Genomic DNA, 114504 nt, shown 5'->3' with positions numbered 1-114504 from the left:
CCACGAACCCTTCCCGCGCGTAGGCCACCAGTTTCCGCGCCTCCCGCGGGACCCGCCAGGCGGCCTCGGGGTGGTCCCACCAGCGATCTGGGTCGAAACCGGGGAGGTCCACCGGGCATGAGACCGCCTCGATCCAGCGCGGCAGGTAGGTCCGCAGCGCCAGCAGCGACCGGCGGACGTGCCAGGGCCGGGTGACGGCGATCAGCCGGCGGATGCGGTGGAGACCCACGCGGCGGTGCAGTACCACCAGCGAGCAGAGCACGTTTTCGACGGTGTGGTTGGATTCGGTCTCGATCAGGATCGCCTCCGGCGGGACGCCGAGACGCAGCGCCTCCTCCTGCATTGCGATGGCCTCCGCCTGGTCCCGCCGGCCGAACTTCGTTCCGCCGGAGAGGAGTAGCAGCGGCGCCTTCCCGGCTTGGTAGAGCCCTGCAGCCTGCTGTACGCGGTCCAGAGTCCGCCCGCCGAACACGAAGATGACGTCGCCAGCCTCACCGCAGTAGGGCTGGTATCCCAGGACGAGGCGGCCGAGTTGGCGGTTGCTCAGCGCCTCCAGGTCGATCTCCGAGATGCGCACTGTCGGTTCCCCCCTCGCTACAGGGAACAACGATGAGCGAGCGCCTGGGTTACGGGCGGCCCCGACGCGTGCGCACCTGCCCGCTGGCCCCGGGCGGTACGACGCAGCATGTGCCTGGCCAGGGGCAGAAACAGCACCTGGCGGATAGGAGGGTTTCTTATTTACCCCCCGACGCTTAGACTGAAGCCACAGACCGTCTACTATCTCTGGACAGGGTTCCTCGCCTTCGGGTTTGCCACGATCTTCACCCTTCTACCGGTCTACTACATCAACGAAGCAGGATTAACCCCATTTCAGTTAGTGTTGGTTGGGACGGTGCTCGAAAGCACCGTGTTCATCTGTGAAGTACCCACCGGTGTGGTAGCAGACGTCTACAGCCGGCGCCTTTCCGTGATTATCGGCACCCTCCTCCTCGGCACCGGCCTGGCGATCGAGGGGGCCCTTCCTGCTCTGGCCGCCATCTTCATCGGTGAGGTGATCCGCGGTATCGGACACACGCTCACCAGCGGTGCGATGGAGGCCTGGCTGGCCGGCGAGATCGGCGAGGAGACGGTGGGCAGCGTGTACCTTCGGGGGAGCCAGGTGGAACAGGGCGCATCTCTCCTCGGCATTGCAGCTAGCGCAGTGCTTGCGCGCTGGGGCCTGCAGGCACCCATCCTTACCGGTGCCCTGATCATCTTTGCCGCCGGAATCTTCCTGATCATCGCCATGCGTGAGACGTCGTTTGTCCCCGCGGCTCGAACAGGGCGGAACTCGTGGCAGGCAACCCTGGACACCGCACGCGACGGGCTGCGCACCATCCGCCGGAGCCCGTTCCTGGTCACCTTCGTGCTCATCGCGCTCTTCGTAGGCATGTCCGGTGAGGGATACGATCGCCTGTGGGAAGCGCACCTGTTGGAGAACATCCCCTTCCCTGTACTGCTGAACCTCCAGTCGACCACGTGGTTCGGCATCATCGCCGGCCTGTCATCCCTGCTCTCGATCGCCGTTACGGAGACGGTGCAGCGGCGGCTGGACCAGTCGCACGAACGTTCCGTTGCGCTCGTCCTGGTCTTCTGCACCTTAGCCCAGGTTGCGGGAGTCCTGGGGTTCGCCTGGAGCGGCCAGTTCTTCCTGGCTGTGGTCTGCCACCTGGTGGGATCTCTCTGCAAGGGGATCGCAGCTCCTCTGCGCAACAGCTGGCTCGTCCGTTCCGTCGATCCGCAGGTTCGGGCAACGGTGCTCTCCACCGTCAGCCAGGCCGATGCGATCGGGCAGACAGCCGTGGGCCCGGTGATCGGTTGGATCGGCTCGGTGCGTGGGCTTCGTGTTGCGCTGAGCGTTGCGGGGATCGCACTGTCCCCGCTGGTACCCCTGTTCATGCGGGCCGGATACGCAGCCAAGCAGGATCTGGTCAGCACGGCAGAGTAGCCTGGGCGATTGGGTCCCGGGGAACGCGTGCATCTGGAGGTGCACCGCCCGCCGTCGGAGGGAAGGGCTGGATGCCATACGCCTCACAACGCGGTTGACAACCGCACCATCAACTGGTAGTCTACCCGTAGCAAAAGGCGTTGAAGGGGAGCGCTCCGCTCGGCCTGTCCCAGAGAGCCGGCCACCCGGTGCGAGGCCGGCACAGCGTCGGCGAGAGCTACCCACCCCGGAGCCGCCGGCGACCGTTCGCCCCCGCGGACCTGAGCCGAGCCGGGTTCCCCGCCGTTACCGGGGCACGAGTGGGCCGGGCCCTGCCCGGTCAATGAGGGTGGTACCACGGGAGCTGAGCCCCCGTCCCTGCAGAGGGACGGGGGCTCTTTACCTGATCGAAGGAGAGGTTGGGCATGAAGGAAGAGAAGAGTTTCGTCAAGGAGATCACGCCGCAGGCGGAGGACTTCTCGCGCTGGTATATCGACGTGATCCGCAAGGCCGAGTTGATGGACTACACGCCCGTGCGGGGCTGCATCGTGTTCAAGCCCGACGGCTACGAGCTCTGGGAGCGCATCCAGGCCGGGCTGGACCGTCGGTTCAAGGAGACCGGGCACCGCAACGCCTACTTCCCGATGCTGATCCCCGAGTCCTTCTTCCAGAAGGAGAAGGAGCACGTGGAGGGGTTCAACCCCGAGCTGCCCTGGGTGACCGAGGCCGGCGGCGAGAAGCTGGAGGAGCGGCTGGCGCTGCGGCCCACCTCCGAGACGATCATCGGCCACATGTACGCCCAGTGGATCCAGTCGTACCGCGACCTGCCGGTGCTGATCAACCAGTGGGCCAACGTGTTCCGCTGGGAGAAGCGCACCCTGCCGTTCCTGCGCACCTCCGAGTTCCTCTGGCAGGAGGGGCATACCGCGCACGCCACCGAGGAGGAGGCCCGGGAGGAGACCATGCGGATCCTGGAGCTCTACCGGGACTTCGTGGAGACCGAGATGGCCATCCCGCTCTACACCGGCCAGAAGACCCCGTCCGAGAAGTTCGCCGGCGCGGTGGACACCTACTCCATCGAGGCGATGATGAAGGACGGCAAGGCGCTGCAGGCCGGCACGTCGCACTACCTGGGCCAGAACTTCGCCAAAGGGTTCGAGATCAAGTTCCTCGACCGGGACAACCAGCTGAAGTACGTCCACACCACGTCCTGGGGCGTCTCCACCCGCCTGATCGGCGCCCTGATCATGGTGCACGGCGACGACCGCGGCCTTGCCCTGCCGCCCCGCCTGGCCCCGATCCAGGTGATCATGATCCCGGTCGGCCCGCCCAAGTTCCGGGACAAGGTGATGGCCCGCTTCGACCCGCTCTTCGACGCCCTCAAGGCCGCCGGCGTGCGGGTGAAGTCCGACCTGCGGGAGGAGACCCCGGGCTGGAAGTTCAACGAGTGGGAGATGCGGGGCGTGCCCATCCGGCTTGAACTGGGCCCGCGCGATGTCGACAGCAACCAGTGCGTCCTCGCCCGGCGTGACACTGGCGAGAAGATCACCGTGTCGCTGGACGAGGCGGTGGAGCGGGTTCAGGCCCTGCTGGAGGAGATCCAGCGCAACATGTACGAGAAGGCGAAGGCCTTCCGCGACGCCAACTCGCACCTGGATGTCGACACGCTGGAGAAGCTGAAGGCCCACATCGCCCGCTGCGAGGAGACCGGCGAGCTGACCGGTTTCATCCTGGCCGGCTGGTGCGGCTCCGCGGCGTGCGAGGCGAAGGTGAAGGAGCAGACCAAGTTCACCTCCCGGAACATCCCCTTCGACCCGCCTGAGCGGAAGCACACCTGCATCCACTGCGGCGGCGAGGCGAAGCACACCGTCTGGTTCGCCCGGGCGTACTAGACGAACGGACCCGGCTGCGGCGGTGCCGCAGCCGGGTTTCGGTGTCTTTCTACCGCACGTCCGCCCGGAAGAAGGCGAGCCCCTGGCCGCGGCTGCCCGACAGCCACCCGCCCCCAACGTGACGGACGCCTTCCCCACAGGCGGCCCTGGCGCACTACCTTCCCGCCGCGGGAGACGGTGCAGGTGAGGCGGTCCCACCTGACGTCGGTCAGGTACTCCACCGTGACCCTTGCGCCCGGACGCGCGCGGATCGGATCGACAAAGACCCTGCCGTCGCCGACCATCCCGCAGGCGCCAACGTATGCGTAGCCCCCGAGCTCAGGTCGGATTCCGTCGACCAGGATGTCGAACCTGCGGAGAGGTCAAACGGAGAGTACGGCGCGCAGCGGGCGCAGGGCGCGGCGCACGGCGAAGTCCTGCAGCCACGCCACTGTGGCCGGGTCGGCGAAGAAGGCCTCGGCAGCGGCTCGCCCGCGCTGGTAGAGGGCCTCCTTGTCCTCGGCGTCCAGGTCGAACTGGGTGGTGCGGTAGGGCGCGGTGTCGATGGGGATGGTGCGGACGTAGCGCTGGTTCTCCAGGTCGCTCAGGTCCCGGGCGCTGAGGATGGTGTTGACCATGGCCTGCACCAGCTCCAGGGGCGTGTCGGTCGGCTGCAGCTCGTCGTCTCCGCCGCGCAGGTCGAAGCCGAAGGTGGGCAGGTAGGCCGGACCGCCCACGGGTTGGAAGAGGTGCACCGGGAAGTTGGAGAGCAGGCCGCCGTCCACCAGCGTGGCCCTGACGCCATTGGGCAGCTCCAGCCGGTAGGGCTGGAAAAAGAACGGGATGGCCGTGGAGGCCCGCACCGCGTCGGCCACGGGGAAGTCGTAGGGGTCCTCCAGCCCGTAGGGAGGACGGGCCAGGTCGTGGGGGAAGACCAGCATGCGCCGGTGGGTCAGGTCCGTGGCGACGATCTGGCAGGCCACCGGGAGGTCGCGGAACGTCACCCGGGGCCGGCCCAGGCGTTCGGAAAGCAGGCGCTCCACCTCCGCGAGGAGCTTCTCCCCCTTGAAGATCCCCTCGTGCAGGAGCAGGCTGGCCACCTTCCAGCCCGCCGGGTCGGCGAAGCTGCGCAGGTCCAGGTCGTGGACGACCCGGCGCAGCGCCTCTGCCCCGTAGCCCGCCGCGACGAGGGCGGCCACCAGCGCGCCGGCCGACGTCCCGGCCACCGCCCGCCAGCGCCAGCCGCGCTCCTCCGCCACCGCCAGGGCCCCCACCAGGGCGATTCCCTTGACCCCGCCGCCCTTGAACACCGCCTGCGCCAGCCGCACCATCCCACACACCTCCGCGGCCCCCCTCACGGGGGCCTCTCGGCATCTTACGCACTGGCCGGTCCCTGTGTACCGGTTCATTCCCGCGACGGTGGGAGATACTGTGGGCGAGAATCTGGCCATGGAGGAGGCGAAGCGGCTGTGAAACAGTGGAGAACGCGGGCCGGAGTGCTGCTGCTCGCAGCGGCGCTGGCGGTCCCGACGGTAATTGCTGTCCCTGCTGGCCGGGCGGTCGCGGCGGCGCCGGCGATCCCGGTTGGGCGGGCGCTGGCGGAGGGGCGGGGCGCCGACGCGGTGCAGCAGGGGATCCGGGCGGCGAGCGAGGCGGCGCCGGACCTGGTGCGGGCCGCGGCCGGCGGGGACCTGGAGGCCATCCGGGCGGCCTACCAGCGGTTTGCGGCGGCGTTCGAGCCGGTGCTGGGTCCGATCAGCGCCGTGGATCCCGCGCTGGCCGCCCGGATGGCCAGTGCGGGCAGCGCCATCCGATACATGCTGTCGGCCGGCCGGGTGGCGGAGGAGGACGTGGCCCGGGAGGTGGCGGTGATCTGCAGCGGCCTCGAGGAAGCGGCAGCCGCCATGGCCCGGGCGGCCGAACCCGTGGAGCGGGTCACCGTGGTGGCCCGGGAGTACCGGTTCACGCCGGCCACCCTGCGGGTGAAGGCCGGGCGCAAGGTGGTGGTCAGGCTCGAAAACCTCGGGCGGGTGCACCACGAGTACCGGATTCCCGAGCTGAACTTCCTGATCGGTCCCATCGCGCCCGGGGCGCGCGCGGAGGCAGAACTGGTGGTGGAGAAGCCGGGGACGTACCGGTACGCGTGCCAGGTGGACGGCCACGACCAGAGGGGGATGCAGGGCATTCTGGTGGTGGAGGAGTGATCCGGCGCAGCCTGCGGGGGGCAAGGCTGCCGGGGAGCAACGAAGCGCGCGAATGAGAATCACTCTTGACACAACCCAGCCGCCCGGCGCATAATTCGACTAGCGGCGAGAGTTTCCCTGGGGAAAAACTCTTGCCCATGCGAAACACGGGGCGTCAACCGCCCCGTCTTTGCGGCCCAGGAGTTAGCCTAGGCTAAAAGTGTTTCGCGAGGGACAAATGCTGGGGCAATGGGGGATACGCATGCGGCAGTGGGCGCGTCTGGTGTTGGCGGTGTGGCTGTGCGTGGCCGCCGGGGCCGCCGCGGGCTGCGGAACGAGCCGGGCGGGGGAACCGGCCGACGGGAGGATCCGGGCGGTGGCGACGACGGGCATGGTGGCGGACCTGGTGCGGAACGTCGGCGGCGGCCGTGTGGCGGTGACGGCCCTGATGGGGCCGGGGGTGGACCCCCACCTGTTCAAGGCCTCGGAAGGGGACATGGCCCGGCTGCAGCAGGCGCAGATCGTCTTCTACAACGGACTGCACCTGGAGGGGCGCATGGGCGACATCCTGGAGAAGATGGCCCGCGACAAGCCCACCGTGGCCGTGGCGGAGCGCATTCCCGAAGAACTCCTGCTGATGGCGGAGGACGGGGTGCCTGACCCGCACGTGTGGTTCGACGTGTCGCTCTGGATGCTGGCCGTGGACATCGTGCGCGACAGCCTGATCGAGCTGGACCCGGCAGGGCGCAGCGTGTATGAGCAGAACGCGGCGGTGTACCGGGAAGAGCTGGCGGAACTGGACAGGTACGCCCGCGCGCAGCTGAACACGGTTCCGGCCGGGCGCCGGGTGCTGGTGACCGCGCACGACGCCTTCGGCTACTTCGGCAGGGCGTACGGTATCGAGGTGAGGGGGCTGCAGGGGATCTCCACAGCCACGGAGTACGGGCTGGCGGACTTGCGGCAGCTGGTGGACCTTCTGGTGGAGCGGCAGATCAAGGCGGTGTTCATCGAGTCCAGCGTGCCGCGCAGCTCGGTGGAGGCGCTGGTGGAGGGGGCGGCCGCCCGGGGGCATGCCGTGGCCATCGGCGGGGAGCTGTTCTCGGACGCCCTCGGGGCGGAGGGCACCCCGGAGGGCACATACGCGGGGATGATCCGGCACAACGTCGACACCATCGTCGCCGCACTGCGGTAGCGACGGCGGAGCGGACAGAGGGTGTGCGTATGGCGTGGGAGCAGGAGAGGGCCCTGGTGGTGCGCGACCTGACGGTGGCCTACCAGCAGCGGGCGGTGCTGAAGGGCGTGAGCCTCTCGCTGCCGGAGGGAAAGCTCATCGGCGTTGTCGGGCCCAACGGGGCCGGCAAGTCGACGATGCTCAAGGCAATCCTGGGGCTGATCCCCAGGGTCTCCGGCGAGGTACGCATATTCGGCCAGCCCGTGGAGCGGGTGCGGCGCGCCGTGGGGTACGTGCCGCAGAGGGCTTCGGTGGACTGGGACTTCCCTACAGACGTGCTGGACGTGGTGATGATGGGGCGCTACGGCCACCTCGGGCTCCTCCGGCGGCCGGGGGCGCGGGAGCGGGCCGCTGCCCTGGACGCCCTGGAGCGGGTGGGCATGGCCGAGTTTGCCCACCGGCAGATCAGCCAGCTCTCGGGCGGGCAGCAGCAGCGGGTTTTCCTTGCCCGGGCGCTGGCACAGGACGCCCGAATCTACTTCATGGATGAACCCTTCGCCGGGGTGGACGCGGCCACGGAGAAGGCCATCGTGTCGCTCCTGGCCGGGTTAAGGGCGTGCGGGCGCACCGTCGTGGTGGTGCACCACGACCTGCAGACGGTGCCGGAGTACTTCGACTGGCTGGTGTTGCTCAACGTGCGCGTGCTGGCCACCGGGCCGGTGGAGGAGGCATTCACCCCCGAGAACCTGGCGCGCACCTACGGCGGGCGCCTGGGCAACCTGGCGCTCATGGCGGAGCCGCTGCCCGCGGCGCGCCGGCCCATGGGAGGGGACTGAGCGATGGACGCGAACGCGCAATGGGTGACGGCCGGGACGGCTCTGCTGGGAACAGCCGCCGGAGTGCTTGGCGCCCTGGCGCTGCTGCGGCGCAGGGCCCTCATGGGCGACGTGCTGGCCCACGCGGCGCTGCCGGGCATCGCGGCCGCCTTCCTGCTGACGGGCAGCAAGGCACCGGGCCCGCTGCTGACCGGCGCCGCCGTGGCCGGCGTGGTGGGCACCGGGGCGATGGCTGCCATCACCCGGTACTCCCGCCTGAAGGAGGACGCGGCCATGAGCCTGGTCCTCACCGTGTTCTTCGGAATGGGCATCATGCTGCTGGGCGTGGTGCAGCGCATGCCGGGCGGAAACCAGAGCGGCCTCGACACGTTCCTCTTCGGCCAGGCGGCCGCCATCGTCCCCCGGGATCTGCAGGCGATCACGCTGATGGCAGGCGCACTCTGCCTGATGGTGCTGGCGCTCTACAAGGAGTTCAAGCTCCTGGCCTTCGACCGGGAGTTCGGCGCAGGGCTGGGGCTGCCCATGGGCAGGCTGGACCTGCTGCTGAACCTGGGGCTGGTGCTGGCCGTGGTCACGGGACTCGAGTCGGTGGGCGTCGTGCTGATGGCCGCGCTGCTGACGACCCCGGCCCTCGCTGCCCGCTGCTGGACGGACCGGCTCTCCACCATGCTGCCGCTGGCGGGCCTGTTCGGTGCGCTCTCCGGGGTGGCGGGGACGTTGCTTTCCCAGGTCGGCCCTCGCATGCCCACCGGCCCCCTGATCGTGCTGGCGGCCACGTTCCTGTTCGCGGTCTCGCTGCTGGCCGCCCCGCGGCGGGGCCTCGTCGCCCGGCTGATCCGGATGGCGCGGACGCAGGCCCGGGTGCGGGGGGAACGGCTGCTGGAGGCCTTGTACGACCTGAGTGAGGAGGCCGCATCGACCGGCGCCCCGACCGTGGTGACGCTGGCCGATCTGGAGCAGCGGCGGGGGCTGTCGGCGCGCTGGGCGCGGCCGACCCTGATGCGACTGGTCCGCGCGGGGATGGTGGAACGCGCGGGGCTGACGGACCCGGGCGGGCCGCCGGCGGGGGAGGAGCCGCCGGCGGTATGGCGGCTGACCCCGCGGGGACTGGCCGAGGCGTACCGGGTGGCGCACCGGGAACGGCTGCACGTGGTCTACCTGATGCACCAGGCGGCGGTTGGCGGGCCGTTCGGGCCGGAGGTCTACCCGCAGCTGGAACCGGTGCTCCGCCTGCACGGGCTGGAGCCGCGCCTCCTGCCGGGTGAGCCCGGAGAGGGGGTGGGGTAGGTGGGGCTTCCCGCACCGCTCGTCATCATCGCCGTGGGGGCGCTGGCCGCCGGCGCATCAGGGCTTGTCGGATCCTTCCTGCTGCTGCGGCGCATGACCATGCTGGGCGATGCGATCAGCCACGCGGTGCTGCCGGGGATCGCGCTCGCGTTCCTCCTGACCGGCAGCCGGGCTGCGCCGGTGATGGTGCTCGGGGCTGCCCTCTGCGGCCTGCTGACCGCCTATGCAGTCCAGGCGCTGCAGCGCGCAGGCGTGCAGGAAGACGCTGGCATGGGGGTGACCTTCACCGCCCTGTTCGCGCTGGGGGTGGTGCTGATCACGGCCTTCGCCGGCCGTGTGCACCTGGACCTCGATCACGTCCTGTACGGCGAGATCGCCTACGCGCCGTGGGACCTCTGGCTTGTGGGCGAGGTGAGCCTCGGTCCCCGCGCACTCTGGACGCTGGGCGCCATCTTCCTGCTGGATCTGCTGGTGGTCGGCCTCTTCTTCAAGGAGCTCAAGATCTGCGCGTTCGACCCGGACACCGCGGCGGCGCTGGGCATCAACGCCACGGCCTTCCACTACCTGCTGATGACGCTCGTCTCCGTCACGGCGGTGGGCGCGTTCGACGCCGTCGGAGCGATCCTGGTGGTCGCCATGCTGGTGCTGCCGGGGGCGACGGCCTACCTGCTCACCGACCGGCTCCCGGCCATGTTGGCCCTCGCGGTGGGGCTGGGGGTGCTGTCCAGCGCGCTGGGATACCTGCTCGCCAGGGCGACCGACACCGCGGTGGCGGGCGCGATGGCCGTCGTCGGCGGCGTTCTCTTTGCGCTGGCGTTCGGATGGGCACGGCTCAGGCGGCGGGGCTGAAGCGGGCATCGGGGCGGCCGTTCCTTTCCGCCGGTGCCCCGAAGGGTTTGGCACGAAGGAGGCAGTCCTACCATTGGGGCTGCCTCCTGGCGCATTGGTAGAGGAGTCAGACGCTGGGCAGTCTAGAAACCGGGTCTGTCCGCAGGAGGAGGAAAACGGTCGCAGTGTACGGAATACCCTACATCAGGAAACCCGGTTCGTCCGGCCAACGAGGCCTGGCTGGCAGGCCGCCTGATTCGGAGGTCTTTCCCGTGGAGAGAGTCTCTGTCGTCATCCCTGCATACAACGAAGAGGAGACCGTCGCCGACGTGGTCTCCGCCTGTGCAAGGGTGCCGGCGATCGATGAGGTTATCGTGGTGGACGATGGCTCGACGGACGAAACGGCAGCCCGGGCCCGCGCAGCGGGAGCCAAGGTGATCGAACACGGAGAGAACCGCGGCAAGGCCGCAGCGATGAAGTCGGGCTACGAGGCGACCACCGCCCCGGTTCTGCTGTTCCTTGACGCGGACCTGATCGGCCTGCACCCGGGCCATGTGCACGACCTCATCCAGCCGGTGCTCAGCGGAGAGGCGGACATGGCGGTGGGCGTCTTCGGCGACGGGCGCGTGGCCACCGATCTGGCCCAGATGGTGGCCCCCTACCTCTCCGGACAGCGGGTGGTGCGGCGCGAGGTGCTCGCGGACATGTTCCGGGAGGAGCCGGACGCCGACCAGGCCCGGTTCGGCATCGAGGTCGCGCTGACGAAGTTCGCGAAGACGCACGGCTGCCGCGTCGTGGAGGTGGTGCTGGAGGAGATGAGCCACCGTATGAAGGAGGAGAAGTTGGGGCTCGTAAAGGGTGCAGCAGCCCGGCTTAAGATGTATTATGAAATACTGAAATACGTACAGAAGGGACATTGACGTTGCTAGAGTTCATCCAGGCGAACTACCAGTCGTTCGCGCTACAGCTATGGGATAACATGGTTCCGATGTTGGTGGCCGCAGTCGCCGGTGGGTTGGTCGGACTGGAGCGCGAGGCCACCAACCGGCCTGCTGGTTTGCGTACGCACGTTCTCGTCTGCGTGGGCTCCGCGCTGATCATGAAGGTCTCCCTGGGCATGTACGACCTGGTGCTGTCCACGGGCTACGGGGTCGCGGACCCGGGGCGCATCGCCGCACAGGTGGTGAGCGGCATCGGCTTCCTCGGGGCCGGCACGATCATGCGCGAGGGCGCCAACATCCGCGGCCTGACGACGGCCGCATCGCTCTGGGTGGTCTCCGGCATGGGCCTGGCCGTGGGCGCCGGCTTCTACCTGCAGACCGCGGTCGCGGTGGTGCTGGTGCTGCTCACGCTGAAGACCCTGTCCGAGGTGGAGCGGCGCTTCATCTCCCGGGGCGGCTTCCATTCGCTGGTGGTGCACGTCACCGACACGCCTGGCAAGCTGGGGGCCGTCGCCTCCGTCTGCGGCCGGTGGGGCTGCACGATCAAGAACGTGGCGATGCGGACCGGCCCCCTGCCCGGCACCATCGAGATCAGCTTCTCGCTGAAGCCGCTGGGCCGCAGCGTTGACATCTCGGGTCTGATCGGGGATCTGATGGCGACGGAAGGGGTCATCGCGGTCACTGAAGAAGATTAAAAGAACAGGCCTGCGGGCGCGCTGGCGGAGCCAGGGCGCTCGCCGGTTTCTCGCCGCCGCTCCCTGCCGGGGCAGCGGCGCAACGATTTCAACCCTTGAGGTGAGCCAACGAGATGTCACCGCAGTCCGACTGGCTCTCGCTCATCGATGCCGCACAGTTCTCGCCGGCGGTGCAGGCGTTCCTGGCCGGGGCCCGGGTCGTGCGCGTGGAGGTCAACCGGCAGGCCCGCAGCGTCGCCCTGCACCTGGCGAGTCCGGTGCGGCTCCCCTATGAGGAGCGCGCCCCGCTGGCTGCGGCCGTCGCCGAGGCCTGCCTCGGCGGCCTGGCGGCAGCCGTCACGGTCGTGCCCGTGCGCGACGCCGACCCCGAGGCCGATCCGGCCGAGCGCCTGACGGAGGCGTGGGCGGACATCCTGCTGCAGCTGAAGGCCGCCCTGCCGCTGGTCAACGGCATCCTGGACCGGGCCGAGCAGCGGGTGGAGGGGAAGTCGCTGGTGCTGGAGCTGCCCACCGCCGCCCAGGCGGAGGTGGCCCTGCAGCGCGGCGTGGTGCCCGTGCTGGAGCGCCTGGTGAGGCGGGAGACCGGCTGCGCCCTCCAGGTGCGGCTCACCCACCGCCCCGCGCCGAAGCCCGAGCCCCTCCGGCAGGCCCCTGCGATCCCCGACGATCCCTTCGCGGACGTCGAAGAGGAGGAGGTGCCGCTCCCGCCCGAGCCGGTTCCCGCCGAGCCGGACCCGGCGGAGGCGTACCTGGAGCAGTGGATGCAGCGCCAGTCCGCCTTCGGCAAGAAGGAGGCCGCCGCTGCCGCCCCGCCGTCGGAGGGGCCGGTCAAGGGCAAGCCCATCCCGGACGACGTGCCCGTGCGGCCCATCGCCACGATCACCGAGGAGGAGAACCGGGTGGTGATCGAGGGCGAGGTGGTCGGCCTCGACAGCCGCGACCTGAAGAGCGGGCGCCAGTTGATCTCATTCGGCATCTGCGACCTGCGCCGCGCCGAGCGCCCCGGGGATCTCGGCGACACGCTGCCGGTGAAGCTCTTCCGCGATCCGCAGAAGGAGCCGGACTACCTCGCCGTGATCAAGAACGGCACCTGGCTCAAGGTGCGGGGCAACGTGCAGGTGGACAAGTTCTCGGGCGAGCTGACCCTGCTGGCCGATGACGTGGTGGTGGGCAAGCGCCCGGACCGGAGCGACACCTACGAGGGGCCGCTGAAGCGGGTGGAGTTGCACGCACACACCACCATGTCGGCCATGGACGGCATGATCGACCCCGCTGACCTCGTGAAGACGGCGGTGAAGTGGGGCCACAAGGCCGTGGCCATCACCGACCACGGCGTGGTGCAGGCCTTCCCCGCCGCCAGCCACGTGAAGGTGCCCGAAGACTTCAAGGTCATCTACGGGTGCGAGCTCTTCCTGGTGGACGACGGCACGCCCGTCGTGGCGAGGCCGCCGGAGAACGTGGCCCTCGCCGATGCCGAGTTCGTGGTGCTCGACATCGAGACGACGGGCTTCTCGCCCATCGGCGACGACATCATCGAGCTCGGCGCCGTGCGGTTCCGGAACGGGGAGGTGGGCGAGTCCTTCCAGTCCTTCGTGCGCCCCTCGAAGCCCATCCCCGAAGAGGTGCAGAAGCTCACCAACATCACGCCCGACATGGTGGAGAACGCCCCCGGGCCCGCCGAGGCCCTCCGCGCCTTCTTCGAATTCGTCGGCGACGCCATCGTGGTGGCGCACAACGCGCAGTTCGACTACTCCTTCCTGCGCTACCACCGGCAGAAGCACCTGGGCGAGCCCTTCGACAACCCGGTGCTCGACACGCTGACGCTGGCCCGGGCGGTCCTGCCCCACATGCGCAGCCACAGCCTGGCCGCCCTGACGAAGGAGCTGCAGGTGCCGCTGGTGGACCACCACCGTGCGGACGCGGACGCGAAGACCGCCGCCATGGTGCTGGGCAAGCTGCTGGAGCGCGCAGAGGGGGTCGAGACCGTCGCCGACCTCAACGGGCTGACGCGCTCGATCAACGCCGAGCAGCTGCGGCCCTACCACGCGACGTGCCTGGTGAAGACCCAGGCCGGGATGAAGAACCTCTACAAGCTGATCAGCCTCTCGCACATCGAGTACTTCAACCGCACGCCGCGCGTGCCGCGGACGGAGCTGGAGAAGCACCGGGAGGGGCTCCTGATCGGCTCGTCCACCTACGGCGGCCACCTCTTCGACGCCCTCCTGCGCGGCGTGCCCGAACCCGAGCTGGAGCAGATGGTCGCCTGGTACGACTACCTGGAGATCCTGCCCCGCGACTGCCTGGCCTTCCTGCTGCAGTCGGGGCAGGTGAACTCCGAGGAGCAGCTGCTCTCGCTCAACCGGCGCATCTACGAGCTGGGCAAGCGGCTGGGGAAGCCCGTCTGCGCCGTGTCGGACGCGCACTTCCTGGAGCCCTACCAGCAGATCTTCCGCCGCATCCTGAAGGGCGGCATCGGCTTCCGGGACGAGTACGACGGCCCGTTCTACCTGCGCACCACCGAGGAGATGCTCGCCGAGTTCGCCTACCTGGGCGAGGAGGCCGCGTATGAGGTGGTGGTGACGAACCCCAACGCCATCGCCGAGCAGATCGAGCGGGTCAAGGTGGTGCCGGACAAGCTCTACCCGCCGGTGCTGGAGGGCTCCGTGGAGGAGACCCGCCGGCTCTCGTGGGAGAAGGTGAAGCGGGTCTACGGCGACCCGGTGCCCGAGAAGATCGCGCAGCGCCTGGAGAAGGAGCTGAACGCGATCATCGGCAACGGCTTCGCCGTGTCCTACTACATCTCGCACCTCCTGGTGAAGAAGTCCAACGAGCTGGGCTACCTCGTCGGCTCCCGGGGGTCGGTGGGCTCCTCCTTCGTCGCCTGGGCGATGGACATCACCGAGGTCAACGCCCTGCCGCCGCACTACATCTGCCCGTCGTGCAAGTACCTGGAGTGGCACGACGACGGCAAGACCGGCTCGGGCTTCGACCTGCCCCGGAAGGCCTGCCCGAAGTGCGGCACGCAGCTGGACCGCGACGGGCAGGACATCCCGTTCGAGACCTTCCTGGGCTTCAAGGGCGACAAGGTGCCGGATATCGACCTTAACTTCTCGGGCGACGTGCAGGGCCGCATCCAGAAGTTCTCCGAGGAGCTGCTGGGAGGCGAGAAGTACGTCTTCAAGGCGGGCACGGTGGGCACCATTGCCGAGAAGACCGCCTATGGCATGGTGCGGGCCTGGCTGGAGGAGAACAACATCGCCGGGGTCCGGGAGGCGCACATCGGCTACCTGGCCGCGGGCGTGGCCGGGGTGAAGCGGACCACCGGCCAGCACCCGGGCGGCATGGTGGTCTGCCCCGTGGGCATGGAGATCGAGGAGGTCACCCCGGTGCAGTACCCGGCCGACGATCGCAGCTCCGGGGTGAAGACGACCCACTTCGACTACCACTCCTTCGAACAGGCGCTGATGAAGCTGGACATCCTCGGCCACGACGACCCGACGATGCTGAGGATGCTCCAGGACCTCTACCGGGAGAAGACCGGCAACCCCGACTTCGACATCCGGAAGGTGCCGGTGGACGACCCGGACGTGCTGGCGCTCTTCAGCCCCGGCGGCAACCGGGTGCTGGGCATCGACGACGGGCGCCTCCAGTTCGATCTGGGCACCATCGTGCTGCCGGAGATGGGCACGCGGTTCGTGCGCCAGATGCTGATGGAGACCAGCCCCCGCAACTTCTCGGACCTGGTGCGCATCTCGGGCCTGTCCCACGGCACCGACGTGTGGACCAACAACGCCCAGGAGCTGGTGAAGAAGGGCATCCCCTTCCAGGACGTCATCGGCTGCCGCGACGACATCATGGTGCAGCTGATCTACTGGGGCGTCGAGCCGGCCACCGCCTTCAAGATCATGGAGTCGGTGCGCAAGGGCAAGGGGCTCACGCCCGAGATGGAAGAGACGATGAAGGCCTGCAACGTGCCCGACTGGTACATCTGGTCGTGCAAGCAGATCAAGTACATGTTCCCGAAGGCGCACGCGGCCGCATACGTCCTCTCCTGCCTGCGCATCGCCTGGTTCAAGGTGCACGAGCCGCTGCTCTTTTATGCCGCCTACCTGTCGGTGCGGGCGGGCTCGGTGGACGCGAACCTGCTGGTGCAGGGGCCCGAGGCCGTGCGCCGGTACGTGCAGGAGATCGAGGCCAAGGGGCGCGACGCCACGCCCAAGGAGAAGGACTCCCTCACCGAGTACGAGCTGGTGGAGGAGGCGTTCCTGCGGGGCATCCGCTTCGCCCGGGTGGACCTCTACCGCTCCGACGCCACCCGGTACCAGATCATCGGCGAGAACCTGCTGCTCTGCCCCTTCAACTCGCTGGCCGGGCTGGGCGACAGCGCGGCGCAGGCCATCGTGGAGGCCCGGGCGCAGGGCGAGTTCCACTCCAAGGAGGACCTGAAGAACCGCGCCCGGCTCAACAAATCGGTGATGGAGCTGCTGGAGAACCACGGCTGCCTCAGCGGCCTGCCCGAGGGGAACCAACTGGTGTTCGGGTTCTGAGCGCGAGCGGGGGAGGATGGCCTGCGTACCATCCTCCCCCGGATGACGGCTCCGGTGCAGCTGCGGGCGGCGGTTCAGGCGGCAGCCAGCCGGCGGAAGTGCGCGGCCAGCAGCCCGCTGGCGAGCGGCAGGACGATGCACCAGACCGCCGTGGAGACCAGCCCTGCGGGGTGCAGGTGGTCAAGCGTGACGAAGTAGACGATGCCGCCGGCCACTGAGGCCGCGGCGTTCACGGTGAACAGCCGCCGGATGAGCGCAGGCAGCGGCCCGCCCCCGAGGGTCTCGGCGGCGAACGCGGCGGCAGGGCCCATGAAGAAGTTGTAGCAGAGGATCGCCAGGCCCCAGAAGAGCGACCGCGGGTTGCCCATCACCAGGAGGCCGAGCGCCCCGGCCTCGGGCCCCAGGAGGTTGCCCCTGACCACGACCAGCTGCACGGTATAGTTCACACAGGCCACGACAGCATAGATGATGGCCAGGGCCAGGCCGACCCGGCTCCACACCCGCACCTCCTCCGGGGCGACGCTGTGCACGCACGCGAGCATGGTGACGAAGGCCGGGGCGAGCACCAGCGACGGGACGAGCACCAGCGCCATACGCCAGGCGCTGAAGGTGGCCGTGAAGGCCTCCATCCCCTGCCACTCGCCGGCGACGGGCGCGGTGGCCGCGTGGTAGCCGAAGGCCAGGGTGAAGCCCACCGCGCACAGCGCGGTCAGGGTGGCGGACCAGAAGCCGAGGCGCAGGGCGGGCGGCGGCTGCCCGCGGCCCGGCGCACGTCGGGGCACAGCGCACAACGTAGACACCTCCTTCGTCGTGCTAGTAATTATAATCGAAACTGAAACTTGCTCCATATGACGATTTGCCCTTATTCCAAATAGGAGGCGACTCATGGAAATCACCCCGCTGCCCTACGATGCGGTCGCACTTGAGCGGTTCGCGCGCGAGGGCCCCTTCCTCTGGTTCTGGGAGCCGGAACGGACCGAGGCCGTGCTGGGCGCCGGAACGCCGGAGACCGATGTGAACCTGGCGCTCTGCGCCGCCGCCGGCGTGCCGGTCTACCGCCGCAAGGGCGGCGGCGGTGCCGTGGTGCTCACCCCGGGCTGCCTGGTGATCACCGCCGCCTACGACGCCCGCCGCAAGGCGTTCGCCACCCAGTGGATCGGCCCCATCGCCGAGGCGGTGGCCCTGGCCCTCACCCGCCTGGGGTTGCGGGACGTCTCCGTGCGGGGCATGGGCGACGTGGCCATCGGCGACCTGAAGGTGCTGGGCTCCAGCCTCTACGCCAACCGGGAGGTGGCCCTCTACCAGGGCTCGCTCCTCGTGGACCCCGACCTGGAGGAGATCTGCGCCCTGCTGCCCCACCCGTCCCGCGAGCCCGACTACCGCCGGGGGCGGAGCCATGCGGCCTTCATGACTTCGCTGGCCCGGGAGGGCTACCGGGGCGGCTGGCAGGAGCTGGAGCGGGCGCTGGCGGAGGAGCTGCGCCGGGTATGAGCGGTGGGATTGCGCCCCGGAAGGGAAGGATGTAGCATGGTGGCGGAGATGCCCGTACCTGGGGGTAAGGCTTTGCGGTACCGGCTGGTCGCCCTGGACGTGGACGGCACGTTGTTCTGCAGGCGGCACGAGGTCTCCCCCCGCACGCGCGCGGCCCTCGCGGCGGCGCGGCGGCGGGGCATGGTCACCGTCATCGCCACGGGCCGGATGCCGCACTCCGCCCTGCGCATCAGCCGGGAGATCGGCGGTGGTCCGGTCGTCTGCTGTAATGGCGCGGCCGTCCTGGACGAGCACGGGTCGTACCTGGAGTTCCGGGAGATCCCCGGGGATGCGCTGGCGCAGTCGCTCGTGCTCGGGAGGCGGTTCGGCGCCCTCATGCACTGCTACACCCCCGAGGGCAAGGTGTTGGACCAGCCCCTGGCCCACTTCCTCGACACGTACCGCTGGATCCGCGCCGGCGAGACGCCGCTGCGCGCCGCTCTGGCCGCCGCCCGCATGTGGGGGGCCAACCAGACCCGCCTCGTGCGGCGGCTGGAGCGGTGGGCCCTGGCCCACGACCGGCCGCCGGTGCTGAAGGTGATGCTCCTGGGCGACCCCGACCGCCTGCAGGCCCTGGCGGATGAGGTCCGGCGGCAGGTGGCCGGCGTGGAGGTGACCTCCTCGGGCAAGGGCAACCTCGAGATCAACGCCGCGGGCGTCTCCAAGGCTTCGGGCCTGGCGGCGCTGGGTGAGCGGCTGGGAATTCCCCCCGAGGCGATGATCGCCTTCGGCGATTCCGACAACGACCTGGCCATGCTGCGTTACGTCGGGCTGGGGGTGGCGATGGGCAACGCCGCCGCCCACGTGAAGGCCGCGGCGGACCGCGTGGCTCCCTGCTGCGAAGACGACGGCGTTGCACACGTCCTGGAGGAGGTATGCGGAAGATGAGGGCACTGGAGGCCGTCACCCAGCTGGCGATGGGGCTGTGGGTGGGCGCTGCGGCGGGCTTCGCCCTGGGCGCCCCGAAGATCTTCGCCGCGTTCGGATCCGACAGGCAGGCGGCCGGCGACCTGGCCGGCGACATCATCTACCTGCTCAACAACGCCGGGCTGCTGCTGGGGGCGGTCGCCCTGCTGGCCCTGCTGCCCAGGCTGCGCAGCGGCGTCAACAAGGCACGGCTGGTGCTCCTCCTGGGGTGCATCGGCATCGCCCTGACCACCTGGCTCTACATCTTCCCGCAGATGGAGCGGGCGCAGCCGCCCGAACCCATCCAGAACTACGCCGAGACCGACCCCCTGCGGGTGGCCTACAACCGCTGGCACACGCTTTCGGAGCGGGTTGCGGCCGCCGGTATGCTGCTGGGCACCGGGGTGATCGTGCTCGGGCCGTTCGCTGAAGACAGGAGGGGGCGGCGCTGATGGACTGGCACCTTCGGGTTCTGGAGGCGCTCAGGGCATCGCGCACCGACTGGGACGAGCCCCCGGACTGGCGGGCCGTGCTCGCCCTCTACGAAGGGCTCGGCCCCGCGGAGGCCGGGGAGCTGGACCGGACCCTGGTCTCGATGATCGACATCGGCTACCGGAACCCGCACGCTGACCGGGAACTACAGCCGTTCGAGCAGGTGTCGGCGGGCCTGCCCTCAGGCATGGCGCCTGAGGATCTGCTGTGCCTTGAGGCCGCGGTGCTGGCGGCTGCCGAGCGGGGGCTGAGCGACGCCTATTTCCCCTTCCTGCGGCTCCTGAGCCTGCCCGCCTGGCACGTCGTGGGCAGCAGGCTGACCTGGCTCCACAGGGAGGGGTTCGCGGCGCAGCGGGCGCTGGGGCTGACCCGCGCCGGGCGGGGCCTGGGGGCGCTGCTGGGCCTGGCCGTCGGCGACGCCCTGGGCTGCACCGTGGAGTTCATGGACCGGGACGCCATCCGGCGCCGCTTCCCGGACGGCCACCGGGAGATCCTGGGCGGCGGCCCGTTCGGCTTCCCCGCCGGCAGCTGGACGGACGACACCGCCATGGCCGTCGCGGTGGGGCGAGGGATCGTCGAGTCCCCCGCCGACCCGGTGGATGCGGTGGGCCGCCATTTCGTCACCTGGCTGGAGTCGGACCCGCCCGACGTGGGCAGCACCTGCCGCATGGCCATCGCCGCGTTCCGGCGGCTGGGGTCGTGGGAGGCGGCCAGCAACCACGTGGCGGCGGAACTGGGGCAGTGGGCCGGCGGCAACGGCGCCCTGATGCGCACGCTGCCCGCGGCCCTGGCGTACGGACCGGACCCGGGGCCGGCCATCCGCATCGGGCGGATGACGCACCCGCACCCCGAGTCCGACGCGGCGATCGCGATCTACCACCGCACGGTAGATGCCCTCCTCGACGGCGCTGCGCCGGCGGAGGCCCTCTCGGCCGGGCTCGCCCCGCTGCCTGGGGCGGAGCCCGCCGTGGATGCGGCGATCGGCGCCCTGGCCCGGCGCCTCGAGGGGCTGCGGGACCGGCCGGCGGAGCGGGTCCGGGCCGGCGGGTACGTCGTGGAGACGCTGGAGGCGGCGCTCTGGGCGTTCCTGCGCACGGATTCCCTGGAGGAGTGCGTCACGGCCGCGGTGAATCTGGGAGATGACGCCGACACCGTCGGCGCCGTGGCCGGCGGGCTGGCCGGCGCCGCTTACGGGCCGGCCGCAGTGCCGCGGCGGTGGAGCCAGGCCCTGCGGGAGCGGGCGGTCATCGACGCGCTGGCCGAAGGGCTGTACGATGTGTACCGGAGCAGGACGGGGCGAGACTAGGCGATATGGAGGTGGGGCGGCGGACCCGGGGTTCGGGGCCGCCGCGGCGAATGACCGCAGAGACGAAGAAGAGTAGCGCTGGAACCCAGTTCGGCCTTACGCTGGTGCAGAAGATCCTCTACGGCGTGCTGCTCGTGGCCGCAGCCGTGCTCGTCGTTCCCCTGAGCCCGCTGTTCACCGGCACGTTCGGCACGGTGATGTTCGTGCTCTACGGCATCCTGATCGGTATCCTCTCGTGGTACGTCTCGTCCGGCTGGGCGTTTGGCGTGGAGGTGTCGGCCGCCGAGATCCGGGTTCGGGACGCCGGCCGGGTCGTCGCGATCCCCATGGACAAGGTCGGCATGCTGGTGCGCGGCGGGAGCAACCCGCTCTTCCCCGCGGTCTGGGTCGTGCTGCGCGGGGCGGGCGTGGGGCGCGAGCTGCCCGAGAAGGGCGTTCCCCCGCATGCGCAGGAGCTGCTGGCGCAGTTCCAGCGGCGCAACCCGGGCAAGAAGCTGACCTACGTGCCCATCCCGATGCTCTACCTGCGCTCGGTGGGCGAGTTCGTCGGCGAGCTGAAGCGGCGCATTCCGCCGCTCACAGTTGATGAGCGACTTGGGCGAAAGTAGGCCCGGATTCCCTTGCCACCAGCGGCAATCTGTGCTATTATGAGCAACGAGGTAGCCGTCCTGTGTGTCAAGGAGTGGGTGTCAACCCACTCTTTTCAACGTCCGAGGTTCCGTCATCCGGAACTGCCGGGAGCCGGTGAGAGCCGGCTCATTTGGTGCCCGGAGTTGGGAAAGAGTAGTCCTTGAATGCACTGCGTTCACAGCGACGGCCTTTCTGCAGCCCGTGATCGGAGGTCTGGTCCTGTTTGGCGAAGAGCGGGAAACGTCTCGAGGAGTTGGTGGAAGAAGTGGCCGCGCCCCATGCTGCGGCCTTGGGGCTCGAACTGGTGGGGGTTGAACTGGTCAAGGAGGGTGCCAACCGCTATCTCCGTGTCTATATCGACAAGGAGGGCGGCGTGGGATTTGACGACTGCGAGGCACTGAGCCGGGTGGTCGACGCCCGGCTGGACGAGATACTGCCTGATCCACCGTACGAGTTCTTCGAGGTCTCTTCGCCCGGGCTGGAGCGGCCCTTAAAGCGCGAGGAAGACTTCGCCCGCTACGCGGGGCACAAGGTGGCCGTGACCACCTACGCCCCCGTGGACGGGCAGAAGTCGTTTGTGGGTGAATTGATCGGGCTCATTGACGGTCGCGTCACGCTGAGGCTCACCGAGGGGAAGTCGCAGGGCCAGACGGTTGCCCTCGACCGTAAGCAGGTTGCGAGCGCTCGGCTTCACGTTGATTTCTAGGTGTGCGGAAGGGGTATAGCGTATGAAAGCCGAGATTCTCGAGGCGCTGGATGACCTGGTGCGTGAGAGGGGCATCGCGCGGGAGGTCCTGATCGAGGCGATTGAGGCGGCGCTGATTTCGGCGTATCGCCGGAACTTCGGTGCCGCGCAGAACGTGCGGGTCTTCTTCGACGACAAGACGGGCGACTACCGGGTGTACGCCCAGAAGGAGATCGTTGAGGAGGTCACCGATCCGCGGCTTCAGGTGAGCCTCGAGGAGGCCCGGGCGAAGAATCCCACGCTCCAGTTGGGCGACATCTTCGAGGTGGAAGTGACCCCGCGGGACTTCGGCCGCATCGCCGCCCAGACCGCCAAGCAGGTGGTGGTCCAGCGGATCCGCGAGGCCGAGCGCGGGATGATCTACGAGGAGTACTCCAGCCGGGAAGGCGAGATCGTCACCGGCGTTGTGCAGCGGCAGGACCCCAAGACCAAGACGGTCTACCTGGAGCTCTCCAAGGGCGTTGAGGCCGTGCTCACCGCCAACGAGCAGATCACCGGCGAGCGGTTCGTGGAGAACCAGCGCATCAAAGCGTATGTGATCGAGGTCAAGCGCACGACCAAGGGCCCCGCCATCGCGGTCTCCCGCACGCATCCCGGCCTGCTGAAGCGGCTGTTCGAGCTGGAGGTGCCTGAGATCCACGACGGCACGGTGGAGATCAAGGGCATCGCCCGCGAGGCCGGCGCCCGGTCGAAGATCGCCGTCGCCGCGCGCGACCCGAACATCGACCCCGTCGGGGCCTGTGTCGGACAGAAGGGGCTGCGGGTGCAGAACATCGTCGACGAGCTCCAGGGCGAGAAGATCGACGTGGTGGAGTGGTCGTCGGATCCGGAGGTCTTCGTGGCGAAGGCGTTGTCGCCCGCCAAGGTGACCCAGGTGATCTGCGACGAGTCCGCGCGCATCGCCCGGGTGGTCGTTCCCGATTACCAGCTCTCCCTCGCCATCGGCAAGGAGGGACAGAACGCCCGGCTGGCCGCCAAGCTGACCGGGTGGAAGATCGACATCAAGTCCGAGTCGCAGGCCGCCGCCGGCGCCTGGGACGAGCTGAGCGAGGAGTAGTGCGAAGCTAGGCCGGGCAGGCCCGGCCCTGGAAGAGGAGGTGGCGGTGATGGCCAGAGGGCAGCAGCCAAAGGTGAAGAAGATTCCCCAACGCATGTGTGTCGGCTGTGGGCAGATGAGGGCGAAGAAGGAGCTCATCCGGATCGTGCGGACGCCCGAAGGCGTCATCGAGCTGGATACCTCTCCTTCCGGAAAGCGGCCCGGACGCGGCGCCTACCTGTGCCGCAATCCGGAGTGCCTGGCGAAGGCCGTGAAGGGCAAGCGGCTGGAGCGAGCCTTGGAGCAGCCGGTCTCCGACGAGGTCTGGGCCCGGCTCGAGGCAGGAATGGGGATGGTGAACGCTGAGTGATCCCGCCATCTCTGCATTCCCTGCTCGGGCTGTGCCAGCGGGCCGGGAAGCTCGTTTCGGGCGACCTGGCCGCAGAGCAGGCCCTCAGGCGAAGGCGAGCCGATCTGGTCCTGCTGGCGACGGACGCCAGCGAGCGGACCCGGGAGAAGTTCATCCACCTGGCCGCCCGGGCGGGCACCCCATGCTACAGCGTGGGCACCCGCGAAGCGCTGGGCGGCGCGGTGGGCAAGGCGGGACGGGCGGTGATCGTCATCCAGTCCCGCGACTTCACGAAGGGTATGATCGGCATCCTTGAGCGTGAGGGGCTGGCTCCTGTGTCAGGACGGGGGTGATCCGTTGGAGCCAAAGCTGCGCGTATTTGAACTGGCTAGAGAGCTGGGTGTGGACTCCAAGCGGGTGCTGGAAGTCCTTCAATCTTTGAACGTGGATGTGAAAAACCATATGAGCACCATCGACCAGAAGACTGCAGAACAGGTGACCGGGGCCGTGAAGCGCGCCGGCGCCCAGAAGGAGGAGGAGCCGACCGGCACGGCGGCCAAGGCGGGCAAGCAGGCCGCGGCGCCGAAGCCGACGAGGGAGGCCAATCCTGCCAAGGCCTCGCTTCTCGAGGACTTCTTCGGGGCCGGTACCCGGCCGCGCCAGCCTGTCGCTGAAAACAGGGAGCGGCGCCCGCTTGCCGAGCGGCGGCCGCTGGCCGAGCGGCGCCCGGTCACGGAACGCCGCCCCCTCGCCGAGCGCCCGCTTGCTGAGCGGCGCCCGGCCGCCGAACGTCCTGCTGCGGAGCGTCCGGCAGCCCAGCGCCCGGCCGCCGAGCGTCCCGCTGCGGAACGCCCGGCTGCCCAGCGCCCGGCCGCGGAGCGTCCGGTTGCCGAACGGCCGGCTGCGGAGCATCCCGCTGCCCAGCGTCCCGCCGCCGACCGCCCGGCGGCTGAACGTCCGGCCGCGGAGCGTCCGGCTGCCGAGCGTCCGGCTGCCGAGCGTCCGGCTGCCGAACGGCCGGCCGCCGAGCGCCCGGCCGCTGCCCAGCGCGCGGCCACACCTGCGCGCGGTGACGCCGCTGCGCCGCCTGCCGAGGCCTCGCCCGCTCAGCGGCCTGCGGCTGCCGGTGCGGCTGAGGCTCCCGCTGCCGGGAAGGCCCAGGCGCCTGCTGCTGATGCCGGGGCGGGCACCGCACCGGCCAAGCCCGCGGCATCTGCCGACGCCAGGAAGGGCGCCGGCCCGGCGGCCGGCGAGACCGCCGGCGAGACCGCGCCCGCGCGTCCGGCTCCTGCCGCCGCCGGTCAGCCGGCCCGTCCTGCCACCTTGGGACTGGGGCTGCCCGTCAAGCCGGCTCCGGCCGCCAAGTCCGGCCTCGGCCTGCCCGCGCGCCCGGCGCAGCAGCCGCGGCCCACCGGCTCGGGCATCGGCCTGCCGGTGAAGCCCGCCGGCCCGCGGCCGGGTCCCCGTCCGGGAATGCCCGGCGCTCCGGGCCGCGCCGACGGCCCGCGCCTCGGCGGGCTCGGCCTGCCACAGAAGGGCGGCCGCCGCGGCGGTCCGCTGAACATCCCGAAGGTCGACCCGAAGGTCGCCGAGCAGGCGAAGCCGAGCGAAGGCAGGCCCCGCATCGGCCAGGGCGGCGACCGCAAGCGCGGCGACGCCTTCTCCCGGCGCGAGAACTCGCCCTCCCGGCCGTCTGAGGAGAAGCTGTTCGGGCGCAGGCCGGTGCGCAAGCCCTCGGTGGTGGAGCGGCGCACGCTCAAGCCCATCACGATCTCCGGCCCGATGTCCGTCAAGGACCTGGCCCACGAGATGGGCGTCACCGCGGCCGAGGTCATCAAGAAGCTGCTCACCGGCTTCGGCATCATGGCGACGATCAACCAGGAGCTGGATACCGATACCTGCGTCCTCGTGGCCTCGGAGTTCGGCGTCGAGGTCACGGTCGAGGAGAAGCAGGACATCGTCGAGATCTACGACCGGGTCGAGGATCTCGACGAGCCGGCCGAGCTGAAGAAGCCGCGGCACCCGGTGGTCACCATCATGGGCCACGTCGACCACGGCAAGACCTCGCTGCTCGACGCGATCCGGCACGCGAAGGTCGCCGCCGGCGAGGCGGGCGGCATCACCCAGCACATCGGCGCCTACGAGGTGGAGCTGAACGGCCGGAAGATCACCTTCCTCGACACGCCCGGCCACGAGGCGTTCACCGCGATGCGCGCCCGCGGCGCCAACGTGACCGATATCGCCGTGCTGGTCGTCGCAGCCGACGACTCGGTCATGCCGCAGACCGTCGAGTCCATCAACCACGCGAAGGCGGCCAACGTGCCGATCCTCGTCGCGATCAACAAGATCGACAAGCCCGAGGCGAACCCGCAGCGGGTCATGCAGGACCTCACGGCCTACGGCCTCGTGCCGGAGGAGTGGGGCGGCGATACCATCATGGTACCGGTCTCTGCGAAGCAGAAGACCAACCTGGACCTGCTGCTGGAGAACATCCTGGTGCTCGCCGAGGTGGCCGAGCTGAAGGCCAACCCCGACAAGCCCGCCGCCGGCACCATCCTGGAGGCGGAGCTGGACAAGGCCCGGGGTCCCGTGGCGACCGTGCTCGTGCAGGCCGGCACGCTCAACAACGGCGACGTCTTCGTGGCCGGCACCGCGTGGGGCCGCGTGCGGGCGATGTTCGACCACCGCGGGCGCAAGCTGAAGGCCGCGGGGCCGTCGACGCCGGTGCGCGTGCTGGGCTTCAACTCGGTGCCCGCCGCGGGCGACGTGTTCCGGGTCACCCCGGACGAGAAGACCGCCCGCGCCGTGGCCGAGAAGCGCATCGCCAAGGCCCAGGCGGAGCGACAGGCCCAGAAGGCCATCTCGCTGGAGGACTTCATGAGCCAGGTCGCCCAGGGCGAGATGAAGGACCTGAACGTCATCGTCAAGGCCGACGTCCAGGGCTCCGTGGAGGCCATCCGCGGGCAGCTGGAGAAGCTGCGCAACGAGGAGGTCCAGGTGAAGGTCATCCACACCGGCGTCGGTGCGATCTCCGAGTCGGACGTGATGCTGGCCAGCGCCTCCAAGGCGATCATCATCGGCTTCAGCGTGCGGCCTGACGACCGGGCGTCCCGGGCGGCCGAGGAGCAGGGCGTCGATATCCGCACGTACAACGTGATCTACGACATCGTCGACGATATCGAGGCCGCCATGAAGGGCATGCTGAAGCCGAAGATCGAGGAGGTCGTCCTGGGCCGGGCGGAGGTCCGCGAGACCTTCAAGGTGCCCAAGGTGGGCATGGCCGCCGGCTGCATGGTCATCAACGGCAAGGTCACCCGCAGCGCCCGCTACCGGCTCATCCGCGACGGCGTCGTCGTCTGGGACGGCCAGCTCAACGCCCTGCGCCGCTACAAGGACGAGGTCAAGGAAGTGGCCGAGGGCTACGAGTGCGGCATCACGCTGGAGAACTTCCAGGACTTCAAGCGCGGCGACATCCTCGAGGCTTACGAGCTCAAGGAGGTCAAGGCCGGCTAGGCCCGGTATCGATCCCGGCGCAAGGCCGGTGGCGCAGCCACCGGCCTTTGCTGACAGGAGGTGCATACGCCATGGCAGGGAACCAGCGCGCCGTGCGCGTCGGCGACCAGATGCGCGATATCCTTGCGGAGCTGCTGCGCGACGAGGTGAAGGACCCCCGCATCGGCTTCGTCTCCATCGTCCGGGTGGAGGTATCAAACGATCTCCGCCACGCGAAGATTTTCGTGTCCGTGCTGGGCAACGAACAGCAGAAGAAGGAGTCGATGAAGGGTCTGGCCTCGGCCACCGGCTTCCTGCGCAGCGAGGTGGCCAAGCGGCTGCAGCTGCGCTACGCCCCCGAGCTGCACTTCGAACTGGACGAGTCGATCGAGCACGGACAGCGCATCGCCCAGCTGTTGGTCCAGGTTCAGGACGAGCAGAAGCGACGCGCCGCGGAAGAGGGTGAGTAGCCTGCTGATCGACCTGGCGGCCGCGAGCCGGATGATCCGCGATGCGCAGCGGATCCTCTTCTTCATGCACGTGCAGCCGGACGGCGACTCGATCGGGTCGACGCTGGGCATGATCCGCGCCCTGCGCCAGATGGGCAAGGAGGCGGTCATGGTGGGGGTGGACCCCATCCCGCCCATGTACCACTTCCTCCCGGGCTGGGACAGCTACCGCGTGGAGTGGCAGGACGTGGACGGGGAGTGGGACCTCTCCTGCTTCCTGGACTGCGGCGACCTGGAGCGGGTGGGCGACGCCCTGCCGGCCGTGCAGCGGGGCCGGCGGACCCTGAACGTGGACCATCACGCCACCAACACCGCCTTCGCCGAGTTCAACTACCTGGACTTCTCGGCCGCCGCGGTGGGCGAACTGGCCTACCGCATCCTGCGGGAGATCGGGGCGCCCATCGACCCCGAGACCGCGCTCTGCCTCTACACCTCGCTGGTGACCGACACGGGCGGCTTCCGCTACGACTCCACCGGCCCCTCCACCCACCGGGTGGCGGCCGACCTGATCGAGCTGGGCGCCCGTCCCTACGACGTGGCCCAGGCGATCTTTGAGACGGAGAGCCTCCCCCGGCTCGCCCTGCTCGCCCGCGCCCTGCAGACGCTGCGGCTGGACGGCGGCGGGCGGGTGGCCTGGATGGTGATCACCCGGGAGATGCTGCGTGAGGCCGGCGCACAGGAGCACGACGCCGAGGGCGTGGTCAACTACGCCCGCTCGGTGTCGGGGGTGGAGGTCGGCATCCTGTTCAAGGAGACCCCCGACGGCCGGGTACGGGTCAGCCTGCGCTCCCGCAAGACGGCCGACGTGGGCGCCGTGGCCAAGGGGTTCGGCGGCGGGGGGCACGCCCGCGCCGCCGGCTGCACCCTGTACACGGGCCTGGACGAGGCGGTCGGCCAGGTGCTGGCGGCCGTGAAGGCGGTGCTGTAGCGATGGACGGCGTCCTCAACCTGCTCAAGCCACCGGGCATGACGTCGCACGACGTGGTGGCTTTCGTCCGGCGGACGCTGGGCGTGAAGAAGGTGGGGCACACCGGCACGCTGGACCCCGGCGTCGCCGGCGTGCTTCCTGTCTGTGTCGGGAAGGCGACGCGTCTCGCCGAGTACATCGCCGGCAGCGACAAGGCCTACCGGGCCGAGATCACCTTCGGCGTCACCACCAGCACCCAGGACAGCTTCGGGGAGGTGCTGGCCGAGGCCGACGCCGCCCACCTGACCCGGGGGGACGTGGCCTACGCCCTCACCCGGTTTCACGGGCCCATCGACCAGGTGCCGCCGATGGTGAGCGCCGTGAAGGTGGAAGGCCGGCGGCTCTACGAGCTGGCCCGGGAGGGGGTCGAGGTGGAGCGGGCGCCCAGGCGGGTGACCATCCACAAGCTCCAGCTGCTGGACTTCCGGCCGGGGCCGCGCCCGGTGGCCTACGTGGACGTGGTCTGCTCCAAGGGTACCTACGTGCGGACGCTGGCCCACGACCTGGGCCAGTACCTGCGGGTGGGGGCGCACCTCTCCTACCTGGTGCGGACCCGCTCCGGCGGGTTCGCACTGGCCGACGCCGCCACCCTGGAGGAGCTGGCCGCCGGGCAGGCCCGGCTGCTCCCGCCGGCCGCGGCCCTGGGTGGCATGCCGCGGCTGGTGATCACCGGTGCCGCAGCGGATCGCCTGAAGCACGGCGTCGTGCCGCAGGTGCGTGTTGCGGAGCAGGATGGAGAGACCGTTGCGCTGTTGGATGCAGACGGCGATCTGCTCGCCCTGGCCGAGGCCCGGGGGGGCAGGCTGAAGCTATTGAAAGTATTTGCATAAGAGGTATACACATGGAACTCGTCACGCGCATCGCGGATGTACCGCTGAGGGGCACGGGGAACATCGTTGCGATCGGCAAGTGGGACGGCATCCACCTGGCCCATCAGGCGATCCTGCGCGCCCTGGTGAACGAGGCCCGCAGGGTCGGCGGCCAGTCGGTGGCCATCGGCTTCCACCCGCTGCCCATGGCGGTGCTGCGCCCCGAGCTGGCCCCGCCCATGCTGCAGACGCTGGAGGAGCGGGCCGAGGTCATGGCTGCGCTCGGCGTGGACGTTCACCTCGCCCTGCCCTTCGACCGCGCATTTGCCGACCTCACCCCCGAGGCCTTCGTCCACGACGTGCTGGTGGGGCAGCTGGGGGCCAGGCAGGTGATGGTGGGGTTCAACAACACCTTCGGGCGCGGCGGCAAGGGCACGGCGGAGACGATGCGGCAGCTCTGCGCGCCCCTGGGGATACCGGTGCACGTCTTCCAGCCGGTGCGGGTGGACGGGGAGAACGTCTCCTCCACCGAGGTGCGCTTTGCCGTGGCCAAGGGGCGCATGGAGTCGGCTGCCCGTCTGCTGGGACGGCCCTTCGCCATCCGGGGCACGGTGGTGTCGGGCGACCAGCGCGGGCGGCAGCTGGGCTACCCCACTGCCAACATCCGGATCGAGCCCGGCCGGCTCCTGCCCGCGCCGGGTGTCTATGTGGCCCGGGTGACGCTCCTCGGCGAGCCCCGGCCGCTGCTGCCGCCAGCCACCGTCGCCCCGCGCAGCGGGCCCGTCTACGGGGCGATGCTCAACCTGGGCACCCGCCCGACCGTCGGCGGCTCGGAGCTGCGCTGCGAGGCGCACCTCTTCGACTTCGGCGGCGACCTGTACGGCAGCGAGGTGCAGGTGGACTTCCTGCAGTACCTGCGCCCCGAGCGTGCCTTCCCGGGCGTGGAGGCGCTGGTGGCGCAGCTGCGGGCGGACGAGCAGGCGGCGCGTGCCTGGCTCGAGCGGAATGCGTGAGCGGCGTGGCATGTTCGCAGCATAAAAGGCGGCAGCAACGCGGCGAGGGGCGGTGCGGCGAATGGGCAAGGTGCGGCTCGACAGGCTTCTGGGGCACATGGGTTTCGGCAGCCGGAAGGAGCTGAAGGCGCTCTTCCGGGCCGGGCGGGTGACGGTGGACGGCCGGCCCGTGGCGGACGCCGGTACCCTGGTGGACCCTGCGACCGCGGCGGTGGCGGTGGACGGGGCACCCGTCACCTTCCAGCGCCACTTTCACGTGCTGCTGCACAAGCCGTCGGGCGTGATCACGGCCACCGAGGACCCCCGGCAATCGACCGTGATGGACGTGCTGCCCGAGGAGCTCCGGCGAAGGGACCTCTTCCCCGTGGGGCGCCTCGACAAGGACACCGAGGGGCTGCTCCTGCTGACCACCGACGGCACCCTGGCCCACCGGCTCCTCTCGCCCCGCTGGCACCAGCCGAAGCGCTACCTGGCGCAGGTGGACGCGCCGCTGGAGCCGGCGGATGTCGAGGCGTTCGCGGCTGGGGTCGCACTGGAGGACGGCTACGTGACCATGCCGGGGCGGCTGGAGATCACCGGTCCGCAGGAGGGCGTGGTGACGATTCACGAGGGCAAGTACCACCAGGTGCGCCGGATGTTCGCGGCGCGCGGCAAGCGCGTGGTCTACCTCAAGCGGCTTTCCATGGGGCCGCTGACGCTGGGCGACCTGCCGCGCGGCGCGGCCCGGCCGCTGACGGAGGAAGAGGTGGCGGCGCTCTACGAATCGGCCTCCCTGCCGCCGCCGGAGCTGTGACCAGCCCCGGTACGCCAAGGTGGTGACCGCGCCGCCTCCGCCGGGTGAGACGACACTTGCCCGCGCCCGCGGCGTGTGGTAGACTAGGCCATGTCAAAACAACCGGTGACGCGGTCTGCCGCTGACTCCGGCGGCTTACTGGGTTACCGGCGTTTGTCCAAGTCAGGAGGAGGATGAGTTCCATGCCGCTCACTCAGGAACAGAAGCAGGCCATCATCAACGAGTTCAAGACCCACGACGGCGACACCGGCTCGCCCGAGGTCCAGGTCGCGCTGCTGACCCACCGCATCAACGAGCTGACCGAGCACCTGCGGGTACACAAGAAGGACCACCACTCCCGCCGGGGTCTGCTGAAGATGGTCGGCCAGCGCCGCGCGCTGCTGGTCTACCTGAACAAGATCTCGCCGGAGCGCTATGCCAAGCTGATCGATCGCCTGAACATCCGTAACGTCGTCCGCTAGGCTGTGCAGCGGGAGAGAGGCTGAGCCCATCGGGTTCGGCCTCTTTTCGCACGGGCGGGTCGAACGTTTCGCGGCGGAGGGCAGGTCTAGCCTGTAGAGGTGGTGCTGTGGTGACCAAGCCAGACATCGACCGTCGGGAGGCGTTTGCAGCCCTGTTCTCGCAGATGGCGCCGCGCCTCTACCGCACGGCCATGGGCATCCTCGGCAACCCGCACGACGCCGCCGATGCCCTGCAGGAGGCCGGGCTGAAGGCCTTCCGGTACTTCGGCTCGCTGGCAGACCCCGAGGCGGGGCCGGCCTGGCTGACCCGCATCCTGGTCAATACGTGCTACGACGTGGGGCGTCGGCGCTCCCGGGTCATGCCCACGGGCCTGGGGGTGGTAGAGTGCCCCGGCGGATACACTACGCCCGAGACGGACTGGGCGCTGCTGGACGCGCTGCAGCACCTTTCGCCTGAACAGCGCACGACGGTAGTGCTCCGGTTCTTCCAGGACCTGTCCATCCCGCAGATCGCGCAGGTGATGGCCGTGCCGGAGGGAACGGTCAAGTCACGCCTGCACGCCAGCATGGCCAAGCTGCGCGCCGTCCTCGCGGCGTCGGAGAAGGAGGGAGCACAGTGAGACCCTACGTGATCGGCGGCTCGTGCGACCGGGTGCGCCAGGCGGTGGAGAGCGCGATGATCGAAGGGGTGCTCGCCCTCCCCGCACCGCTGTCGGCGCACGCAGAGCGCTGCCCCCACTGCAGCCGTGAGGTCCGGGAGGTGGAGAGCCTCCTGAGGCGGCTGCGCAGCCTGCCTGCCAGCCTGGACCTCGGACCCGTGCCGGGGGTGGTGGACCGCGTGCTGCAGGCCACGGCGACCGCCGTTCAAGTTGCTGACGGCGACCCGGGTGCGGCTCACCCTCTGACTGGTGTCGGCGCGCCGACCGCGGAAGGCGCCCCGCCGACGCCGGGCGGCGCCCCTGCCGCGGCGGGCCGGAGGCGCCCGCCCCAGTGGCGCTGGGTGCTTGGACAGCTGATCGGCGTGGCCGCCGCCCTGGTCATCGCCGCGGGTGGGCTGACGCTGCTCGGCCTGCGGATCCATCAGGCGGTGACCGACGCCAGCCCCGGCTCGGTGGTGGAGCAGTGGATGGCTCCGCTGCGGAGCTGGACGGAGGCGCTGTTCCAACGGACCAGATAGCCGCACGGCACGTTGCCCGTGTGGAGCACCCGAACCCTTTGCGCGGTGGTCTCCCTGAGGCCCCTCGCATGGTGGTCCGGACAGCGCGATGAGGCGGCCCCGGCCGGGGCCGCCTCATCGCGCTGTGCCCGACTAGTGCTCCAGGTCCTCGATCAGCATCTCGCAGTCGTTGATCAGCTCCTGAGCCGCAGCAGCGTCCACAAGCTTGCCGCTCAGCGCGTCGAGCTGGACAACGACGGCCCGCAGCATGATCTGCGCCACCAGGTTCTGGCCCCGCTCCCAGGCCTTCTGGGCGTTCTCCACCTGTACCCGCAGGGCGTTGGCGATGCCGCGCGGGGTGATCTTGCCCTCCTGCTCGAAGCGATCGATCTTGGCCAGGATGCTCTCGAACGTCGGCCGGTCCGGTGCGGGCTCGACGTAGCCCGCGAACTCCCGGGCCTGGTACGGGAAGGTGCTGTGGAGCTCGTAGACGTTCAGCTGCCCGGCGGGGCCGTAGAAGGAGAAGTCCCGCACCAGGTAGGGGCCGTCGACGCCGTTCTGGCCGATGGCCTCGCCCGGATAGGTGAGGGTCACCGTCGATTCGCCGGCGTTCAGGTAGACCTGGATGCCGTCCCAGGCGATCTCCTGGTTCTGCTGGTCCATCAGGCGGGCGTTGATGTTGTAGTAGCCGGCCCGGAGCACGTCCACGGGGATCTCCACCCGCAGCTCGTCGTACTTGCCGTCGCCGTCCAGGTCGTGGGCGGAGTCCGTGATCCCCGGCAGCACCCGGATGGCCGAGCGCTGGAACTGGTTCGGATCGTACCCGGAGAAGGCCGCGGCCGGGGCGAGGAAGTCACGCACCGAGCCGTCAGGGCCGATCAGGGCCAGGTTGGTCAGGATCAGGTCGCCGCTGAAGCCCGACTCGCCCAGGGCCAGCCCGTCGAAGTCCAGCACGACCGCCTGCTGTCCGGCGCCCAGCGACACCCGCGCGGCGGCACGGGTCAGCGTCCTGCCGCTCTCGTCGTTGAGCTCGCCCGTGACCAGGTACTCGCCCGGGGTGCCGATCGCGACTTCGACGTCGATCTGCAGCCGGTTGTACAGGCCGTCCCAGTCGTCGTCAACCCCGGTGTCCGTGAACTGGCCGGTGAAGTTGTCCGAGCCGCTCAGCACCTGGAAGCCCGTGAGGGTAAAGCGCCGCAGCCCGCCGTTGCCGGTGGCCGCCACCGCTACGTTGTAGTAGCCCTCCACCTCGGGCGTGTAGGTGGCCGCGAAGGTGGTCCCGGCGCCGTCGTCCTCGAGGACTACCTCGTCGACCTCGCCGTCGGGCCGCTCAATGTGGGCCGTCACGGTGAGCGTCTCCTGGGCTGCGCCGGCCCGGTCGATCTCAGCGGTGAGGATCACAGCGTCCCCGGCAGGGATGATGCCGCGGTCGCTGGAGGCGCTCAGGGTCGGCCCGCCCTCCTCGGCGCCGATCGCAAGGTAGCTGACGGGGCCGCTCTCGCTGCTGGTCACGTTGAGCTGCCAGGTGCCGGACTCGGGCGCCTCCAGCCGGTAGAGGATGTAGCGGAGGCCGAGGGTTTCATCCTCGTTCTCGACCATCTCCACCCCGGCGCCGGCGGCGCGGATCTCCGCGCCCGACGGCGTGGTCAGGGTGAGGTTCAGGTCGCCCTCGCCCCAGAGGATGCCGAGGGTGACCGGGGCGGTGCCGGAGACGAGGACCTCGTGGCTCTGCGTGCCGCCCGTGATCTCATGGCTGATCAGCTCGGAGAGGATCGGGACCGCAACGCCGCCTCCCGTCGACCCGGCCTGGGAGATCCGGAGGACCTGCCCCGACGCCAGGTTCCACTCGTCCCGGTTGGAGGTCATGTCGGTGTGGAAGCTGGAGGTGCGACCCAGCGAGATGGTGTACGGGAGCGCCTCGACGCTGCTGACCGCCACCACGCCGTCGTCGGGACCCCAGATCAGCGGGTTGCTGAAGCCGCGCCACGTCCAGTCGCCAGCGACCGTGTAGTACTCGGTGGCCGGGTTCGGCCCGACGAGCTGGTTGCCGATGAGCTGCATGTAGGTGACGGTCAGCTCCGTCAGGGCGGGCTCACCGATGAGGCTGATGAACCGCACCGGCCTCCAGAGGATGCCGGCCAGCTTGACGATGTCGGCCAGCGGGCTGCCGGCGTTGGGGGTGCCCAGCATGATCAGGCGCTCGACGTCACCGCCGCCGAGGGCCAGGTAGGCCCGCGTGTCCAGGCCGCCCTTGCTGTGGCCGACGACGTTCAGCTTGTCCACGCCGAACAGCTGCTTGGCCCGGGCGATGTGAGCCGCCTCCTCGCGGGCATGCGCGAGCCAGGAGCCGTGGTTGTTGTCGAAGGAGAAGGTGTAGACCGGCAGGCCCGCGTCGGGGGCGTAGTCGTTCACCCAGGCGTCCCAGGTGGAGGCGCTGCTCAGGAAGCCGTGGACGAGCACCGCAGGGCGGACGCCCTTGATGACCAGGCGGCCCCAGTCCACCTCGACGGCCCAGCACTCGCACACGCCGACATTGGCCGTGTCGATGTCGATCTGGATGATGTTCTCGGCGGGGATGACCCCCGTCGCGGGGTCAAAGTCGGGGAAGCGGAGGTACTCGAGGGGGATCTCGGCCGTGAAGGTCGACCACTGCCCGTCGGCGCCGGTCAGCATGCCGATCTGGTGGCCGTTGATGGAGACGATGTCCACCTCGGGGGCGAAGTCCGGTCCGGCGTAGTCCTGGTCGACGTCCCAGACCCGGAGGGTGAGCAGCGCCGTCTGCCCTTCGATCAGTTCCGGGTGGAGCAGGCGGCCGTTGCCATCCACGGGCCCGAAATAGCGGGTGATCGCAATGGGGAAGACGATGGGCCCGCCGCTCCGGAAGATGTAGGAGTCGAGGGGATAGCCGGAGTCGGCGACGAACTCCTCGTCGGACTCGGCGATGCGGTCGCCCGGCCCGTACGACTTGATGCCGATCTCCTGCGGCGGAGGCGCCTCGCTCTGCCGGATCAGCTCTTCCGCGGGAACCTCGGTGGCGCCGGCGGCGCCAGCCTGGCCGAGGACGACCAGGCATGCCATGATCGCAGCCAGCCATCTGCGCAACATGTGTGGACCTCCTCCCGTTTCCCGTGATTGGTGCGCCCCCTCCCTGGTACCGGGGAGGGAGGGAACCATGGGCGAGGCAGGATCTGCAGCTCCCACCTCAGCCACTTCCCACCGGGCCGCCTGCGCAGGGGGCTGCGCAGGTGGAGGAGATCGATTCGCCGGACTCGCGCCAGATCCTGAAAAATAACAGAATACAACGATAATTAATCTGTGGGAAAAACGTGCGGGTAAACCGGGTTACGGCCCGTCCCACTCTGGCCGCCGGGGCGGTTGGGGCGCGGCGCGACCATGGCAAAGGGGCCGTCCCAGGGGGTCATCGGGGATGACCCTGGGACAGCCCACACCTCGGCGGCGAATCAGGGCAGCGAGGGGACCTGGATCTCGCCCTCGGCCACCTTCTCGTTCGTCCGGTAGCCGTACGCGATGCGGTAGCGGAACCGGTCGGGTCCTACCCAGTCGTAGGAACCCCCGTGCATGTTGCCGTAGTCCCACCTGCGAACCGGCCTCAGCTCGATGCGGGCGATCTCCCGCCGCTGCTCCGCACTGGCTTCATCCAGCCTGGCCCCGGCGGGGTACTGGTAGACGATGCCGTACAGCGCAATCTCGCGGGGCTTGCCGCCGTCGGGGAACGTGAGCAGGCCGGCTGGCTTCCGGTACTCCCGCACCCAGACCACCTGCACGCTCCCGTAGCGGGCCTCGTCAGGGGAGGGCCAGAGCACGCCGGGGCTCTCCTGCACGTGGACCTCCCTGGAGTAGCCGCAGCCGGTGAGCAGCAGCAGGGTGAGGAGGAGAGAGATGCTCTTGAACCTCATGACGGGCACCTCACCCCAGGATACGAGTCTGGTGAAGGAGTTGGATTCTCCGGACGCCCGCCACATCCTGCAAAGCGACTTCGCGATGCCGGCGACCCAACGGCGAAGCCCCGTCCGGCCCCGCTCGCGCGAGCCGCGCGCGATGGCCTTCGCCTGTGCACCTGCCGTGCCCGAATCGCCGGACGAGACAGACGAGGCGTTGACACCGGGGACAGGCGCCCGGTACGATGGGCGACACACGGGGAGTGAAAAGGGGAAGTCTGCGATGTCCGGAAGGTACGACGGGATCCAGTGGGGCGAACTGGTTCGCTTCCAGACGCAGGGCCTGCCCGGGGAGGACGGGCCGGAGGGGCTTCCGCTGGAGGAGCAGCTGCTTGACCTGGCCGCGTTCCTGAGCAAGGACGCCGGCTACTTCGCGGCGCGGGCGCAGGCCTACTTCCACCAGGCGCGGGGACGGGCGTGGGGCGGCACGACACCGCGTGAGGTCCTGCTGCAGGAGATGCGGCGGAGCCTGGCGTACTTCCTCGGGCACCTGATCATGGCGGCCAAGTATCTCGAGGCTGACGTGCTGGAGGAGTTCGTCGCGTGGAGCGAGGAGCTTGGCGTGACGCTGCCCGAGATCCCGTTCCAACCGCTGCCGGGGTATCCGCCCTACCCGGCGGTGAAGCGTGAAGCCTGACGTGTCGCGCCGGACGCGCCGGCGACCCTTTTCGAAGCTGCCTCCCCGAGATGGGTAGGGGGAAAGGGACGTGATTCACAATGGGAAGCAGGGCAAACTGGCTGGCCGCCAGCGTGTTCTTCCTGGCGGGCTGTATGATGCTGGGCCTGCCGGACCTCATCCGAGGACATCTGTATGCCGCGATGTTCTCCAGGCCATCCTGGCAGTATCCCAGCCCCACCGTGGAGAAGATCGTGCCTGACTACCTGCGCTACATCGGGATAGTCGCCTTCGGGATGGCCGCCGCAGCAATCGTGTTGCCGCTCTTTCGGAGGCCACGAGACGGTCGGTCCCAGACGCCGGCGGACTGAGCGGCCTGACGACAGTGAAGCCCCCTGGAGCGTTCAGGCCAGCGCCGGCCGCGTTCACCGGAGGGCGGTCTCGCCATGCGGGACCGCCTTTGTCGTTGACAGCCAACCCCTCGTATTTCCTTCACCAGGAAGGAGATGCTAGTCAAAGTGTGGAAACCAGAGAGGTTAGGAAAAAAAGTGCCAACGGGAGATGCCGCTGGGTAGCGGCGACGGGCGGGCGTAGCGGGGGCGACTGCCCCCGGCGCGGGGACCGCCCGGTGCACCAGACGGTCCTGGGCACAGAAGGAGGACCAAAGTGACCGCATCGTTTTCAATGGAACTCGGGGGCCGGACCATGACCCTCGAGACCGGACGCCTGGCGAAGCAAGCCAGCGGGTCCGTGCTGGTTCGGTACGGGGAGAGCGTGGTGCTCTGCACCGCTGTGGGCTCCGCCCAGCCCCGTGAGGGCATCGACTTCTTCCCGCTCACCGTCGACTACGAGGAGCGCATGTACTCCGTCGGCCGGATTCCGGGCAACTGGTTCCGGCGGGAGGGCAGGCCGACCAGCAAGGCGATCCTCTGGGCCAGGCTGACCGACCGGCCGATCCGGCCGCTCTTCCCCGAGGGTTACCGCAACGACGTGCAGATCGTCTGCACGGTGCTCTCGGTGGACCCGGACCATCCGGTGGAGATCATGGGCATGATCGGCGCCTCCGCCGCCCTGACCATCTCGGACATCCCCTTTGAGGGACCCATCGGCGGTGTCATCGTCGGGCTGGTGGACGGCCAGTTCGTCATCAACCCGACCGCCGAGCAGGCGGAGCGCAGCGAGATGCACCTGACGGTCGCGGCCACCGAAAAGGCCGTGCTGATGGTGGAGGCCGGCGCCAAGGAGGTGCCGGAGGAGGTGATGCTCGACGCTATCCTCTTCGGGCATGAGGTCATCAAGAACACCATCATCCCCACCATCAAGCAGATGCAGGCCGAGGTCGGCAAGCCCAAGCGGGAGGTCGTCCTCTTCAACCCGCCGCCCGAGCTGGAGGAGGCGGTGCGCGCCGCCGCCACCGAGCGGCTGCGGGCCGCCGTCCGCAACCCGGACAAGCTGGCCCGCGAGGAGGCCGTCGCCGCGGTGGGCGAGGCCGTGCAGGCCGAGCTGGCCGAGCAGTTCCCCGACTCGGTGAAGCACATCACCGCACTGCTGAAGAAGGTGCTGAAGGAGGAGGTGCGCCGGGCGATCATCGAGGAGGGCATCCGCCCCGACGGGCGCAGCCTGACCGAGATCCGCCCCATCGAGTGCGCCGTCGACCTCCTGCCGCGGCCGCACGGCTCGGGCCTCTTCCAGCGCGGTCAGACGCAGATCCTCTCCATCTGCACGCTGGGCACCCTCAGCGACATGCAGAAGCTGGACGACCTGACGCTGGAAGAGACGAAGCGGTTCATGCACCACTACAACTTCCCGCCCTACTCCGTGGGCGAGGTGCGGCCGCTGCGCGGCCCTGGCCGGCGCGAGATCGGCCACGGCGCCCTGGCCGAGCGGGCGCTGGAGCCCGTCATCCCTCCGGAGGAGGAGTTCCCCTATACCATCCGCGTCGTGTCCGAGGTGCTCGAGTCCAACGGCTCCAGCTCGATGGGCTCGGTCTGCGGATCCACCCTCGCCCTGATGGCGGCCGGCGTGCCCATCAAGGCGCCGGTGGCCGGCGTGGCCATGGGCCTGGTCGAGGATCCTGAGTCCGGCCGCTGGGCCGTGCTCACCGACATCCAGGGCATCGAGGACGCCCTGGGCGACATGGACTTCAAGGTCGCCGGCACGAAGAAGGGCGTCACCGCCCTGCAGATGGACATGAAGATCTCCGGCACCAGCCGCGAGATCCTGGGCACGGCGCTCCGTCAGGCGCGCGAGGGCCGGATGTTCATCATGGAGAAGATGCTGGCCTGCATCTCCGAGCCCAGGAAGGAGCTCTCGCCGTACGCGCCGCGCATCATGACGATGAAGATCCACCCGGACAAGATCCGCGACGTCATCGGCAAGGGCGGCTCCACCATCAACAAGATCATCGAGGAGACCAAGGTGGGCCACACCAAGGTCGAGATCGACATCCAGGACGACGGCACGATCTACATCGCCGCGATCAACCTGGAGGCCGGCGAGAAGGCCCGCCAGATGATCGAGGCGCTGGTGAAGGACCCCGAGCCGGGCATGATCTACCACGGCCGGGTGACCCGCCTGATGAACTTCGGCGCCTTCGTGGAGATCCTCCCCGGCAAGGAGGGGCTGGTGCACATCAGCCAGCTCTCCGAGGAGCGGGTGAACCGGGTCGAGGACGTGGTGAACGTGGGCGACGAGGTCGTGGTCAAGCTGACCGAGATCGACAAGCTCGGCCGCATCAACCTCTCCATCAAGGAGGCCAAGCGGGACCTCGCCAAGAAGGAGCGCAAGCCCGGCCAGCCGTCCAAGGCCGGCAAGTGAGGCCCACGGAGCCGGAGGTGCGCGAGGGGGGCGCTGCCCCCCTCGGCGCACTTGCAGCAGGCCGATGAGAGCCCCTGACGGAGAGGGAGGATCGGCAATGAGTGAGCGTCGTTTCGCACCGGTGAAGGCATACGAAGGGCGGGTCCGGCTGCCGCAGCGGAAGACCGCCCTCTCGGCCGGCTACGACCTGGAGGCGGCCGAGGAGGTCACGCTCCGGCCCGGGCAGGTCGCACTGGTCCCCACCGGGCTCAAGGCCTACATGGGCCCCGGGGAGGTGCTGGTCCTGGCCATCCGGTCCAGCCTCGCGGTGAAGCGCCAGGTGACCCTGGCCAACGGCATCGGGGTCATCGATGCGGACTACGCGGACAACCCCGACAACGAGGGCCACATTATGGTCGCCCTGGCCAACCTGGGCCAGGAGCCCGTGACGATCGCCCGCGGCGAGCGGATCGCGCAGGGCATCTTCCTCAGCTACATGACCACGGTCGACGACCAGCCCGGCGGCGCGCGCCTGGGCGGCATCGGGTCGACCGGACGGAGCGGATAAGGAGGTCGCAGCATGGGGCTGGATCGCCAGGCACAGGAGCGCATCGAGACCTTGCGCATGCAGCTGTATGACGGGCTGCGGGGTTCGCTGGACCCGCGGCAGGTGGACGGGCTGCTGCCCATCAGCCAGGAGTTGGACCGGCTGTCCGTGGCGCTGTTGCGCGCCCGCTGGCAGCGCACGGCTTGCACGGACGCCCTCCCGGCACCCAATGGACAGGATTCAGGGCAGAAACTGTAAGCCTTGTATCCATCGCGATGCGATTCCAGCAGGATTTTGCGCACATAATGTTGAAGGAAGGCTTACATATTTTAGTCTTGGTCATTCGGGGGTTGTACTGGTGGAGCGCCGCCAGCCCGCCCTCTGATGCGGAGGTGCAGCCGTGGAGCGGGCAACCGAGGCAAAGGTAGTGGTCTTCTCCGTGGGTGGGCAGGAGTACGCCCTGCCCATCACCGCCGTGCGTGAGATCATCAACTGGACGGAGCCGACGCCCGTGCCCGAGTCCCCGCCCTGGGTGGACGGGGTGATCTCGGTGCGCGGCGAAGTCATGCCCGTGGTGGCCATGGCCAGGCGCTTCGGCCTGACCCAGCGGCGGACCGGGGCGGAGGCCCGCATCATCATCCTCGAGGTGGACGGACAGAGCGCCGGCCTGATCGTCGATGATGTGGTGGCGGTCGAGAGCGTGGCGACGGCGGAGATGGCCCCGCGCTCATCGGTGCTCGGCCACCTGGGCGGTGCCGCCGAGGCTGTGGTCGAGGCGATCGTCAGGCTGGGCGAGGGCCGCCTGGTGGTCCTGCTCGACGCGCCCCGGATCATCGCGACGGCCCTGCAGTAACGGGGCCGGATCAGCTGCAAGGAGGGTTAGAGGTGGTCCAGGAGCAGCGCGAACAGCAGCAGGCGATCAGCCAGATCGTCGTCTTCCGTCTGGACGACGAGTATTACGGCGCCGACATCGCGGTAGTGCGGGAGGTAGTCCCCCTCCAGCGGGTGACCCCGGTTCCCCGTACGCCTGACTACGTGAAGGGTGTGATCAACCTGCGCGGCCGGGTGATCCCGGTCATCGATCTGCGGCGGCGGCTCGGCCTGCCCGAGGGTCAGGTGACGAAGGCCACGCGCATCGCCGTTGCCGAGGTCGCCGGCGACCAGGTGGGCATGATCGTGGACGCGGTGGAGGAGGTCGCCCGGGTCTCCAGCGACGCCATCGAGCCGCCGTCGGCGCTGATGGCCAAACTGGACCGGGACAACGTGCTCGGGGTTGCCAAGGTGGCAGACAGGCTGATCACCCTGCTTGACCTGCGGCGGATTCTGGTACGGGAGGACCGCAAGAGTCCTGTCGCCCCCCACTAGGTGAGTACGACGCTTGGGTTGGCCGGCGGCCGGCCAGCCTCCACCAGGAGGGATAACCGGAATGGGGTCTGGGTTTGAGATAAGCGCCGAGGACATCCGGGTTTTCCTCGATGAGGCGGAGGAGCTGCTGCAGACGATGGAGGGCGGCATCCTCCGGTTGGAGACCGACGACGGCGATCCGGAGGTCATCCAGGAGGTTTTCCGCGCGGCCCACACGCTGAAGGGCTCCTCAGCCACGCTGGGGCACCAGCGGATGGCCGAGCTCACCCACGCCATGGAGAACGTGCTGGACAAGCTGCGCAAGGGGAAGCTCGCGGTGACCACCGAACTGGCCGATACGCTGTTCAACTGCCTCGACGTGCTGAAGGCGTTCAAGGATGAGATCGCCTCGGGCGAGCCCGCCAGGGTGAACACCGAGGAGGTCATGCGGCGGCTGGCCGCGCTGGACGGGTCCGGCGGGGCCGGTGCGGCGCCGGCGGCCGGAGCCCCCGCGCCGCAGGGGGCTGCGGCCCCCGTCGCGGAGGCCGCGCCGAAGGTGCCGCCCCTCACGCCCGCCCAGCAGGAGCAGGTGAAGGGCGCATCCGCCCGGGGCCTCATGGCCTGCTGGGCCGAGATCCAGCTGGCGATGGACGCCGCCATGCCCGCCGTACGCGCCTTCCAGGCGCTGCTGGCCGTGGGCGATTTCGGCGAGATCGTCCTGTCGGTGCCCAGCCAGGAACAGGTGGAGGCCGATCAGATCGACGGTGAGCTGAAGATCCTGTTCCTCTCCCGCGAGGCGCCGGAGCGCGTTCGGGAAGCGCTGGCGCAGGTGCCCGAGATCACCGTCCGGACGCTGGTGCCCTACGTGCCCGGCTCCCCTGCGCCGGCAGCGCAGGTGGCCGCCGCCGTCGCCGCCCCGGCGCCGGAGGTGGTTGCAGCCGGTGCGAACGGGGCAGCGGCGCCCGGTGCGAACGGCGCGGCCTCGCCCGCGGCCGCCGGGGACAACGGCGCGGCGCCGAAGTCGTCGAAGTCCGGGCTCCGGACGGTGCGGGTCGACGTCGAGGTGCTCGACAATCTGATGAACACCGTCGGTGAGCTGGTCATCGAGCGGACCCGCCTGCAGCAGGTGCTGAGCCGGCTGGAGGTCGAGCGGGAGGGCGACGAGCTCTCGCAGGTGATGTCCTCGGCCCTGGCGCAGATCGGGCGGCTGACGGGCAACCTGCAGGAGGAGATCCAGCGGGCGCGCATGCTGCCGGTGGACAACCTCTTCCGCAAGTTCCCCCGCATGATGCGGGACGTGGCGCAGAAGGCCGGCAAGGAGATCCAGTTCGTCATGAAGGGCGAGGAGACCGAACTCGACCGCTCGGTCATCGAGGAGATCGGCGACCCGCTCATGCACCTCCTGCGCAACGCCGTCGACCACGGCATCGAGCCGCCGGCCGAGCGCCTGGCGGCAGGCAAGCCGGCCGCGGGCACGGTGATCCTCGAGGCCTACCACGAGGAGAACCACATCATCATCTCCGTACGCGACGACGGCCGCGGCGTGGATCCCGACAAGGTCCGGGCCAGCGCCGTGCGCAAGGGGCTCCTGTCGGAGGAGGCGGCCCGCAGGCTGCCCGACCCCGAGGCGGTCAACCTCATCTGGGCGCCGGGCTTCTCCACGGCCGAGAAGGTCTCCGACATCTCCGGCCGGGGCGTGGGCCTCGACGTGGTGCAGAAGAACATCGAGAAGATCAACGGCTCGGTGGAGATCCACAGCAAGGTCGGCGAGGGCACGGAGTTCCGGGTGAAGCTGCCGCTCACGCTGGCGATCATCCGGGCGCTGCAGGTGGACCTGCTGGGCACCACCTACTGCATCCCGCTGGGCTCGGTGGTCGAGACCGACCGCATCCCCACCGCCGAGATCCGCACCGTGCGCCAGCGCGAGGTCATCGTGAAGCGCGGCGAGGTGATCCCCCTGCTCCGGCTCGCCCAGGTCTTCGAACTGGAGCGGCCTGAGGGGGCGGAGGAGCCCGAGGAGATCTTCGTGGTGATCGTGGCCGTCATGGGGCGGCAGATCGGCCTCGTGGTCGACTCGCTCGTCGGCGAGGGCGACGTGGTCATCAAGCCGCTGGGCCGCTTCATCGGCGAGATTCCCGGCATCTCCGGTGCGACCATCATGGGTGACGGCGACGTCGCCATCATCCTCGACGTACCGAGCCTCGTGAGCTCCGTCCAGGAGGAGGCGGTCCGCCTCGAGGCGGTCGCCAGGTAGGGGGGCGACGCGGCATGGAACTGCAGTCCAGCCAGTGGCAGCACCTGGAGCAGATCGTGGCCCAGGCCTTTGCCGACAGCGCCCGCTCGCTTTCGCAGATGACGACCGGGGAGATCAACCTCCTCGAGCCCGAACTCTCGTTCTTGCCTTTGAAAGAGCTGCCCGGCATCGCCGGCGGTCCGGCGTCTGTCGTGGTGGCTGTCTACCTGGCTGTCAAGGGCGACATCCATGGCCACGTGGTGCTGCTCTTCAAACCTGAGAACGCGCGGGGGCTGGTCGACCTGCTGCTCGGCCACCCGCCTGGCACCTGCCAGGAGCTGGACGAGCTGGCGAGCTCGGCCCTCGCGGAACTGGGCAACGTGTGCAGTTCGGCCTTCATGAACGCCATCGCGGACCGGACCGGCCTCGAGGTGAAGCCGACGCCGCCCGTGGTGGTGGAGGACATGGCCGGCGCCATCCTGGAGGCGGTGGTCGTCGACCTCTACCAGAGCGGCGACGAGGCCCTCGTGGTGGCGACTTCGTTCAACGGCGCGCTGCCCGGACATCTCCTGTTGATGCCCGATACCGTGTCCATGGCGCGCTTGGTGGCCGCGCTAGAGGCGATTCGATGATTGGTGTCGAAACTGAGGCCGTCGGGCTGGGCGAACTGAAGGTCGCCAGCGACCCGTCCCGGGTGCTCGTCTGCTACGGACTGGGCTCCTGCGTCGGGCTTGCGCTGTACGATGCGGTGGCCCGCATCGGTGCGATGGTTCACGTGGTCCTGCCCGACAGCAGCATGGCCAGGGGGCGGGACGCCCCCCCGGGGAAGTACGCCGATACCGGGGTGGAGGCGGCGCTGGCAGCGATCGTCAAGGCCGGTGCCTCCCGGTCCCGTATCACGGCACGGGCTGCGGGCGGCGCCCGCATGCTGAGCCTGGCGGGATCGAATCCGAAGCTGGACATCGGGGCCCGCAACGCCGAGGCGGTGCGGGCTGCACTGGCCCGACACGGGATTACACTGGTTGCTGAGGACATGGGCGGGACCTACGGCCGCACGCTCCACCTGTACGTGGCCACGGGCCGGCTGCTGGTCAGCACGGTGGGGCGAGGGGAACGCGAGTTATAGGTCCGAAACTGCGCAGGAGGGAACCGAATGCCCAAGATTCTGTTGGTCGACGACGCTGCCTTCATGCGGATGCGGTGCTCGAAGCTGCTCACCGAAAACGGTTATGAGGTGGCGGAGGCTGAGAACGGCCAGGAGGCCGTCGCCATGTACCAGACGTACCGGCCGGACCTGGTGTTGATGGATATCACCATGCCCGTGATGGATGGGATCACCGCCACGCGGGAGATCAAGAACATCGACGCCGATGCGAAGGTGGTCATGGTCTCCGCACTGGGGCAGCAGACGATGGTGATCGAGGCGATCAAGGCGGGCGCCAAGGACTTCGTCGTCAAGCCGTTCGAGCCCGATAAGATTCTTTCTACCGTCAGGAAGTTTGTCGGCTGACCTGCTATGCGTGAGCGTCTACAGCGCCCGATCCGCGTGCTGGTCGTTGACGACTCCGCCTTTATGCGAAAGGTGCTGACCGAACTGCTCCAGTCTGACCCTCAGATCACGGTGGTCGGCACGGCGCGGGACGGTCAGGACGGCCTGGAAAAGGTGCTCCGGCTCGAGCCGGACGTGGTGACGCTGGACATCGAGATGCCCCGTCTGGACGGCTTCGGGACACTGCGGGAGATCATGGCCCGGCGGCCCACCCCGGTCGTGATGGTCTCGAGCCATACCAGCGAGGGCGCGGAGGCCACGATACGCGCCCTGGCGCTCGGTGCGGTCGACTTCGTGGCCAAGCCCTCGGGTTCGATCTCGCTCAACATGCACATCACCCGCGACGAGTTGGTGGCCAAGGTCAAGGGCGCCGCCGGGGCCACGCCTCGGGTGCGGACGGTGGTGCCGCCGCCGCCCAGGCTGCCCGGGCGGGTTCAGGGCCCGGTTCCGGTGGTGCGGCCGCGGCCGGTCGCAGGCGGTGACCGGCCGCCGCGGCGGCTGGTGGTGATCGGGTGCTCCACGGGCGGACCCGGGGCCCTGCATCAGATCATCCCGCGGCTGCCGGGCGACCTCCCTGCGGGGGTGCTGGTAGTGCAGCACATGCCGCCGGGGTTCACGCGATCGCTGGCGGAGCGGCTCAACGAGCTGTCGGCGATTCCGGTGAAGGAGGCCCGGGCCGGCGATCCGGTGCGAGCCGGAGAGGTGCTGGTGGCGCCGGGCGGGTACCACATGACGGTGGACAGCGAGGGCCGGATTCAACTGGACCAGGGGCCGCCCGTCCACGGGGTGCGCCCCGCCGTCGACGTCACGCTGGCGTCGGTGGTGCCGCAGTGGGGGAACCGGCTGGTGGGTGTGATCCTGACCGGCATGGGGTACGACGGCGCCAAGGGGATGGTCAGCCTCTTGCGGGCCGGCGGATGGACCATCGCCGAGGATGCCTCCACCTGCGTGGTCTACGGTATGCCCAAGGTGGTGGTGGAACTGGGGGCGGCCCGGGAGGTCCTGCCAGTCCACGCCATCGCTGAAGCGATCACGCGCGCGGTGGGAGAGGGATAAATCGTGAATCAGCCGGGCTACTCGGTGTTCCGGCGCACCGTGCTGGAACTTACGGGGATCGACCTGGATTGCTATAAAGGGACGCAGATGGAGCGCCGGCTGCAGACGATCATGCGGCGGGCGGGGGTCAGCGATCTGGCGGCCTACGCCCGGCTGCTGTCCACCACGCCGGCGCGGGTCAAGGAGTTCCGCGACTTCCTCACCATCAACGTCTCGGAGTGGCTGCGCAACCCGGACAAGTTCGAGGAGCTGCAGAAGGTGATTCTGCCGGAGTTGCTCAGGCAGAGCCGTTCGCTGCGCATCTGGAGTGCGGGCTGCAGCAACGGGTCGGAGCCCTACTCCGTTGCGATGCTCCTCGATGAGATCGACCCGCTGGGGCACCACCAGATCCTGGCCACCGACCTGGACGGCGAGATCCTGAAGGTCGCCCGGGCGGGGGTCTACCAGGAGAAGGACCTGAAGAACGTCTCGCCCGCCCGGCGTGCCAAGTACTTCACCCAGATGGGGCAGGACTTCGTCCTCAGCGAGCGCCTGAAGTCCAGGGTGAAGTTCGAGCAGCACAACCTGCTCTCCGACCCTTTCCCCGCCAACCTGGACCTGATACTCTGCAGGAACGTGGTCATCTACTTCACGGAAGAGGCCAAGGATCAGCTGTACCGGAAGTTCCACGCCGCGCTGAAGCCGGGGGGCATCCTGTTCGTCGGCGGAACCGAGAGCCTGCTCAAGGCAAGAGAACTGGGCTACGCGAGCGCCTCACCCTTTTTCTACCGGGCTGTGAAGTGAAGGGGACCGAGGCGAGCGGGGCCGTGGCAGAAGGGAATGAACATGCAGGTGAAGGCAGAGTTTGTCAACCCGTTCCTCGTATCGGCAAGTCAGGTGCTGCAGACCGAGACGGGCACCGAGGTGACCCAGGGGCAGGTGCGGCTCGAGGAGTCACCGCTGGAGTCCGATGAGGTGACGGTGCTCATCGGCGTGGTGGGCCGCGCCCAGGGCCTGGTGCTGTATGGCATGACCGAGCAGACGGCGTGCAATCTGGTCTCCGCGATGACGGGTGAGACGATTGCCGAGTTCGACGCCATGTGCGAGTCCGCCGTGGCGGAGCTGGGCAATGTCATCACCGGCCTGGCCTCCGGGGAGCTGGAGGCCGCCGGCTACCCGTGCAAGATCGCCCCGCCCTCCGTGGTGGTGGGCAAGGGCACGTCCATCTCCACGCTGTCCATCAAACGACTGGTGATCCCCCTGGAGACCAGCCTGGGGTCGATCACCGTCCATGTGGCATTGCGGGAGACGTATTGACAGGGCCGGACAGCGGAGGTAGTCTAAAACCACTGCACGGCCCGGTTCATACCGCAACCATTGGAGCGGCTGGCGATCAAGCCCAGGCGGGCTTGCTCGCAGCCGTTTTGCATTTCGCCGGATGCGGAAACTGTTACAGAGGTGAGCGCGCTTGCAGCCCATTCGTGTCGTGTTCGCAGGTGCCACCGGCAAGGTCGGGCAGGTCCTGGCCCGGGGGGTGGCACAGGAGCCCGGCTTCGCCCTGGTGGGCGCCATCGCCCGGGAGGGCGTCGGCCGGAACCTGGCCGAGTTCGTGAGCCTGGGAGGCCGGCCGGGCCCTGAGATCCACGGCTCGCTGGAGGCGTTCCTCGCGGCCGGCGGCCAGGCCGACGTGCTGGTCGACTTCACGGTGGCGGCCGCCGCCCGGAAAACCATCCCGGCGGCGATCGCGGCGGGCATCGCCCCCGTGGTGGGCACCACTGGTTTCGAGCCCGGCGAGACCGAGGCCTGGGCGGAGGCCTGTCGAAAACGCGGGCTGGGCGGCGCCTTCATCGCCAACTACGCCGTGGGCATGATGCTCCTGATGCGCTTCGCCGAGGAGGCCCGGCGCTTCTTCCCCGACGTCGAGATCATCGAGATGCACCACAAGACCAAGCTCGATGCCCCGTCCGGCACCGCCCTGCGCACCCGGGCCCGGCTCGAGCGGCGCCGGGGCGACCTCTCCGCGCCGGAGGTTCCGGTGCACAGCGTGCGCCTGCCCGGCCTCGTGGCGCACCAGGAGGTGATCTTCGGCGGACCCGGCCAGACGCTGACCATCCGGCACGACGCCCCCACCCGGGAGGCCTACCTGCCCGGCGTGCTGATGACCTGCCGGTGGGTGCTGAAGGAGAAACGGGTCGCCTTCGACCTGGAGGAGGTCGCCTTCCCGGGGACCTGACGGGTGTTCGCCCGAGCTGCACGCGGCCGGGCGAGTTCGGCGCCACCCGAAGGGCCATCCGGCACGCATTCCGGGGGAAAGCCGCCGCCCCTTCAACGCCCCGGGGCGCTCCCGCCCGCTCCGCACCCTGCCTGAACCGCTCCCATAGAATGGGATGAGGTTCGGTAGGATTGGAGGACTGGGTGGATGAGCGTGTACGGCAAGCAGATCGCCGTCATCGGCGGCGACAGGCGCATGGCGGAGGCGGTGCACTTCCTGCTCCGTGCGGGCGCCCGGGTCCGGGTGGCCGGCCTGGAGTGGGAGGACCGGTTCGCCGGCGTGGAGGTCTGCACCTCGGGGGCCGAGGCTCTCACCGGCGCGCAGACGGTGATCCTGCCCGTGCAGGGCGTGAGCCCTGACGGGACGGTCTACACCGCCGAAGGCGTGCCCCCCTGCGTGGTGGACCAGGACGGGCTGCGCCGCGTCGCCCGAGGGGCGCCGGTCTTCGTCGGCCTCAGCAACCCGTACCTGAACAAGCTCTGCGAGGAGGCCGGCCTGCCGCTGATCGAGTACCGGGAGTCGGACCACTTCGCGACCTGGAACTCGATTCCCTCGGCAGAGGGCGCGATCCAGATGGCGATGGAGTCGACCCCGTTCACCATCTTCGGCAGCCGCTCGCTGGTGATCGGCTTCGGCCGCACCGGCCGGGCCATCGCCCTGCTGCTCAGGGGGCTGATGAGCGAGGTCTCCGTGGCGGCCCGCAGCGAGCTGGACCAGGCCCGGATCTGGGCCGCGGGCCACCGGCCCGTGGAGTGGGCCCAACTGCCGCAGGCGGTGGCTGAGGCGGACATCATCTTCAACACGGTTCCGGCTCCCGTGCTGACGCGGGCCATCCTGGCCGGCGCACCCGGCCACGCGGTGATCATCGATGTGGCCTCCGCCCCCGGGGGCACGGACTTCGAGGCCGCGCGGGAGCTGGGGCTCACGGCCCGGCTCGCACCCGGGCTGCCGGGCATCGTCGCCCCTGTGACCGCCGGTCGCATCATCGCCGAACTCGTCGTTCGCCACCTCCGACGGACCGATGCGATGGAGGGGGAGCGATGAGCATGCAGCAACTGGCCGGCAAGCGGATCGGCGTGGCGATGTCGGCCTCGCACTGCAACCTGGGCCGGGCGATGACCCAGCTCCGGGTGCTGCGGGACGAGGGCGCGGAGATCATCCCGATCATCTCGGCGAACGTGCGGACCACCGAGACCCGGTTCGGGAAGCCTGATGACTGGATCACTCAGATCGAGCAGATCACGGGGCGCCTGCCCCTGATGACCATCCCGGAGGTCGAGCCCTTCGGGCCGAAGGTCAAGCTCGACTGCCTCGTCGTGATGCCCTGCACGGGCAACACCATGGCCAAGCTGGCCAACGCCATCAACGACACGCCGGTCTGCATGGCCGCGAAGGCCCAGATGCGCAACCACCGGCCGGTCGTGCTGGCCGTCACCACCAACGACGGCCTCGGCATGAACGCACGCAACCTTGGCGCACTTCTGGTGGCCAGGAACATCTATTTCGTGCCCTTCCGCCAGGACAATCCGTTCGGCAAGCCTACCTCCATCGATGCCGACATCGAGAACTACCTGATCCCCACCATCCTCGCTGCGATGGAGGGGCGACAGGTGCAGCCCCTGCTCCTGGGGCCGAAGGAATCTGAGGAGCGCGGGGCGCCGTGATGGGGGAGGCAGACGCAGGATCGGGGCGGGCCCCCGGCGGAAGGGCGCAGGAATACTTGGAAAGGAAGGATCCGCATGAAGAACGTCGCCGTCGTCGGCGCCACCGGCGCCGTCGGCCACGAGCTCCTGGCCCTGCTGGAGGCCCGCAACTTCCCCGTCGGGCGGCTGTTGCCCCTGGCCAGCGCCCGCAGCGTCGGCTCCGTCGTCACCTTCCGGGGGGAGCAGATCCCCGTGCAGGAGGCCACCCCCGACGCCTTCGCGGGCATGGACTTGGTCTTCTTCGCCGCGACCGGCTCCCTGTCCCGGGAGCTGGCGCCGGCGGCCGCCCGCGCGGGGGCCGTCGTCATCGACAAGTCCTCCACCTGGCGGATGGACCCCGAGGTGCCCCTGGTCGTGCCCGAGGTGAACCCCGAGGACCTGCGCAGGCACAAGGGCATCATCTCCAGCCCCAACTGCACGACCATCGGCCTCGTGATGGCCCTGAAGCCGCTGCACGACCTGTCGCCGATGACCCGGGTCATCGTCACCACCATGCAGGCGGTCTCGGGCACGGGCAAGGAGGCCATCGAGGAACTGGAGGCGCAGACCCGGGCCTGGGTGGAGGGTCACGAGGGCGAACTGCCGCATACCGTCTACAAGCGGCAGATCGCATTCAACGTTCTGCCCTACGCCGAGACCTTCACGGATAATCTGTATACCACTGAGGAGCTGAAGCTCTCTGCAGAGACCCGGAAGATCATGGGCCTGCCGAACCTGCCGGTGACCATGACCTGCACCCGCGTGCCGGTCTTTGTCGGCCACTCGGAGTCGGTGCTGGTGGAGTTCGAGCGGAAGGTGACCCCTGCCGAGGCGCGGGAGGCGCTGAGCCGCTTCCCCGGCGTCAAGGTGGTCGACGACCCGTTCCAGTTCGTCTTCCCCACCGCCATCGACGCGGCCGGCACGGATGACACGCTGGTGGGGCGAATCCGGGAGGACCTGACCAACGAGAAGGGACTCTGGCTCTGGATCGTGAGCGACAACCTGCGCAAGGGCGCCGCAACCAACGCCGTACAGATCGCAGAGAAGCTCGTGGAAATGCAGCTGGTCTAGGCTGCGCCCGTGCCGGGTTGGCGCGACATCTGAGAGGAGGGACGCCGGCTCGGCATGCGGATCATCGTACAGAAGTTTGGTGGCACCTCCGTCGCCACGGCGGAGGGGCGGGAGGCCGTCCTGCGCCGCGTGCGGCAGGCGGTTCAGGACGGGTACGCCACGGTGGTGGTGGTCTCCGCCATGGGGCGCCAGGGGGACCCGTACGCCACCGATACGCTGATCCAACTGGTCAACTCGGCCTCGGCCGAGGTGGCCCCGCGCGAGATGGACTTGCTCCTCTCCTGCGGGGAGATCATCTCCAGCGTCGTCATGGCCGCTCACCTCAGCGCACATGGCATCCCGGCCGTGGCGCTGACCGGCGGTCAGGCGGGGATTCAGACCGACGGCAACCACGGCGCCGCGCAGATCATCAAAGTCGACCCGACCCCGGTGCTCAACCGGCTCCGCGAGGGGTTGGTGGTGGTGGTGGCCGGCTTCCAGGGCGTGAACGCCGCCGGCGAGGTCACCACCCTTGGTCGGGGCGGATCCGACACCACCGCCGCCGCCCTTGGCGGCGCCCTGCGGGCAGAGGTGGTGGAGATCTACACCGACGTGGACGGCGTGAAGACCGCCGACCCGCGCCTGGTGGCCGAGGCCCGCACGCTTTCGGTCACCACCTACGACGAGATCGCCCAGATGGCCCACTACGGTGCGAAGGTTGTCCACCCCCGGGCAGTGGAGATCGCCATGCAGCACCGGGTGCCCATACGGGTGCGGTCCACCTTCAGCGACGCCCCGGGCACGCTGATCACGTACAGCGCCGAGGCGGGCGTGATGTGGAGCGAGCCCTTCGCCGACCGGATCGTCACCGCCGTCACCCACGTGGTGGGGCTCGCCCAGGTGGTGGTGAAGACGGGCCGCGACTGGGCGACGCCCCGGCTCTTCCGCCGGCTGGCCAACGCCGGCATCTCGGTGGACCTGATCAGCGTGTCGCTGGAGTCCAGTGCGTTCTCCATCCCGGAGCAGCGGGCCACCCAGGCGGAGATGATCCTGACCGAGCTGGGTCTGGTGGACCTCCAGGTCCGTCACGGCTGCGCCAAGGTGACCGTGGTCGGCTCGGGCATGCGCGGCCGGCCCGGGGTGATGGCCACCGTGGCCGAGGCGCTCTACGCCGCCGAGGTGCCCATCTGGCAGACCGCTGACTCGCACGTGACGATCTCGTGCCTGATTCCTGCTTCCGACGTGCAGCGCGCCGTGCAGGCGCTGCATGATGCGTTCGAGTTGAGCAAAGTGTGATGGAGAGCGAAGTAAGCGTTGGCGCAGGTGCGCGCCGCAGACCCGAGGGGCACGTGGCCCAGGTGATGGGCGGAAGGTCCCAGGGGGGCCGTGGCGGGGCCGCTGGGTGTCCGCAGGTCCCAGGTGGGCCGTCGCCGGGCTGCTGCGCAGGTCTCAGGTGGGCCGTCGCCGGGGGCATGCAGGTCCCAGGTGAATCGTCGCCGATCCCCTGGGGGCATGCAGGTCCCAGGTGAACCGTCGCCGGTCTGCTGGGGGTTTGCAGGTCCCAGGTGGGTCGTGGCGGGGCCGCTGGGTGTCCGCAGGTCTCAGGTGGGCCGTCGCCGATCCCCTGGGGGCATGCAGGCCCCAGGTGAACCGTCGCCGGTCCGCTGGACGTCCGCAGGTCTCAGGTGGGCCGTCGCCGATCCCCTGGGGGCATGCAGGCCCCAGGTGAACCGTCGCCGGTCCGCTGGACGTCCGCAGGTCCCAGGCGGGCCGTCACCAAGCCGGTGGGTGCCTGAAGCACCCGGACCCGAGACCCGGCTGATGGGCGCCGCAGGTCCCCGGGTGCCCCGCTGTCGCACCGTGCGCTGCAAGCCAAATGTCTTCCGCATTCTAGTGAGGAGGGATCCCCCGTGCCGACCTTTGGACGGCTCCTGACCGCCATGGTGACCCCGATGACCCCTGATGGTGCTGTAGACCTGAAGCGGGCGGGGGAGCTGGCGAAACACCTGGTGGCGGCGGGATCCGAGGGCCTGGTGGTCTCCGGCACCACCGGCGAGTCGCCCACGCTGTCACACGAGGAGAAGCTGCGCCTGTTTGAAGCGGTGGTGGACGCCGTGGGCGACCGGGTGCCGGTCATCGCCGGGACTGGGTCGAACAACACGGCGGAGACGGTCCGCTTCTCCCGGGAGGCGGCCCGCACCGGCGTCCACGGGTTGCTGCTGGTCACGCCGTACTATAACAAGCCGCCGCAGGAGGGGCTCTACCGGCACTTCCGGGCCGTCGCTGAGGCGGTGGAGATCCCCTGCATCCCCTACAACGTGCCCGGTCGCACGTCGGTGAACATGACCGCCGAGACGACCGTTCGGCTGGCGCGCGATGTGAAGAACATCATCGGCATCAAGGAGTGTGCCGACGTGGGCCAGCTGGCCGAGATCCTGCGCGGCGCCCCCGAGGGCTTCCTGGTCTGGTCTGGCGAGGACGCCAACCTGCTGCCCTACCTGACCGTGGGCGCGTATGGGATCATCAGCGTGGCCAGCCACGTGGTGGGCCCGCAGATGCAGGAGCTGATCCAGGCCTTCCTGGCCGGCGACACCGCCCAGGCCGCCGCCTGGCACCGCCGCCTCCTGCCCGTGTTCCGGGGGCTGTTTGCGGTGACCAACCCCATCTTGGTGAAGGCCGCGCTGAACATGACCGGCTTCCCCGTCGGGCCGGTGCGCCTGCCCCTGGTGGACGCCACGGAGGCGCAGAAGGAGGCCCTGCGGGCGGCGCTGGCGGAGGCGGGTGTGCTGTAGATGCGTGGAGGCCGTGGCCCTGGGGGCCGCGGCCTCTCTTGTGATGGGTAGGGGATTTGGAACAGGGGCTGGGGCCGTGGCCCTGGGGGTCGCGACCTCTCTTGTGATGGGCAGGGGATCTGGAACAGTGGCTGGGCCGTGGCCCTGGACGCTGCTGCACCTCCTCTAAGGCAAGACGGGCAACGCAACGCGGCGTTGCCCGTCAGATTTATTACACAGCCTGCTCCACCTGGTCCACCTGCTGCACCTGGCTGACTTGTTTGCCCTGATCCGCGGCACGAGCCGGTGAGTAGGGCAGCACGTACCGGTTCACCAGCCAGCCGATAATGAGCCCGACCACCGAAGAGGTGAAGCGGTAGGCGGCGAACAGGAAGCCCAGGTCGGCGTGCTCCAGGATGAACAGGGCATTGGTCACGCCGCCGATGGCCGCCGCCGGGTACCCGAGCCGCGCGTACAGGAGAATGACCACCATCACCACCGGGCCGGCGAACCACGGGGCGTATCCCAGCAGCCAGCCGGCCACTGCGCCCGTAAAGACGCCCAGGAACGCAGCGAGGAACTGGTTGCGCGCCCACTCCCGGCCCACGTGCTCGTCGGGTGCGATCATCAGCGCAGCCGAGACGCCTGCCCCTACGAGGCCCTTCGTCGGGTCCACCAGGGACATCAGCCCGCAGGCCAGGCTGACCGCGATCCCCGTCTTGATCAGGCGGGGCCCCACCACGCGAAAAACCCTCTGCCGAACCCCTCCGAACACCCCAACACCTCCGGCCTGCTGCTGCACGCCACCTGCGCGGCGCCCCCACACGGAGTCCAATTATACATAACCTTGGATACACGGTCAAAGGCCGCCAGTGTTCACGGGCGCTTGATCCCATGGACAGTTCCCAGGGCCGAGACGAACATCGTATCCCGCCGATGGTACTCGGGCAGGTCTGCTGGCAGCAGCCCGCAGGCGTACTCGACCTCGACCCGCCAGCCGAACGCGGTGCGCGTGGCGCCCACCGCTCCGCAGCCCAGGCAGTCGAACCCGCAGCCGTCAGACACGCCGGACCAGGCAGAGGTGAACGACGCTACCGCCCGCTGCTGCGCCGCCTCGGCGTTGAGCCACGGGGCCCAGAGCAGCAGTGGCAGGCCAACAAGCAAGCCCAGGACGATTCCAGCTCTTTTCATGGCTGCGCCTCCTCCCTAAGACAGACGGCGCGACTGCGATCCCTGGTTCGTGCGGCGGTTCCCCCTGCGATGGGCGTACTCGTGTTCAGTGAGGCTGCCGGACCTGCGCCGGCCCGCACAGCCTGCGGCTTCGAGGCGGTCTCAAACCGTTGGAGGTTCGCTGGGTCACGTCGATCACAGAGCCTTCGGAGGTGCCAGGTGGCGACCCGCAGACCGCATGCGCGAGATGTGTCCCCCCGGGGGGTTCGTGCATCCATGAAGTTCCGACGGTTTGAGAGCAACTCCAGGGCCTGTGCCACACGGGCCGCGGCCCTGGCCTATATGAACTGCGGCTTCGAGGGCGTCTCAAACCGTCGCAGGTTCACTGGGTCACGTCGGTCACGGAGCCTTCGGAGGTGCCAGGTAGCGCCCCGGAGCACCCCGCGTGCCGGGTCGTGTCCCCCAGGGGGGTCGCGCATCCATGAAGTTCCGGCGATTTGAGAGTAGTTCCAGGGCTTGCGCTGCACGGGCTGCGAGTGCAACCCGCCTGGGGTGCGGCTTTGAGGGAGTCTCAAACCGTCGGGGGTTCGCTTGGTGCGGCGACCTCGGGGGCGTCCTGGGCGTCGGGAGGGGCGGGGAGTACGTTGAACCATGAAGTTCTGGCGGTTTGAGAGTAGTCCCAGGGTTTGTGCCACACGGTTCGCGATCCTAGCCCGCATGAACTGTGGCTTCGAGGGACTCTCAAACCGTCGGAGGTTGGCTGGACACGGCGGCCTCGGGGGCGCCCTGGGCGCCGGGAGGAGCGGGGAGTACGTTGAACCATGAAGTTCCGGCGGTTTGAGAGTACTACCAGGGCTCATGCTACACGGGCTGCGAGTGCAACCCGCCCTGGGGTGCGGCTCCGAGGGAGTCTCAGACCGTCGGAGGTTCGCTGGTTCACGTCGATCACGGAGCCTTCCTGGGTGCCAAGTAGCTCCCGGAGCACCGCTGCGTGCCGGGATGTGTCCCCCCGGAGGGCTCGTGCATCCATGAAGTTCCGGCCGTGTGAGAGTAGTTCCAGGGCTCATGCTGCACAGTCGGCGAGTGCAACCCGCCTGGAGTGCGGCTTCGAGGGAGTCTCAAACCGTCGGAGGTTCACTGGGTCACGTCGGTCACGGAGACCTCCTGGGTGCCAGGTAGCGCCCCGGGGACCTCCTGCATGCCGGGGGCTTGCCCCGGGGTCCGTGCGCATACCCCCATGCCATTCCGGCAGTGGTCGGGCGGCTGCCCCCCGTGCTACTGTTGCTGCTGGGAGGCGATTCCATGACGAACTCGCAGGATCTAGGCACCAAGGCTGAGGTGCGCCGGCAGTTCGGCACCTCGGCGGAGCAGTATCTCACCAGTACCATCCACGCCAAAGGGGAAGACCTGGCGCTCCTTCCGGACATCGCAGGGCTTACCGGCACCGAGGAGATCCTGGACGTGGCCACCGGCACCGGGCACACCGTCCTCGCACTGGCGCCCCACGCCAGGCGAGTGGTGGGGGTCGACCTGACGCCCGAGATGGTGTCCATCGCCCGTGAGCAGGCCGAGCGGCGGGGGTTCGGCAACGTCAGCTTCGCTGTGGCCGACGCGGAAACGCTGCCCTTCCCTGACGGGTCCTTCGACGTGGTCACCTGCCGCATCGCCGCGCACCATTTCCCCGCCGTGGAGCGCTTCTGCCGGGAGGCGGCCCGGGTGCTCCGCCCCGGCGGCCGGCTGGTGGTGGTGGACAACGTGGCGCCTGAGGAGCCGGAGCTGGACCGGTTCATCAACGAGGTAGAGAAGCTCAGGGATCCCAGCCACCACAAGGCCTACCGCCTCTCCGAGTGGCAGGCCTTCGTGGAGGGGGCCGGGCTGCGGTTCACTGTTGCCCACCGCTTCACCACCCGTGTCGACCGGGAGAACTGGCTTGGCCGCGCCGCCACGCCGCCTGCCGCGGCGGACCAGGTGCGCGCCCTGCTGGCCGGAGCGCCCGCTGCGGCGAGGGACCGGTTTGCGATCACGGACGACGGGTTCGTGCTGCACAAGGCGATCCTGATCGGGCGGAAGGTGTAACTTGACGGTCTGGTCCTGGGCAAGGCGATCCTGATCAAGCGGAAGGTGTGACTGGGCGGGCTGGTCCTGGACAAGGCGATCCTGATCGGGCAGAAGGTGTGACCTGACGGGCTGGTCCTGCACAAGGCGATCCTGATTGGGCGGAAGGCGTAACTTGACGGGCTGGTCCTGGACAAGGCGATCCTGATCGGGCAGAAGGTGTGACTTGGCGGGCTGGTCCTGCACGAGGTCGTCCTGGTTGGGCGTGAGGCGTGACCCGGCGGGTTCGCCCCCCATCAGGCGAGCCTCGTCAGGCACGGCGCGTGACTTGGGAGGTGAGGGCCGTGCAGATCGCGCTGCACCACGTCCAGCTGGCCGCGCCGCCGGAGTGTGAGGAGGTGGCGAGGTCGTTCTACGGCGGCCTTCTCGGGCTGGAAGAGCTGCCGAAGCCCGAGGGCCTGCGCGGGCGCGGCGGCGTCTGGTTCCGCTGCGGTGCGCACGAGATCCACATCGGCGTGGAACAGGACTTCCGCCCCGCTCGGAAGGCGCACCCCGCGTTTCTCGTGGACGATCTGGACGGGCTGCGTGAGCGGCTGGAGCGAAGCGGCGTGTCCGTGCGGGAAGACGTGCCGCTCCCGGGCTACCGGCGGTTCCACGCCAGCGACCCGTTCGGCAACCGGCTGGAGTTCTTGCAAGCACTTGGGTGATCGAGCAAGCCGACCGAGCGCGCGAGGCGCCGGTCGGCTTGCTAGCTATTTCTGGCACGCGTGCTTGTAACCCCGTAGGCCATTGGGTATAATCCTAAGGAAGGTCTATTGAACGGCGAACCGGGAGAAGAGAACGGCAGCTGGTCAGGATGGCCCCTCGCACCGGGACGGCGGTGGTGCGTCGCGGCGGCTGCTGCCTCAACCCCATAGGGTTGCTCTTCCTCCTGCCCCCCACAACTGCTGGCGCGCGCTCTGCCCGTCGGGCGGCCACGCCTCCTCCGATGGGGGTTTGTTTTGCTGTGCAATCATCACACCCAGGGCCCGCGCGCGGGCCCTTCAAAGGAGGAACGCAGTCGTTTGGCGCGTCACCGCGAAAAAGGCGACAAGCTGTACGTCATCCCCTTAGGGGGGCTTGGCGAGATCGGCAAGAACAGCATGGCGATCCAGTATGGCGATGACATCATCGTCATCGACGCCGGCCTCTCCTTTCCGGACGAGGAGATGCTGGGAATTGATATCGTAATTCCGGATTTCACCTACCTCCTGGAGAACCGGGAGAAGGTACGGGCGCTGCTGATCACCCACGGGCACGAGGACCACATCGGCGCCGTCTCGTACCTGCTCCGCAACCTCTCCATCCCGGTCTACGCCACCCGGCTCACCCTGGGCCTGATCGAGGGCAAGCTGGGCGAGGCCGGGATCCCGCTGCCGCCGGAGTCCCGGGCCGTTAAGGCAGGCGACCAGATCAAGCTGGGGCCGTTCACCTGCGAGTTCATCCGGGTGAACCACTCCATCCCCGACTCCTGCGCCATCGCCGTCACCACCCCGGTCGGCACGATCCTGCACACCGGCGACTTCAAGTTCGACCAGACCCCCATCGACGGCGAGTTCGCCGACTACCAGCGGCTCACCGAGCTGGGCAAGAAGGGCATCCTGGCCCTGCTGGCCGACTCCACCAACGCCGAGCGGCCGGGGTACACCCCGTCGGAGCGGTCGGTCCGGCCGAACCTGGAGCGGGTGTTCCGGGACGCGAAGGGCCGCATCCTGATGGCCACGTTCGCATCCAACGTCCACCGGCTGCAGCAGGCCATCGAGATCTCGGCCGAGCTGGGCAAGAAGGTGGCCGTCGTGGGCCGGTCCATGGAGAACACGGTGAAGATTGCCCTTGAGCTGGGGTACCTGAACGTCCCCGAGGGCACCATCGTCAGCATCGACGAGCTGCGTCGGGTGCCGCTGCAGAACCAGGTGATCCTGACCACCGGTTCGCAGGGCGAGCCCATGTCGGCCCTCAGCCGCATGTCGGTCAACGACCACAAGGCGGTCGAGATCATGCCCGGCGACACCGTGCTCTTCGCCGCCACGGCGATTCCGGGCAACGAGAAGTCGGTGGCCCGCACCATCAACAACCTGTACCGGCGCGGGGCTGAGGTCATCTACGACCGGAGCGCAGGCGTGCACGTCTCCGGCCATGCCAGCCAGGAAGAGCAGAAGATGATGATCAACCTCACCCGGCCGAAGTTCTTCGTGCCGATCCACGGCGAGTACCGCATGCTGCTCAAGCACAAGCAGTTGGCCGAGGCGTGCGGCGTTCCGGCCGAGAACATCCTGATCGGCGAGAACGGCACGATCTTCGAGTTCACCCGGAACAGCGCCCAGATCGCCGGCAAGGTGACGTCCGGCCAGGTGCTGGTCGACGGGCTCGGCGTGGGCGACGTGGGCAACATCGTACTGCGCGACCGGAAGCAGCTGGCCCAGGAAGGCATCCTCATCGTGGTCGTCGCCGTCGACCGCGAGGAGGGGATTATCGTGGGCGGGCCGGAGATGGTCAGCCGTGGCTTCGTCTACGTGCGGGAGTCCGAGGGGCTGCTGGAGGAGGCGAAGGAGCGGGTCCGGCGCACCCTGGCCGAGCAGATGGACCGGAATGTGCCCGAGTGGGCGGTGCTGAAGAGTTCCATCCGGGATGCGCTCTCCCGGTACCTGTACGAGCGCACACACCGCCGTCCGATGATCCTGCCGATCATCATCGAGGTCTGAGCCGCGGGCGATCGAGTAGACGAAAAGCGGGAACGCTATTGGGGCGAGGGACACCTCGCCCCGATCGATCTTTCTTGGGAGGGTTGCTCAGGTATGCCGAACTTCCGCGAGTTCACCCCTTCGGAGATCCTGGCGCAGATGCCGCAGGCCCGGATGGTGCTGGCCAAGCACTTCGGCGACGAGGGGATTCGGACGGCCTCTGGCTTCCGCCTGCGTGATCTCGCCCAGAAGAAGGACGTCGAACTGAGCACCGTGATCAGGGATCTCAAGGACGTAGCGAAGTCTACCGGTACCGTCTGGTAAGGAGTCCCAGGGCGCACCGGCGGGGGTCCTCCACAGGGCGCTTGTGGCCGGGGCATACCGGGGGTGCGCGCAGTCTGCAGAGGGCGTCCCAGGGCGCACCGGCGAGGCATGTCCCGCGCTGGGCACCTGTCGCCGGGCTTACGGGGGATGCTTTCGGGTCCGAGGGCGGATACTATCCCCAGTCTGACTGGCCAGGAGAGTGACCCATGCTGTTCAGAAACGGATACCCGCCCACGCACGTCCCCGGAGTGACCCCCGGGCCCGACCCCGTCATGCCGGAACGCAACCAGAGCGTCCCGGCTCCGCCGCTGGCGCCCAAGAATGCCCCCCTCGAAAACCTGGAGGCGATCGGCACCACCAAGGTGCCGCAGGTCTCCCCCAACATCCACCTGCTGACGATCATCGGCCAGGTCGAGGGACACCTCACCCTGCCACCCCAGAACAAGACGACCAAGTACGAGCACATCATCCCGCAGCTGGTGGCCGTGGAGCAGAACCCGGACATCGAGGGGCTGCTGCTGGTGCTCAACACCGTCGGCGGTGACGTGGAGGCCGGACTGGCCATCGCTGAGATGATTGCCAGCATGTCCAAGCCCTCGGTCTCCCTTGTGCTGGGCGGCGGGCACTCCATCGGCGTGCCGATCGCCGTCAGCACGACGTACTCCTTCATCGCCTCCACGGCGACCATGACGATCCACCCCATCCGCCTCACAGGGCTGGTCATCGGCGTCCCACAGACCTACGAGTACCTGGACAAGATGCAGGACCGGGTGATCCGCTTCGTGGTGGCCAACTCGAAGACCAGCGAGGCACGCTTCCGCGAGTTGATGTTCCGCACCGGCGAGCTCGCCCGCGACGTGGGCACGATCGTCGTCGGACCGGACGCCGTCAAGGAGGGGCTGATCGACGAGGTCGGCGGCCTTTCGGACGCGGTGGCGAAACTGAACCAGCTGATCAACGAGCGGAAGGCGGCCAGGCCGGGGGTGGTGCAGTGAGCAGACCCGGGCACGACGAGAGGGGGGTAGGACCGGGGACGCACACGGCCGTCGAGGATACGACAGCCTGCGGTGGTCAGATGGCGTTTGGCGCCTCCGGGTACATCAGCGTCGGCGGAGGCCAGATGGTGTATGGCGCTTCCGAGTACAGCTGTGCCGGCACGGGCCAGATGGTGTATGGCGCATCCGAGTACAGCTGTGCCGGCAGGGGTCAGATGGCCTATGGCGCCTCCGGGTACAGCAGTGCCGGCGGGCGCGAGATGGCGTACGGCGCCTCAGGGTACACCTGTGCCGGTAGCCCGCTGACGGACAGCGGCCCCGTCATGCTGTGGTCGGTGATGCCGATGGAGCTCGTGCTCGAGGGGCTCTCCCCGACTCTGCCCACCATGCGGGACGTGGTGGTGGATGGGCGGCTGCTGCAGGTGGAGCCCGGGCCGGACGGCCGCGGGACCGTGGTGCGGCTCGTGTCCGGCCGGGCGCAGGACTATCTGGACCCCCGCTTCCAGCCCGGCGCCCGTGTTCCGCTGCCGGTGGAAGGGTGAAAAAACAGACCAGGTCAGCGGGGCCTGGTCTCTTTCGCGGCAGGGGGTTGTATTTAGAATCATTCTCGTTTAGGATATATGACAGGAGGGGCGAGCGAGGAGGAATCTTCATGTCGGCGCCCGAAGGTATTAAGGAATCTGGCGGAGGGAGAGGTGAGGGCCGTGGCCTTGATGCTGAAGGACATATACACCCGGCTGCTGGAACGGGGCCATAAGCTTACGCCCCAGCGCTGGGCGATTATCGCGATTTTCCTGATGAACAGGGGGCGCCACCTCTCAGCCGATGATGTCTACTCCATGCTGAAGGAGACCCATCCCAACAACGGCATCGCCACGGTTTACCGCACGCTGGAGCTGCTGGAGGAGATCGAGGTCCTCAAGAAGCTGGACTTCGGCGACGGTCGTGCCCGCTACGAGGTGCGGGACGAGGACAACCACCACCATCACCACCTGGTCTGCCAGAGCTGCGGGAAGATCATTGAGTTCGAGGACGACCTGTTGGGCGCCCTGGAGATGGCGATCGAGCGCAAGACAGGATTCCGCATAAATGATCACGTTGCGAAGTTCTTTGGCACCTGCGCCGAGTGCCAGGCGAAGGAAGCTGCACAATCCTAGATCATCGGGGCCGGTTGCGCAAAAGCGCATCGGCCCCTTCGCATGTGGTATAATGAAACCATGTTATCCAACCTTTGGCGATTCGGGGGGTACTGGAGTGGCGCAGCGTCGCACAGCCGCAAAGTCCAGAGGCCAGGGCGAGGGAGCGGGGCTTTACCAGGAGGTGCGCGGTCTCCTCATCGCCGCGGCCGGCGCCTGGTTCTTGCTCTCGTTGGCCGGCAAGGGCGGCGGCGTCCTTGGCGACCTGCTGAGCCACGGCCTTCGGGCCCTCGTGGGCGAGATTGGCGCCTGGGCCCTCTCCGTCCTGGTGGTCTGGCTCGGCCTGTACGTGATCTACCTGCGCGCCCAGCAGCGCCCCTTCCGCTGGGACCGCCAGGCATGGGGGATCCTTCTGCTGTTCCTGGCCTTCGAGCTGGTGGTTCAGCTGGTGACCCAGGGGTCCGTCGCCGGCGGGGGTGACCTGGAGAATGCGCGGTCCGGCCTGGGCGGCGGTCTCGTCGGTTTCGTCCTGGCCGTGCCGCTGACCCGCGTCTTCGGCGAGGCCGGACGCTGGGTTTTCGTAGCAACCGCGGCCCTGATCGGGCTGGTCCTCGGCACCGGGCTGTCTTTGGGCGTCGTCCTCGAGTGGCTGAAGGCCCGCTTCGTCGCCGGTGCCCGCGGTGCCAAGGGCGTGGCCACTGACTTCGTCGACCTGGTGAGGCGCCAGCCCGGCGAGGAGGGCAATGGCGGCGAGGTGGCCGGCGTCCCGTCCGGCCGCAAGCGGATGGCCGCAAGCGAGGAGATGAACACCATCGGCGGCGCGCCGCGGAAGTCCTCGGCCGAAGGGCGCTCCGGGGCTGCGCAGGCGGAGCTGCCGGGTGCGGCCGCGGGCAGCCACACCATCCCGATCATCCGGCAGCCCGATCTTGTGACCGAAGGCGTGACCGCCGGCCCCGGCGCGGCAGTCGGCGCGGACGCGCCGGCCGGCAGCGCAGGCGCCGGGACCGTCGGCGCTGCGGCCACCGGAGCGGCAGCCACCGGAGCGGGTACCATCGGCACGGGCACCGTCGGAGCGGGCGTCACCGGAGCGGGTACCACCGACATATCCACGATCGGAACCAGCACCCTCGGCGCCGGCACGGGCGGCACCGGGACCGGCGGCCGCGGCGCCGACGCCCCAGCCAAGGCCTCCCGGACGGCGCGTGCCGGAGACAGCGCCGGCCGCAAGGGCGAGGAGACCCGAGACGTGCCCCTGGTGGAGGGCGAGAAGGGGCAGCTCGCCATCGACCCCTCCAAACTGGGGGAGGCATACCAACTGCCTTCGCTCTCGATGCTGCCCAAGCCGCAGCAGAAGTCCCAACAGAACCACCAGGACCACCTGGCCCGGGCCCAACTCCTGGAGCACACGCTTCGCACATTCGGCGTGGAGGCGCGGGTGATCGAGATCAGCCCTGGACCCGCCGTTACGCGCTATGAGCTCCAGCCTGCCCCGGGTGTGAGGGTGAATAAGTTCACGGCGCTGGCCGATGACCTGGCGCTCGCCCTCGCGGCGGAGCACGTCCGGATCGAGGCGCCGATCCCCGGCAAGGCTGCGGTGGGCATCGAGGTGCCCAACAAGGAGCGGCTGTCCGTCCACATCCGCGAGGTCATGGAGACGCCCTCGTGGCTGAACGCCGGGTCCAAGCTGTCGGTGGCCTTCGGCAAGGACCAGGCCGGCAACCCCGTGGTGGGAGACCTGGCCAAGATGCCGCACCTGCTCATCGCCGGGTCCACCGGCTCCGGTAAGTCAGTGTGCATGAACACCATCATCTGCTCGCTCCTCTTCAAGGCGCGGCCGGATGAGGTCAAGATGATGATGATCGACCCGAAGATGGTCGAACTCTCCACGTACAACGGCATCCCGCACCTGATGGCGCCGGTGATCACGGACGTCAAGAAGGCCGCCGGCTACCTGAAGGGCGCGGTGAAGGAGATGGAGAACCGCTACGAGCTGTTCGCAGCGGCGGGGGTCCGGAACATCACGCAGTACAACCAGCTCTGCCGTGATGACCCCGGCCCCGATCCCGAGCACCCCCGGCAGCCGCTGCCCTACGTCGTGATCTTCATCGACGAGCTGGCCGACCTGATGATGGTCGCACCGGTGGACGTGGAGGACGCGATCTGCCGGCTCGCCCAGATGGCCCGGGCCTGCGGCATGCACCTGGTGATCGCCACCCAGTCGCCGCGGGTGGACGTCATCACGGGCCTGATCAAGGCCAACATCCCCTCTCGGATCGCCTTCGCCGTCTCGTCGCAGGTGGACTCGCGCGTGATCCTGGACTACGCGGGTGCGGAGCGGCTGCTGGGCAAGGGTGACATGCTGTACCACCCCGCGGGCCACTCCAAACCGATCCGGGTGCAGGGCGCCTTCATCCACGAACGGGAGATCGACCAGATCGTGAAGTTCGTCAAGGCACAGGCCCAGCCCGTCTTCACCGCACAGGAGGTGGAGGTGGAGATCGCGACCCGGCGCGGCCACGCAGGCGGCAACGGCGACGGAGAGCCTACCTCTGCGCTGGACGAGGCGTTCCCGCAGGCCTGCCGCATCGTCGTGGAGCACGGCCAGGCCTCGGTTTCGCTCCTGCAGCGGCGGCTGAGGTGCAACTACACCAAGGCGGCCCGCCTGATCGACATGATGGAGGAGCGGGGCTTCATCGGCCCGCACCAGGGGTCGAAACCGCGGGAGGTGCTGCTCACCATGCCCCAGTGGCAGGAGCTGTTCGGTGACGGCGGCTCGGGCGGCGAGGTCGCCTCGACCCGGGAGGAGTAGGAAAGGGTGTTGCACGGCGCCGGTGGCCCCGGGAGGCTGTCCGGCGCTGTGTCTGTGTCGACACCCGTGAATGGCTGTACTGTGGGTGAGGCCGTTACCCGCGGCCGGGTAGCTGCCGCACACCCCCTGGCGGCCAGGGCTCTACAGAGGCGGATAGTGGGTAGGTGAAGGGGTTGCTGAATGCGAAGCGGCTGCAGGACTGGTTGAGCAGGGGCCTTGGGTTCGCAGTGTGGGCGGTTGAGGCCACGCCTGTAACAGGCGCAACTTCGTCATCGCTCTATCGCCTCCTGGTGCGGGGTGCGGGCCAGGAGCACCGCCTCATCCTGAGGCTGTTCACCAACGAGTCGTGGCGTGCCGAGGAGCCGGACCTCGTCCGGCATGAGGCCGCCTGTCTCAGGCGGGCACAGGGGTCGGAGGTGCCCGTTCCCCGGCTCGTAGCGACCGACGAGTCGGGCGACGCATGCGGCGCGCCTGCCGTGCTGATGACGGAGCTTCCCGGCCGCGTTGACCTGATGCCGCCAGATCGCACGGCCTGGCTGAGGGCCATGGCGGAGGCGCTGGCGGCGATTCACCGGGTGGACGCACACGGGTTTGCCTGGCAGTACAGGCCTTACAAGGACCTGAGCGCCCTGGAGGTTCCCGCCTGGTCCCGCAGGCCCGATGCGTGGGCGCGGGCCATCCGCCTCGTCCAGGCGCCTCCACCGGCTTCCCGCCGCTGCTTCATCCACCGGGACTTCCACCCCTGCAACGTGATCTGGGAGGGAGGGCGTCTCAGCGGGGTGGTGGACTGGGTCAACGGGTGCCAGGGTCCGGGCGGCGTCGACGTCGGGCACTGCCGGGTGAACCTCGCACTCCTGACGGGCGTGCCGGAAGCCGACGCCTTCCTGGCATTCTACCGGGAGGCGGCGGGCGCATCCTTCAGCTACCACCCGTACTGGGACCTGGTCGCCCTCATGGACTTCCTGACGGGCCCCCCTGCGGTCTACCCCGGTTGGACGGCCTTCGGCGTAACCGGGCTGACGGATCGGCTGGTGGCGGAGCGAACGGAGGCGTACCTGGAGAGCTTGCTCAAACAGTACTGAGGGGCCTGCTCATGCGACACGGGTGGGGGTGCTCTGGTGAAACTGCCAGGGCCTGATCTGGTCCTGCCAGGGCCTGGTGTGTTATTGCGAGCGTCTGCCCCCGCCGTTACTGAAAGGGCCTGCTGCTTAGACTGAGACGTCGTCACCGTGGCCTCGGCCATGCAGGAAGGGCTCGCTGTGCAGACTGAGACGTTGTCACCGTGGCCTCGGCCATGCAGGAAGGGCTCGCTGTGCAGACTGAGACGTCGTCACCGTGGCCTCGGCCATGCAGGAAGGGCTCGCTGTGCAGACTGAGACGTCGTGGCCTCGGCCATGCAGGTGGCGGGCCTTGCAGGCCAGTGGAATCGACTGCACTGGCGCTACTGGTGGGGCCTGCTTCACTGGCGAGACCTGTTCCGCCGATCCTGACCGCACGGTTCCCCCGGTGGCCGGAGGGCGTGGAAACTTCCTGGCGAGGGTGAGGGACGAAGTGGACTACCCTGTGAGGGAGAAGGTGATTGCGTACGTCGTGAGGCGGCGGGCGCAGCGAATCCAGTTGCTTGTCTTCGACCACGTGGGCATGCCGGAGGCCGGCACCCAGGTGCCCGCAGGCACCGTGAACCCCTGCGAGACACCTGTGGAGGCAGTACTCCGGGAGGTCTCCGAGGAGGTGGGAGTGGCCGACCCCGAGGTGGTGGCGTACCTCGGACAGTACTGCTACTTCTCCGCTGGCCGCCATGAGCATCACCTCCGGCACGTGTTCCTGCTCACCCCGCCGGCGCCGCTGCCGGAGAGTTGGACGATCACGGTCGGCGGGGACGGAGAAGACCGCGGGCTCCTCTTCCACTGCTTCTGGATCGATGTGGCGTACGCTGCCGCCGCCCTGGCCGGCGAGCAGGGCCTGTACCTTGATCCCGCACGGTGTGCGGAGCTGCTGCCACCGTCGGTGCATCGTCGAACCACCATGTCACCGCTGCCGTCGTCGGTGTATCGTGTGGGGGTGCTCCTTTGAAGTGCGCGGCTGGACAGCTGCCCCCCGTCAGCCTGCGGCAGCCCGGTAAAGCGCCGCCTCTTGCTCCAGAAGGGTGTACAGGTGGGGTGCCGCAGCCCGGGGGTCAGCTTTCAAGGGCACACCGGCCGCACGCAGCAAGTCGGCCAGCCGCGGGAAGCTGAGATCCTCTGCTTTCACCTCGATCAAGCGGATGCCGAGCTTTGTGCTCAGCGTCCGCTTCAGCGCGTCCCTGGCCTGCTGTGCGCGAAACTCCGCCTCGTCGGGGTAGAGCGCGGTGGGGCGGTCGTGCTGGGGTCCCTGGAACTCGATCGCCACGCGATACTCAGGCAGCAGGAGGTCGTAGAGCAGTCGACCACCGGTTCTGTGGTTGACCAGCCCCCAAAGGTGACCGTTTTCGATCAGAATGGACTCATGGATCAACAGCGACACCTTGTATCCGAGCAGCAACTGGCCCACGGAGTAACCGAGTCGCTTCCTGGCCAACGCCATGGAGCGGTGGAACAGTTCAACATCCTGTTTTCTGCGTTCCTGATGTGGGTTGCGGGCCGTGACGCGATAGTACTTCTTGCGCCCCTGTCGGGATACGCTGCCACGCAGCCACCCCAGGCGAAGGAGGAGGTCAAGGTACTTGAAGAGAGTCTCCTGACTATACCCGGTGCGCCGCTGCAGATCCTCGTAGTTGAAGCCATCGGTGAGCTTGGTGATGGTTCCCAAGACCAGCTTCGCCTCGGCCGGCACTTCCGGGTCGCAGACCAGGTCCATCGGGAGGCGAAACGCCGGGCGCCCACGCTTCCAGATGGCCTTGCAGGCAAACTGATTCCGGCGCCTGGTGTAGCGCAGCCAGCCGGTGTCGACGAGCACGCCGATGTACTTCAAGAGTGAGTTCTGTGCCACACCAACAGCTTCCCGGACTTCCTTGAAGGACAGGACCGGCTTCTTCGCATCCATGAGGCGGAAGAAGCACCAGAGCACCTTGGCCATAGCGGGCAGCTTTCTCGTACGCACGAGCGCGTCAGGCACAGTGACCTTGGGTGAATCCATCATCCCTAACCTCCGAACATAGTTTCTGCGGAGGTTGGGGAATTCCTCCTGAGTTGGAGAAAGATAGCATGACGCTGCTGACGGGATCGCACGCCTGCACCGGCGCTTGCGGGTGCTTCGCTCACCATTACGCGAGCCACCCCTGGCATGCATGGCCGGATGTTGTCGCGACCCGGCGATCCGCCGACTGCTTGAGACTGCCGGGAAGCCGCGAGTCACGTGGGCTTGGCTCAGAATCCTGCCTGGCACAAGCCGCAGGGCCACGCGCAGACTGCCGGGGATTCTTCCCTTAGCCGACACCGATGGCGCGTGAGCCTGTGTTGACCCGCAGCGGACGCTCGAGCCCCCCGTGGGTCGTCCAGCTTCCGACGGTTTGAGAGCTGCTCAAAGCCGCGGCGGACGTGGGCCGGGCCCGCAACCCTTGTGGTACTGGCCCCCCGGGGGCCACTCTCAAACCGTCGGAACTTCATCAGTAAACCAAACGCGCGGCAAGTGCAGGCACCGAGACGGCACTCGAGGTTGCCCTTCCAGAGAACTGCCGACGGTTTGAGAGCTGTTCAAAGCCGCGGCGGACATGGGCCGGGCCCGCAGCCCCGGTGGTACTGGCCCCCCGGGGCCACTCTCAAACCGTCGGAACTTCATCGCTAAACCAAACGCGCGGTAAGTGCGGGCAGCGAGACGGCACTCGAGGTTGCCCTTCCAGAGAACTGCCGACGGTTTGAGAGCTGTTCAAAGCCGCGGCGGACGTTGGCCGTGCCCGGAGCCCCCGTGGCACAAGCGCTGCAGGTAGTCTCAAACCGCCGGAGCCTCCAGGTTGAACGAGATGCATGGTGCACCGATATCAGCCCACGTCGAGCCGTTCCCCCCCAGCGTCGAGCCGTTCCCGCCCGCGTCGAGCCGTTGCACTCGCTCGAGGCGCGCCTGCGACCGCCGGATACCCATCGTCCACCAGGGAAACGAACCTGCACCACACCCCGCCGGGAAGGGCGGGGTTTATCTGCTGCCAACCGATGTCCGGATTCGGACAGCCTGACCCACATCTGTTGACGCACACCGCGCTCCGGGCTAAACTGAGTCCGGTTTGCGCCAAGGTTCAGGCAAGGGGGCTGCTGCAGATGGCCTTTCGCGACCTGCACGAGTTCATCGCGGCCTGTGAGAAGCGGGGGTGGCTGAAACGCATAAAGGCGCCCGTCAGCCCGTACCTGGAGATCGCCGAGATCACTGACCGCGTCTCCAAGATGCCGGGCGGCGGGCCTGCACTGCTGTTCGAAAACGTAGAGGGCTCCCGGTTCCCGGTCCTCACCAACACCATGGGCTCCATGGAGCGGATCTGCCTGGCGCTGGGTGTGAACCACCTGGACGAGATCGGCGAGCGCATCCGGGAGCTGATGAAGCTGCCGGGGCCGGGCGGCGGGCTGTTCGACAAGCTGGGGCAGGGGCTCAAGCTGCTGGACGTGGCCAAGTCCACCGCGCCCCGTATCGTGAGCCGCGCCCCGTGCCAGGAGGTGGTGCTCACCGGCGACCAGGTGGACCTCTACCAGCTGCCGGTGCTCACCACCTGGCCCAAGGACGGCGGGCCCTTCATCACGTTGACCAACGTGATCACCCGCGACCCGGTGACGGGCGGGCGGAACATCGGCATGTACCGGATGCAGGTCTACGACAAGCGCACCACCGGGATGCACTGGCACAAGCACAAGGACGGCCAGCGCCACTACGACGCGCACCAGGGCTCCCGGATGCCTGTGGCGGTCGCCCTCGGCGGCGACCCGGCCACGATCTACTCGGGCAGCGCGCCGCTGCCGCCGATGATCCCTGAGCTGATGTTCGCCGGCTTCCTGCGGGGCGAGCCCGTGGAGCTGGTCAAGTGCAAGACCATCGACCTCGAGGTCCCCGCCCACGCCGACTTCATCCTGGAGGGGTACGTGGACACCGCGGAGCCGCTGCGGCCCGAGGGGCCCTTCGGCGACCACACCGGCTTCTACAGCCCGGTGGACCTCTACCCGGTCTTCCACGTCACCGCCATCACCCACCGCCGCGACGCCATCTACCCGGCCACGCTGGTGGGCAAGCCGCCGCAGGAGGACGTCTACCTCGGCAAGGCCACCGAGCGCATCTTCCTGCCGCTCCTGCAGCTGTTCCTGCCGGAAGTCATCGACTACAACATGCCGCCGGAGGGCACGTTCCACAACTGCGTGCTGGTGAAGATCAAGAAGCGCTACCCCGGCCATGCCCGCAAGGTGGTCCACGGCATGTGGGGCCTGGGCCTCATGATGCTCTCCAAGTGCATCGTGGTCGTGGACGAGCACATCGACCTGAACAACTACAGCGAGGTCTTCTGGTACGTCACGAGCAACATTGACCCCAGGCGCGACGTGTTCTTCGCCGAGGGGCCGCTGGACGACCTGGACCATGCCTCCCCGGTGTGGCGGTTCGGTTCCAAGATGGGCATCGACGCCACCCGCAAGTGGCCGGAGGAGGGCCACCCCCGCCCGTGGCCCGACGAGATCGAAATGTCGCCCGAGATCAAGGAGCGGGTGACCGCCAGGTGGCGCGAGTACGGGTTCGAGGAGGCTGACACGTGATCGCCGGCCTGCGCAAGGTCAAGACGTTCGCCGAACTGGTCAAGTTCGAGCACACCGTCCTGAACCTGCCCTTCGCCTACCTGGGCGCCTTCCTGGCCGCCGACGGATGGCCCACATGGCGGCAGCTGCTCTGGATCACCGTGCCCATGGCCGGCGCCCGCACCGCGGCGATGGGGCTGAACCGCCTGTTCGACGCCGACATCGACCGGAAGACGCCCCGCACCGCGGGCCGGCACATCCCGGCGGGGCTCGTCAAGCCGGCCGAGGTGTGGGGGTACGTCGTCGTGGCCCTGGCGGCCCTCCTGCTGGCCGCGGCCAACCTGCACCCCCTGGCGCTGAAGCTCTTCCCGCTGGCGGTGCTGACCTTTGCGCTGTACCCGTTTACCAAGCGGTTTACGTGGCTCTGCCACATCTGGCTCGGGCTCAGCGTCTCCTGGGGGGCCTTCGGGGCCTACGTGGCGGTGCGGGGCGCCGTCGGGCCCGAGATCCTGGTGCTGGTGGGGATGATCACCCTCTGGAACGCCGGCTTCGACATCATCTACGGAACCCAGGACCTCGAGGCGGACAGGGTGAACGGCGTGCACTCCATCCCGGCGCGGTTCGGACTCGCCCGGGCGCTGCGGATTTCCCGCGCGCTCCACCTGGGGGTGGTGGTGCTCGTCGGCCTGCTGGGGTTCGTGACGGGACTCCTGCCCCTGCCGGCGCCGGAGGGCTGGCAGCCCGCCTTCTGGGTGCCCGGGACGGCTCCCCCGCCGGTCTGGCCGCCAGGCGAGTGGGGAGCGGCGACGTGGCTGTACCTGGGGGCCTGGGCTCTCGTCGCGGCGCTGCTGCACTACGAGCACAGCATCATCTCGCCTTCGGACATGAGCCGGGTCGATGCAGCCTTCTTCAACGTGAACGGTTACCTCAGCGTCGCCTTCTCGCTGTGCGCGGTGGCGGCCGTGATCCTGAAGTAGTGGGGGGACACGCGTCATGAAGCGTAGAGGACTGATACTCGCCAGCCTTTCTGTACTGATCGCCCTGCTGACCGCCTGCAGCGGCGGCATGGCGACGCCTCCCGGTGGGGGGAGCGCTTCTCCGGCCCCGGGTGGTGCGGACAGCGGGCCGGCCGGGACGGGCGAGCCGCCGGCCGGACAGGTCACGCTCCGGATCGGCCAGATTCCGACGGTCGACGGGCTGCCCTTCTGGGTCGCCGAGGCCCAGGGGTATTACCGGCAGCACGGGGTCGACGTCGAGCTGGTCAACTTCCGCTCCGCGGCCGAGCGGGACGCCGCGCTGCAGGGGGGCCAGATCGACGGGGCGCTGGCCGACATCATCGCGTCGGTCACCATGTACAGCAACGGGGCACGGGTGCACATCACGTCCGTCAACCTGGGTGCGACCCGGGAGGAGGGGCCCATATTCATCCTGGCGGCCCCGGGGTCGGGCATCACCTCGCCCGAGCAGCTGAAGGGCGTGGAGGTGGCCATCTCCACCAACTCGATGATCCACTACGTCACCGAGAAGCTGCTGCTGGAGAGCGGGCTGGCGCAGGATGAGATCGCCACGATCTCGATCCCCCAGATCCCCCTCAGGTTCGAGAACCTGATGAGCGGCACCGTCAAGGCCGCGACCCTGCCGGATCCTCTGGCGTCGCTGGCCATCGCCAAGGGTGCGACCGTGGTGCGCAGCGACGACAAGGCGGAGCGCAACTACTCCCAGTCGGTGGTCATCTTCACGGCCCAGGCGCTGGAGGCGAAGGAGGAGGCCATCCGCCGCTTCTTCGCCGCCTACAACGCTGCCGTGGCGGACATCCGGAAGGATCCCGACACCTTCCGGGAGCTCCTCGCCGAGAAGGCCAGCCTGCCGCCCGAGATCAAGGACTCCTGGCAGGTGACGCCCTTCCCCGACGCCCAGCTTCCGGGCCGGGCCGAGGTGGAAGAGGTGGTCGACTGGCTGGTGGCCAAGGGCGTCATCAACCAGAAGGTCCCGTACGACGAGATCGTCCGGGCCGGCCTCTACTGATCGGGCAGCGCACCGGCATCGAGTCCAGACAAAAGCCCTCCCTTCCACACAGGCGTGGAGGGGAGGGCGATTCGCGTTGCCTAATGAGCCGTCCGCTCGAACCAACGCACGCCGGTGCGCTGCAGCGCTGCGACAATCGCAAGGGCGACGGCGGCGTCCACGGTGTGGTGGGCGGCGGTGCCTACCAGCGTGATCAGGGCATTCTGGACGTTGGCGCTGAACATCCACACGACGCCCATCTCAAACAGGGCGTGGAACGGCAGCGTGATCACCATCACGAGCCAGAGCGGCATCCCCCGCTGCCAGGCCCAGTTGCCCACCCAGCCGAACACGGCGTGCGAGAGCGCCCGGGCGCCGATGACCGGGCCGGTGAAGATCGTGAAGCCCAGGGCTGATCCGAGCCCCACGCCGACGGCCGCGAAGGGGCCCATGAGCATGGCCAGCATGCTGGGCACGTGCGACATGAGCGTGGCCGTGAAGAACGGGGGAATGGTGACCCGCAGGAACGTGAAGACGAGGGGGATCATCAGCGCCAGAGCAGTCAGGATTCCGGTAGCCGTAAGGTCCCCGATGGCGATACGGCGCCGCATTTGATCCCAACCTTTCTGAGGCGCCCCGGTCACACTCCGGGCACGTCCTCTGTTGCCTTTTAGTGTTGAAATCTATCATGGCCTGGCCACGGTGTCAACCGCTGCGCCGCCGCTGGGACCCCCCGCCGGCGAGCCGCATACAATCTAGGGCGACTCGGGAAAGGAGGGGGGTCGATCATGTCGTACGTGGTCAGGCCCGGCGACACGCTCTGGGCCATCGCCAACCGGCTGGGCGTCGGCCTGCCGCAGCTCCTGGCCGCCAACCCCCAGATCCAGAACCCCAACATGATCTTCGTGGGCCAGCGGCTGACGGTGCCCGGCGGCGAACCGGCGGGGCAGCATGTCGTGCAGCCGGGCGACACGTTCTACGCCATCGCCCAGCGGTACCGCATCAGCGTGGAGGCGCTGGCGGCCGCGAACCCCCAGATTGAGAATCCCGCGCTAATCTACCCGGGCATGGTGATTTACATCCCCCAGCGGCCGCCGCAGCAGTACATCGTACAGCCCGGCGACACGCTCTGGTCCATCGCGCAGCAGTTCGGCACCAGCGTGGCGGCGCTGCAGCAGGCCAACCCGGGCGTCGACCCGTACCGGCTGCGCATCGGACAGCGGCTCAGCCTCCCGGCCGCCGCCACGGGACAGGCGATCGTGGTGCCCCGTGAGAACTACGGGTACGACGAGATGATGTCCGACCTCACCCGCCTGCGGCAGCAGTACCCCTTCATCGAGGTGGGCACGATCGGGCAGTCCGTGCTGGGCCGGGAGATTCCGGTGGTGCGGCTGGGCACGGGTCCGAAGGAGGTCCACTACAACGGCGCCTTTCACGGCGAGGAGTGGATCACCGCCGTCCTGATGATGAAGTTCATCGAGGTCTACGCCCGGGCCCAGCAGCGGGGGGAGAGCATCGGCAACTACCACGTGCCCACCCTGTGGTCGCAGACCTCGCTCTACGTGGTGCCGATGGTCAATCCCGACGGCGTCGAGATCTCGCAGAACGGGGTGGACCGCTCCAACCCGTACTACGACCTGCTGCTCCAGGCCAACGGCGGCTCCACCAACTTCCGCACCTGGGCGGCCAATGCCCGCGGGGTGGATCTGAACAACCAGTTTCCGGCCAACTGGGAGCGGGAGGCCGCGCGCGGGCCCCGGTCCCCGGCCCCGCGCAACTACTCCGGCACGGGACCGCTCACGGAACCCGAGGCCATCGCCATGGCCGACTTCACCCGGGCGCACGACTTCCGCCTGGTCATCGCCTGGCACGCGCAGGGTGAGGAGATCTACTGGGGCTACGAGGGGCTCGAGCCGCCGGAATCGCAGGCCATCACCAACCTGTTCGTCGACATCAGCGGCTACCGGCCCGTGCGCTACCTGCAGAGCTGGGCCGGGTACAAGGACTGGTTCATCCAGGACTGGCGGCGTCCCGGGTTCACCATCGAGGTGGGGCGGGGGGTGAACCCCCTCCCCATGACCCAGTTCTGGCCCATCTGGAGCCGCACCATCGGCGTCATGCTGGCGGGGCTGGCGGTTTGAGCGGCAGTGGAGGCAGGGTGCCGGCCGGGCCCCGTCAGCGGTGTGGCAAGGTCGGCTGTGTGAACAGCAGGGCGAGGGCAGTAACAGGAAGGGCTGGCGGTCAGAACCGCCGGCCCTTCCTATGCTACGCGGGTCGTGTCAGCGAGTCCTCGTACCAGTAGACCGCCTCGGCGATGCGGCCGATGACCTCCTCCGCCTGGGACTGCGACAGCCCCTTGGTGAAGACGGAGATGGCGAAGGAGCGGTCGGGCGCATAGACCAGGCCGACGTCGTGGAACTCGTCGTCGCGGCTGCCGATCTTCGTCGCCGCCACCACGCTCTCGGGCAGGTAGCGGGGGATCCGCTGCCGGAACGCCGCCTCCTCCATCCAGCGGAGCAGCATGCGGGTGGAGTCCCGTGACAGGCCTGAACGGCCGGAGTCCAGGGCGATCAGCACCTGGGTCATCCCGGCGGGGGTGACAGGCGTCTCCAGCGGGTCGTAGGCCGGCGCGACGCCCGGCGACAGCATGTAGTTGCGGATCGTCCCGCTGCCGATGAACCGCTCCAGCATGTTGCGCGCGATGTTGTCGGACACGGTGATCATCAGCTCCAGCAGGCGGCGGACCGAGACCCGGTCGCCGGGCCGGATCGTCGCCTGGAGGACTCCGGTGCCCGCCTGGTAGTCCTCCGGCTGGTAGGCGATGGTCTGGTCCAGGCTGAGCCGGCCCTGGTCCACCAGCCGGAGGACCGCCATCGCGATGGGCACCTTGATGGTGCTGGCCGCGTAGAACTCGGCCGTCGGGTTCAGGCCGGCCGACCGGCCGCTCATCAGGTCGGTCACGTACACCCCGATGGTGCCGGGCAGCCCGCTGACCGTGCGCTCCAGGATCGCGGTCAGGTCCGCCGGCCGGAACGGTCTCAGCCGTGGCATGCGCTTCACCCCTCCGTCCGCCGGGTCGCGTCACATGAGTATACGCCGGCGGGCGGGGAGAATGGCCTGCTTACTCGAGCGCAGCCGCCGAGATGGTGAAGTCCGACTCGTCTGTGATCAGGTGGGCCCAGGTCTGCCCGGGCGCCAGGAGGGGCAGCTGACCGCCCTCGGCGGGGTAGAGGACGAAGCCGCCGGGCTCCAGCCGCCACCAGCCCTCGTAGCGGTGGCCGGCCACCAGCACTGTGGCGGGGCCGCCGTCCCAGAGGTAGAGGGTCCAGCCGAGGTCGACGCCCCGGTTCACGCCGCCCACCTGAAGGAAGAGCAGGTTCACCGCCTCCAGCGGCTCCCCGGTCTCGTCCAGGTGGCGCTCGCCGTCGGTATAGCGCACGTACCGGCCGTCCTCCCACACCCAGCGGGCGTGGTTCAGCCGGTGCCAGTCGATCGCCACGTCCAGCGCCTCGCCGGGGGCGGGGACGGCGCCGTCGCGTGCCGTGGTGGGGACGGTCGTCATGTCGATCCCGCGGTCGGCCACCGCCTGGCCCAGCAGGTCGGTGTTGGTGTAGACGTTGTGCGGCGCCTCCCGGTCGGCGGAGCGGTAGAAGTAGCCGCCTGCGTTGTAGATCTCGTCCAGGTTCCGCGGGCCCCAGGCGGCCTCGAGCATGGCCAGCGCCTCGGCGCTGCCCCCCACGTGGGCGAAGGGGGTGTTGTAGGCGTCGGCCATGTCGACGAACCCCTGCCTGGCGCTGCGGACGGGGCCGATCTTCCCGGCCGGGGCGGACCAGAACAGGGTGAAGAAGCGGGTGATCTCGGCCTCGGTCAGGGTCTCCACCACCAGGTCGGCCTGCCGGAGGCCGCTCTGAGGCCTGGCGGAGGGCGAGTTCTCCACCACGACGGCGACCGGTCCCGCCCAGAGGGGATGGGACGGCGGCGCCAGCGGGTAGACCGGATCCGCCGTGAGCGTGGGCGCGGCCGGAGCGGGGTCGGGTTCCGGCGTGGCGGGTTCCGGCTCGGGGGCCGGTGCGGGGGAGGGGTTCTCGACGACGGGCGGTGCGGGTTCCGGTTCGACGGGCCCGGACTCCCGGCCGGCGCAGCCGGCGAGGAGAACCAGGGCCAGCAGCATGGGCAGGATTCGCTTCACAGAATATCACCCCGCACAGGTGATTCCCGACCGACGGGCCGTTCCCCTGCGGGGAGTGAAATCCATCCATGTCAACCATCGAACTGGATTCCGCGCCGGATCGTTGCAGCGGACAGGCCTCCGCTGCCAGGGATGACGTGATGGGCGCCGGCCTTCCGCCACAGCGGGTGAACCGATTGGCGGACAGTGGCGAACCGCTCCTGGGGCCGCGGGCGAGGAGGGTGCGGACCGCAGCGAGTGGTCCAGGCTGACGGGCCCATTCCCCCGCGGGTGCACCCCATCCAACGGATCGACTGAATGGCTGGTATATTGGATGGTTGAAGGCACCCGGCCAATCCCCAGGTGCGGAGCGAAATCCAGCCAATCCGTGGCCTGATTGGCTGTTGCAATGGATGGTATCATCGCGCAGACTAAGCAAAGACGATGCATCCAATTCGGTCTGGAGGCGGAGCGACATGCGGACTGGCAGGCGATGGACGGCCCTCCTGGTGGCGCTGACCCTGGTTCTCGCGGGCTGTGGAGGGGGAACCAGGGAGCAGCAGCGGATGACCCTGTACACCTCGTTCGGGGCGGATCTCTACACCCCCCTGGTGCAGGCGTTCGAGGAGCAGACCGGCATCAAGGTGGACGTGGTCTTCGGCGGCACCGGGGAGCTGTTGCGCCGGCTTGAGGCGGAGAAGGGGACCGCCGGGGCCGACGTGATGCTCGGCGGCGGCGCCGAGTCCTACGAGGCCTACCGGGAGCTGTTCGTTCCCTACACGGTGAAGGACGACGACCTGATCCCCGGCGCGCTCAAGGCGCCGGACCGGGTCTGGTACGGGTTCAACGCGCTGCCCATGGTGATCATGTACAACAGGAACCTGGTGCCGGAGGACGAGCTGCCCCGGGGCTGGGCAGACCTCGCCGACCCGCGCTGGCAGGGCAGGCTGGCCATGTCAGACGCCACCAAGAGCGGCACCGCCTTCGTGCAGGTGGTCACGATGCTCACCCTGTTCGCAGACGACGGCGCCGAGGGCTGGAACACGGTCTCCGCCGTGGTGAAGAACGCCAGAGTGCTGGGCTCCTCCAGCCTGCCGCCCAAGGGCGTTGACGAGGGGGAGTACGCCCTGGCCCTGACCCACGAGAACATGGCGTGGAAGTACGCCCAGGCCGGCGGTCCGGTGGGCTGGATCTACCCCGCGGAGGGCACCGCAACCATTCCCGACAGCGTCGCCCTGGTCAAGGGCGCGCCCAACCCCGACGCCGCCCGGAAGTTCATGGACTTCCTCTTCTCCCGCGAGGCCCAGGAGATGGCCTCCAGACAGCTGGGCCTGCGGGCGAGCCGCACCGATGTGCCGCTCCCCGAGGGGCTGAGCCCCGCCGATGAGATCCGCCTGATCGAGCTGGACATCGCCTGGGCCACGGCTCAGCGTGAGGCGATCCTGGGCCGCTGGAAGGATCTCCTGACCCAGTAACCTCGCCCGACCCTGCCACCTGACCGCGAGGGGGTGCCGACGTGGCCGCACGGAATGGCTGGCTGAGACCCGGCTGGCATTGGGTCGCACTGGCAGCGCTCGCCTTCCTGCTGCTCTTCCTCGTCTACCCGGTGGTGCGGGTGATGCTGGGCAGCCTGACCACGCCCGGCCTGTGGCATGACTTCCTGACCCGGGCCTACTACAGGCAGGCCCTGCTGAACAGCGTCTGGCTCGCCCTGGGCGCCACGGTCGGCGCCCTGCTGCTCGGGGTGCCGCTGGCCGTCCTGGTGAGCCGCTGCGCCATCCCCTGCAAGGGGCTGATTCAGGCGCTGGCCGTGCTCTCGCTCCTCTCGCCTCCGTTCATCAGCGCCTACGCCTGGATCACGCTGCTGGGCCGGGCCGGCCTCCTCACGGGTTGGCTGGGCCTCCAGGGCTTCTCGATCTACGGCCCCGGCGGCGTGCTGCTGGTCTCGGTGCTCCACCACGTCGCCTACGTGTTCCTGCTGACGCGGGCGGCCCTGCTCCGCATCGACCCCGAGGTCGAGGAGGTCGCCGAATCGCTGGGGTCGCCCCCCTGGCGCAGGCTGCTCACCGTGACGCTGCCCCTGGCCATGCCGGCCATCTCGGCGAGCGGGCTCCTGGTCTTCACGTCGACGCTGGCCGACTTCGGCACCCCGATGCTCATCGGCGAGGGGATGCTCACCCTGCCGGTGGTGGCCTATAACGAGTTCCTCAGCGAACTGGGCGGCAGCACGGGGATGGCGACCGTGGCGAGCCTGGCGATGCTGCTGATCGCCCTGGCCGCCCTGGGGGTGCAGACCTGGCTGCTGCGGGGCCGGTCGTACACCGGGCGCAGCCTGCGGCAGCCGGGGGCCCTCCGCCTGGGTCCCGCGGGCCGGGTGCTGGGGGCGGCGTACGGCCTGCTGGTCGCCGGCGCCTCCGCCCTGCCCCAGGCGGTGGTCCTGGTCAGCTCCGTCATGAAGACCAGGGGCCCCCGGTTCACCGGCGAGTTCGGGCTGGACAACTACCGGCTGATGTGGGACCAGATGGCCGAGGTGGTGGGGCGTACCCTCCGCTACTCGGGGCTGGCCGCCGGCATCATGCTGGTGGCGGGCCTGCTGATCGCCTACGTCCTGGTGCGGCGGCCCGGCCGGCTGGCGCGCACCCTTGACGGCCTGCTGGTGCTGGCGCAGATCCTGCCGGGGACCGTGCTGGGCGTCGGGCTGGTCATCGCCTGGGGCCGGCCGCCCGTCTCCCTGCCCGGCACGGGGACGATCCTGGTGGTGGCGTACGTGGTGCGGCGGATCGCCTACACCATGCGGGCCTCGGCGGCGGGGGTGCTGCAGCTGAACCCCGAGATGGAGGAGGCCTCGCTCTCGCTGGGGGTCTCGCCTGCGCGGACCTTCGTGCGGATCACCGTCCCGCTGGTGCTGCCGGCTGCCCTTTCCGGCGCCCTGGTCAGCTGGATCGCCACCATCGGGGAGCTCTCGAGCACGATCATGCTCTACACGGGGCGCACCGCCACGGTGTCGGTGATGATCTACAACCAGGTGCTCACCAGCAGCTTCGGCACGGCCGCGGCCCTCGGCTCGCTGCTGATCGGGCTGACGCTGCTGGTGCAGTGGGTCCTGCGCCGCTGGCTGGAGGAGGACACGCTGGGTCTCGGTTAGGGGGGTAGCCATGGCAGAGGGGCATCGGACTCGCGTGCGCAGGGAGTATCACTCGGAGGAGCCCATTGGCGCGCAGATCCGGAAGGCGGGCGAGGAAGTGGACGAGCGGGCGGCGCGAGCCGTCGCCGGGCCGCCGGTCACCGAGGCCGAGGCGGAGATCCTGGCCGGGAGCGCCCACGAACCCGTGCAGATGTACAGCACGGTGGTGGTCATGGATCTGGCGCGGGGCGAGCAGCAGCGCTACCGCCTCGTCTCCGAGGGGGAGGGTGACCCGGAAAGGGGCGAGATCAGCCTCTCCTCACCGTTGGGCCGGGCCCTGCTCATGGAGTACCCCGGGGCAGTGGTGAGGGTGAAGGCTCCGGGTGGTGAGCGGCTGTACCGGATCCTGCGCGTGGGGGACTGACTGGATAGGGCCTCACAGAAGCAGCCCCCGGTCCGGGTGAAGGACCGGGGGCTCTGTCGCGCCCGCCAGCGCCCGCGGGATGCGACCATGACGTCGGGCTGCCGCGTGCGCCGGGGTGCGCGGGTTACGACCCGGGGCGGGGGTTCACAGCGCTCCTCACGGCTCGTAGGAACCGATCAGGACCTGCGGCGAGGCGTGGCCGGTGGAGGTGGCGGCGGAGCGGTCCTCGACGGTGACCAGGATCGTGTCGTTGCGGTTCAGCGGGAGGCCGTCGGCCTGGAAGCGGAAGTTCTCGCCCCAGGCGCGCTCGCAGTAGCCGACGGGCGTCCGGATCTGGTTGCGCTGGTTGACCAGCCAGACCCGGTAGGCGTTGAACGGCCGCCCGGTCGTGCGGTCCCTGCCCAGAGCCATGGGGCTCGGCAGGCCTCGCAGGTTGATGGTCATGCTGCCCCTCCGGAGGTTGAGGGTTGCAGACCCGGATGCGCGGGGGGTCATCGGATGCCGCTGCACGAGCTGCACCTGCACGGTGAGCGGGTTGACCCGGCTCGGGGCCGGCTGTGCTTGGACCGGGGAGGCATCCCCACCCCCCGCGGCAGGTGTGTCGGCCCGGTCGGCCTGGGCGGCGGCGATGCCCTCGGGCCGCTCCGGAGCCAGGGCGGCCGCGGGACCGCCGGACGCTGCTGCCAGTCCATCGGGGGACTCGCCCGCGGAGGCGCCGGGCAGGTCCGCCTGGCCAGCGACAGCGCAGTCTGCGCCGGCCTGGATGGCCTGGGCGACGGAGGGGGCACTGTCGCCTGACTGCATCGCCTGGTCAGTGACGGAGCAGGCCGAGCCAGGCTCCACCGCCACGCCGACGGCGGCTGCGCCAGATTCGAAGGCCCTGCCCCCTGTTGAAGCGGCGGCTGCGCCAGACTCGAAGGCCGCACCACCGGACTGACCGCCGGACGGGTGAGCCGAACCGCCGAAGGCCGCGGCTGACGGACTCGCCAAGCTGCTGGAGGAGGCATCGGACTGAGTGGGCGAGGTGCCGGAGGACGCGGCGACCGGAGAGGCAGAAGCGCTGGAGGGGCCGCCGCCGAATGCGCCCGCGGCGGGGTCGGCGCCGGACTGGAACGACAGGCCGGCGGGGGAGTCGCCGCCGAACTGGCGCGCCAGACCGGCGGGGTAGTCGGCGCCGACCCGGTCAGCGTCATCGCCGGACGAACCCGTGGTGCCGCTCCCCAAGGACCCTCCCGACTGCTCCGCGACGGCCGCCGTGCCAGACGGCGTCTGCGACGCCGGGGAGGGCCCCGCCTGGGGTGGAGCAGTGCTCAGGCCTGCTGCCGCCGCGCGCGAGGCCCAGTCGCCGGGACCGCCCTCCGGCCAGGCGGGGAAGGCCCCGGCTTGGGTGGCGGTGGCCGCGTCGAGCCAGATCAGCCGGCCCTCCAGCACCGAGATGTTTCCCGCCTCGGTCCCGCCGAAGGGCTCCACCGTCACCCGCACGAGCTCCGCCCGGCCCGGCTGCGCCTGCGACGACGCCACCGTCCGGGTGGCGCTGCCTTGGCCGTCTGCGCCCACGTTGAACGCCCCGAGGCTCACCGCGCCAGACGGCCCCACCAGCCACCCCTCGTAGTAGAAGCCACCGGTGCCGGAACGGTCTGTGAGGGTCTGTCCATTCTCCACGTACAGGGTCACCCGGCTGAAGTCGGCGTCGCAGGTGATCAGGCAGTACCCCTGCATCGGCCGGCCGGCCTCGCGTCGGTGCGACCGGGCCGGACTGAGCTCCGCCAACCGGGCCACGGCCAGGCTGGCGGTGAAAGGTCTCGTCAAGGCTTCTCCCTCCCGTCCACTCTCTTCCCAGAGACCATATGCGGAAGGGGACGACCTCATGTGGTGTGACGTTTTTCTGCCGATCGCTCAAAATTCGTCACACCCGGGCAGGAGTTCCGCCAGGCAGATGAGAATAAAGTGACGGTAAAGGCTAGAGCAATGGTTCGCACGCGCCGATTGTGGGGGAAGGAAGGGGCGGTGGGATGAGCCTGAACTTCGATCTCAGCCAGGAACAGGCCATGATCCGCAGGCTGGCCCGGGAGTTCGCCGAGGGCGAGGTGGCTCCGGGTGCCGCGGAGCGGGACAAGACGGGGCGCTTCCCGCTGGAACTGGTCAGGAAGATGGGCGAGCTGGGGCTGATGGGCATCCCCTACCCCGAGGAGTACGGGGGAATGGGCGGAGACACGGTGTCCTACGCCCTGGCGGTCGAGGAGATCAGCCGGGTGGACGGCTCGCTGGGGATCACCCTCGCCGCACACTGCTCCATCGGCATGGGGCCGGTCTACTACTTCGGCACCGAGGAGCAGAAGCAGCGGTGGCTCCCCGGCGCCGCCCGCGGCGAGTACCTGGCCTCCTTCGGGCTGACCGAGCCCGGCGCCGGCTCCGACTCGGCGGGCACCAAGACCACGGCGGTCCGGGACGGCGACGGGTGGCTGCTCAACGGCTCCAAGATCTTCATCACCAACGCCGCCTACTGCGGGTATATCGTCTGCACGGCCGTCACCCGGCCCGGCGAGGGGCACAAGGGCATCAGCGCTTTCATCGTGCCCAACCCGACCCCGGGCTTCACCATCGGCCCGGCCTACGACAAGATGGGGCTGCGCTCGTCTGATACGCGTCCCCTCTACTTTGAAGACGTGCGGCTGCCCGCAGACGCCCTGCTGGGCAAGGAGGGCGAGGGCTTCCGCCAGTTCATGGTGACGCTGGACGGCGGCCGCATCTCCATCGGCGCCATGGCGGTCGGCATCGCGCAGGGGGCTCTGGACGCCGCTCTGGCTTACGCCAGGCAGCGGGTCCAGTTCGGCCAGCCCATCTCCAAGTTCCAGGCCATCCAGTTCAAGCTGGCCGACATGGCCATGGAGATCGAGCTGGCCCGGAACATGGTGCTCAAGGCCGCCTGGCTGAAGGACCAGGGGCGCCCGTTCACCCGCGAGGCGGCCATGGCGAAGCTCTTCGCCTCGGAGACGGCGGTGCGGGCGGCCAACCAGGCGATCCAGATCCACGGTGGCATGGGCTACATGGAGGAGATGCCGGTTTCCCGCTTCTGGCGGGACGCCAAGCTTACCGAGATCGGCGAAGGCACCAGCGAGATCCAGCGCCTGGTAATCGCACGGCAAATGGGGTGCTAGAGCGTGCTTCTCTACGGCGCCGCACTGCTGGTCGCTTTCCTGATCGGATGGCTGCTGCCGCACCCGCTGGGGCTCATCCTTCTGGGGACGATGGCCCTCGGCGCGGTGTGGCGGCTCGGCGACCGGGTCTCCCGGCTGGAGGCGGTCGTGCGTGACCTGCTGGGAGGCATGCTGGAAGAGAACCCGTACGAGAGCAGAGATGCCTACATGGCGGAACGGGCCCGGATCCGGGCCCGCATGGAGCAGTACCGCAGGCAGGCAGAGGAGGAGAAGCGATGATCAGGGCGAGCATGGCGGGTACGGTCTGGAAGGTGCTGGTGAAGCCCGGGGACGCGGTCTCCCCGGGGCAGGACGTGGTGATCCTCGAGTCGATGAAGATGGAGATCCCCATCACCGCCGAGGTGGGCGGCACCGTTCAGGCGGTGAAGGTGGGCGAGGGCGACTTCGTCAACGAGGGCGACGTGGTGGTGGAGCTGGGCTGAGCGCAGCCCGGGCGCCTTGGGCGCGGCACGTTGGCAGCCGGCCGCCCGCAGGCGCAGAGGCACGCCTGGAGGGAGGTTCCGACCGCACGTGTTCTGGATCTTGCTGGGCGTCGTCATCGCGGTGGTGCTCGCGCTGCTTCCCTGGGGTGCCGTCATCGGCGCCGGGCTCGCACTGGGCGTGCTGATGCACATCGCCTCGCTGCTGGAACAGCTGCTGGATCACCTGCGGGGTCAGTCGGGGGACCCGACCGCGGCGACGGTGCCTGATCCCGAGACCCTGCTCCGGCGCCTGGCGCGGGCCCGGCTGGCGCCGCGGGGCAAGTACCGTTCGAAGCGCAGTGAAGCGGGAGGGAGATAGCTTGCGCACCGTACGCATCGGCGCCGGGCAGGGGTTCTACGGCGACTCGCTCCTGCCCGTGCTGGACGTGGCCCGGTACGGCGACGTGCAGTACATCAGCTTCGACACGCTGGCGGAGCTGACGCTGGCGATTCTGGAGAAGGGCCGGCGGAAGGATCCGACCGGCGGCTACACCCGTGACGTGGTGCCCATGATGCGCAACCTGCTGCCCATCGCCAAGGAGCGGGGCATCCGGCTGATCACCAACGCCGGCGGCATCAACCCGCGCGGCGCGGCCAGGGCCGTGGCGGAGGTGGCCCGGGAGCTGGGGCTCTCCCTGAAGGTGGCCTGCGTCACCGGCGACGACATCTACGACCGGCTGGACGAGCTGGCGGCGCACGGCGTGACCTTCGCGGACAAGGAGACTGGACAGGCGCTGGGCGACGTGCGGGACCGGGTGCTCTTCGCCTCGGTCTACCTGGGGGCGCAGGTAGTGGCCGACGCCCTGGCCACCGGGGCGGACGTGGTGATCACGGGCCGCACCACCGACACGGCGCAGTTCCTGGGCCCGCTGATCCACGAGTTCGGCTGGGCGCGGGACGACTGGAACCGGCTGGCCCAGGGGATCGTCCTCGGCCACCTGATGGAGTGCTCGGGCCAGGTGAGCGGCGGCAACTACCAGGTGGGCTGGGAGGACATCCCGGACCTGCACCGCATCGGCTTCCCCGTCGCCGAGGTGAGCGAGGACGGCACCTTTGTGCTGACCAAGCCCCCGGGCACCGGCGGGCGGGTGGACCTGAAGAGCGTGAAGGAGCAGTTCCTCTACGAGATCCACGATCCCACCAACTACATCACGCCCGACGTGGTCTGCGACCTGACCACCACCCGGCTGGAGCAGGTGGGCGAGAACCGCGTGCGGGTGAGCGGCACCACCGGCCGCCCGGCGCCGCCCACGCTGAAGGCGCTTCTCGGGTACGCGGACGGCTGGATGGGGGAAGGCTACATCTCGTTCAGCTGGCCCAAGGCGTACAGCAAGGCCAGGCGGGCCGCCGAGATCATCCGGGCACGGCTGGAGATGCAGGGGGTCCGGCCCGAGGAGATCCACGAGGAGTACATCGGCATCAACTCCCTCTGGGGCGCCCTGGCCCCGGAGCCGGTGGACGAGGACGCCATCAACGAGGTGCGGCTGCGCATCGCCATCCGCACCCGGAGCAAGCGGGACTGCGAGATCCTGGCCAGGGAGTTCCCGCCGCTGCTGCTCTCCGGCCCGCCCACGGCGTCGGCGGTGGCCGGCACGCCGCAGCCCCGGGAGCTGATGGGCCTCTGGTCCACCCTGATTCCCCGGGAGCTGATCGAGCCGCACGTGCAGATCAGCGTGGAGGAGGTGTAGCCGATGGCGAGGCGCGTTCGGCTGGTGGAGATCTGCCACGCCCGTTCGGGGGACAAGGGCGACGCCTCGGACATCTCGCTCTTCGCCAACGACGACGCGGCCTGGGAGATCATCCGGAGGCACGTCACCAAGGAGCGGGTGGCGGAGTACTTCCGCCCCGTGGCCACCGGGCCGGTGGAGCGGTGGGAGGTACCCAACGTCCAGGCGTTGAAGTTCCTGGTACACGGCGCACTGGGCGGCGGCGCGCCGCGCTCGCTGCGCAGCGACAACCTGGGCAAGACCTTCGCCGCCGCCCTGCTGCGCATGGAGATCACCGTGGAGGAGTAAGTACCTGTGGCAGTTCCGCAAGTGGATGTAGCACGGGCCAGGGCGTTCGTCCTGGCCCACGGCGGCGCAGTGGACGTGGCACGCATGGAAGGGATCCTCGGCCGCACCGAGCCGGACCGGGCCGTGGTGCGGGCGCTGGAGCGGCTGCAGAACAGTGACGGGGGCTTTCCGGTCGCCGCCGTGGCCCGTGGGGCGGGAGCGGCGCTCGGCACCACCGCGGCCGGCGGGCATCACGAGGGGCAAGACACCATTGCCTCCGGGGGGCGCGCCGGTGCGCGCGGGGCGGCGGACAGCGGTGCTTCCTCCATCGCTGTCACCTGTCAGATCCTGGCGCACCTCCGGGACATCCCGCCGCTGGCCGGGTCGCCGATGGCCTCCCGGGCGGTGGCCTTCCTGCGCCGGTCGCAGTCGGTGGACGGGTCGTGGTCGGCGGCGCAGGAGGGGGTGGACCCCGCGCTCCTCACGGCGAGCGCTGGGTACACCCTGGCCGTGATGGAGCCCGATCACCCCGATCCCATCGTACGTGCTGCCAGGTGGCTGCGGCGCACCCTGGCCGACGGGGCCGGTGACACCCGCGCCGAAGGGACTGAGCACTCCCGGGAGGGCGGGCCTGGGCGCGTCGCAGCCCTCGGGTCCGGGAGCGACCGGAGCGCGGCTCTCTTCCGCGCGGCCGCCGTGTGGGGCCACAGCGGGGACGCCGCAGCACAGGACTCTGCCTATGCGCTCCTCGAGCAGCGTGACCTGACGGCGCCCGAGATCGCAGGGTGGCTGGCGACCTTCGTCGAGCTGGGGCTGGCGGCCCGCCACTTCGCGTTGGCTTTCCGGCTGCTGGGGCGGCTGGCGGGGCTGCAGCAGACCGACGGCAGCTGGCCGGTCGGGGAGGGCTCGGCCGTCGAGGCGACGCTCGCCGCCCTGCGGGTCTTCCGTGGGTTCAGGCTGGTCGGGGAGTGACAGCCTAGACCGGCCGGGGCGGCCAGCACCGCCGACGCGTCTGAGGGAAGAAGGAGGCGTGCGGATGAAAAGAGTGCTCCTGACCCGCGAGGGGCCGATCGCCTGGGTGGCCCTGAACAACCCGGAGCGGCACAACGCGCTGTCGGGCCAGGTGGTGGCCGACCTGCAGGAGGCGGCTGACCAGATGGCCGTGGACAGGTCGGTGCGGGTGGTGGTCCTCCACGGGGGCGAGGCCAAGTCCTTCTGCAGCGGCGCCGACCTGAAGGAGCGGCAGGGGATGGAGGAGGCCGCCGTGGTGGCGACCGTCCACGCCCTGCGGGAGGCGGTGAACAGCGTCGCCCAGCTGCCGGTGCCGGTGATCGCGGCCATCCACGGCATGGCGTTCGGCGGCGGGCTCGAGCTGGCACTGGCCTGCGACATCCGGATCGCCGCGGACGATGCGCAGATGGGCCTGACCGAGGTCGGCTGGGGCATCATCCCAGGCGCCGGCGGCTGCGCCCGCCTGCCGGCCCTGATCGGACCGGCGAAGGCGAAGGAACTGATCTTCACCGCTCGCCGCCTGACGGCGGGCGAGGCGTTGGAACTGGGCCTGGTCAACCGGGTGGTGGACAGGCCGAACCTGCTGGACGCCGCCAGGGCGATGGCCGAGCAGATCGCCAGGCAGGCGCCGCTGGCGGTGCGGGCCGCCAAGCGGGCCATCGACGCCGGGCCCGGCCTCGCCGCCGGCCTTGCCGCAGAGTGGCGGGAGTACCGGTCCATCGTGCAGACGCAGGACAGGCTGGAAGGGCTCAGGGCCTTCGCGGAGCGCCGCCCGCCGGTTTTCAGGGGAGAATAGCTGCGACACTGGGCGAGTAGCTGCAACAGCGGAGGGAGTCACGTTGCTGCTGAACGACGTAGCCTTGATGGAGCACCGAGTCACGCTTGCGGGCGCCCTGGGCGGGCTGCTTACCCATGCCGGGCGCCGCCTGGAGCCTACATATCTCATGGGGGTCAGCGGCCACGCCTTCCGGCTGACCCTCGACCTGGTCGTTTCGCCCTCTGCCCCGACGGAGCTCAACTTCCACGAGGTCATCCCGCTCTGGGAGCGGCTCGGCTGCTGGCTCAAGCGGGTGGCGGCCCGGCCCGTCGACCCGGGGTACAGCGAGGTCAGGGCCGAGGTGATCGAGCGGGTGGCCCGCTCGGTGGAGGACGGGCGGCCGGCCGTTGTGTACGACCTGCTGGGGTCAGGCGAGTACGGCCTGGTGGTGGGGATCGACGGCGACCGCTGGGCCTGCCTGACGCAGTCCTACCCGGTCGAGCCCCGGTGGATGGACGTCGCCGACTGGCCACCCGCCGAGCACGCGGCGTTCACCCGGGCCGAGGTGATCACGCTGCTGGACATTGCGCCCGACTTCGACCGGCGCGCAGCTGAGGTGGCGTCGCTGCGCTTCGCCGTCGACCACTTCTGGGCGCCTCCGTCGCGGGACATGTGGCTGCAGCACGGGCGTCAGGCGTATCAGTTCTGGCGCACGACGCTGGCCACGACCAGCCTGCCGCTGCACGGGCCTGAGCCGGGCCGGGGCCACAGCTACAACCTTGCCGTGCTCCACGCCGCCCGCAGCGATGCGGCGGCTTACCTGGAACAACTGGCGGCGCGGTACCCGGAGGCCGACACGCTGCCCCGGGCGGCGGAGGCGTACCGGCGCGTGGTGGAGGCCCTCGCGGAGGCGGTGTCGCTGGCTCCCTACCCGGGGGCCGGGCTCGTGGAGCGCCGGGCCGCGCTGGCCGCCTGCCTGGAGCGGGCGCTGGCGGCGGAGACCCAGGGTGTCGAGGCCATCGAGCGCGCCCTGCGTGCGCTGCGATAGCGTCGGGGGAGAGCTGCGGGGGCGGCGGGATGGTGATGGAATGCTCCGCACGGTGACGGTCCTGGCTGAGGAGAGCGGTAGCGGCGCCAGGCAGCGTGGCTGCGCCGCAACTGCGCGGCAGAGTGCTGATCCCGTAGTGAGCCATAGCGGGGTGCACCGACGCGGCACGCCGATGCCGGACTGAACTGCGGAAACGGACGGGGAGGGCCGCCGCAGCGTGCACTCACCCGACCGTCCGAAACGGAGCGGAGGAACAGAGAGAATCGGCAGAGGGGGAGAGGCCGATGAGCCTGGATGCGGAACTGAGGGCGCGGGAGGAGCGCATCAAGAAGGGGGGAGCAGAGCGGTACCACGAGCAGGCCAGGGCCAAGGGGAAGTTGTTCGCGCGGGAGCGGATCCGGCTGCTGGTGGACGCCGGCTCCTTCGTCGAGGACGGGCTCTTCGCGAACTGCGAGGCCGGCGACCTGCCGGCTGACGGCGTGATCACCGGCCTGGGGCGCATCGACGGCCGCCCGGTGGCGATCATGGCCAACGACTCCACCGTGAAGGCAGGCTCGTGGGGCGCCCGCACGGTGGAGAAGATCCTGCGGATCCAGGAGACCGCGGAACGACTGCGGGTGCCGCTCTTCTACCTGGTGGACTCCGCCGGGGCGCGCATCACCGACCAGGTGGAGATGTTCCCCGGCCGCCGCCACGCTGGCCGGATCTTCTACAACGAGGTTCGGCTGAGCGGCCTGGTGCCGCAGATCTGCCTGCTCTTCGGACCGAGCGCGGCCGGTGGGGCGTACATCCCGGCCTTCTGCGACGTTGTCCTCATGGTGAAGGGCAACGCCTCCATGTATCTGGGATCGCCCCGCATGGCCGAGATGGTGATCGGCGAGAAGGTGACGCTGGAGGAGATGGGCGGCGCGGAGATGCACACGGCGATCTCCGGTTGCGGCGACGTGCTGTGCGAGAGCGAGGAGGAGGCCATCCAGCTCGCCAGGCGCTACCTGAGCTACTTCCCGCAGCGTACCGGCGAGCGGCCCGCAGACACCGCGCCGGTGGAGCCGAGGTCCGGCCGGTTGCTGGAGGAGATCATCCCGGTCAACCAGAACGCCGCCTTTGACATGTACGAGCTGATCGACCGCATCATCGACGAGGGCACCTGGTTCGAGATCAAGAAGCGGTTTGCGCCCGAGCTGATCACCGGCTTCGCCCGGATGGGCGGCCGCGTGGTGGGCATCGTGGCCAACCAGCCGCGAGTCAAGGGCGGGGTGCTCTTCGTCGACTCGGCCGACAAGGCCGCCCGCTTCATCTGGCTCTGCGACGCCTTCGAGATCCCCCTGCTCTTCCTGGCCGACGTCCCGGGCTTCATGATTGGCACGAAGGTGGAGCGGCAGGGCATTATCCGGCACGGGGCCAAGTTCATCGCGGCTGTCAGCGAGGCGACGGTGCCGAAGATCTGCCTGGTGGTGCGCAAGGCCTATGGCGCGGGCCTCTACGCTATGGCCGGTCCCGGCTTCGAGCCGGACTGCACGCTGGCCCTGCCGACGGCCTCGATCGCGGTGATGGGACCCGAGGCCGCGGTGAACGCCGTGTACGCCAACAAGATCGCCGAGAAGCCACCGGAGGAGCGGGAGGCCTACGTCGCCCAGCTCCGGGAGGAGTACCGGCGGGACATCGACATCTACCGCCTGGCCTCCGAGCTGATCGTCGACGCCATCATCCCCTTTGACCGTGTTCGGGACGAGCTGCTGGCCCGGTTCGCCTTCTACGAGAGCAAGCAGCTCCGCTGGCCGGAGAAGAAGCACGCCGTCCCGCCGGTGTAGTGATCTGGAACGAACATCGCCTTTCGCAGTGGTGCACGCCGTGCACCACTGCGTTTTCTGTTGGCTCGGCTCGGGGACGGGACGGCTGGTCCTGAGGTGCTCGGTGATCGACAGTCGCGAACCTCCGACGGTTTGAGACTGCCTCGAAGTCACAGGCGAAGCGAGTTCGCCAGGCGGCCCCTCTAGCACAAGCCTCGGAGCTGCTCTCAAGGCGCCGGAACTTCGGGGTTCAACCAGCGCCGCCCGGGACGCCCCGGCCCCCTCAGCACCCCGTGGGCCCCCCGGCATCCCCTGGGGCGCCCCGGCATCCCCTGGGCCCCTCCGGCACGCCCTGAGACCTCCCGGCATGCCCTGGGACCCCCGGTACGCCCGTGGACCCCTTGGACGCAGCGAACCTCCGACGGTTTGAGACTGCCGCGAAGTCACAGGCGAAGCGAGTTCGCCAGATAGCCCCTCTAGCACAAGCCTCGGAGCTACGCTCAAAGCGTCGGAACTTCGGGGTTCAACCAGCGCCTCGGCGCCCGGGATGCCCCGGCCCCCTCGGCACCCCTGGGCCTCCCGGCACCCCCAGCACCCTCGAAACGCCCTGGGACCCCGGGGACGCAGCGAACCTCCGACGGTTTGAGACTGCCTCGGAGCCGCACGCGGAGAGAGTTCGACAGACAGCCCCTCTAGCACAAGCCTCGGAGCTACGCTCAAAGCGTCGGAACTTCGGGGTTCAACCAGCGCCGCGGCGCCCGGGCCAACCCGGCATCCCCTGGGCCGCCCAGTCATCCCCTGGGCCGCCCGGCATCCCCTGGGTCCCCCCGCACGCTCTGGGCCCTTCCGGCACGCCCTGAGACCTCCCGGCATGCCCCGGGGCCCCCGGTACGCCCGTGGCCTCCTTGGACGCAGCGAACCTCCGACGGTTTGAGACTGCCGCGAAGTCACAGGCGAAGCGAGTTCGCCAGATAGCCCCTCTAGCACAAGCCTCGGAGCTACTCTCAAAGCGTCGGAACTTCGGGGTTCAACCAGCGCTGCGGTGCCCGGGCCGCCCCGGCATCCCCTGGGCCTCCCCGCACGCCCTGGGCCCCTCCGGCACGCCCTGGGCCCCTCCGGCACGCCCTGACACCTCCCGGCATGCCCAGGGGCCCCCGGTACGCCCGTGGCACCCTTGGACGCCGCGAACCTCCGACGGTTTGAGACTGCCTCAGAACCGCACGCGGCGTGAGTTCGTCAGACAGACACTCTGGCTCAAGCCTCGGAACCGCTCTCAAAGCGTCGGAACTTCAGGGTTCACGCGCGTCGGCGCGGCCGCCACGTCCCGAGCCCGTTCGACGGCACAGGAAAACCGTTCAGACTTGAAGAACACCCAGAGTGGGAGTCCGGAAACGGGTAGGGTCGATCATACGTCTATTGTGCGAGACGGAGTCACAGAGAGGGGTTGCTCCGGATGAGAAAGAGAACCATCTGGCTCATGCTTGGCCTGATACTGAGCGTGGTCCTCACCGGCTGTGGCGCGGGCGGGTCCGGCTCCAGCGAGATGGCCACGGGCGGGTACCGCGGCAGCTCCAACGCCTCCGCGCCCGGGGCTGCACCGGCGGCGCAGGCTCCTGCGGACGGGGCGGTGAAGTCCCTTTCCCTCTCCATCCGCGACACGGCGGGCGCACCCGTGGCGAGCGTGACGGCATCGGTCGCCGACCGGAAGATCATCCAGAACGCCGAGGTCGAGCTGAGCGTGCGCAACGTCGACGATGCGCTGGACGCCATCAACGAGGCGGTGCGCGCCGCCGGCGGCTACGTGCAGGAGAACCGGGTGACGGGCACCCGCGAGAGCGGGCGTCGGGTCAACATGACCGTGCGGGTGCCGGCCGGCAGCTACGGGTCGGTCCTGGACCTGATGAACACCCTGGGCGAGCAGATCGACCTGCGGCAGTGGACCAACGATGTCACCGAGGAGTACCTCGACCTGGAGGCCCGCATTCAGACCGGCGAGGCCCACCTGGCTCAGCTCAGGAAGCTGTACGAGAAGAGCGGCTCGGTCACCGAGATGATCGAGCTCGAACGCGAGATCGCCCGGGTGACCGCGGACCTCGAGTCGCTGAAGGGGCGGTACAACTACCTCGCCAATCAGGTGGCCTTCAGCACCATCCGGGTGAACCTCTACGAGCCCGGCGTACCCACGCCGGTGCGCGACCCGCAGACGCTGGGCGAGCGCATTCGTGACGGCTTCCTGCAGTCGTGGCACAACACCGTCGCGCTGGCCGAGTCGCTGCTGATCGGGCTCGTGGCGCTGATCCCGGTCCTGCTCTTCCTGGCGGTGGTGGGCGGGCTCGTGGGCGGCCTGATCTGGCTCATCGTGCGGGCTCGCAGGGGCCGTGGCGGCAGCGGGCGGCCCGGCGGACGGAGCGGCAACGGTGGCGGCACCGACGGGCAGGCGGCTTCGCCCCCGTACTATCCCACCTACGCCCCGGGCGGCGGCCGGCCGGCGGATGACACCGGCAGCGACCCCGGGAAGTGAAAAGGCACCCCTAAGATCGTGCCAACAGAAACGGCGACCGTCCCGTGAGGGAGGGTCGCCGCCTTCATTTCTCGAGCCCCGGGCGGCCAGACTAACGCCCGGTCAGGCTGTCCTGGATGACGATGGGCGTGCCCAGCTCCACGGCATCGTACAGCTTCTCCACCTCGCGGTTGCTCATGAGGATCGACCCCTCGGAGTTCCACCGGCCGAGGCTCTCCGGCGCGTGGGTGCCGTGGATGGCCCAGAGCGAGCCGTTGTCGCCGGGGAACACGCTGAAGCCGATCCACCTGGTCCCCAGGGGGTTCGCCGGGTCCAGTGCAGGGATCCCTTCCTTGTAGTACGGCATCCCCGGTACCAGGCGGTCGACGGTGAACCGGCCCAGCGGCGTCACCATGTTCTCGCCCCAGTTCGCCGGACTCGGGGCCGGGCCCGCGATGTGCCGTCCAGTCGAGACCCGCGCCGTCTGCACCAACTCGCCGTCGCGGTAGTGCCAGAGTACGTTCAGGCCCTTGTCCACCAGGATGACCGTCGGTTCGGGGGGAGTAAGGGGTGCCGCCGCGGCGTAGTAATCCGCGGGAACCAGGCCGAAGTTCATGTCCAGCGACCATGCCCGGTAGAAGGGCTCGCCCCCCCGGGCCTCCAGGGCCGTATCGCCACCCACCGCCACCGCGACCGGCTCACCCTCACCCGGCAGCGAACCGCGCCACACCAGCAGGTGCCCGGCACGGGGAAGGACCACGATGTCGACCGTGCCCTCGGCCACGGTGACGACCTGGCCGACAATACCCGGCTCATCCTCGGGTCCGGTGAGGAGCGCCACCCGCATCCGCCCGTCCTCGAGGGCGGAGACCGCAATCCGTTCCGGCACGCCGTCGTCGTTCAGGTCGGGGCCCGGGATCAGGCGTTCGGGCGTGAAGGGCAGTGCAGCCGGAGACTGCGCGTCCGGGGTGCGGGAAGGCGGGGCAGCCGTCGGCTCCGCGGTCCCGGACAGGCGCAGCACGACCCAGCGGATGCCGAAGCCCAGTCCAACCAGCAGCCCGGTCACGACGAGGAGGGCGACCGCACGCCTGCGGGCGTAGCGCCTGCGCCGCTCTTCCCGCCGGCGCCACTCGCGCCGGGCGGAGCGGGGCCGGTCCGGTTCGTACAGGTGGGACATGGGCCTCCCTCCTTCGGCTGCATCCTGCTGTTTCCTTGATTATAACCTATCGTCCAGTTCACGCTCCATTTATTTGTACCACGGTTTATTCGCAACTCCTGGGGTTGCCTGCACGGCAATGGTTGATCCGGGCAGGAACAGGCGGCGCGTTGTCGAACTGCAATAAAACCTGCCGTTAATACCTGGTCACAACTCAGGGGGGCCGTCCATGAGCGTGCGGATCGTGACTGACAGCACCGCGGGAGTCCCGGCAGACCTGTGCAGAGAGCTGTCCATTACCGTGGTCCCCGTTCCGATCTTCTTCGGTTCCACCGTGTACCGGGACGGCGTGGACGACACCGCGCGCTTCTACGCACTCCTGGGCGGCGACACGCCGCCTTCCACGTCCACCCCGGCCCCGGCCGAGTTCGAGCAGGTCTACCGGGAGCTGACGCAGGACGGCGACCAGGTGCTCTCGATCCACCTGATGGAGAGTAAGTCCGGCCTGATCAACGCCGCGCGGATGGCGGCGGCCGTCCTGCCGGCCGGCGCGGTTCAGGTGGTAGATTCGGGCACCACGTCGCTGGCGCTGGGGCTGATGGTCGTGGCCGCGGCCCGGGCCGCGCTGGAGGGCGCCCCGCTGAGCCAGATCGCTGCCCTGCTCGAACGATTGCGGGAGCGGGCCGCCCTCCATGCGGCCATCCCGCAGCTGACCCAGCTGCGCCGCTCCGGACGGGTCTCCCTCAGCAAGTCGCTGCTGGCCGGGCTTCTGGCCATCAAGCCGGTGCTGTACATCGGCCAGTCGGTGATCGAGGTGGTGGCGACTGTGCGAGGGTGGAGCCAGGCGGTGGAGCGGATGGTCAGCCTGGCCCAGCGGCGGGCGCAGGGGCACCGGGTGCACCTCGCCGTGGTGCACACCAACGCACCGGCCGAGGCCCACCGCCTGATGGCGGCCATCCGCGACCGGTTCGACTGCGTCTCCGTGCTGGTGGCAGAGGCCGGGCCCGCGCTCGCGGCGCACGCAGGCGCCGGGGCGCTGGGCGTGGCCACGCTGGCCGTGGACGGGTCGGCACGCACTGACGCGGAACCGCAGGGCGTGGAGGCATCAGACCGCTGCGGTGCGGACGTGCTTACCGGGGAGGGGCTGGGCTGTTTCCATGCGGAGACGATGGACGGAGCGAGAGCGGGGTGCTCCGGTTCGGACACGCTGTCCGCGGAGGGGCTGGGCCGCCCACGTGCGGAGACGATAGGCGGAGCGAAAGCGGGGTGCTCCGGTTCGGACACGCTGTCCGCGGAGGGGCTGGGCCGCCCACGCGCGGAGACGATGGACGGAGCGAGAGCGGGGTGCTCCGGTTCGGACACGCTGTCCGCGGAGGGGCTGGGCCGCCCACGTGCGGAGACGATGGACGGAGCGAGAGCGGGGTGCGCCCGTTCGGACACGCTTTCCGCGGAGGGGCTGGGCCACTCCCGTGCGGGAACGATGGACGCAGGGAGAGCGGAGCGTTCGGGTGCGGACACGGCGGCTGAATGGGCTGCAGAGGGCCCGGGCCGCGCCGGCCCGACCTGAGAGGCCGGTCAGAAGTAGGTTGAGAACGGGCGCACACGGAGACGCCCCAGGTGGGCGTCTCCAAATCGTTTTCCAGTTTGCCCGCTCGCGTGGTATCATCAGGGGAGATGCTGTTCCCACGCAGGAGGGCCAATCACATGAAATGGGTTACCGTCAGTCACCTGCCGCAGCATGAAGGCGAAACGGTGGAGCTGCGCGGCTGGGTGCAGAACTACCGGAGTTCCGGCAAGATCCAGTTCATCATCTTCCGCGACGGCACCGGCGTCTGCCAGGCCGTGCTCTTCATCAAGGACGTGCCGCCGGAGGTCTTCGAGGCCGGCAAGCGGCTGACCCAGGAGTCGTCCATCATCATCCGCGGCACGGTGCGCAAGGACGACCGCGCTCCGGGAGGGTATGAGATCGGCGTGCAGGAGCTGGAGATCGTCCAGATCGCCGAGGAGTATCCCATCACGCCCAAGGAGCACGGCACGGAGTTCCTGATGGACCACCGGCACCTGTGGGTGCGCTCCTCGCGCCAGGCGGCCATCCTGCGCATCCGCAACGAGATCACGATGGCGATCCACCAGTTCCTGCAGGACCGCGGCTTCGTCCTCACCGAGTCGCCCATCCTGATGGGCACGGCGGCGGAGGGTGGCGCCAACCTGTTCGAGACCACCTACGTCAACGACGAGCCGGCCTTCCTGAGCCAGTCCGGGCAGCTGTACGTGGAGGCCACCGCCATGGCGCTGGGCCGGGTCTACACCTTCGGGCCCACCTTCCGGGCCGAGAAGTCCAAGACCCGCCGCCACCTGATCGAGTTCTGGATGGTGGAGCCCGAGGCGGCCTACTTCACCCATGAGGACAACATGAAGCTCCAGGAGGAGATGGTCTCCTACGTGGTGCAGCGGGTGCTGGAGCGCCGGGCGGCCGACCTGAAGGTTCTCGGGCGCGATACCAGCATGCTCGAGAAGGTGAAGCCGCCGTTCCCGCGCATCACCTACACCGAGGCCGTGGAGCTGCTGAAGAAGCTGCACAAGCCCGGCGACGACTGGGAGCCCATCCCCTGGGGCGAGGACTTCGGCGCGCCCCACGAGACGGTGCTCACCCAGCAGTTCGACAAGCCGGTGTTCGTGGAGAAGTTCCCCGTCAAGGTGAAGGCCTTCTACATGCAGCCCGACCCCGAGAACCCCGAGGTGGTGCTCGGCGCCGACCTGCTGGCCCCCGAGGGCTACGGCGAGATCATCGGCGGGTCCGAGCGCATCCACGACCCCGAGCTGCTGAAGCGGCGGTTCGAGGAGCACGGGCTTGACATGGAGACATACGGGTGGTACTACGACCTGCGCCGCTTCGGCTCGGTTCCCCACTCCGGCTTCGGCCTGGGGATCGAGCGGACGGTGGCCTGGATCTGCGGCCTCGAGCACGTGCGGGAGACCATTCCCTTCCCGCGCCTGCTCAACCGCCTGCACCCGTAACGGCGACTGGGGAGAGACAGGAGGGAGACTTGCCGATGGCAAGGCGAGCGCTGTTGGTGATCGACACGCAGGTCGATTTCAACGACGAGCAGGGCAGCCTGACCAGCTTCCAGCGGTCGGACCCGAAGATGCGGCGCATCGCTGACCTGATCGACGCGGTCCACGCCGAGGGCGGGTTCGTGGTGGCCACCGCCGACACGCACCCGCCGCTCCACCACCCGGAGCACCTGGTGACCTACCGGCGCATGCTGCAGGAGACCATGGGGCAGGACCGGTTCGAGGCGTACATGGACCAGGCGTACGAAGCCTACAGGGAGGAGCTGAAGCTCTACCCGCCACACTGCGAGTACGGCACCCCGGGGTGGCAGCCGACGGCGGCCATCGCCGCGGCGTTCGAGCGGTTGGGCGACGACCTGATCTGGATCCAGAAGCCCACCTACCGGCTGGTGGATGGGTACGTGATGAAGGGCCCGGCCGGCATGGTGGGGCGCTCCGGCCGTGCGGTTCTGGACTTCCTCAAGGCGCAGGGGGTGGAGGAGGTCCTGGTGACGGGGCTGATCACGCCCGTCTGCGTCCTGGCGGCGGTGGAGTCCGCCGTCGAGGCCGGCCTGCGGGCCACGGTGGACGAGAACCTCGTGGACTCGTACGACGAGGAGAGCCACAAGCAGGGCCTGGCGCGCATCGCCGCGGCAGGCGGCATCATCGTCCCCGCCCGACCTGAGGAGTAGGGCGCGCACACAGCACATTTACGCTGCCCGCACCTTTTCGCAAACGTGTGACTTGGTGGAAGGGATTTCGCCCGTTGCTGGAGAAGATGGGTGCATCTGGAGGTATAGATTACCACCCGGGGTCGTCCCAGCAGCGGGAGGTTGATAGCATATGGAAGAGATTGGCCGGCGGTTGCGCGAGGCGCGCGTGGCCAAGGGGATCACGCTGCAGGAGGTCGAAGAGGAGACCCGAATCCGCAAGAAATACATTGAGGCCCTCGAATCCGGACGGACTGTCCTCATCCCCGGGGAGGTCTACGTCAAGGGTTTCCTGCGAACCTACGGCAACTTCCTCGGCCTGGACGGCGAGGCCCTCGTGCAGGAGTACAAGGAGCGGAAGAACCGCCCTGCCGCCCCTGAGGAGGACGGGGCAATTTCGGCCGAGGTGCGCACCGCCGAGGCAGAGGTGGCAGCAGCGAGTCCCGCCGAGCCGCGTACGGCCCCGGCGCCCAGACCCCCTGCCTTCGTGCAGGCCCCCCGCCGGTCCGGCCGGGGCCGGACGAAGCGGCGGCAGCGCGGCCCAGGGCCCGGCGTCTACATCGCCCGGCGGATCCTCGTCTCGCTGATCGTCATCCTGCCGCTCGCCGGCCTGGGCTACTGGCTCTGGTCGCAGCAGGCAGCCGGGCCGGAGCCCCCGCCCAGCGAGCCGGTGGCGCAGCAGCCCAGCTCGGAATCGCCCCCGCCCGCGGTGGAGCCCGAACCCGAACCCGAACCGGAGCCCGAGCCACCGCCTGAGCCGGCGAAGCCCGTGATCACGGTTGGCAAGCCGGTCGGCGACGAGGTCGACATCACGATCTCCGCATCGCCAATCGACCTGCATATGGACTTCAAGCAGGGATTCCCCTGGCTTGCCGTCTACAGCGCCTCCGGCGAGGAACTGTTCTCAGCGAAGGCGAGCGGTCCCCTCTCGTTCCAGGGCGACGGCTTCCGGGTGCGCATCGGCTTCGTGGCCGGCCTGGAGATCACGCTCAACGGCGAGCCCGTCCAGCACGGACTGGAGGGCGGTCCCTACTGGATCAACTTCAAGAGCGAAAAGAGCGAGTAAGGCGAGTCCGGCCCGTTGCGGCCGGACTCTTCGCGTCTCGCAAAGCGGGCACCGCCGAGATCGGCCGCAGGTCCGGCCGGACCGGCCGGGAACCGGGCCGCATGCCGAACGCTCGCAGATCGCCCGCCTGTGCCCAGTTCAGCCGATAACTTGCCAAGGATACCGCCGCGCCGCGGCGCACCATACTACCCCGTGGAGGTGGCGCGTCGTGCATCGGATCCTTTCCTTCTTTATCACGCTGCTCATGCTGGTCGCCGCGGGTGAACCGGCTGCGGCGGCGGTCCGGGCGGCGGCGGTCAGGCCGGTCCCGCTGATCGAGCACTACAGGGAGCAGGTGGAGTCCCCGCCCCAGATCTGGGCGCACGGCGCCGTGCTGATGGACGCCGCCACCGGCGACGTGCTCTGGGAGCACAACGCCCACAAGCGGCTCCACCCGGCCAGCACCACCAAGGTGCTCACCGGGCTCATCGCCCTGGAGCGGGGCGACCTGAACGCCAAGGTGAAGATCTCCAGGCGGGCGGCTACGACGCCCGGCAGCTCGATGTACCTGCGGGAGGGGGAGGTGCACTCCCTCCACGACCTGGTCTACGGGCTCCTGCTGCGCTCGGGCAACGACGCCGCGGTGGCCATCGCCGAGGCCATCGCCGGTTCGGTGGAGGACTTCGCCGTGCTCATGAACGAGCGCGCCCAGCGGCTCGGGGCGAAGAACTCGCACTTCGTCAACCCCCACGGCCTCACCCACCCCGACCACCTCAGCACCGCCTACGACCTGGCGGTCATCACCCGGGCGGCGCTGCAGAACCCGCTGTTCGCCGAGATCGTGGCCACGCCCGTCAAGGAGCTGACCTACGAGGAGCTGGGCCGCACGGTGGTGCTCTACAACACCAACCGGCTGCTCACGTGGTTGGAGGGCGCCGACGGCGTGAAGACCGGCACCACCGGGGCGGCCGGGGCCTGCCTGGTCTCCAGCGTGACCCGGGACGAGCAGAAGCTGATCGCGGTCGTGCTGAACGCGTCCAACCGGTGGCGGGAGTCTGCGGCCCTGCTGGAGTGGGGCTTCCGCAACTTCCGGCTGGCCCGGCTGGGGCGGGCCGGGGAGGTGCTCGTGCACCTGCCGGTGAGGGGGGGCAAGCGGCGCGCGGTTCCCGTGGCATTCGAGCGCGACCTCGCCGTGGTGCTGCCGCGCACCGCCGCAGAGGCGCCCCCCATGGAGGTCGACCTGGCCATCCCCCTGCGTGCGCCCGTGCGCGCCGGCCAGCAGCTGGGCCGCGTCCGGGTGGAGACGCCTGGCAGCAGTGCCAGCGAACGGCAGGTGGAGCTGGTGGCGGCCAGGGAGGTACCTGCCGCCACATGGCTTGACCACGTCTACGAGCTTTTAGTATCATTAGTTGGGGTCGGAGATATTCTAGAACTGAATCTCATAACTGGATATCGTGAAAGGGTGGACCGCTCCGATGCCCCCGGATGATGGCCGCCTCTGGCTGGAAGCCAAGTGGGAACGGCAGGAACGGGCGTTAGGCCCGTTTTTTGCTTGAGCGCTCATTCACAATCGGGATGACATATGGTATGGCACCTTGGTATACTGTCTACAAGAGTCTGACCTACTTTTGGCCTGGTCCTGCAGACTGAAAGTTCGGTTATCTGTCCCTGGCTCGTTCCGGTGTTCACAAGCGTTCGCGCTTCGTTTACCCTACTGTAACCCGAAGGAGGCTGGCGAATGCATCCCTATCTGCCCTTGCTCATCTACTTGCTGGTCGCGCTCGTCTTTGCGGCCGCCATGAGCGTTCTGGGCACCAGTTTCGGGCGCAAGAAGCCCGAACCGTACAAGCTCCTGCCTTATGAGTCCGGTCATCCCACGGCCCCGTTTGCCGGGCGCTTCCCGGTGAAGTTCTACCTGGTGGCCATGCTGTTCGTCGTATTCGACGTCGAGACGGCGTCGTTCTACCCCTGGGCGGTCAACCTGCGCTCCCTGGGGGCGTTTGGACTCCTTGAGATGGTTACCTTCATGGCCGTTCTGGCCGTGGGCTATGCCTATGTCTGGAAGAAGGGGGGCTTCAACTGGCGATGAGCACGGACGGTGTGTTCAAGGACCAGGGTGGCTTCCTGACCACCACAGTCGACTCGTTCCTGCGCTGGGCGCAGGCCAACTCCGTGTGGCCGCTCACCTTCGGCCTGGCTTGCTGCGCCATCGAGATGATGAACCTGGCCTCGGGTCCGCGCTACGACATCGCGCGGTTCGGCTCCGAGGCTTTCCGTGCCTCTCCCCGGCAGGCTGACCTGATGTTCGTCTCCGGCCGCGTCTCCAACAAGATGGCGCCGGTGATCAAGCAGGTCTACAGCCAGATGCTGGAACCCAAGTGGGTGGTGGCGTTCGGGGCCTGCGCCTCGACCGGCGGCATCTTCGACAACTACGCCATCATGCAGGGCGTCGACAACATGCTGCCGGTGGACATCTACGTGCCGGGCTGCCCGCCGACCCCGGAAGCGGTCATCTACGCGGTGCAGAAGCTCCGCGATCAGATTCGCAAGGACGACCCGAGGGGAGGCGTAATCATCCGTGGCTAATGCGATGCACGAGCGGGTCGACGCCGCCCGCGAGCGCGTGATCAATGAGGTCATCCCCGCCCTGCTCGAGGCTTTCCCTGGCAAGGTCGAGGTCATCCCGATGACCAACGACCGGATCCCGCAGGTTTACGTCGCCAGCGACGTTCACCTGCCGGTGGCCCTGTGGCTCAAGGAGCGGGGCTTTCACATGCTGGTCGACATCACCGCGGTCGACTACTACCCCAAGCGGGAGCCGCGCTTTGAGCTGGTCTACCACCTCAGGGAGATGCCGGCCCAGGATCCGAAGGGCGCCAAGGGCCTCGGCATGATCCGGGTGCGCGTGAAGCTCGACGAGAGGGAGCCGGTGCACACCCTGAGCCACATCTGGGCCATGGCGAACGCGGCCGAGCGGGAGATCTGGGACCAGTTCGGCCTCAACATCGTGAACCACCCGAACCTGACCCGCATCCTGAACCCCGACGACTGGGAGGGCCACCCGCTGCGGCGCGACTACCCGCTGCGCGGCCCGCGCGCCCTCATCAGCCTCGAGATGCCCGCCGACGAGAACCGGTACCACCCGTTCGTCGAGACGGAGCCCGCCAAGGAAGGAGAGTAGGGTGAGCATGGCAGACGAACTGCACCTGGACGAGCAGCGGCCCGAGCGCATGCAGCTCTCCATCGGCCCGCATCACCCTGCGACGCACGGCGTCCTGCGGGTGAAGCTGGTGCTCGAGGGCGAGACCGTCGTCGAGGCTGAGCCCGAGACGGGCTTCCTGCACACCGGCATCGAGAAGACCGCCGAGCACCTCACCTGGAACCAGGCCACGACGGTCATGGACCGCATGGACTACCTGGCGCCCATCTCCAACAACACCGGCTACGTGATGGCCGTGGAGAAGCTGCTCGGCATCGAGGACCGCATCCCCGAGAAGGCCCGGGTCGCCCGGGTGATCCTGCTGGAGCTGAACCGGATCGCCTCGCACCTGGTGGGCCTCGGCACCGGTGGCCTCGACTACGGCAACATCGGCACGCCCATCTTCTGGGCGTTCGAGCTGCGCGACCGCATCCTCGACATCTTCGAGCACACCACCGGCCAGCGCATGAACCCCTCCTACATGCGGGTGGGCGGCCTGGCCTACGATCTGCCCCACAACTTCAAGGAGATGGTGGAGGAGTTCCTGAAGCTGGCCCCGAGCCGCATTCAGGAGCTCAAGGACGTCATGCTCTACAACCCGATCTTCATGGACCGGGCCAAGGGCGTCAGCGTCATCACCTACGAACAGGCCCTGCAGTACGGCCTCACCGGCCGCAACCTGCGGGTGACCGGCTCCGACTACGACGTGCGCAAGTATTACCCGTACCTGGGCTACGAGAACTACGACTTCGACGTACCGGTGTACACCGACGGCGACTCCTGGTCCCGGGTGGCCATCACCTTCGACGAGATGTTCGAGTCGCTGAAGATCATCCGCCAGGCGCTGGACAACCTGCCCTGGGACGACCGGCACATCATCGACGACCGGAAGCTGGTGCTGCCGCCCAAGCAGGAGGTCAGGCACTCGATGGAGGCCCTGATCCACCACTTCAAGCTGGTGCAGCACGGCTTCGACGTGCCGGCGGGCGAGGTCTACCAGGCCATCGAGTCGCCCCGCGGCGAGATCGGCTTCTACGTGGTCTCCGACGGCGGCAACAAGCCGATGCGGGTACGGGTCCGTCCGCCCTCGTTCTACGCCGTCTACTCGCTGCCGGTGCTCCTGCAGGGCCAGATGCTCGCCGACGTGGTCGGCGCCATCGCCACCATCGATCCCATCTTCGGGGAGGTGGACCGCTAAATGGCTGAACACGAGAAGAAGGCCACGGTTCAGGAGGTCCATCCGCCCCGCTGGCCGGAGACCTGCAAGGAGGAGGTGGCGGAGATCCTCCGCCGCTATCCTGAGGGCCGCGAGCGGTCGGCCATCCTGCCGCTGCTCCACCTGGCCATGCGGGAGCGCGAGGGGCGCTACGTCGCCCTCTCCGACATCGAGGCGATCGCCGAGATCTGCGGCGTCTCCCCCGCTTACGTCAACTCGGTCTGCTCCTTCTACTCCATGTTCAAGCGGCAGCCGATCGGCAAGTACCTGATCACCGTCTGCGGCAACATGGCCTGCCACCTGCTGGCCGGCGGCGACAAGCTGGTGCAGCACATGGAGCAGACCCTCGGCATCAAGGTGGGGGAGACCACGCCCGACGGCCTCATCACCCTCGAGGTGACCGGCGAGTGCCTGGCGGCGTGTGACCTGGCCCCCGTGATGCACGTGAACACCGAATACGTCGTGAAGATGACCCCGGCGAAGTTCGACGCCCTGGTGGCCGACCTGCGCGCCGGCAAGGGCCCCGACGCCTTCCTGGAGAAGCTGCCGCTGATGAACGGCGAGGACCAGGACACGTGGCCGGGCTTCGTCGATGCCCCCTGCGCCTGCCAAGAGGCCCGGGCCGCCGAAGAGGCGGAGGCCGCTCCGGCTGACGCCCCGAATGCGACCCCGGCCGAGGAGAAGGGCGAGTAACAAGGAGGCCGAGAAGCGATGCAGTTTGAACCTGTGCTCACGAAGGGCATCGGGAAGGTCGACCTGACCAACATCGATGTGTACGAGGCGCAGGGCGGGTATCAGGCGCTGCGCAAGGCGCTGACCTCCATGGAGCCCCAGGCCATCGTGGAAGAGGTCAAGAAGGCCAACCTGCGCGGCCGCGGCGGCGCCGGCTTCCCGGCCGGTGTCAAGTGGGGTTTCCTGCCGAACGACGGCCGCCCCCGCTACCTCACGGTCAACGCCGACGAGTCTGAGCCCGGCACCTGCAACAACCGCACCCTGATCTACGCCAATCCGCACCAGTTGATCGAGGGCATCATCATCACCGCCTTCGCCAACCGGATCACCCAGTCGTTCATCTACATCCGCGGCGAGTTCAAGCGCGGCGCGGAGATCCTCATGAAGGCCATCGAGGACGCCCGGAAGAAGGGCTACGTGGGCCAGAACATCCTGGGCACCGGCTTCAGCCAGGAGATCACGGTCCACCGCGGCGCCAGCGCCTACATCTGCGGCGAGGAGTCGGCCCTGCTGAACTCGCTGGAGGGCCGGCGCGGCGAGCCGCGGGTCAAGCCCCCGTTCCCGGCGGTGGTCGGCCTCTACGGCTGCCCGACCATCATCAACAACGTGGAGACCATCTCCAACGTGCCGCACATCGTGAAGAACGGGTGGGAGTGGTACACCAAGATCACCGCCAACCCGTCGAATCCGAAGTCCTGCGGCCCGAAGCTCTTCACCGTCTCCGGCTGCGTGCAGCGCCCCGGCAACTACGAGCTGCCCATGGGCGTCACGCTGCGCGAGGTGATCGAGACCGCCGGCGGTCTCCGGCCAGGCCGGAAGCTGAAGGCGGTGCAGCCCGGCGGCTCGTCGACGCCGATGCTCACGCCCGAGCACCTGGACGTGCCCATGGACTTCGAGTCCGTGGCGGCCGCGGGGTCGCTGCTGGGCACCGCGGCGGTGATCGTCTACGACGACACCGTTGACCTGGTGGACGTGGCGCTCTACTGGACGCGGTTCTACTCCCACGAGTCCTGCGGCCAGTGCACGCCGTGCCGCGAGGGCACCCACTGGCTGGAGCGGGTCTTCGCCCGCATCAAGGCCGGCGGCGGCACCGAGGGCGACCTGAAGATGATCGCCGACATGCAGACCCAGATGGCCGGCACCACGATCTGCGTGCTCTCCGACGCTGCGGTCACGTTCCCCGTCTCCCTGCTGAAGCTGTTCCCCGAGGAGCTCGAGCGCTATATCAACCGCGTGAAGGAGGTGCGGCCGGCGTGAGCGAGCAGCAGCTTGTCACCGTGACGATCGATGGTCGCACCGCGCGGGTTCCGAAGGGCACCCTGCTCGTGGAGGCGGCCAAGACCGTCGGCATCGAGATCCCCGTCTTCTGCTATCACCCGAAGCTGGACCCGGCCGGCGTCTGCCGCATGTGCCTGGTTCAGATCGAGAAGATCCCCAAGCCCCAGCCCGCCTGCACCACGCCGGTCACCGACGGCATGGTCGTCCACACCCAGACCGACCGGGTCGCCGATCTACGCCGGGGCGTGCTGGAGTTCCTCCTGCTGAACCACCCGCTGGACTGCCCGGTCTGCGACAAGGGCGGCGAGTGCGACCTGCAGGACCTGACCTTCGCCCACGGCCCCTCCACCAGCCGCCTGCTGGACGGCAAGATCCGCAAGAACAAGGCGGTGGAGCTGGGCAACTTCATCGTGCTCGACAACGAGCGCTGCATCCTCTGCCGGCGCTGCGTGCGCTTCGACGAGGAGGTCGCCACCGAAGGCAACCTGATCATCGAGGAGCGCGGCCACCTCAACACGGTGACCACGATGGAGGGGCAGGAGTACAACTCCTACTTCAGCGGCAACACCATCGAGCTCTGCCCGGTGGGCGCCCTCACCTCCGAGCTCTACCGGTTCAAGGCCCGCCCGTGGGACCTCTCCAAGGCGCCTTCGGTCTGCACCGGCTGCTCGGTGGGCTGCAACGTCAACCTCGAGTTCCGGCACGGCCAGCTGCTCCGGCTCACCAACCGGGAGAACCCGGAGATCGACAACGGCTGGCTCTGCGACCGGGGCCGCTTCAACTACAAGTTTGCACAGGCTGAAGCGCGCATCACCCGGCCCATGGTGAAGCGCGACGGGCAGTTTGTGCCGGTGACCTGGGCCGAGGCCTTCGCGGTGATCGCCGAGCGGTTCAAGGCCGTCGCCGCCGAGAAGGGCGGCAAGGGCTTCGGCGTCATCGGCGGCGGCAAGCTGACGAACGAGGAGGCCTACCTGCTCTCCAAGTTCGCCCGCCTGGCGCTCAAGACCAACAACATCGACCACCGCGTGACCGGCCAGGTCGTCGCCTCCGTCGGTACCTTCCCGGGCCGGCAGGCCGACCTCTCCTCGGCCCAGGCGATCCTCGTCGTGGACGTGGATCCGGCCGAGACCGCCCCGGTGATGGACCTGCGGATCCGGCGCATGGCCGACCGCAAGCTGGCGAAGATCGCCCTGATCGGCTCGGTGCTGCCCAAGTACCGCGGCCGGCACGCCCGCATCCAGCTGAAGCCCGGCGAGACCGCCGGCGTGCTGCGGGCCCTGGCCGCCGTCGTCGGTGGGGCCAAGCCCGCGGCGTCCGGCGCTGACCCGGAGACCCTGAAGGAGATGGCCGCCCTCATCGGAGGCGGCAAGCGGGTCGCCGTGGTCTGGAGCGGCGAGAACGCCCAGACGGGCCGGGCGCTGCTCGAACTGGCCGCGGCCCTGAAGTCGGCCGGCAACCCGGTCTCGATCCTGGTGCCCGGTGCGCAGAACAACAGCCGCGGCGCCGAGGCCATGGGTGTGCTGCCCGGCTACCTGCCCGGCTTCAACAGCGCGTCCGACAGCCGCGGCCGCGACGCGGTGGCGGGCGTCTGGACTACCCGGAGCCTGCCCGCCGAGGCCGGCCTCGACACCGCCGGCATGCTGAAGGCCGCCGCCGAGGGCCAGATCGATGCCCTCTACCTGGCCGGCGCCAACCTGATGAACACCTACCCCGACCGGAACCTGGTTCAGGCGGCCCTGGAGAAGGCCTTCGTGGTCGTCGCGGACCTGTTCATGAACGAGACGGTCGCGCTGGCCGACGTGGTGCTTCCCGCCGCGACCCTGGGCGAGAAGACCGGCTCCTACACCGCCCTCGACGGCGCCGTGCAGACCGTCAAGGCCGCCAAGCGGCTCGAGGGCCAGGCGCAGCCTGACGGCGACATCCTCGTGGGCCTCGCCGCCGCCCTGGGCGTGAAGATCGCCTCCTCGCCGGCCGCCACCGCGGCGGAGATCGCCCGGCTGGTCGGCAAGCTGGAGGAGGGCACCGTGCTGAAGGGCGCCCCGGTCTCGCTGCTGCAGGGTGCGGCCGCCGAGAGCGAGCCCGCCCGGGCGGCCGGCGAGAACGAGCTCTGGCTGGTGCCGGTGGACCGCCTCTACGCCGGCGGTTCCACGGCGCAGTTCGACGCCGAGTTCAACCACGTGCTGCCGAAGGCGGCCGCACTCTTCAACCCCGCAGACGCCGCCCGCCTCGGGATCGCCGAGGGCGACCGGGTGGAGCTGGCGGCGGGCGAGGCGAAGCTGGCCCTCACCGCATCGGTCGACAAGCGGGTGGTGGCCGGCACCGTGCAGGCGATCCGGCGCCTGAGCACCGCTCCCGTGAATGCGCTGACCCGTGGCTCCGCCCCGGTGGCCGTCTCCGTGGCGAAGCTGGCAGTGGAGGTGGCGGACTGACATGATGACGCTGCTGATCATGCTCGTGAAGGCGCTGGTGCTGGCCGTCTCCGTTACGCTGACCGTCGCCGTCTTCCTGCTCTTCATGCGGAAGTTCCTCGGCTACTTCTCCTACCGGCTCGGCCCCGTCAAGGTCGGCCCGTGGGGCGTGCTGCAGCCGATTGCCGACGTGGTGAAGATGCTCTTCAAGGAGGACATCGTCCCGGAGAAGGCGGACCCGCTGATCTACCGGCTGGCGCCGATCATCGCCTTCTTCACCGCGCTGGGCGTCTGGGTCGTCATCCCCTGGGCCCCGCGGGGCGAGTGGTCGGTGATGGCCGACCCCAACGCCGGCGTGCTGGTGCTGCTGGCCGTCTCGTCGATGAGCGTCTACGGCGTCGCCCTCGGCGGCTGGGCTTCGCAGAACAAGTACGGCCTGCTGGGCTCCATGCGCTCCACCGCCCAGATGATCTCCTACGAGCTGGCCATGGCGATGGCGCTCCTGGGCGTCATCCTGCTGTCGGGCTCGGTCTCGATGTTCGACATCGTGGAGAGCCAGCGGAACCTGATCAACCTCGTGCCGCAGTTCCTCGGCTTCCTGGTCTACTTCACCGCGAGCCTCGCCGAGGCCGGCTGGACGCCCTTCGACCTGCCGGAAGGCGAGACGGAGCTCGTCGGCGGCTACCACACCGACTACGGCGGCATGCGGTTCGGCCTCTTTTTCCTGAGCGAGCTGACCCACGCCGTGAACTCCGCCGTGCTGACCACCACGTTCTTCCTCGGCGGCTACAACCCGTGGTTCGGCCTCAGCTTCATCCCCGGCTTCGCCTGGTTCCTGATCAAGGTCTGCTTCATGCTCTTCGTCCTCTACTGGATCAAGTGCACCTTCCCCCGCTTCCGCTACGACCGGCTGATGGTCTTCGGCTGGAAGGTGCTGCTCCCGGTGGCGGCCCTGAACCTGGTGGGCACGGCCATCTACGTCGCCCTGTGGGCGTAGCCCGCAGGTAGGGGAGGTGTTCTGACATGAATGGACTCGCGGCGATCGCCAAGGGCATGGCGACGACCCTGAAGGTCCTGTTCCGCAAGAAGGTAACCCTGAACTATCCCGACGTAAAGCGGGTGCGGCCTCCGCGCTTCCGGGGCCGGCACGAGCTCCGGATGTACGAGAACGGGCTGGAGATGTGCGTCGGCTGCGAGCTGTGCCAGGTGGCCTGCCCGGCGGCGGCCATCACGGTGCTGGCGGCCGAGAACGACCCCGACAACCCGCACAGCCCCGGCGAGCGGTACGGGTACAAGTACCAGGTGGACCTGCTCCGCTGCATCTTCTGCGGCATGTGCGAGGAGGCCTGCCCCACGGAGTGCCTGCACCTTACGCAGGAGTACGAGCTGGCCGACTTCACGCGGGAGTCGCTGATCCTGCAGAAGGATCAGCTGCTGAACCGGAATCCCTCGGGCTTCAAGGTTCCCCTGAACGTCTACCCCCCGTTCCGGCGTAAGGCGGTGAACTCATGAACCTCCTCTTCATCGTTGCGGGGCTGATGGCCGTCGCCGGCATCCTCGGGGTGATCCTGGCCAAGCAGCCCGTGCACCAGGTGATCGCAACCGTCTTCAGCTTCGTCGGGCTGGCGGCGCTCTACCTCAGCCTGCAGAGCGAGTTCCTCGCGGTGATCCAGCTGATCGTCTACGGCGGCGCCGTCATGATCCTCTTCCTGTTCGTGATCGCGCTGCTCTCGGCCCGCAAGGACCCGGTGGAGAAGGACGCCGGCAAGCTGACCCGCTCCGCCATCGCCGGCTTCTCGGTGGGCGGCGCCCTGCTGGTGATGCTGGGCATCGTCGGCCTGTTCGGCGCCGAGGGCGGCAAGGGCTGGACGCAGGTGCCCGGCCAGTTCGGCACGGTGCGTGAGTTCGGCTACCAGCTGCTCACCACGTATGTGTTCCCGTTCGAAGTGATCGCATTCATCCTGATGGTGGCCGTGATCGGGGTCATGATCCTCGTCGGCCGTCAGAAGGCGTAGGGGGGAGGAGAGCCAGATGATGCCCGCATTCGCGCTGAATGCCTACGTCGCCCTCTCCGCCGTCCTGTTCGCCCTCGGCGGCATCGGCGTCCTGGTGCGGCGCAGCCCGCTGGCCATGCTGATGTCCATCGAGCTGATGCTGAACTCGGCCAACCTGCTGTTCGTCGCCTTCGGCCGCGCCCACGGCGGCTACGAGGGCCAGATCATGGCCTTCCTGGTGATCACCGTCGCCGCCGCCGAGGTGGCCATCGGCCTGGCGCTCACGGTGCTGCTGTTCAGGCGCCGCGAGCACGCCGACGTGGACGAGATCACCGAGCTGAAGCGCTAATCCACCCGGGAAGGAAGTGTGACCATGGACCTCGCCTGGATGCTGCCGGCCATCGTCGTCGTCCCGCTCCTGAGCGCGGCGATCGTGGGCTACTTCCGGAACACCTGGTCGAAGACCACGGTGTCCTGGGTGGCCTGCGGCTCCGTCGCAGCCGCGTTCGCGATGGTGGTGGCGCTGGCGGTGCAGTACTACGGCGCCGCCGGTACGGAACCGATCCGCTCCGCCCTCACCTCCTGGGGCGCCGTGGCGAGCCTCGGCCTGGTGGCCGACGGGCTCTCCATCTGGTGGGCGCTCGTCGTCACCGGGGCCGGCCTGCTGATCCACATCTACTCCACGGCCTACATGCGGGATGACGAGTCCTACGGCCGCTTCATGGCGAAGATGAACTTCTTCATCTACGCCATGTCGCTGCTGGTGCTCTCGGACAACTTCATCGGCCTGGCCATCGGCTGGGGCTGCGTCGGCCTCGCCTCCTACATGCTGATCGGCTTCTACTTCACGAAGCCCTCGGCGCAGAACGCCGCCATCAAGGCGTTCGTCATGAACATCATCGGCGAGGCGGGCCTGTTCGCGGGCATCGCGTTCATCTACGCCAACTTCGGCTCCTTCAAGTTCACCGATGTCTTCGGCGCCATCGCACAGGGCCAGGGCAGCAACGCCGCCCTCAACCTGATCGGCCTGCTGCTGCTGATCGGCGCCGTGGCCAAGTCGGCCCAGCTGCCGCTGCACACCTGGCTCCCGTACGCCATGGAGGGCCCGACCCCGGTGTCGGCGCTCATCCACGCCGCGACCATGGTCACGGCCGGCGTCTACCTGGTCTCCCGGGCCCACCCGATCTACGAGATGGCCTCCGGCGCGGCCCTGGCCGTCGCCTGGGTGGGCGGCCTGGGCGCCCTCTTCGGCGCCCTGGTGGCGGCCGGCCAGTTCGACATCAAGCGGGTGCTGGCGTTCTCGACCCTGTCCCAGATCGGCTACATGTTCCTGGCCAACGGCCTCGGCGCCTACGTGGCCGCTGACTTCCACTTCTTCACCCACGCCTTCTTCAAGGCCGGCCTCTTCCTCACCGCCGGCATCGTGGTCCACCATTACAACGGCGACCAGGACATCCGGCACATGGGCGGCCTCTGGTACCGCGACCGCTTCGCCGCCATCTGCTTCGGCGTCGCCGCCCTGGCCCTGATCGGCCTGCCGCCGTTTGCCGGCTTCTTCTCCAAGGATGAGATCCTGCTGGCGGCCTACCACGAGCACCAGTGGGCGCTCTTCGTCATCGCCGTGCTGGCGGCCGGCATGACGGCCTTCTACAACGTGCGGCTCTTCAGCCTGGTCTTCCTGGGCGACGCTTGGGCGCCGGCGGCCAAGGTCGTCGGCAAGAAGAAGGGCCGGGCGCAGGCTGCCGTGCACGCCCACGACGCACATGCCCACCACGATCACCACCACGAGACGCCTGCCGCCATGAAGTGGCCGGTGGCCATCCTGGCGGTGCTCTCGGTGGTCTCGGGCTGGCTCTTCTTCGGCCACTACCAGCTCTCCGCCCTGGAGCCGGCCTTCCCGACCTTGGAGCTGCACGCCGAAGCCATCAACCCGCTGGTGGCCGGGCTCTCCGTGGCGGTGGCTCTCATCGGCGGCGCCGTCTCCTGGTACCTCTACCGGCCCGACGGGCTGCGCCGGGCGGTCGAGCTCGATCCGCTGCACAAGCCGGGCATTCTGTACAACATGTTCTATGTGGACACCCTGTACGATTACCTGTTCGTGCAGCCTGCGAAGGCGATGGCCGAGTTCGTCGGCGACCTGTTCGATCCCCGGGCGATCGACGGCGTCGTCAACGGCCTGGGCGCAGTGGCCCGGGAGCTGGGCGGCATGCTGCGCCACTGGCAGAACGGCCTGGTTCGCTCCTATGCGCTCACCGTCTTCGGCGGCGTGGTGCTGGTGGTCGCGTACTACGTGTTCTACGTATAAGCACCCGGTGGTCATGTAAGGAGGGGCTCGCGTGCCTGTCGATCTCAACTTCACGATAGCGGCGCCGCTCCTGGCGCTGGCCGCCGGGGCGCTGCTGATCCTGCTGCTCGACCTGTTCTTCGACTACAAGAAGATCCAGGCGGCCATGTACTTCACGGCCATCGGCGCCGTGCTGGTCGCCGGGTACTACCTGCTGCCGCTCTGGCAGGGTGCGGCCGAGCCGTCCGGCTTCGCGGGCATGCTCGTGATGGACCGCTTCGCCGCCGTCTACGGGCTGGTGCTGCTGATCGCCGCCCTGCTGGCGGTCCTGCTCTCCGTCGGCCGGCTGCACGAGGACCGGTCCGGCTACCTCGCCCTGCTGCTCTGGGGCGCCATGGGCATGGTGCTCCTGGGCGGCGCCGGCAACCTGATGGTGATCTTCCTGGGCATCGAGCTGCTTTCGCTGGCGCTGTACGTGATGATCGCGTTTGCGCCCGAGCGCACGGCCGCCCGGGAGGCCGCCTTCAAGTACTTCGTGCTCGGATCGGTGGCCGCCGCCTTCCTCATCTTCGGCTTCGCCCTGATCTACGGCGCCACGGGCAGCATGTCCATCGCCGGCATCGCTGAATCGGCCCGTGCTTTCAGCAGCGAGGGCTCCTGGGCGGTTGGGCTCTACTACAAGGTGGGCGTTGGGCTCGCCATCGTCGGCCTCGCCTTCAAGATGGCGCTGGTGCCGTTCCACATCTGGGCGCCTGATGTCTACCAGGGCTCGCCGACGCCGGTGACCGCTTTCATGGCCATCGGCACCAAGGCGGCCGCGTTTGCCGCCATGGCCCGCCTGCTGGTCGCTGCGGTTCCCGCCGAGTACCAGCCGTCCTTCCTGCTGCCGCTCTCGATCCTGGCCTTCGCCTCGATGATGCTGGGCTCGACGGTGGGCATCTGGCAGAGCGATCTGAAGCGGCTGATGGCCTACTCGGGCATCGCCAACGCCGGCTACCTGATCATGGCGATCCCCGGCCTCGGCCTGGACGGGCTCTCTGCCGCCGCGTACTACCTGGCCGCCTACGGCTTCGCCACCATGGGCATCTTCGCCGTGGTGCGGATCCTGGAGGCCGAGGGGGTGGACGGCTCGCAGATCGCCAACCTGAAGGGGCTCTTCTACCGGAAGCCCTGGGTCGGCGCCTGTCTGGCCCTGCTCTTCTTCGGCCTGGCCGGCATCCCGCCGGCGGGCGGCTTCGTGGGCAAGTTCCTGCTGGCGATCGCCGCGGTGCGCGGCAGCGCCTGGATCGTGCTGACCGGTCTCATCCTCTCCACCGGCATCTCCGCCTACGTCTACCTGAAGGTGATCGGCACGGCCTTCACCCGCACGAAGGCGGCGCCTGTGGCGGAGGAGGGGGCCGAGGTGTACGCCCCCGCCCGCACCGCCGCCGAGGTGGTGCTGGTCATCGCCACGGTGGGTACCCTGCTGCTGGGCGTCCTGCCCGGGCCGGTCTCCGAACTGGTACGGGTGGCGCTGGCCGGAATGTAAACGCATACGAAGGCCCGGGCGAGCCACTGGCTCGCCCGGGTTTTCTGCGGTGCGCCCAGCATGGGCGCTGACTTGTTGGTGAAAGTCCAATACGGGCGAGGTGGCACCAGCCCGTTAGCCAAAGGCAAGGGCTGCCCAGTA

The 114504-nt window shown here is 69.0% G+C and carries 106 protein-coding genes (1 of these 106 only partly in view); 93 read left to right on the top strand and 13 right to left on the bottom strand.

What is annotated here, in order from left to right; translation table 11 throughout:
- Nucleotides 1-577 carry the 5' portion of a YdcF family protein gene (locus J2Z79_RS05285; protein WP_209465819.1) on the bottom strand. It extends 23 nt beyond the left edge of the window, so only the first 577 of its 600 coding nucleotides appear in the window; its start codon is at nt 575-577; the stop codon falls past the left edge of the window.
- A gap of 108 nt (nt 578-685) precedes the next feature.
- Here J2Z79_RS05285 and J2Z79_RS05280 point away from each other — a divergent pair, with 108 nt between their 5' ends.
- Both J2Z79_RS05280 and proS read left to right on the top strand, forming a co-directional pair.
- Nucleotides 686-1987, top strand: coding sequence for an MFS transporter (locus J2Z79_RS05280; protein ID WP_209465818.1), 1302 nt, complete (start codon nt 686-688; stop codon nt 1985-1987).
- A gap of 404 nt (nt 1988-2391) precedes the next feature.
- A complete protein-coding gene (proS, locus tag J2Z79_RS05275) occupies nt 2392-3858 on the top strand; it encodes a proline--tRNA ligase (protein ID WP_209465817.1) in 1467 nt (488 codons plus the stop codon).
- Nucleotides 3859-4220: 362 nt separating this feature from the next.
- Here proS and J2Z79_RS05270 read toward each other — a convergent pair whose 3' ends face one another.
- Nucleotides 4221-5168: a patatin-like phospholipase family protein gene (locus tag J2Z79_RS05270; RefSeq protein ID WP_209465816.1), complete on the bottom strand. Its 948-nt coding sequence runs from the start codon at nt 5166-5168 to the stop codon at nt 4221-4223.
- A gap of 138 nt (nt 5169-5306) precedes the next feature.
- Between J2Z79_RS05270 and J2Z79_RS19105 the strand changes: the two genes are divergently transcribed.
- From J2Z79_RS19105 to J2Z79_RS05230, 8 genes are all read left to right on the top strand, one after another.
- Entirely contained in the window at nt 5307-6041 is a 735-nt protein-coding gene (locus J2Z79_RS19105; RefSeq protein ID WP_209465815.1) for a cupredoxin domain-containing protein, read from the top strand.
- A gap of 241 nt (nt 6042-6282) precedes the next feature.
- On the top strand, nt 6283-7212 hold the full coding sequence (locus J2Z79_RS05260; RefSeq protein ID WP_209465814.1) for a metal ABC transporter solute-binding protein, Zn/Mn family: 930 nt from the start codon (nt 6283-6285) through the stop codon (nt 7210-7212).
- A gap of 29 nt (nt 7213-7241) precedes the next feature.
- Complete coding sequence (locus J2Z79_RS05255) at nt 7242-8027, top strand: metal ABC transporter ATP-binding protein (RefSeq protein WP_209465813.1); 786 nt, start codon at nt 7242-7244, stop codon at nt 8025-8027.
- A gap of 3 nt (nt 8028-8030) precedes the next feature.
- Entirely contained in the window at nt 8031-9314 is a 1284-nt protein-coding gene (locus J2Z79_RS05250) for a metal ABC transporter permease (RefSeq protein WP_245302181.1), read from the top strand.
- A complete protein-coding gene (locus J2Z79_RS05245; RefSeq protein ID WP_209465812.1) occupies nt 9315-10163 on the top strand; it encodes a metal ABC transporter permease in 849 nt (282 codons plus the stop codon).
- A gap of 251 nt (nt 10164-10414) precedes the next feature.
- Complete coding sequence (locus J2Z79_RS05240) at nt 10415-11062, top strand: glycosyltransferase family 2 protein (RefSeq protein WP_209465811.1); 648 nt, start codon at nt 10415-10417, stop codon at nt 11060-11062.
- Nucleotides 11063-11064: 2 nt separating this feature from the next.
- Complete coding sequence (locus tag J2Z79_RS05235; RefSeq protein WP_245302179.1) at nt 11065-11778, top strand: MgtC/SapB family protein; 714 nt, start codon at nt 11065-11067, stop codon at nt 11776-11778.
- 113 nt (nt 11779-11891) lie between these two features.
- Nucleotides 11892-16325 (top strand): PolC-type DNA polymerase III, encoded by a 4434-nt coding sequence (locus J2Z79_RS05230; RefSeq protein WP_209465809.1) that lies wholly within the window; start codon nt 11892-11894, stop codon nt 16323-16325.
- A gap of 74 nt (nt 16326-16399) precedes the next feature.
- On the opposite strand, the gene J2Z79_RS05225 is transcribed toward J2Z79_RS05230, so the two are convergent.
- Nucleotides 16400-17116, bottom strand: coding sequence for a hypothetical protein (locus J2Z79_RS05225; RefSeq protein WP_209465808.1), 717 nt, complete (start codon nt 17114-17116; stop codon nt 16400-16402).
- A 94-nt stretch (nt 17117-17210) separates the two neighbouring features.
- On the opposite strand from J2Z79_RS05225, the gene J2Z79_RS05220 reads away from it, so the two are divergent.
- The 18 genes from J2Z79_RS05220 to J2Z79_RS05135 all read left to right on the top strand — a co-directional run bounded on the left by J2Z79_RS05220 (nt 17211) and on the right by J2Z79_RS05135 (nt 32540).
- Nucleotides 17211-17816, top strand: a complete 606-nt coding sequence (locus J2Z79_RS05220) for a lipoate--protein ligase family protein (RefSeq protein ID WP_209465807.1) — start codon at nt 17211-17213, stop codon at nt 17814-17816.
- Between the two features lie 72 nt (nt 17817-17888).
- Nucleotides 17889-18743, top strand: a complete 855-nt coding sequence (locus J2Z79_RS05215; protein ID WP_209465806.1) for a Cof-type HAD-IIB family hydrolase — start codon at nt 17889-17891, stop codon at nt 18741-18743.
- On the top strand, nt 18740-19213 hold the full coding sequence (locus J2Z79_RS05210; RefSeq protein WP_209465805.1) for a DUF4149 domain-containing protein: 474 nt from the start codon (nt 18740-18742) through the stop codon (nt 19211-19213). Before J2Z79_RS05215 ends, J2Z79_RS05210 begins: the two co-directional genes overlap by 4 nt.
- On the top strand, nt 19213-20559 hold the full coding sequence (locus J2Z79_RS05205; RefSeq protein WP_209465804.1) for an ADP-ribosylglycohydrolase family protein: 1347 nt from the start codon (nt 19213-19215) through the stop codon (nt 20557-20559). Before J2Z79_RS05210 ends, J2Z79_RS05205 begins: the two co-directional genes overlap by 1 nt.
- A gap of 50 nt (nt 20560-20609) precedes the next feature.
- Nucleotides 20610-21167, top strand: coding sequence for a hypothetical protein (locus J2Z79_RS05200; protein WP_209465803.1), 558 nt, complete (start codon nt 20610-20612; stop codon nt 21165-21167).
- Nucleotides 21168-21412: 245 nt separating this feature from the next.
- Nucleotides 21413-21895 carry a ribosome maturation factor RimP gene (locus tag J2Z79_RS05195; protein ID WP_209465802.1) on the top strand — a complete coding sequence of 161 codons (483 nt, stop codon included), beginning with the start codon at nt 21413-21415 and terminating at the stop codon, nt 21893-21895.
- Nucleotides 21896-21917: 22 nt separating this feature from the next.
- Nucleotides 21918-22991 (top strand): transcription termination factor NusA, encoded by a 1074-nt coding sequence (gene nusA, locus J2Z79_RS05190; protein WP_209465801.1) that lies wholly within the window; start codon nt 21918-21920, stop codon nt 22989-22991.
- 49 nt (nt 22992-23040) lie between these two features.
- Entirely contained in the window at nt 23041-23340 is a 300-nt protein-coding gene (rnpM, locus tag J2Z79_RS05185; RefSeq protein ID WP_209465800.1) for an RNase P modulator RnpM, read from the top strand.
- Nucleotides 23337-23672 (top strand): L7Ae/L30e/S12e/Gadd45 family ribosomal protein, encoded by a 336-nt coding sequence (locus J2Z79_RS05180; protein ID WP_209465799.1) that lies wholly within the window; start codon nt 23337-23339, stop codon nt 23670-23672. Before rnpM ends, J2Z79_RS05180 begins: the two co-directional genes overlap by 4 nt.
- The gene (gene infB, locus J2Z79_RS18815) at nt 23638-26832 is read left to right on the top strand and encodes a translation initiation factor IF-2 (RefSeq protein WP_342589422.1); all 3195 of its coding nucleotides are present in this window, start codon (nt 23638-23640) and stop codon (nt 26830-26832) included. Before J2Z79_RS05180 ends, infB begins: the two co-directional genes overlap by 35 nt.
- A gap of 71 nt (nt 26833-26903) precedes the next feature.
- Nucleotides 26904-27281 (top strand): 30S ribosome-binding factor RbfA, encoded by a 378-nt coding sequence (gene rbfA / locus J2Z79_RS05170; protein WP_209465797.1) that lies wholly within the window; start codon nt 26904-26906, stop codon nt 27279-27281.
- Complete coding sequence (locus J2Z79_RS05165; protein WP_209465796.1) at nt 27274-28248, top strand: DHH family phosphoesterase; 975 nt, start codon at nt 27274-27276, stop codon at nt 28246-28248. Before rbfA ends, J2Z79_RS05165 begins: the two co-directional genes overlap by 8 nt.
- A gap of 2 nt (nt 28249-28250) precedes the next feature.
- Nucleotides 28251-29117, top strand: a complete 867-nt coding sequence (gene truB / locus J2Z79_RS05160; RefSeq protein ID WP_209465795.1) for a tRNA pseudouridine(55) synthase TruB — start codon at nt 28251-28253, stop codon at nt 29115-29117.
- A gap of 11 nt (nt 29118-29128) precedes the next feature.
- Complete coding sequence (locus J2Z79_RS05155) at nt 29129-30109, top strand: bifunctional riboflavin kinase/FAD synthetase (RefSeq protein WP_209465794.1); 981 nt, start codon at nt 29129-29131, stop codon at nt 30107-30109.
- Between the two features lie 61 nt (nt 30110-30170).
- Nucleotides 30171-30902 carry a pseudouridine synthase gene (locus tag J2Z79_RS05150; RefSeq protein ID WP_209465793.1) on the top strand — a complete coding sequence of 244 codons (732 nt, stop codon included), beginning with the start codon at nt 30171-30173 and terminating at the stop codon, nt 30900-30902.
- Between the two features lie 182 nt (nt 30903-31084).
- Nucleotides 31085-31363: a 30S ribosomal protein S15 gene (rpsO, locus tag J2Z79_RS05145; RefSeq protein WP_209465792.1), complete on the top strand. Its 279-nt coding sequence runs from the start codon at nt 31085-31087 to the stop codon at nt 31361-31363.
- Nucleotides 31364-31473: 110 nt separating this feature from the next.
- Nucleotides 31474-31983 (top strand): RNA polymerase sigma factor, encoded by a 510-nt coding sequence (locus tag J2Z79_RS05140; protein WP_209465791.1) that lies wholly within the window; start codon nt 31474-31476, stop codon nt 31981-31983.
- The gene (locus J2Z79_RS05135) at nt 31980-32540 is read left to right on the top strand and encodes a hypothetical protein (protein ID WP_209465790.1); all 561 of its coding nucleotides are present in this window, start codon (nt 31980-31982) and stop codon (nt 32538-32540) included. The genes J2Z79_RS05140 and J2Z79_RS05135 overlap by 4 nt, the downstream gene beginning before the upstream one ends.
- 132 nt (nt 32541-32672) lie before the next feature.
- On the opposite strand, the gene J2Z79_RS05130 is transcribed toward J2Z79_RS05135, so the two are convergent.
- Both J2Z79_RS05130 and J2Z79_RS05125 read right to left on the bottom strand, forming a co-directional pair.
- On the bottom strand, nt 32673-35624 hold the full coding sequence (locus tag J2Z79_RS05130; RefSeq protein WP_209465789.1) for an alpha/beta fold hydrolase: 2952 nt from the start codon (nt 35622-35624) through the stop codon (nt 32673-32675).
- Nucleotides 35625-35980: 356 nt separating this feature from the next.
- Complete coding sequence (locus tag J2Z79_RS05125) at nt 35981-36436, bottom strand: hypothetical protein (protein ID WP_209465788.1); 456 nt, start codon at nt 36434-36436, stop codon at nt 35981-35983.
- Between the two features lie 265 nt (nt 36437-36701).
- On the opposite strand from J2Z79_RS05125, the gene J2Z79_RS05120 reads away from it, so the two are divergent.
- From J2Z79_RS05120 to dapA, 19 genes are all read left to right on the top strand, one after another.
- The gene (locus tag J2Z79_RS05120) at nt 36702-37115 is read left to right on the top strand and encodes a hypothetical protein (RefSeq protein WP_209465787.1); all 414 of its coding nucleotides are present in this window, start codon (nt 36702-36704) and stop codon (nt 37113-37115) included.
- A 684-nt stretch (nt 37116-37799) separates the two neighbouring features.
- Entirely contained in the window at nt 37800-39911 is a 2112-nt protein-coding gene (pnp, locus tag J2Z79_RS05115) for a polyribonucleotide nucleotidyltransferase (RefSeq protein ID WP_374712799.1), read from the top strand.
- Nucleotides 39912-40008: 97 nt separating this feature from the next.
- Nucleotides 40009-40458 carry a dUTP diphosphatase gene (gene dut, locus J2Z79_RS05110; RefSeq protein ID WP_209465786.1) on the top strand — a complete coding sequence of 150 codons (450 nt, stop codon included), beginning with the start codon at nt 40009-40011 and terminating at the stop codon, nt 40456-40458.
- Between the two features lie 12 nt (nt 40459-40470).
- Nucleotides 40471-40695 (top strand): hypothetical protein, encoded by a 225-nt coding sequence (locus J2Z79_RS05105; protein WP_209465785.1) that lies wholly within the window; start codon nt 40471-40473, stop codon nt 40693-40695.
- Between the two features lie 142 nt (nt 40696-40837).
- Nucleotides 40838-41290, top strand: a complete 453-nt coding sequence (locus J2Z79_RS05100) for a chemotaxis protein CheW (RefSeq protein ID WP_209465784.1) — start codon at nt 40838-40840, stop codon at nt 41288-41290.
- 32 nt (nt 41291-41322) lie between these two features.
- Entirely contained in the window at nt 41323-41802 is a 480-nt protein-coding gene (locus J2Z79_RS05095) for a chemotaxis protein CheW (RefSeq protein WP_209465783.1), read from the top strand.
- A gap of 61 nt (nt 41803-41863) precedes the next feature.
- The gene (locus J2Z79_RS18810) at nt 41864-44035 is read left to right on the top strand and encodes a chemotaxis protein CheA (protein ID WP_209465782.1); all 2172 of its coding nucleotides are present in this window, start codon (nt 41864-41866) and stop codon (nt 44033-44035) included.
- Nucleotides 44036-44049: 14 nt separating this feature from the next.
- Nucleotides 44050-44646 carry a chemotaxis protein CheX gene (locus tag J2Z79_RS05085; RefSeq protein ID WP_209465781.1) on the top strand — a complete coding sequence of 199 codons (597 nt, stop codon included), beginning with the start codon at nt 44050-44052 and terminating at the stop codon, nt 44644-44646.
- Nucleotides 44643-45140: a chemotaxis protein CheD gene (locus J2Z79_RS05080; RefSeq protein WP_209465780.1), complete on the top strand. Its 498-nt coding sequence runs from the start codon at nt 44643-44645 to the stop codon at nt 45138-45140. Before J2Z79_RS05085 ends, J2Z79_RS05080 begins: the two co-directional genes overlap by 4 nt.
- Before the next feature lie 27 nt (nt 45141-45167).
- Nucleotides 45168-45524, top strand: coding sequence for a response regulator (locus tag J2Z79_RS05075; protein ID WP_209465779.1), 357 nt, complete (start codon nt 45168-45170; stop codon nt 45522-45524).
- A gap of 6 nt (nt 45525-45530) precedes the next feature.
- On the top strand, nt 45531-46619 hold the full coding sequence (locus tag J2Z79_RS05070) for a protein-glutamate methylesterase/protein-glutamine glutaminase (protein WP_209465778.1): 1089 nt from the start codon (nt 45531-45533) through the stop codon (nt 46617-46619).
- Nucleotides 46620-46622: 3 nt separating this feature from the next.
- Entirely contained in the window at nt 46623-47402 is a 780-nt protein-coding gene (locus J2Z79_RS05065; RefSeq protein ID WP_209465777.1) for a CheR family methyltransferase, read from the top strand.
- 42 nt (nt 47403-47444) lie between these two features.
- Entirely contained in the window at nt 47445-47915 is a 471-nt protein-coding gene (locus tag J2Z79_RS05060) for a chemotaxis protein CheX (RefSeq protein ID WP_245302178.1), read from the top strand.
- A 151-nt stretch (nt 47916-48066) separates the two neighbouring features.
- Complete coding sequence (gene dapB / locus J2Z79_RS05055) at nt 48067-48831, top strand: 4-hydroxy-tetrahydrodipicolinate reductase (RefSeq protein ID WP_209465776.1); 765 nt, start codon at nt 48067-48069, stop codon at nt 48829-48831.
- Nucleotides 48832-49017: 186 nt separating this feature from the next.
- Complete coding sequence (dpaA, locus tag J2Z79_RS05050; protein WP_209465775.1) at nt 49018-49914, top strand: dipicolinic acid synthetase subunit A; 897 nt, start codon at nt 49018-49020, stop codon at nt 49912-49914.
- A 2-nt stretch (nt 49915-49916) separates the two neighbouring features.
- Entirely contained in the window at nt 49917-50534 is a 618-nt protein-coding gene (dpaB, locus tag J2Z79_RS05045) for a dipicolinate synthase subunit B (RefSeq protein ID WP_209465870.1), read from the top strand.
- A gap of 75 nt (nt 50535-50609) precedes the next feature.
- A complete protein-coding gene (locus tag J2Z79_RS05040; RefSeq protein WP_209465774.1) occupies nt 50610-51623 on the top strand; it encodes an aspartate-semialdehyde dehydrogenase in 1014 nt (337 codons plus the stop codon).
- Nucleotides 51624-51677: 54 nt separating this feature from the next.
- Nucleotides 51678-52898, top strand: a complete 1221-nt coding sequence (gene dapG, locus J2Z79_RS05035) for an aspartate kinase (RefSeq protein WP_209465773.1) — start codon at nt 51678-51680, stop codon at nt 52896-52898.
- A gap of 614 nt (nt 52899-53512) precedes the next feature.
- Nucleotides 53513-54394 (top strand): 4-hydroxy-tetrahydrodipicolinate synthase, encoded by an 882-nt coding sequence (gene dapA / locus J2Z79_RS05030; protein ID WP_209465772.1) that lies wholly within the window; start codon nt 53513-53515, stop codon nt 54392-54394.
- Nucleotides 54395-54605: 211 nt separating this feature from the next.
- Here dapA and J2Z79_RS05025 read toward each other — a convergent pair whose 3' ends face one another.
- Nucleotides 54606-55115, bottom strand: coding sequence for an aromatic acid exporter family protein (locus J2Z79_RS05025; protein WP_209465771.1), 510 nt, complete (start codon nt 55113-55115; stop codon nt 54606-54608).
- A gap of 134 nt (nt 55116-55249) precedes the next feature.
- Nucleotides 55250-55564, bottom strand: a complete 315-nt coding sequence (locus tag J2Z79_RS05020) for a hypothetical protein (protein ID WP_209465770.1) — start codon at nt 55562-55564, stop codon at nt 55250-55252.
- A 1281-nt stretch (nt 55565-56845) separates the two neighbouring features.
- Here J2Z79_RS05020 and J2Z79_RS05015 point away from each other — a divergent pair.
- The 10 genes from J2Z79_RS05015 to J2Z79_RS18800 all read left to right on the top strand — a co-directional run bounded on the left by J2Z79_RS05015 (nt 56846) and on the right by J2Z79_RS18800 (nt 67655).
- Nucleotides 56846-57619, top strand: a complete 774-nt coding sequence (locus tag J2Z79_RS05015) for a class I SAM-dependent methyltransferase (RefSeq protein ID WP_209465769.1) — start codon at nt 56846-56848, stop codon at nt 57617-57619.
- A 323-nt stretch (nt 57620-57942) separates the two neighbouring features.
- Nucleotides 57943-58305 carry a VOC family protein gene (locus J2Z79_RS05010; protein WP_209465768.1) on the top strand — a complete coding sequence of 121 codons (363 nt, stop codon included), beginning with the start codon at nt 57943-57945 and terminating at the stop codon, nt 58303-58305.
- A 357-nt stretch (nt 58306-58662) separates the two neighbouring features.
- Nucleotides 58663-60339: a ribonuclease J gene (locus J2Z79_RS05005; RefSeq protein ID WP_209465767.1), complete on the top strand. Its 1677-nt coding sequence runs from the start codon at nt 58663-58665 to the stop codon at nt 60337-60339.
- Between the two features lie 93 nt (nt 60340-60432).
- On the top strand, nt 60433-60642 hold the full coding sequence (locus tag J2Z79_RS05000) for a hypothetical protein (protein ID WP_209465766.1): 210 nt from the start codon (nt 60433-60435) through the stop codon (nt 60640-60642).
- Between the two features lie 206 nt (nt 60643-60848).
- Nucleotides 60849-61637: a ClpP family protease gene (locus J2Z79_RS04995; RefSeq protein ID WP_374712811.1), complete on the top strand. Its 789-nt coding sequence runs from the start codon at nt 60849-60851 to the stop codon at nt 61635-61637.
- Between the two features lie 128 nt (nt 61638-61765).
- Entirely contained in the window at nt 61766-62179 is a 414-nt protein-coding gene (locus tag J2Z79_RS19100) for a YlzJ-like family protein (RefSeq protein WP_209465765.1), read from the top strand.
- 171 nt (nt 62180-62350) lie between these two features.
- Nucleotides 62351-62794, top strand: coding sequence for a Fur family transcriptional regulator (locus J2Z79_RS04985; protein WP_209465868.1), 444 nt, complete (start codon nt 62351-62353; stop codon nt 62792-62794).
- Between the two features lie 97 nt (nt 62795-62891).
- Nucleotides 62892-65582: an FtsK/SpoIIIE family DNA translocase gene (locus tag J2Z79_RS04980; protein ID WP_342589418.1), complete on the top strand. Its 2691-nt coding sequence runs from the start codon at nt 62892-62894 to the stop codon at nt 65580-65582.
- Between the two features lie 164 nt (nt 65583-65746).
- A complete protein-coding gene (locus J2Z79_RS04975; RefSeq protein WP_209465764.1) occupies nt 65747-66664 on the top strand; it encodes a phosphotransferase in 918 nt (305 codons plus the stop codon).
- A gap of 481 nt (nt 66665-67145) precedes the next feature.
- Complete coding sequence (locus J2Z79_RS18800) at nt 67146-67655, top strand: NUDIX hydrolase (RefSeq protein WP_209465763.1); 510 nt, start codon at nt 67146-67148, stop codon at nt 67653-67655.
- 27 nt (nt 67656-67682) lie between these two features.
- Here J2Z79_RS18800 and J2Z79_RS04965 read toward each other — a convergent pair whose 3' ends face one another.
- Complete coding sequence (locus tag J2Z79_RS04965) at nt 67683-68696, bottom strand: hypothetical protein (protein WP_209465762.1); 1014 nt, start codon at nt 68694-68696, stop codon at nt 67683-67685.
- Nucleotides 68697-69811: 1115 nt separating this feature from the next.
- On the opposite strand from J2Z79_RS04965, the gene J2Z79_RS04960 reads away from it, so the two are divergent.
- Genes J2Z79_RS04960 through J2Z79_RS04950 form a run of 3 tightly spaced genes read left to right on the top strand, consistent with a single transcriptional unit; the run spans nt 69812 to nt 73285 of the window.
- Nucleotides 69812-71281, top strand: a complete 1470-nt coding sequence (locus J2Z79_RS04960) for a menaquinone biosynthesis decarboxylase (RefSeq protein WP_209465761.1) — start codon at nt 69812-69814, stop codon at nt 71279-71281.
- Nucleotides 71278-72237 carry a UbiA-like polyprenyltransferase gene (locus J2Z79_RS04955; protein ID WP_342589417.1) on the top strand — a complete coding sequence of 320 codons (960 nt, stop codon included), beginning with the start codon at nt 71278-71280 and terminating at the stop codon, nt 72235-72237. Before J2Z79_RS04960 ends, J2Z79_RS04955 begins: the two co-directional genes overlap by 4 nt.
- A gap of 16 nt (nt 72238-72253) precedes the next feature.
- Nucleotides 72254-73285, top strand: coding sequence for a MetQ/NlpA family ABC transporter substrate-binding protein (locus J2Z79_RS04950; RefSeq protein ID WP_209465760.1), 1032 nt, complete (start codon nt 72254-72256; stop codon nt 73283-73285).
- 80 nt (nt 73286-73365) lie between these two features.
- Here J2Z79_RS04950 and J2Z79_RS04945 read toward each other — a convergent pair whose 3' ends face one another.
- Nucleotides 73366-73875, bottom strand: a complete 510-nt coding sequence (locus J2Z79_RS04945; protein ID WP_209465759.1) for a hypothetical protein — start codon at nt 73873-73875, stop codon at nt 73366-73368.
- Between the two features lie 177 nt (nt 73876-74052).
- Here J2Z79_RS04945 and J2Z79_RS04940 point away from each other — a divergent pair, with 177 nt between their 5' ends.
- Nucleotides 74053-75405 (top strand): LysM peptidoglycan-binding domain-containing protein, encoded by a 1353-nt coding sequence (locus J2Z79_RS04940; protein WP_209465758.1) that lies wholly within the window; start codon nt 74053-74055, stop codon nt 75403-75405.
- 124 nt (nt 75406-75529) lie between these two features.
- Here the strand turns inward: J2Z79_RS04940 and J2Z79_RS04935 are convergent, their stop codons facing one another.
- A complete protein-coding gene (locus J2Z79_RS04935; protein ID WP_209465757.1) occupies nt 75530-76315 on the bottom strand; it encodes a serine hydrolase in 786 nt (261 codons plus the stop codon).
- A gap of 70 nt (nt 76316-76385) precedes the next feature.
- A complete protein-coding gene (locus J2Z79_RS04930; RefSeq protein ID WP_209465756.1) occupies nt 76386-77453 on the bottom strand; it encodes a DUF3048 domain-containing protein in 1068 nt (355 codons plus the stop codon).
- A gap of 455 nt (nt 77454-77908) precedes the next feature.
- On the opposite strand from J2Z79_RS04930, the gene J2Z79_RS04925 reads away from it, so the two are divergent.
- From J2Z79_RS04925 to J2Z79_RS04915, 3 genes are read left to right on the top strand one after another with little or no spacing between them, the layout of a single operon-like run.
- Complete coding sequence (locus J2Z79_RS04925) at nt 77909-78907, top strand: ABC transporter substrate-binding protein (protein WP_209465755.1); 999 nt, start codon at nt 77909-77911, stop codon at nt 78905-78907.
- A gap of 41 nt (nt 78908-78948) precedes the next feature.
- Nucleotides 78949-80577 (top strand): ABC transporter permease, encoded by a 1629-nt coding sequence (locus J2Z79_RS04920; protein WP_209465754.1) that lies wholly within the window; start codon nt 78949-78951, stop codon nt 80575-80577.
- 10 nt (nt 80578-80587) lie between these two features.
- Nucleotides 80588-80980 carry a GreA/GreB family elongation factor gene (locus J2Z79_RS04915; RefSeq protein WP_209465753.1) on the top strand — a complete coding sequence of 131 codons (393 nt, stop codon included), beginning with the start codon at nt 80588-80590 and terminating at the stop codon, nt 80978-80980.
- Between the two features lie 156 nt (nt 80981-81136).
- Here J2Z79_RS04915 and J2Z79_RS04910 read toward each other — a convergent pair whose 3' ends face one another.
- Nucleotides 81137-82789 carry a hypothetical protein gene (locus J2Z79_RS04910; RefSeq protein ID WP_209465752.1) on the bottom strand — a complete coding sequence of 551 codons (1653 nt, stop codon included), beginning with the start codon at nt 82787-82789 and terminating at the stop codon, nt 81137-81139.
- Nucleotides 82790-82998: 209 nt separating this feature from the next.
- Here J2Z79_RS04910 and J2Z79_RS04905 point away from each other — a divergent pair, with 209 nt between their 5' ends.
- The 11 genes from J2Z79_RS04905 to J2Z79_RS04855 all read left to right on the top strand — a co-directional run bounded on the left by J2Z79_RS04905 (nt 82999) and on the right by J2Z79_RS04855 (nt 93780).
- Nucleotides 82999-84138 carry an acyl-CoA dehydrogenase gene (locus J2Z79_RS04905; RefSeq protein WP_209465865.1) on the top strand — a complete coding sequence of 380 codons (1140 nt, stop codon included), beginning with the start codon at nt 82999-83001 and terminating at the stop codon, nt 84136-84138.
- 3 nt (nt 84139-84141) lie between these two features.
- A complete protein-coding gene (locus J2Z79_RS04900) occupies nt 84142-84417 on the top strand; it encodes a hypothetical protein (RefSeq protein WP_209465751.1) in 276 nt (91 codons plus the stop codon).
- The gene (locus J2Z79_RS04895; protein WP_209465750.1) at nt 84414-84620 is read left to right on the top strand and encodes an acetyl-CoA carboxylase biotin carboxyl carrier protein subunit; all 207 of its coding nucleotides are present in this window, start codon (nt 84414-84416) and stop codon (nt 84618-84620) included. Before J2Z79_RS04900 ends, J2Z79_RS04895 begins: the two co-directional genes overlap by 4 nt.
- Nucleotides 84621-84708: 88 nt before the next feature.
- Entirely contained in the window at nt 84709-84978 is a 270-nt protein-coding gene (locus J2Z79_RS04890) for a hypothetical protein (RefSeq protein WP_209465749.1), read from the top strand.
- A gap of 1 nt (nt 84979) precedes the next feature.
- Entirely contained in the window at nt 84980-86347 is a 1368-nt protein-coding gene (locus tag J2Z79_RS04885) for an acyclic terpene utilization AtuA family protein (protein WP_209465748.1), read from the top strand.
- 3 nt (nt 86348-86350) lie between these two features.
- A complete protein-coding gene (locus J2Z79_RS04880; protein WP_209465747.1) occupies nt 86351-86674 on the top strand; it encodes an AtuA-related protein in 324 nt (107 codons plus the stop codon).
- 6 nt (nt 86675-86680) lie between these two features.
- On the top strand, nt 86681-87625 hold the full coding sequence (locus J2Z79_RS04875; RefSeq protein WP_209465746.1) for a hypothetical protein: 945 nt from the start codon (nt 86681-86683) through the stop codon (nt 87623-87625).
- A gap of 64 nt (nt 87626-87689) precedes the next feature.
- Entirely contained in the window at nt 87690-88460 is a 771-nt protein-coding gene (locus tag J2Z79_RS04870) for an enoyl-CoA hydratase-related protein (protein WP_209465745.1), read from the top strand.
- 43 nt (nt 88461-88503) lie between these two features.
- Complete coding sequence (locus J2Z79_RS04865) at nt 88504-89469, top strand: hypothetical protein (RefSeq protein WP_209465744.1); 966 nt, start codon at nt 88504-88506, stop codon at nt 89467-89469.
- 284 nt (nt 89470-89753) lie between these two features.
- Nucleotides 89754-91280, top strand: a complete 1527-nt coding sequence (locus tag J2Z79_RS04860; RefSeq protein WP_209465743.1) for an acyl-CoA carboxylase subunit beta — start codon at nt 89754-89756, stop codon at nt 91278-91280.
- A gap of 1432 nt (nt 91281-92712) precedes the next feature.
- On the top strand, nt 92713-93780 hold the full coding sequence (locus J2Z79_RS04855) for a DUF4349 domain-containing protein (protein ID WP_209465742.1): 1068 nt from the start codon (nt 92713-92715) through the stop codon (nt 93778-93780).
- Nucleotides 93781-93871: 91 nt separating this feature from the next.
- Here J2Z79_RS04855 and J2Z79_RS04850 read toward each other — a convergent pair whose 3' ends face one another.
- The gene (locus J2Z79_RS04850; protein WP_209465741.1) at nt 93872-94936 is read right to left on the bottom strand and encodes a L,D-transpeptidase; all 1065 of its coding nucleotides are present in this window, start codon (nt 94934-94936) and stop codon (nt 93872-93874) included.
- Nucleotides 94937-95144: 208 nt separating this feature from the next.
- Between J2Z79_RS04850 and J2Z79_RS04845 the strand changes: the two genes are divergently transcribed.
- The 18 genes from J2Z79_RS04845 to J2Z79_RS04760 all read left to right on the top strand — a co-directional run bounded on the left by J2Z79_RS04845 (nt 95145) and on the right by J2Z79_RS04760 (nt 114363).
- Entirely contained in the window at nt 95145-96482 is a 1338-nt protein-coding gene (locus tag J2Z79_RS04845) for a DegV family protein (protein WP_209465740.1), read from the top strand.
- A gap of 137 nt (nt 96483-96619) precedes the next feature.
- Entirely contained in the window at nt 96620-97933 is a 1314-nt protein-coding gene (asnS, locus tag J2Z79_RS04840; RefSeq protein ID WP_209465739.1) for an asparagine--tRNA ligase, read from the top strand.
- Nucleotides 97934-97968: 35 nt separating this feature from the next.
- The gene (locus J2Z79_RS04835) at nt 97969-98661 is read left to right on the top strand and encodes a cysteine hydrolase family protein (RefSeq protein ID WP_209465738.1); all 693 of its coding nucleotides are present in this window, start codon (nt 97969-97971) and stop codon (nt 98659-98661) included.
- Nucleotides 98662-98812: 151 nt separating this feature from the next.
- A complete protein-coding gene (locus J2Z79_RS04830) occupies nt 98813-99745 on the top strand; it encodes a helix-turn-helix domain-containing protein (protein WP_209465737.1) in 933 nt (310 codons plus the stop codon).
- 208 nt (nt 99746-99953) lie between these two features.
- Nucleotides 99954-101213, top strand: coding sequence for a D-alanyl-D-alanine carboxypeptidase family protein (locus J2Z79_RS04825; RefSeq protein WP_209465736.1), 1260 nt, complete (start codon nt 99954-99956; stop codon nt 101211-101213).
- A gap of 249 nt (nt 101214-101462) precedes the next feature.
- Nucleotides 101463-101813, top strand: a complete 351-nt coding sequence (locus J2Z79_RS04820; protein WP_209465735.1) for an NADH-quinone oxidoreductase subunit A — start codon at nt 101463-101465, stop codon at nt 101811-101813.
- The gene (locus J2Z79_RS04815; RefSeq protein ID WP_209465734.1) at nt 101810-102310 is read left to right on the top strand and encodes an NADH-quinone oxidoreductase subunit B; all 501 of its coding nucleotides are present in this window, start codon (nt 101810-101812) and stop codon (nt 102308-102310) included. The genes J2Z79_RS04820 and J2Z79_RS04815 overlap by 4 nt, the downstream gene beginning before the upstream one ends.
- The gene (locus J2Z79_RS04810) at nt 102303-102905 is read left to right on the top strand and encodes an NADH-quinone oxidoreductase subunit C (RefSeq protein ID WP_209465733.1); all 603 of its coding nucleotides are present in this window, start codon (nt 102303-102305) and stop codon (nt 102903-102905) included. The genes J2Z79_RS04815 and J2Z79_RS04810 overlap by 8 nt, the downstream gene beginning before the upstream one ends.
- Nucleotides 102906-102912: 7 nt before the next feature.
- Entirely contained in the window at nt 102913-104121 is a 1209-nt protein-coding gene (gene nuoD, locus J2Z79_RS04805) for an NADH dehydrogenase (quinone) subunit D (RefSeq protein ID WP_245302173.1), read from the top strand.
- Nucleotides 104122-104832 carry an NADH-quinone oxidoreductase subunit NuoE family protein gene (locus J2Z79_RS04800; RefSeq protein WP_209465731.1) on the top strand — a complete coding sequence of 237 codons (711 nt, stop codon included), beginning with the start codon at nt 104122-104124 and terminating at the stop codon, nt 104830-104832.
- Between the two features lie 18 nt (nt 104833-104850).
- The gene (nuoF, locus tag J2Z79_RS04795; protein WP_209465730.1) at nt 104851-106128 is read left to right on the top strand and encodes an NADH-quinone oxidoreductase subunit NuoF; all 1278 of its coding nucleotides are present in this window, start codon (nt 104851-104853) and stop codon (nt 106126-106128) included.
- The gene (gene nuoG / locus J2Z79_RS04790; protein ID WP_209465729.1) at nt 106125-108578 is read left to right on the top strand and encodes an NADH-quinone oxidoreductase subunit NuoG; all 2454 of its coding nucleotides are present in this window, start codon (nt 106125-106127) and stop codon (nt 108576-108578) included. Before nuoF ends, nuoG begins: the two co-directional genes overlap by 4 nt.
- A gap of 1 nt (nt 108579) precedes the next feature.
- Complete coding sequence (nuoH, locus tag J2Z79_RS04785; RefSeq protein WP_209465728.1) at nt 108580-109554, top strand: NADH-quinone oxidoreductase subunit NuoH; 975 nt, start codon at nt 108580-108582, stop codon at nt 109552-109554.
- A 26-nt stretch (nt 109555-109580) separates the two neighbouring features.
- Nucleotides 109581-110069, top strand: a complete 489-nt coding sequence (gene nuoI, locus J2Z79_RS04780) for an NADH-quinone oxidoreductase subunit NuoI (protein ID WP_209465727.1) — start codon at nt 109581-109583, stop codon at nt 110067-110069.
- Nucleotides 110066-110572 carry an NADH-quinone oxidoreductase subunit J family protein gene (locus tag J2Z79_RS04775; RefSeq protein ID WP_209465726.1) on the top strand — a complete coding sequence of 169 codons (507 nt, stop codon included), beginning with the start codon at nt 110066-110068 and terminating at the stop codon, nt 110570-110572. The genes nuoI and J2Z79_RS04775 overlap by 4 nt, the downstream gene beginning before the upstream one ends.
- Nucleotides 110573-110588: 16 nt before the next feature.
- Entirely contained in the window at nt 110589-110900 is a 312-nt protein-coding gene (gene nuoK / locus J2Z79_RS04770; protein ID WP_425353532.1) for an NADH-quinone oxidoreductase subunit NuoK, read from the top strand.
- 24 nt (nt 110901-110924) lie between these two features.
- Nucleotides 110925-112856: an NADH-quinone oxidoreductase subunit L gene (nuoL, locus tag J2Z79_RS04765; RefSeq protein WP_209465725.1), complete on the top strand. Its 1932-nt coding sequence runs from the start codon at nt 110925-110927 to the stop codon at nt 112854-112856.
- Nucleotides 112857-112887: 31 nt separating this feature from the next.
- A complete protein-coding gene (locus tag J2Z79_RS04760) occupies nt 112888-114363 on the top strand; it encodes an NADH-quinone oxidoreductase subunit N (RefSeq protein ID WP_209465724.1) in 1476 nt (491 codons plus the stop codon).
- The last annotated feature ends 141 nt before the right edge of the window (nt 114364-114504 follow it).

The organism is Symbiobacterium terraclitae (genome assembly GCF_017874315.1).
Classification (GTDB): domain Bacteria; phylum Bacillota; class Sulfobacillia; order Symbiobacteriales; family Symbiobacteriaceae; genus Symbiobacterium; species Symbiobacterium terraclitae.
The sequence above is the reverse complement of the archived record's forward strand: the minus strand, read 5'-3'. Positions and strand labels throughout refer to the sequence as shown.

Bases quoted from the DNA above. Each gene is read 5' to 3' on its own strand.
- J2Z79_RS05280 (WP_209465818.1), top strand. From the start codon at position 686: ATGTGCCTGGCCAGGGGCAGAAACAGCACCTGGCGGATAGGAGGGTTT.
- proS (WP_209465817.1), top strand. From the start codon at position 2,392: ATGAAGGAAGAGAAGAGTTTCGTCAAGGAGATCACGCCGCAGGCGGAG.
- J2Z79_RS05270 (WP_209465816.1), bottom strand. From the start codon at position 5,168: ATGGTGCGGCTGGCGCAGGCGGTGTTCAAGGGCGGCGGGGTCAAGGGA.
- J2Z79_RS05260 (WP_209465814.1), top strand. From the start codon at position 6,283: ATGCGGCAGTGGGCGCGTCTGGTGTTGGCGGTGTGGCTGTGCGTGGCC.
- J2Z79_RS05255 (WP_209465813.1), top strand. From the start codon at position 7,242: ATGGCGTGGGAGCAGGAGAGGGCCCTGGTGGTGCGCGACCTGACGGTG.
- J2Z79_RS05250 (WP_245302181.1), top strand. From the start codon at position 8,031: ATGGACGCGAACGCGCAATGGGTGACGGCCGGGACGGCTCTGCTGGGA.
- J2Z79_RS05230 (WP_209465809.1), top strand. From the start codon at position 11,892: ATGTCACCGCAGTCCGACTGGCTCTCGCTCATCGATGCCGCACAGTTC.
- J2Z79_RS05220 (WP_209465807.1), top strand. From the start codon at position 17,211: ATGGAAATCACCCCGCTGCCCTACGATGCGGTCGCACTTGAGCGGTTC.
- J2Z79_RS05210 (WP_209465805.1), top strand. From the start codon at position 18,740: ATGAGGGCACTGGAGGCCGTCACCCAGCTGGCGATGGGGCTGTGGGTG.
- J2Z79_RS05205 (WP_209465804.1), top strand. From the start codon at position 19,213: ATGGACTGGCACCTTCGGGTTCTGGAGGCGCTCAGGGCATCGCGCACC.
- J2Z79_RS05200 (WP_209465803.1), top strand. From the start codon at position 20,610: ATGACCGCAGAGACGAAGAAGAGTAGCGCTGGAACCCAGTTCGGCCTT.
- nusA (WP_209465801.1), top strand. From the start codon at position 21,918: ATGAAAGCCGAGATTCTCGAGGCGCTGGATGACCTGGTGCGTGAGAGG.
- rnpM (WP_209465800.1), top strand. From the start codon at position 23,041: ATGGCCAGAGGGCAGCAGCCAAAGGTGAAGAAGATTCCCCAACGCATG.
- rbfA (WP_209465797.1), top strand. From the start codon at position 26,904: ATGGCAGGGAACCAGCGCGCCGTGCGCGTCGGCGACCAGATGCGCGAT.
- truB (WP_209465795.1), top strand. From the start codon at position 28,251: ATGGACGGCGTCCTCAACCTGCTCAAGCCACCGGGCATGACGTCGCAC.
- J2Z79_RS05155 (WP_209465794.1), top strand. From the start codon at position 29,129: ATGGAACTCGTCACGCGCATCGCGGATGTACCGCTGAGGGGCACGGGG.
- J2Z79_RS05150 (WP_209465793.1), top strand. From the start codon at position 30,171: ATGGGCAAGGTGCGGCTCGACAGGCTTCTGGGGCACATGGGTTTCGGC.
- rpsO (WP_209465792.1), top strand. From the start codon at position 31,085: ATGCCGCTCACTCAGGAACAGAAGCAGGCCATCATCAACGAGTTCAAG.
- J2Z79_RS05130 (WP_209465789.1), bottom strand. From the start codon at position 35,624: ATGTTGCGCAGATGGCTGGCTGCGATCATGGCATGCCTGGTCGTCCTC.
- J2Z79_RS05125 (WP_209465788.1), bottom strand. From the start codon at position 36,436: ATGAGGTTCAAGAGCATCTCTCTCCTCCTCACCCTGCTGCTGCTCACC.
- J2Z79_RS05120 (WP_209465787.1), top strand. From the start codon at position 36,702: ATGTCCGGAAGGTACGACGGGATCCAGTGGGGCGAACTGGTTCGCTTC.
- pnp (WP_374712799.1), top strand. From the start codon at position 37,800: ATGACCCTCGAGACCGGACGCCTGGCGAAGCAAGCCAGCGGGTCCGTG.
- dut (WP_209465786.1), top strand. From the start codon at position 40,009: ATGAGTGAGCGTCGTTTCGCACCGGTGAAGGCATACGAAGGGCGGGTC.
- J2Z79_RS05105 (WP_209465785.1), top strand. From the start codon at position 40,471: ATGGGGCTGGATCGCCAGGCACAGGAGCGCATCGAGACCTTGCGCATG.
- J2Z79_RS18810 (WP_209465782.1), top strand. From the start codon at position 41,864: ATGGGGTCTGGGTTTGAGATAAGCGCCGAGGACATCCGGGTTTTCCTC.
- J2Z79_RS05085 (WP_209465781.1), top strand. From the start codon at position 44,050: ATGGAACTGCAGTCCAGCCAGTGGCAGCACCTGGAGCAGATCGTGGCC.
- J2Z79_RS05080 (WP_209465780.1), top strand. From the start codon at position 44,643: ATGATTGGTGTCGAAACTGAGGCCGTCGGGCTGGGCGAACTGAAGGTC.
- J2Z79_RS05075 (WP_209465779.1), top strand. From the start codon at position 45,168: ATGCCCAAGATTCTGTTGGTCGACGACGCTGCCTTCATGCGGATGCGG.
- J2Z79_RS05070 (WP_209465778.1), top strand. From the start codon at position 45,531: ATGCGTGAGCGTCTACAGCGCCCGATCCGCGTGCTGGTCGTTGACGAC.
- J2Z79_RS05060 (WP_245302178.1), top strand. From the start codon at position 47,445: ATGCAGGTGAAGGCAGAGTTTGTCAACCCGTTCCTCGTATCGGCAAGT.
- dpaA (WP_209465775.1), top strand. From the start codon at position 49,018: ATGAGCGTGTACGGCAAGCAGATCGCCGTCATCGGCGGCGACAGGCGC.
- dpaB (WP_209465870.1), top strand. From the start codon at position 49,917: ATGCAGCAACTGGCCGGCAAGCGGATCGGCGTGGCGATGTCGGCCTCG.
- J2Z79_RS05040 (WP_209465774.1), top strand. From the start codon at position 50,610: ATGAAGAACGTCGCCGTCGTCGGCGCCACCGGCGCCGTCGGCCACGAG.
- dapG (WP_209465773.1), top strand. From the start codon at position 51,678: ATGCGGATCATCGTACAGAAGTTTGGTGGCACCTCCGTCGCCACGGCG.
- J2Z79_RS05020 (WP_209465770.1), bottom strand. From the start codon at position 55,564: ATGAAAAGAGCTGGAATCGTCCTGGGCTTGCTTGTTGGCCTGCCACTG.
- J2Z79_RS05015 (WP_209465769.1), top strand. From the start codon at position 56,846: ATGACGAACTCGCAGGATCTAGGCACCAAGGCTGAGGTGCGCCGGCAG.
- J2Z79_RS05000 (WP_209465766.1), top strand. From the start codon at position 60,433: ATGCCGAACTTCCGCGAGTTCACCCCTTCGGAGATCCTGGCGCAGATG.
- J2Z79_RS04995 (WP_374712811.1), top strand. From the start codon at position 60,849: ATGCTGTTCAGAAACGGATACCCGCCCACGCACGTCCCCGGAGTGACC.
- J2Z79_RS04985 (WP_209465868.1), top strand. From the start codon at position 62,351: ATGCTGAAGGACATATACACCCGGCTGCTGGAACGGGGCCATAAGCTT.
- J2Z79_RS04965 (WP_209465762.1), bottom strand. From the start codon at position 68,696: ATGGATTCACCCAAGGTCACTGTGCCTGACGCGCTCGTGCGTACGAGA.
- J2Z79_RS04960 (WP_209465761.1), top strand. From the start codon at position 69,812: ATGGCCTTTCGCGACCTGCACGAGTTCATCGCGGCCTGTGAGAAGCGG.
- J2Z79_RS04950 (WP_209465760.1), top strand. From the start codon at position 72,254: ATGAAGCGTAGAGGACTGATACTCGCCAGCCTTTCTGTACTGATCGCC.
- J2Z79_RS04945 (WP_209465759.1), bottom strand. From the start codon at position 73,875: ATGCGGCGCCGTATCGCCATCGGGGACCTTACGGCTACCGGAATCCTG.
- J2Z79_RS04940 (WP_209465758.1), top strand. From the start codon at position 74,053: ATGTCGTACGTGGTCAGGCCCGGCGACACGCTCTGGGCCATCGCCAAC.
- J2Z79_RS04935 (WP_209465757.1), bottom strand. From the start codon at position 76,315: ATGCCACGGCTGAGACCGTTCCGGCCGGCGGACCTGACCGCGATCCTG.
- J2Z79_RS04925 (WP_209465755.1), top strand. From the start codon at position 77,909: ATGCGGACTGGCAGGCGATGGACGGCCCTCCTGGTGGCGCTGACCCTG.
- J2Z79_RS04915 (WP_209465753.1), top strand. From the start codon at position 80,588: ATGGCAGAGGGGCATCGGACTCGCGTGCGCAGGGAGTATCACTCGGAG.
- J2Z79_RS04895 (WP_209465750.1), top strand. From the start codon at position 84,414: ATGATCAGGGCGAGCATGGCGGGTACGGTCTGGAAGGTGCTGGTGAAG.
- J2Z79_RS04880 (WP_209465747.1), top strand. From the start codon at position 86,351: ATGGCGAGGCGCGTTCGGCTGGTGGAGATCTGCCACGCCCGTTCGGGG.
- J2Z79_RS04870 (WP_209465745.1), top strand. From the start codon at position 87,690: ATGAAAAGAGTGCTCCTGACCCGCGAGGGGCCGATCGCCTGGGTGGCC.
- J2Z79_RS04860 (WP_209465743.1), top strand. From the start codon at position 89,754: ATGAGCCTGGATGCGGAACTGAGGGCGCGGGAGGAGCGCATCAAGAAG.
- J2Z79_RS04855 (WP_209465742.1), top strand. From the start codon at position 92,713: ATGAGAAAGAGAACCATCTGGCTCATGCTTGGCCTGATACTGAGCGTG.
- J2Z79_RS04850 (WP_209465741.1), bottom strand. From the start codon at position 94,936: ATGTCCCACCTGTACGAACCGGACCGGCCCCGCTCCGCCCGGCGCGAG.
- J2Z79_RS04845 (WP_209465740.1), top strand. From the start codon at position 95,145: ATGAGCGTGCGGATCGTGACTGACAGCACCGCGGGAGTCCCGGCAGAC.
- asnS (WP_209465739.1), top strand. From the start codon at position 96,620: ATGAAATGGGTTACCGTCAGTCACCTGCCGCAGCATGAAGGCGAAACG.
- J2Z79_RS04835 (WP_209465738.1), top strand. From the start codon at position 97,969: ATGGCAAGGCGAGCGCTGTTGGTGATCGACACGCAGGTCGATTTCAAC.
- J2Z79_RS04830 (WP_209465737.1), top strand. From the start codon at position 98,813: ATGGAAGAGATTGGCCGGCGGTTGCGCGAGGCGCGCGTGGCCAAGGGG.
- J2Z79_RS04820 (WP_209465735.1), top strand. From the start codon at position 101,463: ATGCATCCCTATCTGCCCTTGCTCATCTACTTGCTGGTCGCGCTCGTC.
- J2Z79_RS04815 (WP_209465734.1), top strand. From the start codon at position 101,810: ATGAGCACGGACGGTGTGTTCAAGGACCAGGGTGGCTTCCTGACCACC.
- nuoD (WP_245302173.1), top strand. From the start codon at position 102,913: ATGGCAGACGAACTGCACCTGGACGAGCAGCGGCCCGAGCGCATGCAG.
- J2Z79_RS04800 (WP_209465731.1), top strand. From the start codon at position 104,122: ATGGCTGAACACGAGAAGAAGGCCACGGTTCAGGAGGTCCATCCGCCC.
- nuoF (WP_209465730.1), top strand. From the start codon at position 104,851: ATGCAGTTTGAACCTGTGCTCACGAAGGGCATCGGGAAGGTCGACCTG.
- nuoH (WP_209465728.1), top strand. From the start codon at position 108,580: ATGATGACGCTGCTGATCATGCTCGTGAAGGCGCTGGTGCTGGCCGTC.
- nuoI (WP_209465727.1), top strand. From the start codon at position 109,581: ATGAATGGACTCGCGGCGATCGCCAAGGGCATGGCGACGACCCTGAAG.
- J2Z79_RS04775 (WP_209465726.1), top strand. From the start codon at position 110,066: ATGAACCTCCTCTTCATCGTTGCGGGGCTGATGGCCGTCGCCGGCATC.
- nuoK (WP_425353532.1), top strand. From the start codon at position 110,589: ATGATGCCCGCATTCGCGCTGAATGCCTACGTCGCCCTCTCCGCCGTC.
- nuoL (WP_209465725.1), top strand. From the start codon at position 110,925: ATGGACCTCGCCTGGATGCTGCCGGCCATCGTCGTCGTCCCGCTCCTG.